Source organism: Kitasatospora sp. NPDC051164, assembly GCF_044455625.1.
Classification (GTDB): Bacteria; Actinomycetota; Actinomycetes; order Streptomycetales; family Streptomycetaceae; genus Kitasatospora.
The window spans coordinates 299,384-412,925 of the sequence record NZ_JBITFB010000002.1 but is presented as its reverse complement, the minus strand read 5'-3'; the positions used below and the strand labels follow the sequence as shown (position 1 = coordinate 412,925).

103 protein-coding genes, 6 tRNA genes, 1 pseudogene and 1 riboswitch (1 of these 111 only partly in view) are annotated in these 113,542 nt (G+C 72.5%); of the genes and pseudogenes, 82 read left to right on the top strand and 28 right to left on the bottom strand.

Annotated elements, in window-relative coordinates:
* A protein-coding gene (locus ACIBEC_RS04425; protein ID WP_360498419.1) for a SpoIIE family protein phosphatase crosses the window boundary here: on the bottom strand, window positions 1–2,404 show its 5' portion. 341 nt of this gene lie to the left of the window's left edge; the window shows 2,404 of its 2,745 coding nt (coding positions 1–2,404); its start codon is at window positions 2,402–2,404; its stop codon lies beyond the left edge, outside the window.
* An 89-nt stretch (window positions 2,405–2,493) separates the two neighbouring features.
* Here ACIBEC_RS04425 and ACIBEC_RS04420 point away from each other — a divergent pair, with 89 nt between their 5' ends.
* Window positions 2,494–3,300 (top strand): RNA methyltransferase, encoded by an 807-nt coding sequence (locus ACIBEC_RS04420; protein WP_360498421.1) that lies wholly within the window; start codon window positions 2,494–2,496, stop codon window positions 3,298–3,300.
* An 874-nt stretch (window positions 3,301–4,174) separates the two neighbouring features.
* On the opposite strand, the pseudogene ACIBEC_RS04415 reads toward ACIBEC_RS04420, so the two are convergent.
* Window positions 4,175–5,437, bottom strand: a pseudogene (locus ACIBEC_RS04415) (serine/threonine-protein kinase); the annotation flags it as partial.
* 404 nt (window positions 5,438–5,841) lie between these two features.
* Between ACIBEC_RS04415 and ACIBEC_RS04410 the strand changes: the two are divergent.
* The gene (locus tag ACIBEC_RS04410) at window positions 5,842–6,045 is read left to right on the top strand and encodes a hypothetical protein (RefSeq protein WP_360498423.1); all 204 of its coding nucleotides are present in this window, start codon (window positions 5,842–5,844) and stop codon (window positions 6,043–6,045) included.
* A gap of 313 nt (window positions 6,046–6,358) precedes the next feature.
* On the opposite strand, the gene ACIBEC_RS04405 is transcribed toward ACIBEC_RS04410, so the two are convergent.
* From ACIBEC_RS04405 to ACIBEC_RS04390, 4 genes are all read right to left on the bottom strand, one after another.
* Window positions 6,359–6,430: transfer RNA gene (locus ACIBEC_RS04405), tRNA-Val, on the bottom strand.
* A gap of 41 nt (window positions 6,431–6,471) precedes the next feature.
* Window positions 6,472–6,543 (bottom strand) — tRNA-Val (locus ACIBEC_RS04400).
* Window positions 6,544–6,577: 34 nt separating this feature from the next.
* Window positions 6,578–6,651 (bottom strand) — tRNA-Cys (locus ACIBEC_RS04395).
* Between the two features lie 40 nt (window positions 6,652–6,691).
* Window positions 6,692–6,764, bottom strand: a tRNA-Gly gene (locus ACIBEC_RS04390).
* 390 nt (window positions 6,765–7,154) lie between these two features.
* On the opposite strand from ACIBEC_RS04390, the gene ACIBEC_RS04385 reads away from it, so the two are divergent.
* The 3 genes from ACIBEC_RS04385 (at window position 7,155) to ACIBEC_RS04375 (ending at window position 10,002) form a co-directional block, all read left to right on the top strand.
* Window positions 7,155–8,216 carry a chorismate-binding protein gene (locus ACIBEC_RS04385; RefSeq protein ID WP_360498425.1) on the top strand — a complete coding sequence of 354 codons (1,062 nt, stop codon included), beginning with the start codon at window positions 7,155–7,157 and terminating at the stop codon, window positions 8,214–8,216.
* A 42-nt stretch (window positions 8,217–8,258) separates the two neighbouring features.
* On the top strand, window positions 8,259–9,089 hold the full coding sequence (locus tag ACIBEC_RS04380) for an aminodeoxychorismate lyase (protein ID WP_360498427.1): 831 nt from the start codon (window positions 8,259–8,261) through the stop codon (window positions 9,087–9,089).
* A 67-nt stretch (window positions 9,090–9,156) separates the two neighbouring features.
* Window positions 9,157–10,002, top strand: coding sequence for a GNAT family N-acetyltransferase (locus ACIBEC_RS04375; protein ID WP_360498429.1), 846 nt, complete (start codon window positions 9,157–9,159; stop codon window positions 10,000–10,002).
* Between the two features lie 7 nt (window positions 10,003–10,009).
* Here the strand turns inward: ACIBEC_RS04375 and ACIBEC_RS04370 are convergent, their stop codons facing one another.
* On the bottom strand, window positions 10,010–10,510 hold the full coding sequence (locus ACIBEC_RS04370) for a DsbA family protein (RefSeq protein ID WP_360498431.1): 501 nt from the start codon (window positions 10,508–10,510) through the stop codon (window positions 10,010–10,012).
* Between the two features lie 110 nt (window positions 10,511–10,620).
* Between ACIBEC_RS04370 and ACIBEC_RS04365 the strand changes: the two genes are divergently transcribed.
* Window positions 10,621–11,076: a hypothetical protein gene (locus ACIBEC_RS04365; protein WP_360498433.1), complete on the top strand. Its 456-nt coding sequence runs from the start codon at window positions 10,621–10,623 to the stop codon at window positions 11,074–11,076.
* A gap of 54 nt (window positions 11,077–11,130) precedes the next feature.
* Here the strand turns inward: ACIBEC_RS04365 and ACIBEC_RS04360 are convergent, their stop codons facing one another.
* Window positions 11,131–11,700, bottom strand: a complete 570-nt coding sequence (locus ACIBEC_RS04360; RefSeq protein ID WP_360498435.1) for a CGNR zinc finger domain-containing protein — start codon at window positions 11,698–11,700, stop codon at window positions 11,131–11,133.
* 594 nt (window positions 11,701–12,294) lie between these two features.
* Entirely contained in the window at window positions 12,295–12,708 is a 414-nt protein-coding gene (locus tag ACIBEC_RS04355; protein ID WP_030056266.1) for an SsgA family sporulation/cell division regulator, read from the bottom strand.
* Between the two features lie 195 nt (window positions 12,709–12,903).
* Between ACIBEC_RS04355 and ACIBEC_RS04350 the strand changes: the two genes are divergently transcribed.
* The 3 genes from ACIBEC_RS04350 to ACIBEC_RS04340 all read left to right on the top strand — a co-directional run bounded on the left by ACIBEC_RS04350 (window position 12,904) and on the right by ACIBEC_RS04340 (window position 13,794).
* The gene (locus ACIBEC_RS04350; RefSeq protein WP_360498437.1) at window positions 12,904–13,362 is read left to right on the top strand and encodes a TIGR02611 family protein; all 459 of its coding nucleotides are present in this window, start codon (window positions 12,904–12,906) and stop codon (window positions 13,360–13,362) included.
* A gap of 78 nt (window positions 13,363–13,440) precedes the next feature.
* Window positions 13,441–13,512: transfer RNA gene (locus ACIBEC_RS04345), tRNA-Val, on the top strand.
* 210 nt (window positions 13,513–13,722) lie between these two features.
* Window positions 13,723–13,794: transfer RNA gene (locus ACIBEC_RS04340), tRNA-Val, on the top strand.
* 80 nt (window positions 13,795–13,874) lie between these two features.
* On the opposite strand, the gene ACIBEC_RS04335 is transcribed toward ACIBEC_RS04340, so the two are convergent.
* Window positions 13,875–14,642 carry an exonuclease domain-containing protein gene (locus tag ACIBEC_RS04335; RefSeq protein WP_360498439.1) on the bottom strand — a complete coding sequence of 256 codons (768 nt, stop codon included), beginning with the start codon at window positions 14,640–14,642 and terminating at the stop codon, window positions 13,875–13,877.
* A gap of 167 nt (window positions 14,643–14,809) precedes the next feature.
* On the opposite strand from ACIBEC_RS04335, the gene ACIBEC_RS04330 reads away from it, so the two are divergent.
* The 4 genes from ACIBEC_RS04330 to ACIBEC_RS04315 all read left to right on the top strand — a co-directional run bounded on the left by ACIBEC_RS04330 (window position 14,810) and on the right by ACIBEC_RS04315 (window position 19,399).
* Entirely contained in the window at window positions 14,810–15,364 is a 555-nt protein-coding gene (locus tag ACIBEC_RS04330; RefSeq protein WP_360498441.1) for a DUF4365 domain-containing protein, read from the top strand.
* A 95-nt stretch (window positions 15,365–15,459) separates the two neighbouring features.
* Window positions 15,460–16,623 carry a hypothetical protein gene (locus tag ACIBEC_RS04325; RefSeq protein ID WP_360498443.1) on the top strand — a complete coding sequence of 388 codons (1,164 nt, stop codon included), beginning with the start codon at window positions 15,460–15,462 and terminating at the stop codon, window positions 16,621–16,623.
* Between the two features lie 88 nt (window positions 16,624–16,711).
* Entirely contained in the window at window positions 16,712–18,691 is a 1,980-nt protein-coding gene (gene thrS / locus ACIBEC_RS04320; RefSeq protein ID WP_360498445.1) for a threonine--tRNA ligase, read from the top strand.
* A gap of 147 nt (window positions 18,692–18,838) precedes the next feature.
* The gene (locus tag ACIBEC_RS04315) at window positions 18,839–19,399 is read left to right on the top strand and encodes an HIT domain-containing protein (protein ID WP_360498447.1); all 561 of its coding nucleotides are present in this window, start codon (window positions 18,839–18,841) and stop codon (window positions 19,397–19,399) included.
* A 73-nt stretch (window positions 19,400–19,472) separates the two neighbouring features.
* Here the strand turns inward: ACIBEC_RS04315 and ACIBEC_RS04310 are convergent, their stop codons facing one another.
* Window positions 19,473–21,119: a hypothetical protein gene (locus tag ACIBEC_RS04310; RefSeq protein WP_360498449.1), complete on the bottom strand. Its 1,647-nt coding sequence runs from the start codon at window positions 21,117–21,119 to the stop codon at window positions 19,473–19,475.
* Between the two features lie 205 nt (window positions 21,120–21,324).
* On the opposite strand from ACIBEC_RS04310, the gene ACIBEC_RS04305 reads away from it, so the two are divergent.
* Complete coding sequence (locus ACIBEC_RS04305; RefSeq protein WP_360498451.1) at window positions 21,325–21,750, top strand: DUF393 domain-containing protein; 426 nt, start codon at window positions 21,325–21,327, stop codon at window positions 21,748–21,750.
* 70 nt (window positions 21,751–21,820) lie between these two features.
* Here ACIBEC_RS04305 and ACIBEC_RS04300 read toward each other — a convergent pair whose 3' ends face one another.
* Window positions 21,821–23,866, bottom strand: coding sequence for an elongation factor G-like protein EF-G2 (locus ACIBEC_RS04300; RefSeq protein WP_360498453.1), 2,046 nt, complete (start codon window positions 23,864–23,866; stop codon window positions 21,821–21,823).
* A gap of 254 nt (window positions 23,867–24,120) precedes the next feature.
* On the opposite strand from ACIBEC_RS04300, the gene pgsA reads away from it, so the two are divergent.
* The 16 genes from pgsA (at window position 24,121) to ACIBEC_RS04220 (ending at window position 39,991) form a co-directional block, all read left to right on the top strand.
* Window positions 24,121–24,768 (top strand): phosphatidylinositol phosphate synthase, encoded by a 648-nt coding sequence (gene pgsA / locus ACIBEC_RS04295; protein WP_360498541.1) that lies wholly within the window; start codon window positions 24,121–24,123, stop codon window positions 24,766–24,768.
* A 16-nt stretch (window positions 24,769–24,784) separates the two neighbouring features.
* A complete protein-coding gene (locus tag ACIBEC_RS04290) occupies window positions 24,785–25,747 on the top strand; it encodes a phosphatidylinositol mannoside acyltransferase (protein ID WP_360498455.1) in 963 nt (320 codons plus the stop codon).
* A 40-nt stretch (window positions 25,748–25,787) separates the two neighbouring features.
* Window positions 25,788–26,972: a glycosyltransferase family 4 protein gene (locus ACIBEC_RS04285; protein ID WP_360498457.1), complete on the top strand. Its 1,185-nt coding sequence runs from the start codon at window positions 25,788–25,790 to the stop codon at window positions 26,970–26,972.
* Between the two features lie 89 nt (window positions 26,973–27,061).
* Window positions 27,062–27,430: an isomerase gene (locus ACIBEC_RS04280; protein WP_360498459.1), complete on the top strand. Its 369-nt coding sequence runs from the start codon at window positions 27,062–27,064 to the stop codon at window positions 27,428–27,430.
* 88 nt (window positions 27,431–27,518) lie between these two features.
* Window positions 27,519–28,019 (top strand): hypothetical protein, encoded by a 501-nt coding sequence (locus tag ACIBEC_RS04275; RefSeq protein ID WP_360498543.1) that lies wholly within the window; start codon window positions 27,519–27,521, stop codon window positions 28,017–28,019.
* Between the two features lie 128 nt (window positions 28,020–28,147).
* Complete coding sequence (gene pdxS, locus ACIBEC_RS04270; protein ID WP_030300161.1) at window positions 28,148–29,059, top strand: pyridoxal 5'-phosphate synthase lyase subunit PdxS; 912 nt, start codon at window positions 28,148–28,150, stop codon at window positions 29,057–29,059.
* 103 nt (window positions 29,060–29,162) lie between these two features.
* Complete coding sequence (gene pdxT / locus ACIBEC_RS04265) at window positions 29,163–29,786, top strand: pyridoxal 5'-phosphate synthase glutaminase subunit PdxT (RefSeq protein ID WP_360498461.1); 624 nt, start codon at window positions 29,163–29,165, stop codon at window positions 29,784–29,786.
* A gap of 100 nt (window positions 29,787–29,886) precedes the next feature.
* Complete coding sequence (locus ACIBEC_RS04260) at window positions 29,887–30,645, top strand: YebC/PmpR family DNA-binding transcriptional regulator (RefSeq protein ID WP_360498463.1); 759 nt, start codon at window positions 29,887–29,889, stop codon at window positions 30,643–30,645.
* Between the two features lie 142 nt (window positions 30,646–30,787).
* A complete protein-coding gene (gene ruvC / locus ACIBEC_RS04255) occupies window positions 30,788–31,339 on the top strand; it encodes a crossover junction endodeoxyribonuclease RuvC (RefSeq protein ID WP_360498545.1) in 552 nt (183 codons plus the stop codon).
* A complete protein-coding gene (gene ruvA, locus ACIBEC_RS04250; RefSeq protein ID WP_360498465.1) occupies window positions 31,336–31,947 on the top strand; it encodes a Holliday junction branch migration protein RuvA in 612 nt (203 codons plus the stop codon). Before ruvC ends, ruvA begins: the two co-directional genes overlap by 4 nt.
* A gap of 55 nt (window positions 31,948–32,002) precedes the next feature.
* Window positions 32,003–33,103, top strand: a complete 1,101-nt coding sequence (ruvB, locus tag ACIBEC_RS04245) for a Holliday junction branch migration DNA helicase RuvB (RefSeq protein ID WP_360498467.1) — start codon at window positions 32,003–32,005, stop codon at window positions 33,101–33,103.
* Between the two features lie 259 nt (window positions 33,104–33,362).
* Window positions 33,363–33,770 carry a preprotein translocase subunit YajC gene (yajC, locus tag ACIBEC_RS04240; RefSeq protein WP_360498469.1) on the top strand — a complete coding sequence of 136 codons (408 nt, stop codon included), beginning with the start codon at window positions 33,363–33,365 and terminating at the stop codon, window positions 33,768–33,770.
* 147 nt (window positions 33,771–33,917) lie between these two features.
* A complete protein-coding gene (gene secD, locus ACIBEC_RS04235; RefSeq protein ID WP_396287728.1) occupies window positions 33,918–35,717 on the top strand; it encodes a protein translocase subunit SecD in 1,800 nt (599 codons plus the stop codon).
* Between the two features lie 4 nt (window positions 35,718–35,721).
* Window positions 35,722–36,810 (top strand): protein translocase subunit SecF, encoded by a 1,089-nt coding sequence (gene secF, locus ACIBEC_RS04230; RefSeq protein ID WP_360498471.1) that lies wholly within the window; start codon window positions 35,722–35,724, stop codon window positions 36,808–36,810.
* A 24-nt stretch (window positions 36,811–36,834) separates the two neighbouring features.
* The gene (locus ACIBEC_RS04225; RefSeq protein WP_360498473.1) at window positions 36,835–37,386 is read left to right on the top strand and encodes an adenine phosphoribosyltransferase; all 552 of its coding nucleotides are present in this window, start codon (window positions 36,835–36,837) and stop codon (window positions 37,384–37,386) included.
* A gap of 175 nt (window positions 37,387–37,561) precedes the next feature.
* Window positions 37,562–39,991, top strand: coding sequence for a RelA/SpoT family protein (locus tag ACIBEC_RS04220; RefSeq protein ID WP_396287727.1), 2,430 nt, complete (start codon window positions 37,562–37,564; stop codon window positions 39,989–39,991).
* A 75-nt stretch (window positions 39,992–40,066) separates the two neighbouring features.
* Here ACIBEC_RS04220 and ACIBEC_RS04215 read toward each other — a convergent pair whose 3' ends face one another.
* Both ACIBEC_RS04215 and ACIBEC_RS04210 read right to left on the bottom strand, forming a co-directional pair.
* On the bottom strand, window positions 40,067–41,296 hold the full coding sequence (locus tag ACIBEC_RS04215) for a DUF349 domain-containing protein (protein ID WP_360498475.1): 1,230 nt from the start codon (window positions 41,294–41,296) through the stop codon (window positions 40,067–40,069).
* 264 nt (window positions 41,297–41,560) lie between these two features.
* Window positions 41,561–42,406 (bottom strand): peptidylprolyl isomerase, encoded by an 846-nt coding sequence (locus ACIBEC_RS04210; protein ID WP_360498477.1) that lies wholly within the window; start codon window positions 42,404–42,406, stop codon window positions 41,561–41,563.
* Between the two features lie 236 nt (window positions 42,407–42,642).
* Between ACIBEC_RS04210 and ACIBEC_RS04205 the strand changes: the two genes are divergently transcribed.
* From ACIBEC_RS04205 to rpsD, 8 genes are all read left to right on the top strand, one after another.
* Complete coding sequence (locus ACIBEC_RS04205; RefSeq protein WP_360498479.1) at window positions 42,643–43,350, top strand: MBL fold metallo-hydrolase; 708 nt, start codon at window positions 42,643–42,645, stop codon at window positions 43,348–43,350.
* Window positions 43,351–43,361: 11 nt separating this feature from the next.
* Window positions 43,362–44,624, top strand: coding sequence for a histidine--tRNA ligase (gene hisS / locus ACIBEC_RS04200; RefSeq protein WP_360498481.1), 1,263 nt, complete (start codon window positions 43,362–43,364; stop codon window positions 44,622–44,624).
* Window positions 44,621–46,411, top strand: a complete 1,791-nt coding sequence (aspS, locus tag ACIBEC_RS04195) for an aspartate--tRNA ligase (protein WP_360498483.1) — start codon at window positions 44,621–44,623, stop codon at window positions 46,409–46,411. The genes hisS and aspS overlap by 4 nt, the downstream gene beginning before the upstream one ends.
* A gap of 95 nt (window positions 46,412–46,506) precedes the next feature.
* Window positions 46,507–47,031 (top strand): GNAT family N-acetyltransferase, encoded by a 525-nt coding sequence (locus ACIBEC_RS04190; RefSeq protein ID WP_396287726.1) that lies wholly within the window; start codon window positions 46,507–46,509, stop codon window positions 47,029–47,031.
* Window positions 47,032–47,137: 106 nt separating this feature from the next.
* Window positions 47,138–47,941, top strand: coding sequence for a polyphosphate kinase 2 (gene ppk2, locus ACIBEC_RS04185; RefSeq protein WP_360498487.1), 804 nt, complete (start codon window positions 47,138–47,140; stop codon window positions 47,939–47,941).
* A gap of 75 nt (window positions 47,942–48,016) precedes the next feature.
* Window positions 48,017–48,634 carry an antibiotic biosynthesis monooxygenase gene (locus ACIBEC_RS04180; RefSeq protein ID WP_360498489.1) on the top strand — a complete coding sequence of 206 codons (618 nt, stop codon included), beginning with the start codon at window positions 48,017–48,019 and terminating at the stop codon, window positions 48,632–48,634.
* Between the two features lie 74 nt (window positions 48,635–48,708).
* Entirely contained in the window at window positions 48,709–50,154 is a 1,446-nt protein-coding gene (locus ACIBEC_RS04175; RefSeq protein ID WP_360498491.1) for a replication-associated recombination protein A, read from the top strand.
* A gap of 310 nt (window positions 50,155–50,464) precedes the next feature.
* Window positions 50,465–51,079 carry a 30S ribosomal protein S4 gene (gene rpsD / locus ACIBEC_RS04170; protein ID WP_360498493.1) on the top strand — a complete coding sequence of 205 codons (615 nt, stop codon included), beginning with the start codon at window positions 50,465–50,467 and terminating at the stop codon, window positions 51,077–51,079.
* 122 nt (window positions 51,080–51,201) lie between these two features.
* Here the strand turns inward: rpsD and ACIBEC_RS04165 are convergent, their stop codons facing one another.
* Entirely contained in the window at window positions 51,202–51,528 is a 327-nt protein-coding gene (locus tag ACIBEC_RS04165) for a tetratricopeptide repeat protein (protein WP_360498495.1), read from the bottom strand.
* A gap of 64 nt (window positions 51,529–51,592) precedes the next feature.
* Window positions 51,593–53,821 carry a regulator gene (locus ACIBEC_RS04160; protein ID WP_360498497.1) on the bottom strand — a complete coding sequence of 743 codons (2,229 nt, stop codon included), beginning with the start codon at window positions 53,819–53,821 and terminating at the stop codon, window positions 51,593–51,595.
* A 222-nt stretch (window positions 53,822–54,043) separates the two neighbouring features.
* Here ACIBEC_RS04160 and ACIBEC_RS04155 point away from each other — a divergent pair, with 222 nt between their 5' ends.
* The 14 genes from ACIBEC_RS04155 (at window position 54,044) to ACIBEC_RS04090 (ending at window position 70,045) form a co-directional block, all read left to right on the top strand.
* Window positions 54,044–54,523 (top strand): DUF948 domain-containing protein, encoded by a 480-nt coding sequence (locus ACIBEC_RS04155; RefSeq protein ID WP_360498499.1) that lies wholly within the window; start codon window positions 54,044–54,046, stop codon window positions 54,521–54,523.
* Window positions 54,524–54,527: 4 nt separating this feature from the next.
* Window positions 54,528–54,953: a DUF6167 family protein gene (locus tag ACIBEC_RS04150; protein WP_360498501.1), complete on the top strand. Its 426-nt coding sequence runs from the start codon at window positions 54,528–54,530 to the stop codon at window positions 54,951–54,953.
* Window positions 54,953–57,622: an alanine--tRNA ligase gene (gene alaS / locus ACIBEC_RS04145; RefSeq protein WP_360498503.1), complete on the top strand. Its 2,670-nt coding sequence runs from the start codon at window positions 54,953–54,955 to the stop codon at window positions 57,620–57,622. The genes ACIBEC_RS04150 and alaS overlap by 1 nt, the downstream gene beginning before the upstream one ends.
* Window positions 57,622–58,101 (top strand): Holliday junction resolvase RuvX, encoded by a 480-nt coding sequence (ruvX, locus tag ACIBEC_RS04140; protein ID WP_360498505.1) that lies wholly within the window; start codon window positions 57,622–57,624, stop codon window positions 58,099–58,101. The genes alaS and ruvX overlap by 1 nt, the downstream gene beginning before the upstream one ends.
* A gap of 138 nt (window positions 58,102–58,239) precedes the next feature.
* Window positions 58,240–59,535, top strand: coding sequence for an endolytic transglycosylase MltG (gene mltG / locus ACIBEC_RS04135; protein ID WP_360498507.1), 1,296 nt, complete (start codon window positions 58,240–58,242; stop codon window positions 59,533–59,535).
* A 188-nt stretch (window positions 59,536–59,723) separates the two neighbouring features.
* Entirely contained in the window at window positions 59,724–61,610 is a 1,887-nt protein-coding gene (mltG, locus tag ACIBEC_RS04130) for an endolytic transglycosylase MltG (protein WP_360498509.1), read from the top strand.
* 34 nt (window positions 61,611–61,644) lie between these two features.
* The gene (locus tag ACIBEC_RS04125; protein WP_360498511.1) at window positions 61,645–62,475 is read left to right on the top strand and encodes a shikimate dehydrogenase; all 831 of its coding nucleotides are present in this window, start codon (window positions 61,645–61,647) and stop codon (window positions 62,473–62,475) included.
* Between the two features lie 196 nt (window positions 62,476–62,671).
* Entirely contained in the window at window positions 62,672–63,856 is a 1,185-nt protein-coding gene (gene aroC, locus ACIBEC_RS04120; RefSeq protein ID WP_360498513.1) for a chorismate synthase, read from the top strand.
* Window positions 63,853–64,374: a shikimate kinase gene (locus tag ACIBEC_RS04115; protein ID WP_360498515.1), complete on the top strand. Its 522-nt coding sequence runs from the start codon at window positions 63,853–63,855 to the stop codon at window positions 64,372–64,374. The genes aroC and ACIBEC_RS04115 overlap by 4 nt, the downstream gene beginning before the upstream one ends.
* Complete coding sequence (aroB, locus tag ACIBEC_RS04110; RefSeq protein ID WP_360498517.1) at window positions 64,367–65,458, top strand: 3-dehydroquinate synthase; 1,092 nt, start codon at window positions 64,367–64,369, stop codon at window positions 65,456–65,458. The genes ACIBEC_RS04115 and aroB overlap by 8 nt, the downstream gene beginning before the upstream one ends.
* An 8-nt stretch (window positions 65,459–65,466) precedes the next feature.
* The gene (gene aroQ / locus ACIBEC_RS04105) at window positions 65,467–65,895 is read left to right on the top strand and encodes a type II 3-dehydroquinate dehydratase (RefSeq protein ID WP_360498551.1); all 429 of its coding nucleotides are present in this window, start codon (window positions 65,467–65,469) and stop codon (window positions 65,893–65,895) included.
* A gap of 130 nt (window positions 65,896–66,025) precedes the next feature.
* The gene (locus tag ACIBEC_RS04100; RefSeq protein ID WP_396287723.1) at window positions 66,026–66,925 is read left to right on the top strand and encodes an AAA family ATPase; all 900 of its coding nucleotides are present in this window, start codon (window positions 66,026–66,028) and stop codon (window positions 66,923–66,925) included.
* 144 nt (window positions 66,926–67,069) lie between these two features.
* Window positions 67,070–67,879: a DNA-formamidopyrimidine glycosylase family protein gene (locus tag ACIBEC_RS04095; protein ID WP_360507576.1), complete on the top strand. Its 810-nt coding sequence runs from the start codon at window positions 67,070–67,072 to the stop codon at window positions 67,877–67,879.
* A 147-nt stretch (window positions 67,880–68,026) separates the two neighbouring features.
* A complete protein-coding gene (locus ACIBEC_RS04090; protein WP_360507573.1) occupies window positions 68,027–70,045 on the top strand; it encodes an AAA family ATPase in 2,019 nt (672 codons plus the stop codon).
* Window positions 70,046–70,076: 31 nt separating this feature from the next.
* Here ACIBEC_RS04090 and ACIBEC_RS04085 read toward each other — a convergent pair whose 3' ends face one another.
* A complete protein-coding gene (locus tag ACIBEC_RS04085) occupies window positions 70,077–71,750 on the bottom strand; it encodes a hypothetical protein (protein ID WP_360507571.1) in 1,674 nt (557 codons plus the stop codon).
* 55 nt (window positions 71,751–71,805) lie between these two features.
* Window positions 71,806–72,189, bottom strand: coding sequence for a metalloregulator ArsR/SmtB family transcription factor (locus ACIBEC_RS04080; protein ID WP_360507568.1), 384 nt, complete (start codon window positions 72,187–72,189; stop codon window positions 71,806–71,808).
* 81 nt (window positions 72,190–72,270) lie between these two features.
* A riboswitch (cobalamin riboswitch) is annotated at window positions 72,271–72,485 on the top strand.
* Window positions 72,486–72,516: 31 nt separating this feature from the next.
* Here ACIBEC_RS04080 and ACIBEC_RS04075 point away from each other — a divergent pair.
* From ACIBEC_RS04075 to ACIBEC_RS04050, 6 genes are all read left to right on the top strand, one after another.
* Complete coding sequence (locus ACIBEC_RS04075) at window positions 72,517–73,644, top strand: HoxN/HupN/NixA family nickel/cobalt transporter (RefSeq protein ID WP_360507565.1); 1,128 nt, start codon at window positions 72,517–72,519, stop codon at window positions 73,642–73,644.
* A 462-nt stretch (window positions 73,645–74,106) separates the two neighbouring features.
* Window positions 74,107–75,213, top strand: a complete 1,107-nt coding sequence (locus ACIBEC_RS04070) for an aminopeptidase P family protein (RefSeq protein ID WP_360507562.1) — start codon at window positions 74,107–74,109, stop codon at window positions 75,211–75,213.
* 80 nt (window positions 75,214–75,293) lie between these two features.
* Window positions 75,294–75,857, top strand: a complete 564-nt coding sequence (gene efp / locus ACIBEC_RS04065) for an elongation factor P (RefSeq protein ID WP_360507559.1) — start codon at window positions 75,294–75,296, stop codon at window positions 75,855–75,857.
* 4 nt (window positions 75,858–75,861) lie between these two features.
* Window positions 75,862–76,299, top strand: coding sequence for a transcription antitermination factor NusB (nusB, locus tag ACIBEC_RS04060; RefSeq protein ID WP_360507556.1), 438 nt, complete (start codon window positions 75,862–75,864; stop codon window positions 76,297–76,299).
* 146 nt (window positions 76,300–76,445) lie between these two features.
* Window positions 76,446–77,267, top strand: coding sequence for a thioesterase family protein (locus tag ACIBEC_RS04055; protein WP_360507553.1), 822 nt, complete (start codon window positions 76,446–76,448; stop codon window positions 77,265–77,267).
* A gap of 136 nt (window positions 77,268–77,403) precedes the next feature.
* On the top strand, window positions 77,404–78,321 hold the full coding sequence (locus tag ACIBEC_RS04050; protein ID WP_360507550.1) for a hypothetical protein: 918 nt from the start codon (window positions 77,404–77,406) through the stop codon (window positions 78,319–78,321).
* Between the two features lie 143 nt (window positions 78,322–78,464).
* Here the strand turns inward: ACIBEC_RS04050 and ACIBEC_RS04045 are convergent, their stop codons facing one another.
* Complete coding sequence (locus tag ACIBEC_RS04045; protein ID WP_030056198.1) at window positions 78,465–78,968, bottom strand: transcriptional regulator; 504 nt, start codon at window positions 78,966–78,968, stop codon at window positions 78,465–78,467.
* 330 nt (window positions 78,969–79,298) lie between these two features.
* On the opposite strand from ACIBEC_RS04045, the gene pyrR reads away from it, so the two are divergent.
* From pyrR to ACIBEC_RS03975, 14 genes are all read left to right on the top strand, one after another.
* Window positions 79,299–79,937 carry a bifunctional pyr operon transcriptional regulator/uracil phosphoribosyltransferase PyrR gene (gene pyrR / locus ACIBEC_RS04040; protein WP_360507547.1) on the top strand — a complete coding sequence of 213 codons (639 nt, stop codon included), beginning with the start codon at window positions 79,299–79,301 and terminating at the stop codon, window positions 79,935–79,937.
* Between the two features lie 5 nt (window positions 79,938–79,942).
* Window positions 79,943–80,932 carry an aspartate carbamoyltransferase catalytic subunit gene (locus ACIBEC_RS04035; RefSeq protein ID WP_360507545.1) on the top strand — a complete coding sequence of 330 codons (990 nt, stop codon included), beginning with the start codon at window positions 79,943–79,945 and terminating at the stop codon, window positions 80,930–80,932.
* A complete protein-coding gene (locus ACIBEC_RS04030; protein WP_360507542.1) occupies window positions 80,929–82,233 on the top strand; it encodes a dihydroorotase in 1,305 nt (434 codons plus the stop codon). Before ACIBEC_RS04035 ends, ACIBEC_RS04030 begins: the two co-directional genes overlap by 4 nt.
* A complete protein-coding gene (locus tag ACIBEC_RS04025; protein WP_360507539.1) occupies window positions 82,233–82,799 on the top strand; it encodes a hypothetical protein in 567 nt (188 codons plus the stop codon). Before ACIBEC_RS04030 ends, ACIBEC_RS04025 begins: the two co-directional genes overlap by 1 nt.
* Window positions 82,796–83,953, top strand: a complete 1,158-nt coding sequence (gene carA, locus ACIBEC_RS04020) for a glutamine-hydrolyzing carbamoyl-phosphate synthase small subunit (RefSeq protein ID WP_360507536.1) — start codon at window positions 82,796–82,798, stop codon at window positions 83,951–83,953. Before ACIBEC_RS04025 ends, carA begins: the two co-directional genes overlap by 4 nt.
* Entirely contained in the window at window positions 83,946–87,254 is a 3,309-nt protein-coding gene (gene carB / locus ACIBEC_RS04015; RefSeq protein WP_360507533.1) for a carbamoyl-phosphate synthase large subunit, read from the top strand. The genes carA and carB overlap by 8 nt, the downstream gene beginning before the upstream one ends.
* A gap of 89 nt (window positions 87,255–87,343) precedes the next feature.
* On the top strand, window positions 87,344–88,447 hold the full coding sequence (locus tag ACIBEC_RS04010; protein WP_360507530.1) for a quinone-dependent dihydroorotate dehydrogenase: 1,104 nt from the start codon (window positions 87,344–87,346) through the stop codon (window positions 88,445–88,447).
* A gap of 64 nt (window positions 88,448–88,511) precedes the next feature.
* On the top strand, window positions 88,512–89,345 hold the full coding sequence (gene pyrF, locus ACIBEC_RS04005; RefSeq protein ID WP_360507528.1) for an orotidine-5'-phosphate decarboxylase: 834 nt from the start codon (window positions 88,512–88,514) through the stop codon (window positions 89,343–89,345).
* 328 nt (window positions 89,346–89,673) lie between these two features.
* Window positions 89,674–90,000 carry an integration host factor, actinobacterial type gene (gene mihF, locus ACIBEC_RS04000; protein ID WP_360507525.1) on the top strand — a complete coding sequence of 109 codons (327 nt, stop codon included), beginning with the start codon at window positions 89,674–89,676 and terminating at the stop codon, window positions 89,998–90,000.
* 49 nt (window positions 90,001–90,049) lie between these two features.
* The gene (gene gmk / locus ACIBEC_RS03995) at window positions 90,050–90,607 is read left to right on the top strand and encodes a guanylate kinase (protein WP_360507522.1); all 558 of its coding nucleotides are present in this window, start codon (window positions 90,050–90,052) and stop codon (window positions 90,605–90,607) included.
* A gap of 37 nt (window positions 90,608–90,644) precedes the next feature.
* Window positions 90,645–90,911 carry a DNA-directed RNA polymerase subunit omega gene (rpoZ, locus tag ACIBEC_RS03990; protein WP_030056185.1) on the top strand — a complete coding sequence of 89 codons (267 nt, stop codon included), beginning with the start codon at window positions 90,645–90,647 and terminating at the stop codon, window positions 90,909–90,911.
* A 165-nt stretch (window positions 90,912–91,076) separates the two neighbouring features.
* Window positions 91,077–92,306 carry a bifunctional phosphopantothenoylcysteine decarboxylase/phosphopantothenate--cysteine ligase CoaBC gene (coaBC, locus tag ACIBEC_RS03985; RefSeq protein WP_360507519.1) on the top strand — a complete coding sequence of 410 codons (1,230 nt, stop codon included), beginning with the start codon at window positions 91,077–91,079 and terminating at the stop codon, window positions 92,304–92,306.
* 149 nt (window positions 92,307–92,455) lie between these two features.
* The gene (gene metK, locus ACIBEC_RS03980) at window positions 92,456–93,664 is read left to right on the top strand and encodes a methionine adenosyltransferase (protein ID WP_360507516.1); all 1,209 of its coding nucleotides are present in this window, start codon (window positions 92,456–92,458) and stop codon (window positions 93,662–93,664) included.
* 128 nt (window positions 93,665–93,792) lie between these two features.
* Complete coding sequence (locus tag ACIBEC_RS03975) at window positions 93,793–95,877, top strand: primosomal protein N' (RefSeq protein ID WP_360507513.1); 2,085 nt, start codon at window positions 93,793–93,795, stop codon at window positions 95,875–95,877.
* Between the two features lie 70 nt (window positions 95,878–95,947).
* On the opposite strand, the gene ACIBEC_RS03970 is transcribed toward ACIBEC_RS03975, so the two are convergent.
* Window positions 95,948–96,592, bottom strand: a complete 645-nt coding sequence (locus tag ACIBEC_RS03970) for a hypothetical protein (RefSeq protein WP_360507510.1) — start codon at window positions 96,590–96,592, stop codon at window positions 95,948–95,950.
* Between the two features lie 264 nt (window positions 96,593–96,856).
* Between ACIBEC_RS03970 and def the strand changes: the two genes are divergently transcribed.
* The 5 genes from def (at window position 96,857) to ACIBEC_RS03945 (ending at window position 101,633) form a co-directional block, all read left to right on the top strand.
* Window positions 96,857–97,402 (top strand): peptide deformylase, encoded by a 546-nt coding sequence (gene def, locus ACIBEC_RS03965; protein WP_360507507.1) that lies wholly within the window; start codon window positions 96,857–96,859, stop codon window positions 97,400–97,402.
* Window positions 97,403–97,499: 97 nt separating this feature from the next.
* Entirely contained in the window at window positions 97,500–98,459 is a 960-nt protein-coding gene (fmt, locus tag ACIBEC_RS03960; protein ID WP_360507504.1) for a methionyl-tRNA formyltransferase, read from the top strand.
* Window positions 98,460–98,613: 154 nt separating this feature from the next.
* Window positions 98,614–98,970, top strand: a complete 357-nt coding sequence (locus ACIBEC_RS03955) for a hypothetical protein (RefSeq protein ID WP_360507502.1) — start codon at window positions 98,614–98,616, stop codon at window positions 98,968–98,970.
* Window positions 98,971–99,113: 143 nt separating this feature from the next.
* Window positions 99,114–100,547: a transcription antitermination factor NusB gene (locus ACIBEC_RS03950; RefSeq protein ID WP_360507500.1), complete on the top strand. Its 1,434-nt coding sequence runs from the start codon at window positions 99,114–99,116 to the stop codon at window positions 100,545–100,547.
* Between the two features lie 138 nt (window positions 100,548–100,685).
* Window positions 100,686–101,633, top strand: coding sequence for a MerR family transcriptional regulator (locus ACIBEC_RS03945; RefSeq protein WP_360507497.1), 948 nt, complete (start codon window positions 100,686–100,688; stop codon window positions 101,631–101,633).
* A gap of 28 nt (window positions 101,634–101,661) precedes the next feature.
* Here ACIBEC_RS03945 and ACIBEC_RS03940 read toward each other — a convergent pair whose 3' ends face one another.
* From ACIBEC_RS03940 to ACIBEC_RS03915, 6 genes are all read right to left on the bottom strand, one after another.
* Window positions 101,662–102,114 carry a hypothetical protein gene (locus ACIBEC_RS03940; RefSeq protein WP_360507494.1) on the bottom strand — a complete coding sequence of 151 codons (453 nt, stop codon included), beginning with the start codon at window positions 102,112–102,114 and terminating at the stop codon, window positions 101,662–101,664.
* Window positions 102,115–102,274: 160 nt separating this feature from the next.
* Window positions 102,275–102,583 carry a sulfurtransferase TusA family protein gene (locus ACIBEC_RS03935; RefSeq protein ID WP_360507492.1) on the bottom strand — a complete coding sequence of 103 codons (309 nt, stop codon included), beginning with the start codon at window positions 102,581–102,583 and terminating at the stop codon, window positions 102,275–102,277.
* A gap of 143 nt (window positions 102,584–102,726) precedes the next feature.
* Window positions 102,727–103,224 carry a MarR family winged helix-turn-helix transcriptional regulator gene (locus ACIBEC_RS03930; RefSeq protein WP_360507490.1) on the bottom strand — a complete coding sequence of 166 codons (498 nt, stop codon included), beginning with the start codon at window positions 103,222–103,224 and terminating at the stop codon, window positions 102,727–102,729.
* Window positions 103,225–103,298: 74 nt separating this feature from the next.
* Window positions 103,299–103,655, bottom strand: coding sequence for a DUF6204 family protein (locus ACIBEC_RS03925; protein ID WP_360507487.1), 357 nt, complete (start codon window positions 103,653–103,655; stop codon window positions 103,299–103,301).
* A gap of 167 nt (window positions 103,656–103,822) precedes the next feature.
* Window positions 103,823–104,512 carry an alpha/beta hydrolase gene (locus tag ACIBEC_RS03920; protein ID WP_360507484.1) on the bottom strand — a complete coding sequence of 230 codons (690 nt, stop codon included), beginning with the start codon at window positions 104,510–104,512 and terminating at the stop codon, window positions 103,823–103,825.
* Between the two features lie 32 nt (window positions 104,513–104,544).
* Window positions 104,545–104,844, bottom strand: a complete 300-nt coding sequence (locus tag ACIBEC_RS03915; protein ID WP_360507481.1) for a hypothetical protein — start codon at window positions 104,842–104,844, stop codon at window positions 104,545–104,547.
* A gap of 424 nt (window positions 104,845–105,268) precedes the next feature.
* Between ACIBEC_RS03915 and ACIBEC_RS03910 the strand changes: the two genes are divergently transcribed.
* The 3 genes from ACIBEC_RS03910 (at window position 105,269) to ACIBEC_RS03900 (ending at window position 109,106) form a co-directional block, all read left to right on the top strand.
* The gene (locus ACIBEC_RS03910; RefSeq protein WP_360507478.1) at window positions 105,269–105,904 is read left to right on the top strand and encodes a TetR/AcrR family transcriptional regulator; all 636 of its coding nucleotides are present in this window, start codon (window positions 105,269–105,271) and stop codon (window positions 105,902–105,904) included.
* 86 nt (window positions 105,905–105,990) lie between these two features.
* Complete coding sequence (locus ACIBEC_RS03905) at window positions 105,991–107,382, top strand: carotenoid oxygenase family protein (RefSeq protein ID WP_360507476.1); 1,392 nt, start codon at window positions 105,991–105,993, stop codon at window positions 107,380–107,382.
* 185 nt (window positions 107,383–107,567) lie between these two features.
* Window positions 107,568–109,106: a PQQ-binding-like beta-propeller repeat protein gene (locus tag ACIBEC_RS03900; RefSeq protein ID WP_360507473.1), complete on the top strand. Its 1,539-nt coding sequence runs from the start codon at window positions 107,568–107,570 to the stop codon at window positions 109,104–109,106.
* A 94-nt stretch (window positions 109,107–109,200) separates the two neighbouring features.
* Here ACIBEC_RS03900 and ACIBEC_RS03895 read toward each other — a convergent pair whose 3' ends face one another.
* On the bottom strand, window positions 109,201–109,746 hold the full coding sequence (locus tag ACIBEC_RS03895) for a GNAT family N-acetyltransferase (RefSeq protein ID WP_360507470.1): 546 nt from the start codon (window positions 109,744–109,746) through the stop codon (window positions 109,201–109,203).
* A gap of 168 nt (window positions 109,747–109,914) precedes the next feature.
* Here ACIBEC_RS03895 and ACIBEC_RS03890 point away from each other — a divergent pair, with 168 nt between their 5' ends.
* Window positions 109,915–110,724: an alpha/beta hydrolase gene (locus ACIBEC_RS03890; protein WP_360507467.1), complete on the top strand. Its 810-nt coding sequence runs from the start codon at window positions 109,915–109,917 to the stop codon at window positions 110,722–110,724.
* Window positions 110,725–110,801: 77 nt separating this feature from the next.
* On the opposite strand, the gene ACIBEC_RS03885 is transcribed toward ACIBEC_RS03890, so the two are convergent.
* A complete protein-coding gene (locus tag ACIBEC_RS03885) occupies window positions 110,802–111,743 on the bottom strand; it encodes a winged helix-turn-helix domain-containing protein (protein WP_360507464.1) in 942 nt (313 codons plus the stop codon).
* A gap of 279 nt (window positions 111,744–112,022) precedes the next feature.
* On the opposite strand from ACIBEC_RS03885, the gene ACIBEC_RS03880 reads away from it, so the two are divergent.
* Window positions 112,023–113,411, top strand: a complete 1,389-nt coding sequence (locus tag ACIBEC_RS03880; RefSeq protein WP_360507461.1) for an alpha/beta fold hydrolase — start codon at window positions 112,023–112,025, stop codon at window positions 113,409–113,411.
* Window positions 113,412–113,542: the final 131 nt, after the last annotated feature.

Genomic DNA, 113,542 nt, shown 5'->3' with positions numbered 1-113,542 from the left:
ACGGCACCTCCCACTCCGCCACCTGGTCCGGCGCCAGCACCCTGGTCTGCGCCACCAGCAGCGCGATGTCGTCCTGCGGGTGCGTCGGCAGCATCGCCCCGAGCACGTCCGCGCAGGTCTGCTCGGGCGTGCGCGGCGGGCCGGTCAGCGCCGTCCGCAACAGCTCCAGCCCTTCGTCGATGTCCCGGTCGCGGTCCTCCACCAGCCCGTCCGTGTAGAGCACCAGCCGACTGCCCTCGGCCAGGTCCAGCTCGGCGGTCTCGAACGGCAGCACCGCCAGCCCGAGCGGCGGCCCGGTCGGCAGCTCCGGGAACACCACCCGGCCCTGCGGGTCCACCACGGCCGGCGGCGGGTGCCCGGCGGTGGCCAGCGTGCAGCGCCGCGACACCGGGTCGTAGATCGCGTACAAGCAGGTCGCCCCGGTCAGCCCGGCGCTCTCGCCGCTCGCCGCCTCGTCCTGGTCGATCCGGTTCACCAGCTCGTCCAGGTGCCCCAGCAGCTCGTCCGGCGGCAGGTCCAGGGTCGAGAAGTTGTGGATCGCGGTGCGCAGCCGGCCCATCGTCGCCGCCGCGTGCAGCCCGTGCCCCACCACGTCCCCGACCACCAGGGCCACCCGCGCGCCCGGCAGCGGGATCACGTCGAACCAGTCCCCGCCCACCCCGGCCTGGGCCGGCAGGTAGCGGTGCGCCACGTCCAGTGCGTTCTGGGCCGGCAGCCGGCGCGGCAGCAGGCTGTGCTGCAGCGTCACCGCCATCGCGTGCTCCCGGGTGTAGCGGCGGGCGTTGTCGATGCACACCGCCGCGTGCGACACCAGCTCCTCGGCCAGCGCCAGGTCGTCCGTCTCGAACGGCTCCGCCCGCTGTGCCCGCCAGAACCGGGCCACCCCCAGCAGCACCCCGCGCGCCCGCAGCGGCACCCGCACCAGGGAGTGCACCCCGTACTCCAGCACCTGCGCCGACCGCTCCGGGTCCTGATCGCGCCACCGCCGGGCCTCCGCCAGCTTCGGCTCCAGGCCCGGCTTTCCGCTGTGCAGCGCCCCGGCCAGCGGGGTCGCGGGCACCACGTCCAGCACCGTGCCGACCGGGTAGAACGGCGCGTCGTCCCGCACGCCCGTCACCGCCGCCCGCCGCATCCGCCCCAGCGAGGAACCCGGGGGCGGCTCCTCGCCCACCAGCACCTGCTCCGCGACGTCCACCGTCACGAAGTCCGCGAACCGGGGCACGGCGACCTGCGCCAGCTCCTCCGCCGTCCGCGTCACGTCCAGCGTGCTGCCCACCGTCACCCCGGCGTCGTACAGCAGCCGCAGCCGCCGCTGCGCGCGCTCGGCCCGGCCGGACAGCGCCAGCAGCTCGGTGGAGTCACGCAGCGTGGCGACGCAGCCGGGCAGGCCGCCGGGGGCCTGGTCGGTCAGCCGGACGTTCACCGCCAGCAGCCGCTCCCCGGCCAGCACCACCTCGTCGGTCACCTGGCGGTTGGCGGTCAGCAGCTCCAGTGGCGCCTGTTCGAGGCCCAGCCCGGCCACCGGACGGCCTTCGGCGTCCGGCGGCAGGTCCAGCAGCCGCCGAGCCTCGTCGTTGCAGAGCAGTAGTCGGCCGTCCCCGCCGACGATCACGACGCCCTCGCGCACCGCGTGCAGGACGGCCGCGTGGTGCTCGTACATCCGGGTCATCTCGATCGGGCCCAGCCCGCGCGTCTGCCGCCGCAGCCGACGGCTGATCAGCGCCGTTCCTAGCGTGGCCAGCCCGATCGCGCCGGCCGCCGCGCCCAGCACCACCGGCAGCTGACGCTCGCTCGCCGTGCTGACGTTCGCCAGCGTGACGCCCGCCGAGACCAGCCCGACCACCTGGCCGTCCGGTGCGTACACCGGGACCACCGCCTGCACCAGCGGGCCGAGCGTGCCCGTGATGTGCTCGGTCACCACCTGGCCGTGCAGTGCGGGCTGGTAGTTGCCGACGAACGGTTGGCCGATCCGGGCCGGGTTCGGGTGGGTGTAGCGGATGCCCTGGTTGCTCAGGACGACGATGAAGTCCACGCCCGAGGCGATCCGCGCGGACTGCGCCTTCGGCTGGAGGATCGCGGTCGGGTCGGGGGAGCGGAGGGCAGCCACCATGCCCGGCGAGTTGGCGAAGGTCTGGGCGACCGCCACCGACCGGTTGCGGGCCTCGTTGTCGGCGTCCTTGTGCGACTGCACCACCAGCGCCACCACGGCGGCCGCCACCAGCAGCAGGACGATCAGGATCTGCAGCGCGAACACCTGCCCGGCCACCGACCGGTGCCACACCGGCCACGCCCGCTTCGCGCGCGGCAGCTGTGGCCGACCGTGTGGGCGCCCACCGGAGGAGCCGGCGGAGCCAGTGGCGCCAGAGGCCGACGGAGCCCAGGATCGGCCCGGATAACGGGCCATACGGTCATATTTGCACTCCGACTAGCCGGGGACCACCCCGTCCCCTCGGCCGTTTGGCCTTCCCCGTCCCGGCTTGGCAAGATCACAGGGTGTCCGAACCCAGCACCATCACCGACCCGGCCGACCCCCGCCTCGCCGACTACACCGGCCTCACCGACGTCGAACTGCGCCGCCGCCGCGAACCCGCCGAGGGCCTGTTCATCGCCGAGGGGGAGAAGGTCATCCGCCGCGCCCTCGCCGCCGGCTACCGGATGCGGTCGATGCTGCTCACCACCAAGTGGCTGGACGTGATGGCCGACGTCATCGCCGAGGCCGACGCCCCGGTCCACGTGGTCGAGCCCGCGCTCGCCGAAGCCGTCACCGGCTACCACGTCCACCGCGGCGCGCTCGCCTCGATGGAGCGCAAGCCCCTCCCGGACGCCGCCGACCTGCTCGCCGGGGCCCGCCGGGTCGCCGTCCTGGAGGGCCTGGTCGACCACACCAACCTCGGCGCCATCTTCCGCAGCGCCGCCGCCCTCGGAATGGACGCGGTCCTGCTCTCGCCGGACTGCGCCGACCCGCTCTACCGGCGCGCCGTCAAGGTCTCGATGGGTGCCGTCTTCGCGGTCCCGTACGCCCGCCTGGACCCCTGGCCCGCCGCCCTCGACACCGTCCGCGCGGCCGGCTTCACCCTCCTCGCCCTCACCCCCGCGGACAACGCCGTCGACCTCGCCGGCCTCACCCCGCACCGCCTCCCCAAGGCCGCTCTCCTGCTCGGCGCCGAGGGCGACGGCCTCACCCCCCACGCCATCGCCGCCGCCGACCACCCCGTCCGCATCCCGATGGCACACGGCATCGACTCGCTCAACGTGGGCGCCGCCGCAGCCGTGGCCTTCTATGCCGTCACCACCCCCTGACGTCCCCGGGCCCGCCGCCCCTCCCGCTCCTGGGACCGTCACGGCTGGACCCGTCACCGCGTCATCAGAAGTCGGCGGGCCCGACTTCTGATGCCGGCCCTTCGTGGATGCCGGGCCCCTTGCCCCTACTTCACGCCGGAGCCAGGCCTTGCGCCAGGAGTCGGCGGGCCCGACGTCCCGCGCGGACGCCCAGCCGAATCGTGTCGGGTCAGCCCTTCGGGGCCGTGGGCGGGGCCGGGGCGGCGGCGGGGGGCGGGGTGGGGCCGCCGGGGGCGCCGGGCCAGGACTCGTCGAGGGTGCCGTCGGCGCGGACGGTGTAGCGGGTGGAGGTGACGGCGCCCGTGGCGGCGACGCGCTCCTCGCGGACGACCGTGCTGCCGTCCAGTCGCCAGGCGGCCGTCGCCTGCGGGTCCGCCGCCGAGGTGCGGGAGGTGGTGGCGACAGGCGTGTCCCCGGCGAAGGTGTAGAGCTGGACGAGGTCGACCGGCGCCGAGCCCTCCGCCCGCCGTAGGACCACGACCGCGGCCGGCAGGCCCTTGTACCGGGCCGGCAGCACCGCGCTCAGGGCGACCTGCGGCCCGGCCCCGGCCGAGTGCCCGTCCTTCAGCGCGATGGCCGGTCCGCCCGCGCCGTCGGGGTAGCTGCGGTTCGGCCAGTCGACCGCCGGCACCGGCGCCTGCGGGGCAGCCAGGGAGCCGTCCGCCGCGCCGCCGCGAGCCGCTGCCGGGAGGGGCGTGGCCGAGGGCTGCGGGGCGACGTCCACGGACGTCCCCGGCACCGCCAGTTGGCCGCCGCCGCTGCCACCACTGGCACCGCCGCCGCTCACACTCGCGACCACCCTGGTGGGCGGCCTCAGACCCTGGTTGCCCCGGTCCTCGCATCCCTGCGCCGCCGCGATGGCCAGCGCCACCCCGATGGTCACGGTGACGAAGACCACGAGCCGCTGCCGCAGCAGCCGCTGCCGTGCCGTGCCGGGCCGCCCGCCGGGGGCGGGGGTGTGCTGGCGGTCCCGGGGGCCGGGCCGGTCCGGGGGCGGAGTGTGCGGACGGTCGGGACGCCGGCGCAGCGGACGGGTCACGGGTGTCGGCTCGGGCCGGGGGAGCGGCGCGGCCGCCCCGTGCGGGCGGCGCCCCGCCGTTCCGGAAACCGGCGCACCGGCACGGCCCGCGGCCGCCCGGGCCCGCGCAGCGGCGGGCGGCTCGGGCGAGCGTCCGGGCGCCGGAACGCCCGGCCGGGCACCGTCCTGCGGGGCGGGTGCGGCCGCCGCCCGTCCCGGCCGGGCCGCGCGCGCACCGCCGCCGGAGGCCCCGGCGGCCGTGCCGCGCGCCGCCAGTTCGCTGAGCCGCTCGTGCAGCGCGGCCGCACCGGGCCGTTCGGCGGGTTCCTTGGCCAGGCAGGCCCGGATCAGTGGAGAAAGCTGGGGCGGCACCGTGGACAGGTCGGGTTCCTCGTGGACGACCCGGTACAGCATCACCTCGGAGGACGCCCCCGACCCGAACGGGGTGTCCCCGGTGAGCGCGTACGCGAGGGTGGCCCCGAAGGCGAAGACGTCGGTGGCGGGCGTGACGGCGACCCCGCGTACCTGCTCGGGGGCGAGGAAGCCGGGGGAGCCGACCGCCGTGCCGACGTGGGTGAGCGTGCTGGCGCCGCGCGACCACGCGATGCCGAAGTCGATGATCCGCGGGCCACGCGGTGAGAGCAGGATGTTGGAGGGTTTGAGGTCGCGGTGGACCACCCCGGCCTCGTGCACCTTGACCAGCCCGTCGGCGAGCGCGGCCCCGATCCGGGCCGCCTCGGGCCAGCTCATCGGCCCCTCGTCGCCGACCTGCTTGTACAGCGAGGGCCCGGGCACGTAGGCGGTGGCCAGCCAGGGCCGGTCGGCCTCGATGTCCGAGCCGACCACGCGGGCGGTGCAGCCGCCCCGGATCCGGGAGGCGGCGGCGATCTCGCGGGCGAAGCGGGTGCGGAACTCCTGGTCCTCGGCGAGTTCGGCGCGGATCAGCTTGAGCGCGACGCGCTGCCCGCGGCGGTCGGATCCGAGGTAGACCACACCCATGCCGCCGGCGCCCAGTCGCCGGTGCAGGCGGTACGGCCCGACGATGCGGGGGTCCTCACGCCTCAGCCGCATCATCGCCATGTCCCGTTCTCCGTCAGCCTGTGGGTGAGGCCCCGTCGGTTGGGCCATCGTCAGTTCTGTCTGGCACAGCTTACGGACTGCCCGCTGCGGTGTGCTGATACGCAACACCTGAAGCCGCCGTGCGATTGTCTGATCTTGCGTTGACCTGCAGGTCACAGGGGTGCCGGATCGCCTCTCGGGGTTGGCCCTCAGGGTTCCCTCGGGGGTTGGATCAGCCTTCCCTCCCCCTGCGGTAGTAGGCCTCAAGTCCGGGCGTCATCCTCCGGGACGTCCGAGGAACAGTACGACGGCATGACGTCCGCAGGGCCCCTGCCCAATAGCGTTGTGCCCAGCGGTGGACGGGGAGCTCGTCCCCCGAGGTAAGCCGTCCACCGCGCCAACTCGACCGGATCAGGAGTCAGGGCATGGCACCGCAGCTCACGGGAACCCCCCGCCGCCGTCGGCCGGCCTCCGTCCAGTCCCGGTCCACCACGGAGCAGCCCACCCGGCACCCCGCGGTGGCGTTGGCCATGGCCCTGCCGTGCGCCGTGCTCCTGGTCCTGCTCTTCGGTGGATGGGACCAAATGGCGAACCAGGCCCAGGCAGTCGCCGATCTGATCGGCCGCTGAGGTCTCAGGCGCCACCTGAGAAAGGACGCCGCCCCCTGCGGGCGGCCACAGAACGGGCACCGGTCCCCTGGGGACGGGGAGCGGTGCCGCCGGGGAGGGCCGCGGCCGCGCTGACACGCGGACGGGCGTGAGCGGTGCGCAGAGCGCCCCGGCAGGCGGAGACGCCGCGTACGGACGTCGGTGAGGGCGTCCGTACGCGGCTCTTCTTCTTCATGACGACCGGTTCATGACGACCGGCCGATCCTCACCACGACCGGTGCATGCAAAAGGCCGGGGCCGCAACCCTTACGGATTGCGACCCCGGCCGTTACTGTGCGCGATACTGGGATTGAACCAGTGACCCCTACCGTGTCAAGGTAGTGCTCTCCCGCTGAGCTAATCGCGCCTGGTGTGGCGGTCCTGCAGCAGACCCCGAAGGGCCCGACGTGCGCGATACTGGGATTGAACCAGTGACCCCTACCGTGTCAAGGTAGTGCTCTCCCGCTGAGCTAATCGCGCGGGGAGGTCTCCCGGTGGAACCGGGTGAACCTCTTGGAGGTGGAGACGGGATTTGAACCCGTGTACACGGCTTTGCAGGCCGTTGCCTCGCCTCTCGGCCACTCCACCAGGCAACACACGAAGAACGATCTTACACTGTTCTCCATCGAGCGGACGACGAGATTCGAACTCGCGACCCTCACCTTGGCAAGGTGATGCTCTACCAACTGAGCCACGTCCGCCTGTCTCCCGGGATCTTCACCGTTTTTCTCGGCTGCGCTCCCTGGCGACGTGTTGAACTCTAGCGGATTCCTGGGCCAGCTAAAAATCCGTTCCCGCAGCGTGCCGAGGGGATGCCCCCCGCGTGCCGTTCCGTCAGCCCTCACGGGCGGCCACGGCCGCCACCTGCGGCGCTCCCGGATGATCATCCGCACGCCACCCGACGCACACCTGCGCGACGCCCGAGGCCGCTCGTTCCCGGGCCCGCATCCGGACCCGCACCAGGGGCCGGATGCCACCTCCAGGCTCACGCCCCGGCTCGCGCGCCGTCGCACGGCGGCTCACCAGGGCCGGGCCCGCGCCCCCGACCTACACTTCAGGCACCGCCGCCCAGCACACCGCGCAGGAGAACCGTGTCCGGCCACCCCGACCCCAGCACCCCGCTCGCCCGCTTCGGCGGCCGCCTGGCCACCGGACTGCGCGACGTCACCTCGGACCCGGCCGCCCTCGACTCCTCCGGCTACTGGGCCGTCGCCTACGACTTCGAGGGCCGACTGACCTGCGCCCGCTTCGACGAGGTCCGCCCCGCCCCCGCCCCGCCCTCCGGCGCCGGCTGGCGCGGCCCGGACGCCGGCAGCTGGCACAGCTCCCTGGACCGCACCGCCTACACCGCGGGCGTACGCCGCATCCGCGAGCACATAGCCGCCGGCGAGGTCTACCAGGCCAACCTCTGCCGGGTGCTGTCCGCGCCGCTGCCCGACCCGGACCTCAGCGACATCGACGCCCTCACCGGCCTCCTCGCCCACGGCAACCCCGCCCCCTACGCCGGCACCATCCGACTGCCCGGGCACGGCGTCGAGATCGCCACCGCCTCACCCGAGCTCTACCTGCGCCGCACCGGCCGCACCGTCTCCTCCGGCCCGATCAAGGGCACCGGCCGCACCGAGGACGACCTCCTCGACAAGGACCATGCCGAGAACGTGATGATCGTGGACCTGGTCCGCAACGACCTCGGCCGCGTCTGCGACACCGGCAGCGTCACCGTCCCCGACCTCTGCGCCGTCGAGAAGCACCCCGGCCTGGTCCACCTGGTCTCCACCGTCGAGGGCACCCTGCGCGAGGACGTCGGCTGGCCCGGACTCCTCACCGCCACCTTCCCGCCCGGCTCCGTCACCGGCGCCCCCAAATCCAGCGCGCTGCGGATCATCGACGCCCTGGAGACCGCCCCGCGCGGCCCCTACTGCGGCGCCGTCGGCTGGGTCGACGCCGACTGCGGCGAGGGCGAACTCGCCGTCGGCATCCGCACCTTCTGGCTCGACCGGACCGACCCCGGCACGCCCGTCCTGCGCTTCGGCACCGGCGCCGGCATCACCTGGGGCTCCGACCCCGACCGCGAGTGGGCGGAAACCGAACTGAAGGCCGCCCGACTGGTCGCGATAGCGTCGGACCGCGAACCCGACCAGACCGGGGAATGAGCCGCACCGCTCACCGCGCCCACCGCTGAGGAGCAGACCTCGATGCACAACCGCACCACGAGCTGGGTCAACGGCACCCTCGTCGACTCCGCCGACGCCGCCGTCTCGGTCCTCGACCACGGCCTCACCACCGGCGACGGCGTCTTCGAGACCATGAAGACCGTCGACGGCAAGGCCTTCGCGGTCACCCGCCACCTCGACCGGCTCACCCGCTCCGCCCGCGGCCTCGGCCTGCCCGACCCCGACCACGACCTGGTCCGCGAGGCCTGCGCCCAGGTCCTCGCCGCCAACCCCGCGCCGCTCGGCCGCCTGCGCGTGACCTACACCGGCGGGCAGGCCCCGCTCGGCTCGGAGCGCGGCACCACCGGCCCCACCCTCGTCGTCGCCCTCGGCGCCATCAACCGCCGCCCCGACGAGACCGCCGTCGCCGTCGTCCCCTGGCGCCGCAACGAGCACAGCGCCGTCGCCGGCCTCAAGACCACCTCGTACGCCGAGAACGTCGTCGCCCTGGCCGCCGCCCATCGCGCCGGCGCCTCCGAGGCCCTGTTCGCCAACACCGCCGGCCGACTCTGCGAGGGCACCGGCTCCAACGTCTTCGTGGTCATCGGCGGCCGCCTGCTCACCCCGGCCCTCGCCTCCGGCTGCCTGGCCGGCATCACCCGGCGGCTCGTCATCGACTGGTGCGGCGCCGAGGAGGCCGACCTCCCGCTCGACGCCCTCCAGGACGCCGAGGAGGTCTTTCTGACCTCCACCACCCGCGACGTCCAGGCCGTCACCCGCGTCGACGACCGCGAACTGCCCGGCATCGGCCCCGTGACCGCCAAGGCCATGGCCGTCTTCACCGAGCGCAGCGGCGACGACCTCGACCCGTGATGCCCGCCTCCGGGAGACGGAACCGGCCGCGTGGATAACCTCCCGAGCAAGGGGAAGGGACCACCACATGACCACCACGCTGCGCCCCGAGGGCCCGGAGACACCCACCGCGGCCGGTGGCCGCACCAGACGCTGGCGGATCCTGTCGAACGGCCACCCGGTCGGCACACTGCGCACCACCTCCACCCCGTACGGAGGCCAACTCTGGGGTGAGATATCGGAGTTGGAAGTCACCGAAGGGCGCGGCCGGGGCCGCGGCACGTTCGGCGCGCTGGCCGCGGAGGAGGTGCTGCGCCACTGGGGCTGCGTCCGGGTGGACGCCAGGATCCCCGAATCGGCGCCGATCGCCCGCGCCCTCGCCGCCACCCTCGGCTACACCGAGCGGATGCGGACCCTGAACAAGCGCCTGACCGACGCCCCCGCCCTGCCCGCCGGACTGACCGCGCGCCCGATCGAGGCCGCGGCACTTCAGGCCTGGCTCGACGGGGGCGCGGAGCGCTTCGCCCACTCGCTCGTGGCCTCCGGCCTCACCGAGGAGCAGGCGCGCGCCAAGTCGGGCGGCGACCGGCGGAACCTGCTCCCGCAGGGCGCCGAGACCCCCGGCGCCGTCCTGAGCAGCCTGTACGACGCCGCCGGCGGATCGGAACCGTGCGGCTCGATCTGGGTGGCCCTCCACCTGCGCGACCTGCCGGACGGCGAACCGCTCGCCTGGGTGATGGTCGTGGAGGTGCTCCCGGGCCACCGGGGCCGCGGACACGGCCGCGCCCTGATGCTGCTCGCCGAGCGGGAGTGCCTCGCCGCCGGCGTGCGCAACCTCGGCCTCAACGTCTTCGCCGACAACGAGATCGCCATCCGGCTCTACGACTCGCTCGGCTACTCGGCCACCGAGCGCCTCTACGGCAAGGCGCTCTGACGTGCCGTCAGGAAGCCCGCGACGCCTCGATGACGGCCGTGATCCGCTCCCGCAGACCGTCCTGGCTCTGCCCGCCGTCCAGGCGCTCGCCGCCGATCACGTACGTCGGCGTGCCCGTGACCCCGATCGCCTTCCCCTCGGCCTGGTCGGAGTCGACGGTCAGCATGTGCCGGCCGTCGATCAGCGCGGTGTCGACCTCCTCGACGTCCACCCCGACCTCGCGGGCGACGTCCAGCAGCACCTGCTGCCCCCGCGCGTCCAGCTCCTCGACCCGGGCCAGCAGCGCCTCCACGAACGGCCAGCCGAGCCCCTGGGCGAACGCCTCCTCGGCCGCCTCCGCGGCGGCGTAGGCGTGCTTGTGCTTCTCCAGCGGGAAGTGCCGCAGCTCCACGGGCAGCGCGTCGCCGTACTGCGCGCGCAGCGCCCGTACGTCGTCCAGCGCGGTACGGCAGTCCGGGCACTGCAGGTCGCACCAGAACTCAAGGCGGGGGAGGGAACCATCGATCATTCCCCCAGTGTTCCACTAGTGGGCGCCCGCTCCGGCCGGTGGTGCGCCCGAGGGCGGACCGACAGGGAGGCACCGATGACCAGGACCACCGGACGCGAAGGGGTGGCCCCGTGCTGAGCGCGGCGATCAGCTTCATCCTCACCGCGGGCGGGGTCGCAGTCGCGGGCCTGCGGGCCTACAAGCGGCGCTTCCTGTCGGCGACCCGCTGGTTCGCGGTCGCCCTGCTGCCCGCCGGGCTCTACCTGACCGGGCTGTTCCCGCTGGCGAGCACGATCGGCCGGGCGTTCGCCGACTGGGCGGCGAACCTGGTCTTCGACCCCCGGGTGTGGGCCGGCATCGTGCTGCTCGGGGTCTCCGCCGTCCTGCTGGTCACCACCCGCTGGGTGGGCCGCCGCGGCGCCGTCGAGGCCTCGCCGGAGCGCCCCGCGGCCGCCGGACCGGCGCCCGAGCGCCCGGCGGTGGCACCGGCGCCCAAGGCGGCGAAGAAGCAGGGTGGCGGCAAGCGCGACGACGGCCTCGGCGACTTCGACGACATCGAGGAGATCCTCCGCAAGCGCGGGATCTGACCGCCGCATCCGACCGCCGGATCCGAGGGCGGGATCCCGAACGCGGGATCCCGCTCAGGCGGAGGGGACGGCCTCGGCCGAGCGCTGGCGAGCCCGGTACGCGGCGACGTGCAGCCGGTTGCCGCAGGTGCGGCTGTCGCAGTAGCGCCGGGAGCGGTTCCGGGAGAGGTCCACGAAGACCCGCGCGCAGTCCGGCGCCTCGCACCGGCGCAGCCGCTCCCGCTCGCCCGCCATGAGGATGAAGGCCAGCGCCATGCCCAGCTCGGCCGCCAGGTGGTCGCCGAGCGCGGCGTGCGGCGCGAAGTAGTGGATGTGCCAGTCGTGGTCGTCGTGGTTGGTCAGCCGGGGCGTCGTCCCGGCGGCCGCGACGATCGCGTTGACCAGCTCGGCGGCCTCCGCGGTGGATTCCGTCCCGAACACCTCGCGCAGCCGGGTGCGCAGCTCGTGCACCCGGCGCAGGTCGTCCTCGGTCAGCGAGTCGATCTCGCTGATCTCCTGGCGGACCACGAAGGCGTCGAGCGCGGCGACGTCCGGCAGCCGCTCGGCGCCGCACACCTCGGGTGCGGTGTTGAGCAGCTCCACGAGGATGCTCAGCGCGCACTCGGTGTCATGGGTGATCAGCACGTTGGGGGCTCCTCGCGCAGGGGGACTCCGATACCCCGCGTCCACGGTTACCCCCAGACCATACCGGGCCTTGTGCCAGAAGGGCGGCGCGTTCTTTCGAATGCGTGTACGGATCCCGTCAGAGCATCCGAAACCGGGCGTCGTCCCGCCGCTGCGCCCCCGGATCGGCGTACGGAGACCGCGGCTGGGCGCGACCCCGGACAGACGTCGGGGGGGGGGGGCGCCCCGCCGCCCGCCCCCCCCCCGCCCCGGCGCGCCGGGGGGCCGCGCGCCCGCGGGGGGGGGGGGGGGCGCGGGCGGGGCCCCCCCCCCCCGCGGCCCCCCCGCCTCGGCGTCGGTCGCCCGCGGCGGGGCGCCCCCCCGGACAGAGGTGGGCGCCGGCCCCCGCGCCGGGCCCCCCGTGGGGGGGGCGGGCCGGGGGGCGGGGCGCCTGCGGTGCTGTGGGCCCGCTCCGGTGGGAGCGGGCCATCCACCGGCCCCGAGACCGCGTCGTGCGCGGCTCAGTCCGCTGCCGTGCCCCCGAGTAGGACGGCTGCGATGACGGCAGGGGGTGCTGCTCCGCCGTCGGCGGGGCGTGACCGCCTCCGGCCGGGGTCAGCTTTCGGCGAGGATGTGGGACAGCTCCCGGTCGAGGTCGAAGTGGCGGTGTTCGGTGCCGGGCGGCACCGCGGCGTCCGTCCGCTTGAGGAACGACTCAAGCGCCCGGGCAGGGGCCTCCAGCAGGGCTTCTCCTTCCGGAGAGCTCAGCGCGATGCAGACCACCCCTTGCCCGTGACTGCGCGACGGCCACACCCGGACGTCGCCGGTACCGGTGGGTCGATGCAGCCCCTCCGCGAGGAGATCTCGGGCGAACACCCACTCCACGGTCTCGTCGGCGCCCGTGTGGAACGTCGCGTGCACGGCGTAGGGGTCGGCAGTGTCGTAGCGCAGGCCCGCGGGGACGGGCAGTGAGGACTCGCTGGACACGATGAGGCGCAGGTGCAGCTCGCAGCTGACCGTGGTGTTCATAAGCGCCATGGCCTTTCGCTCAGTGTGCGCTCGGGGAATCGCACGTCGGCGAACGGACCATCCCACCCCCAAGACCGATGTAAACCCCTCTGTCCCGATTCGGGCGCGAGTCGTACCCCTTACGGCGCATTGCGGAATCGTCGCGGAGCGGCCGGGCCGGGCATTACCGAGCCACTTCTTGGTTAGTTTCCTGGCATGACTGTGCGAAACGACAAGACGGGCGGGAACACGAGAACGGGTGAACCCGTCACGCCGGATGACACGGCGGTCGGCGGCTCCCGGGCGGTCGGCTCCCGGGCTCCGGCCTTCGTGCGCCGTTCCCGCGCTCTGCACCGGGCCTGGCAGGTGGCGGTCTTCCTGGTCGGCCTCGCCGTGGTCGGGCTCGGCGTGGTGATGCTGCCGCTGCCCGGCCCCGGCTGGGTGGTGATCTTCCTGGGCATGGGGATCTGGGCCACCGAGTTCGTCTGGGCCCGGCTGGCCCTGCGCTGGACCCGCCGCAAGGTCGCCGAGGCCGCCCGGCGGGCCCTGGACCCGCGGGTGCGCCGCCGCAACCTGACGGTCACCGCGATCGGGCTGGCCGCCGTCGTCGCGGTGGGGGCCTTGTACCTCGCCCGCTACGGCCTGGTCGTCCCCTGGCGGCTGGACGAGAGCTGAGCGGCCCGGGCCCGGGCCGGCGACCAGGGAGGGCGTTCGGACCACCCTCCGGGATGCGGTAATGTTTTCCCTGCACCCGGGCGATTAGCTCAGCGGGAGAGCACTTCGTTCACACCGAAGGGGTCACTGGTTCGATCCCAGTATCGCCCACCGGAATGCATTGTGATATGTGAGGCCCGGCCGATTATCGGCTGGGCCTTACATGTATTTCCGGAATCCGCCTGAAGGGCCGTCGGTAATCGGCTGAAGCACAGTCACCTTCCGCATGGAGCGCGAGTTCTGTGGATGTGTCGGCGGTACCCCGGAACGGGCGAGTTGTACGACACCCCCCGAATGGTGCTACAGTTCTTCTCGTTGCCCGGGCGATTAGCTCAGCGGGAGAGCACTTCGTTCACACCGAAGGGGTCACTGGTTCGATCCCAGTATCGCCCACCGGACAGCACGCAGGCCCTGACCAGGAAACCGGTCAGGGCCTGCGGCGCGTTCCGGGCCCGAGCTTCCGGGGCCGCCCGCTACGCCGCCGCCTCGCAGCCGTGCTCCGGTTCCAACCGGCGCCCGCAGCCGCACCGGGCCGGCCGCAGCGGCCACGAGAGGTCCACCCGCTCCGCCACCCCCGAGCGGTCGAACCAGCTCTGCAGCCCGCGTGCCTGCGCCGCGTGCCAGACCCCCTGTCGCAGGTGCAGCTCAGCCGCCGTCAGCCCGCCGAGCGCCGCCGGGTAGCGGGCGCCTATTCGCCGGGTCAGCGCCAGCGCCGCCGTCGCGTCCGCCCCCGCGTCGTGCGCCCCGGCCAGCTCCACGCCGTAGTGGGCACACAGGTCGGTCAGGGTCCGGCGGCCCTTGCGGTAGCGGTCCACGTGCTTGTCCAGCACCCGCGGATCCAGCACCTGCAGCCCGGCCGCCGCCAGGCCGCCGACCAGCGTGAGCCCGTGATGGCGGCGCAACTCCCGGTCCAGCAGCGTCAGGTCGTAGGGCGCGTTCATCACCACCACCGGGTGCCCGGCCCGGGCCTCGGCCGCCAGTGCGCGGGTGACCTCCGCCACCACCGAGCGGGCCGGCCGGCCGTGCAACCGGACGTGCTCGTCGGTGATGCCGTGCACCGCGCGGGCGCCGTCCGGGATCGGAACGCCCGGATCGGCGAGCCAGGTGGTGGTCCGCACCGGTGCGCCCGGGGCGAGTTGGACGACCAGGGCGGCGGAGACGATCCGATCGTGCTCCACGTCCACGCCGGTGGTCTCGGTGTCGAAGGAGGCGAGTGGGCCGGTGTACCAGTGCTGCTGCATGACTGCCCCTCAGGCAAGCGTTCCGCGCCCGGTTGATACCCGGTTCTGACGGCCCTTCAACCCGTTTGGCCCAGGCCGGACCGGGGATCCTGCCCATGACCGTCCCGTTCGAATCGACTGTCCCGTTCGAATCCGGACGGGCCCGGAGCCGGGGGAGGCCACGGGCGATGGCACTGACACAGCCGCAGCCCGAAGAAGCGGCGGCCGTCCTGCGCGGGAACCTCGCGGTCACCGCCTGCATGGAGACGCTGCAGGTCGGCTATCTGCACGCGGTCGCCGCCGCGGCCGGCTGCTCGCTCTCCCAGCCGTTCCCGGACAACGGCATCGACTGGCAGGTCAACCACGGGTCCCGGGCGCACGAGGTGGACGACGAGGTCACCATCAAGATCCAGCTCAAGGCCACCCAGCAGATCGCGCCCTCCCCGGCCGGGCGGTTCTTCAGCTTCACGCTGGACAACGACCACCTGCGCAAACTCGCCCGGGCCCGGGTCGCCGTGCCCCGGATCCTGGTCGTGATGCTGCTGCCGAGCCGGGTCGACCACTGGCTGCGGGCCCGCCCGGACGCCCTGGAGCTGCGGCACTGCTGCTACTGGGTCAACCTGGCCGGCCACCCGGTCACCGGACAGCGGCGCACCAACGTCCGGGTGCCCACCGACAAGGTCTTCGACGACCGCGCGCTCTGCGACATCATGGCCCGGGTCGGCGCGGGCGGCAGCCCGTGACCGCCCGGCCCCGGCAGTCAGGGCGTGTCTTGCGGATCCTTGCCGGGTCCGCGACGCCAGCAAGATCCACAAGACACGCCCTAGGAGCCGACCCCATGACACCGCCGTACGGACCGGGTGAGCCGGCCCAGGCCCTGCCCGACCCGGCCACCGTCGACCCCGCGGTGCTGGCCACCCTGCTCGCCCGGCACGGCTGGGTCCGCCGCGGCGGACCGGCCGCCCGCTACGGCCGCTGGACCCCGCCCGACGACGAACCCGGCACCAGCCTCCTCGTCCCCGCCGGAGACGGCTTCGACGACGCCGTCGAACTCCTCGCCGACGCCGTCACCGCGCTCTCCCGCTCCCGCACCCCCTCGGCCCGATCGATCCTGCTCGCCCTCGCCGTCCCCGGCGACGAACTGCGCTGGCGCCGCGAACCGCCCGGCTCCGCCGAGGCCACCCCCTGGGACGACGCCGAGCGGCTCCGGCAGGCGGCACGCGGGATGCTCGCCGCCGGAGCCAAGGCCGCCCGGACCAGGGCCGCCTACTTCGGAGCCCGGCTGGACGGCCCCGCCGGGGACTTCCTGGACCGCGTCCTGGTGGTCGAACAAGGCACCGCCCTCACTGCCCACACCCCCGCCCCCGAAGGCCGCGCCGCCGTCACCACCCTCGTCCGCGCCCTGGAGGCGCTGCGCGACGCGGTCGACTACCGCCGGGTCAGCGGCGGGCCCGAGGCCTTTGAGAACGCTGTCCAGGCCGGGGTCAGCCGGGAACTCGTCCAATCCGTCGAGGAACTCGTACGCGGCGCGACCGCGGCCCGGCTCACCGTCGCCTGGTCGCCCGCCGCCGGCACCCCGGGCGGCTTCGGGGACCGCCGGGTCGTCCTCGACTTCTCACCCGGCGACCTGCCCGCCCTGGCCGAGGCCGCCGAGCTGCTGGAACGGATCGAGCCTGCCGTCGCCGTCACCGTGGTCGGCGTGGTCACCCGGCTCAAGCGCGCCGACCCGGCCGGCCCGGGCTCGGTACGGCTGCGCGTCCTCGGCGGCGCCGAGGTCCGCGAACTCAAGCTCCGACTGCCCGATCCCGACTACCGGCTTGCCGCCGAGGCCCACCTCGCCGGGCTGCCGGTCCGGATCTCCGGCCGGCTCGAGCGGCACGGCGGCTTCCGCCGGCTGACCCGCCCGCACGGACTGGAACTGTGCGGCTGGGAGGAAGAGGACCGCGAGCGGCTGCTGAAGTCGCTCGGAGAGGGGACGGAGGAAGGGGGAGAAGGGACGTAGGTGGACGGCGGGGGCGGCGCTCTCGGTACCATCGTCACGCGCAGCGCAGTGTTGCGTCCTCTGAAATCCAGCACGTCAGGAGAGACCGGTGACGGACGTCCGGGTAATCATCAACCGCGAACCCGATCGGGAAGAGCGCGTGGTGACCACGGGCACTACGGCCGCCGAGCTCTTCGCCGACGACCGCTCGATCATCGCCGCCCGCGTCGGCGGCCAGCTCAAGGACCTCGCCTACGTCCTCCAGGACGGCGACGAGGCCGAGCCGGTCGCGATCGGCAGCAAGGACGGCCTCGACATCCTGCGCCACTCCACTGCGCACGTCATGGCCCAGGCCGTGCAGCAGCTCTACCCCGAGGCCAAGCTCGGTATCGGCCCGCCGGTCAAGGACGGCTTCTACTACGACTTCGACGTCGAGAAGCCGTTCCACCCCGATGACCTCAAGGCCATCGAGAAGCGCATGCAGGAGATCATCAAGCGCGGGCAGAAGTTCTCCCGCCGCGTGGTCACCGACGAGTCCGCCCGCGAGGAGCTGGCCGCCGAGCCGTACAAGCTCGAGCTGATCGGCCTCAAGGGCTCCGCCGCCACCGCCGGCGAGGGCGCCGACGTCGAGGTCGGCGCCGGCGAGCTCACCATCTACGACAACCTGGACGCCAAGAGCGGCGAGCAGTGCTGGGGCGACCTCTGCCGCGGCCCGCACCTGCCCAGCACCCGGCACATCCCGGCGTTCAAGCTGATGCGCAACGCGGCCGCCTACTGGCGCGGCAGCGAGCGCAACCCGATGCTCCAGCGCATCTACGGCACCGCCTGGCCGACCAAGGACGAGCTCAAGGCCCACCTGGACTTCCTCGTCGAGGCCGAGAAGCGCGACCACCGCAAGCTCGGCAACGAGCTCGACCTCTTCTCCATCCCCGAGGAGATCGGCTCCGGCCTCGCCGTCTTCCACCCCAAGGGCGGCATCATCCGCCGCGCGATGGAGGACTACTCGCGCAAGCGGCACGAGGAAGAGGGCTACGAGTTCGTCTACACCCCGCACGCCACCAAGGGGAAGCTCTTCGAGAAGAGCGGCCACCTCGACTGGTACGCGGACGGTATGTACCCGCCCATGCAGCTCGACGAGGGCGTGGACTACTACCTCAAGCCGATGAACTGCCCGATGCACAACCTGATCTTCGACGCGCGCGGCCGCTCGTACCGTGAACTGCCGCTGCGCCTCTTCGAGTTCGGGACGGTGTACCGGTACGAGAAGTCGGGTGTGGTGCACGGTCTGACCCGCGCCCGCGGCTTCACGCAGGACGACGCCCACATCTACTGCACCCGCGAGCAGATGGCGGAGGAGCTCGACTCCACGCTGACCTTCGTGCTCAACCTCCTCCGTGACTACGGTCTGACCGACTTCTACCTGGAGCTGTCGACCAAGGACCCGGTCAAGTACGTCGGTTCGGACGAGACCTGGGAGGAGGCCACCCGTGTCCTGGCGGCCGTGGCCGAGAAGCAGGGCCTGCCGCTGGTGCCGGACCCGGGCGGCGCGGCCTTCTACGGCCCGAAGATCTCGGTGCAGGCCAAGGACGCCATCGGCCGTACCTGGCAGATGTCGACCATCCAGCTGGACTTCAACCTGCCCGAGCGCTTCGACCTCGAGTACACCGCGGCGGACGGCTCGCGTCAGCGGCCGGTCATGATCCACCGCGCGCTGTTCGGCAGCATCGAGCGGTTCTTCGCGGTGCTGCTGGAGCACTACGCCGGCGCCATGCCGCCGTGGCTGGCCCCGGTCACCGTGACCGGCATCCCGATCACCGACGAGCACGTGCCGTACCTGCTGGAGGTCGCGGCCGAGCTCAAGAAGCACGGGATCCGGGTCGAGGTGGACACCTCGGACGACCGCATGCAGAAGAAGATCCGCAACGCCCAGAAGACCAAGGTCCCGTTCATGCTCATCGCGGGCAACGACGACGTCGAGGCGGGCGCGGTGTCCTTCCGCTACCGCAACGGCGAGCAGAAGAACGGCGTGCCGGTGGCGGACGCCGTCGCCGAGATCGTGGACGCGGTGAAGAACCGTATCCAGGTGTGACAGTTTCCCCGCCTGAGCGGGGGTGGCCCGAACCCGATGTTCCAGCGGATCTGGGGCACAGCAGTAGGCCCCGCCTTGGCGGGGATGCGCGGGGCAGGCTCTTCAAGAGTCTGCCCCGCGCGGCTTTGCAAGCACCGTCGGGCGAATATGCTGATCAGCATGACGACTGAGCCGGAACTGCAGCGGGGCGTCGGGGAGCCGGACGGCTTCCGCCGCCTGTGGACCCCCCATCGGATGGCGTACATCCAGGGTGAGAACAAGCCCACCGGCCCGGCTCCGGACGACGGTTGTCCGTTCTGCTCGATCCCGTCGCTGAGCGACGAGGACGGGCTGGTCGTCGCCCGGGGGAACGCCGTGTTCGCGGTGCTGAACCTGTACCCGTACAACGGCGGGCACCTGATGGTGGTCCCGTACCGGCACGTGGCTGACTACACGGACCTGGACGAGGCGGAGACGGCCGAGCTGGCGGACTTCACCAAGAAGGCGATGACCGCGCTGCGGGCGGCCTCCGGGGCGCACGGGTTCAACATCGGGATGAACCAGGGTGCGGCGGCCGGTGCCGGGATCGCGGCGCACCTGCACCAGCACGTGGTGCCGCGCTGGGGCGGGGACACGAACTTCATGCCGGTGGTCGGCCACACCAAGGTGCTGCCGCAGTTGCTGGCGGACACCCGCAAGATGCTGGCCGAGGTCTGGCCGCAGGGCTGACCCGGAGCGGACGCGAGAAGGGGCCAGGCACCGAGGAGATCGGTGGCGGGCCCCTTCGTCGTGCGCGGCCGGCTCAGCCGGCGTTGAACGTGTCGACGTCGTACGGCCGGGGGCTCTGCGCCTCGGACTTGATGATCGAGGTGCGGTTCTTGAAGAACCGGTCGGCGTCGAGGTCGTGCTCCCGCAGGAACTCCAGGGTGGCGCTGTGGACCGCGTTGAGCACCGGGACGGAGGCGTTCATCGCGTTGTCGACCATGGAGCGGTTGTCCCAGGCGCGGCCGACCCAGACGTGCCGCAGGCCGAAGGGTTCGGGCAGGCCGAGCCCGCCGCCGAGCCAGCCGAGCAGGCCGGGCATCCGGTAGAAGGGGGCGCGGACGGCCTGGCGGACGACCTCGTCGTTGTCGATCAGGGGGAGCTTGACGGTGCGCTCCTCCCAGAACTTCACGGTCTTGGCGACCGTCTTCTCCTTGTCCTTGGGCTTGTCGAAGAAGACGCCCTTGACGGGGCCGAGTGCGTAGCCGGCCACCGCGATGGTCAGGACGTCGGCGAGCAGGGTCACCGTGATGGTGAAGGTGAGGACCAGCTTGCCGTCGTGGGTGATGAACTGGGTGGCGAGGTAGTGCCGGGGGCCGCCGGAGAAGGTCTGCTTGTCGGCGATGGTCTGCACGGCGAAGTCGCGCATCCGGTCGCCGTCCATGTCGGCGTTTCCGGGGCGGCTGATCTCGTCGGCGCCCTCGCCGATGTCGAAGACCACCCACTGCTTGATGGTGACGTTGGGCATGCCGCTGTTGGCGACGTGGCTGATGCCGAGGCCCTTGAGGTGGGAGGAGATCCGGCGGACCAGGTCCCAGGGGTGGAAGGCGCGGAAGTCGACGTGGCCCTCGGCGGGGTGGAGGGTGTCGGCGAGGCGCCACTCGCCCCAGCGTCGGCCGGCGCCGAGGATGCCCTTGGGGCCGGCGTAGTGGTGGACGTTGGTCTCCTGCTCGGCGTCCAGGCGGCCGAGCTTGTCGCGCAGGTCGGTGGCCTTCTTGTCGAGGTCGTCGCGGGGGACGGCCTTGGCGACGGTGGCGGCGACGGCGGAGCCCTCGACCAGGGACTGCCAGCGGGCGCGCAGGTCCTTGGCGAAGCGCTCGACGATCTGGCGGGCGAGGAACCAACCGATGACCGGGGCCAGCATCGTGACGCGCAGGTAGATGCCGAGGAGGCCGGCGGCCTGCGGGCGCAGCACGAGGAAGACGGCGAGGGCGGCGGCCAGGGCGAGGGTGATGCCGCCGTAGGCGGCGGCGTTCTTCGGGTTGTCCCGTTTGAGCCAGGCGCGCACCTGGAAGGCGGCGAGCCAGAGCAGGGTGCCGGGGAGGAAGAGTCCGCCGGTGATCAGGGTGACGGTGGTGAGCTGCCGGTCGCGGGTGGTGCGCAGTTCCTCGGCGGCCAGGCAGTGTTCGACGACCTGGCGGGTGTCGACACCGAAGGACGGGACGATCGGTTTGCGGTCGCCGCCGAGGGCGCGGGAGACCAGCGCCTTGCTGAAGGCCTCGCCGAGGTTGGGGCGGAAGAGGGCGAAGCGGCCCTTCTTCTCCTTGGCGTCGGTGACGGCCGCGACGAAGCCGCCGATCTCGCCGTCGCGGTAGGCGGCCGAGGAGAGCGCCTGGGTGACGGCAGTCTGCGGGCCGGCGTCGGTCCGGGGTATCTGCGCACCCGGGGTCATGTCGAGTGTGGTCACGGTGGCGTCCCCTCCTCCCCTTGTCAGCGGCAGGTTACCGTGCCGTGGCACCCCGGCGCGGATGATCGTCTGAAGTACCGTCACGATCCGGCCGTACCGGTCCTGAGAGGCATGATGCCCAGGTTCGGGCAGGTCGATACCCGGCGGAGCGGGCCGGGGTGGGGCGGAGGAGGATGGTGGGAGAAGCGAGGAAAGGGGAGCCGCTGTGAAGGATCCGGTGCTGGTCTTCGATGGGGACTGCGCGTTCTGTTCGTCCTGCGTGCGGTGGGCGGAGCGTTACCTGCGGCAGACGCTGGCCTCGGGGGGCTGGGAGGCGATGGCGTTCCAGTTCGCGGACCTCGGGGCGTGGGACGAACACGCGGGCGGCCGGGGCGAGGTGTCGGCCGAGCGGGCGGAGCGCGAGGTGTTGTGGGTGACACCGACCGGGCGGGTGTACGGCGGCGCGCAGGCGGTTGCGCGGTTGCTGATGCGCTCCGGTGGGGTGTGGGCGTACCTGGGCGCGGTGTTGACGGCGCCGCCGGTGCGGCCGGTGGCGGCTCTGGTGTACCGGTGGGTGGCGCGTAACCGGCACCGGATGCCGGGGGGTACGGCGGCGTGCGCGCTGCCGAACCGCAAGGCCGTCCAGCCGTAGGTCCGTCCGGCTGTCGGTCCTCCCGGCCGTGAGCCCGGTCGGCCGTAAGTCCGCCCGGTGGTGGGGATGTTCAGCCGGTGTGGCGCTCGGCGAGGGCGGTCGGCATGGGTTCGTGGCGCAGGTAGGCGCGGGTGAACTCGGCGGTGCCGTGGGTGAGGGAGCGCAGGTCGACCGGGTAGCGGACGAGTTCGAGTTCGGGGACCTCGGCGCGCAGCAGGGTGAGGCCGGATCCGCCGGTCTCGGTGCCGAGGACCCGGCCGCGGCGGGCGGAGAGGTCGCCGAGGACGGCGCCGAGGTAGTCGTCGGGCAGCAGGATGCTGACGGCGGCGACGGGTTCGAGCAGGCGGATGACGGCGTGCTCGGCGGCGTCGCGCAGGGCGAGGGCGGCGGCGTTCTGGAAGGCCGCGTCGGAGGAGTCGACGGAGTGGGCCTTGCCGTCGGTGAGGGTGACCCGGACGTCGATGAGCGGGTATCCGGTGGAGACGCCCTTGGCGAGCTGGGCGCGGACGCCCTTCTCGACGGAGGGGATGAAGTGCTTGGGGACGGCGCCGCCGACGACGTGTTCCTGGAACTCGAAGCCGGAGCCGGCCGGGAGGGGTTCGACTTCGAGGTCGCAGATGGCGTACTGGCCGTGGCCGCCGGACTGCTTGACGAGGCGGCCGTGTCCGGCGGCGGCGGTGCCGAAGGTCTCGCGCAGGGCGACCTTGGGTTCGACGGTGTCGACGTGGACGTTGTGGCGGGTGCGCAGGCGGTCGAGGACGACTTCGGCGTGGGCCTCGCCGGTGCACCAGAGGACGAGCTGGTGGGTGTCCGGGTTCTGTTCGAGGCGTAGGGCCGGGTCCTCGGCGGTGAGGCGGTTGAGGGCCTGGGAGAGCTTGTCGTCGTCGGCCTTGCTGTGGGCTTCGACGGCGATCGGGAGCAGGGGTTCGGGGAGGGTCCAGCCGTCGAGTTCGACGGGGTGGCCGGGGTCGTGGACGGTGTCGCCGGCGCGGGCGGTGAGTTTGGCGGCGCAGACGAGGTCTCCGGCGACGGCGTGCGGGACGGGGCGCTGGAGTTTGCCGAACGGGCTGGTGAGGGCGGTGACGCGTTCGTCGCCGTTCTGGTCGGCGGTGTGGGCGGGGCCGACGAGGTGGATCTTGGTGTCGGGGCGCAGGGTGCCGGCGTACACGCGCAGCAGGCTGATCCGGCCGACGTAGGCGTCGCCGGTGACGCGGACGACCTGGGCGGCGAGCGGGGCGTCGGGGTCGCAGGCGGGGCCGGGGCGGGTGCGTTCGGTGGGGTCGGGGAAGGTGTGCGCGATGAGGTCGAGGAGTTCGGCGGCGCCGAGGCCGTTCTCGCTGGTGGGGACGGCGGGGTGGAGGGTGCAGTCGAGGACTTCGCGGCGCAGGCCGGCTTCGAGGGCGTCGGCGTCGAGGGTGTCGCCGGCGAGGTAGCGCTCCATGAGGGTGTCGTCCTGGCCGGAGATGGCCTCGACGAGGCTGTCGTGGGCGGGGCCGGTGTCGGGGAGCGGGGTGGCGTCGCCGTAGGTGTCGCCGGTGAGCAGGTCGACGCTGCCGTCGGGCCGGCCGTCGTGGAGGACGGGCAGGAAGAGCGGGCGGAGGGTGTCCGGGCCCAGGTCGAAGGCGTCGTGGCAGGCGGTGAGGATGTCGTCGAAGCCGGTGCGGGCGACGTCGAGTTTGGCGACGGCGATGGCGCGGGGGATGCCCTCGGCGGCGCATTCGCGCCACAGGGCGCGGGTGGGGGCGGTGACCGGGTCGGTGGCGGAGACGACGAAGACGGCGGCGTCGGCGGCGTGCAGGGCGGCGCGCAGGTCGGCGGTGAAGTCGGGGTGGCCGGGCGGGTCGATCAGGTTGATCTTGACGCCCTTCCATTCGAGCGGCAGCACGGAGAGCTGGACGGAGCGCTGCTGCTGGTGCTCGATGTCCTCGTGGTCGGAGACGGTGGTGCCGTCGGTGACGCGGCCGGCCCGGCCGGTGGCTCCGGCGGCGTGGGCGAGGGATTCGGCGAGGGTGGTCTTGCCCACACCGCTGGGGCCGATGAGGACGACGTTGCGCAGGTCCCGGGGGCCGGTGACGGCGGGTGCCTGGCCGGCTCGTACCGTGCTGCGGTCGGGCATCGGGGTCTCCTCCCGTGGCGCCGAGGCTGTCCATCGCAGTCTAGGGTCGGGTGTCGCGGTGGCGCGTGTCGTACGGCCGGTCGGTGACCGTACGTGTGCGTGCGGTGGCGGGCGCGTCGTTCGGCGGTGCGTGCGGCGGAGCGTGTCGTCGGCGTGGCTACGATGGGTGCGCCGGACGGGCTGATTCGTTCGGCCGTCTGCCGCGTGTGTTGCGCCAGGCGGGTATCTGGGAGATCGGAGCGGCTGGGAAGGCCATGCTCAACAAATACGCGCGTGCCTTCTTCACACGTGTTCTGACCCCGTTCGCCGCGTTCCTGATCCGGCTGGGCGTGAGCCCGGACGCCGTGACGCTGGTCGGTACCGCCGGTTCGGTGGCCGGTGCGCTGGTGTTCTTCCCGCGCGGGGAGTTCTTCTGGGGCACCATCACGATCACGCTGTTCATCTTCTCGGACCTGGTGGACGGGAACATGGCCCGTCAGCTGGGCCGGACCAGCAAGTGGGGGGCGTTCCTGGACTCCACGCTGGACCGGGTCGCGGACGCGGCGATCTTCGGCGGCCTGGCGATGTGGTACGCGGGCAAGGGGGACGACAACCTGCTGTGCGCGGTGGCGATCTTCTGCCTGGCGAGCGGTCTGGTGGTGTCGTACACCAAGGCGCGGGCGGAGAGCCAGGGCCTGCCGTGTGACGTGTCGGGGCTGGTGGAGCGGGCCGAGCGGCTGGTGGCCAGCCTGGTGGCGGCCGGGGTCGCGGGTCTGCACACGTTCGGCGTGCCGTATGTGGAGTGGCTGCTGCCGGTGGCGTTGTGGCTGGTGGCGGTGGGCAGTCTGGTGACGGTGTTCCAGCGGATGCTGACCGTGCGCCGGGAGGCGTTCGAGGCCGACCGAGCGGCGGCCGGGAGCTGATGGGGGGCGTCCTGAGGTGACGGACCGATTGGTGTACTGGGCGTACGCGCTGGGGTGGGGGCTGCTGAAGCACCTGCCGGAGTCGTGGGCGCGGGGGCTGTTCGACCGGCTGGCGGACTACGCGTGGCGCAAGCGCGGCAAGCGGGTGCTGCAGCTGGAGGCGAACCTGCGCCGGGTCCGTCCGGGGTTGGACGAGGCCGCGCTGCGGTCGTTGTCGCGGGCCGGGATGCGCTCGTACCTGCGGTACTGGATGGAGTCGTTCCGGCTGCCGGTGTGGAGCCGGGAGCGGGTGGCGCGGGACGTCCAGGTGGAGGGCTTCGAGCACCTGCGGGCGCCGCTGGAGGCCGGTCGGGGCGCGGTGATAACGCTGCCGCACATGGGCAACTGGGACCTGGCGGGCGCCTGGGTGGCGCAGCAGGGCTATCCGTTCACCACGGTCGCGGAGCGGTTGAAGCCGGAGCGGCTGTTCGACCGGTTCGTGGCGTTCCGGGAGGGCCTGGGCATGGAGGTCCTGGCGTTGACCGGCGGTTCGGTGAACGTGATCGGCACGCTGGCGCGGCGGCTGCGCGAGGGCCGGCTGGTGTGCCTGGTGGGGGACCGGGACCTGTCGGAGGCGGGCATCGAGGTGTCGTTCTTCGGTGAGGCGACCCGGATGCCGGCCGGTCCGGCGGCGCTGTGCCGGCGGACCGGGGCGGCGCTGCTGCCGGTGACGCTCTGGTACGACGGCCCGGTGCTGCGGGCGCGGATCCACCCCGAGGTGGCGGTGCCCGAGGAGGGCGACCGCAAGGAGGGGACGCGGGCGATGACCCAGGCGATGGCGGCCGTGTGGGAGCAGGGCGTCCGCGAGCACCCGCAGGACTGGCACATGCTGCAGAAGTTCTGGCTGGCCGACCTTGCGGTCCGTGAGACGGTGAAGGAGCCCTCCGCGGTGCGCGCGGAGGCGGCCCCCGAGCCCGCGGCCGAGGCCTCCGGGTCCTGAGTCCGGCCCGTACGACTGTCCGAAGGAGCTTGAGGAATCCGTGAAGATCGGCATCGTCTGCCCGTACGACTGGGACGTCCCCGGTGGGGTGCAGTTCCACATCCGGGACCTGGCCGAGCACCTGATCGGCCTGGGGCACGAAGTGTCGGTGCTGGCGCCGGCCGAGGACGACGAGGCGCTGCCGCCGTACGTGGTCTCGGCCGGGCGGGCGGTGGCGGTGCCGTACAACGGGTCGGTGGCGCGGCTGAGTTTCGGGATCCTGTCGGCGGCGCGGGTGCGGCGGTGGCTGCACGACGGGCGTTTCGACATCCTGCACGTGCACGAGCCGGCCTCGCCGAGCCTGTCGATGCTGGCGGCCTGGTCGGCGACCGGGCCGATGGTGGGGACGTTCCACACCTCCAACCCGCGCTCGCGGGCGATGATCGCGGCCTCGCCGATCCTGCAGCCGGGCCTGGAGAAGATGCGGGCCCGGATCGCGGTGTCGGAGTACGCCCGGCGGACCCTGGTGGAGCACCTGGGCGGGGACGCGGTAGTGATCCCGAACGGCGTGGACGTGGGCTTCTTCGCGGACGCAGAGCCGGACGAGCGCTGGATGGGCCACGCGGCGAAGGGGGAGCCGGGCACGATCGGCTTCATCGGCCGGATCAACGAGCCGCGCAAGGGCCTGCCGACGCTGCTGGCGGCGCTGCCGGGGATCCTGGCGCAGCGGCCGGGGGTGCGGCTGCTGGTGGCGGGCAAGGGCGACGAGGAGGAGGCCGTCGCGGGCCTGGCGCCGGAAGTGCGCCGGCAGGTGGAGTTCCTCGGCATGGTGAGCGACGCGGAGAAGGCCCGGCTGCTGCGCAGCGTGGACCTGTACGTGGCGCCGAACACCGGTGGCGAGAGCTTCGGGATCATCCTGGTCGAGGCGATGTCGGCGGGTGCCCCGGTGCTGGCGAGCGACCTGGACGCGTTCAAGCAGGTGCTGGACGGCGGGGACGCCGGCGAGCTGTTCCCGGTGGAGAACGCGGAGGCGCTGGCCCGTACGGCGCTGCGGCTGCTGGGCGATCCGGCGCGGCTGGAGGAGCTGCGGATGGCGGCGTCGCGGCATGTGCGGCGGTTCGACTGGTCGACCGTGGGCGCGGACATCCTGTCGGTGTACGAGACGGTGACGGCGGGGGCCGCGGCGGTGGTCGAGGAGGACGAGCGCAGCGGGCGGCGCGGCCGGTTCGGGCTGGCCAGGGACTGATCCGGGGCCGCGGCGGGGTCGTGGTCGGCCCCGGTGTGGGCGGGGTTAGGGTCGGGCGACCGTATCGCTTCACTGCATGGGGGAAACCGATGCCGCACATCTCCGTCGACTATTCGGCCGGCCTGGCCGGCGGCTTCGACCGCCGGGCGCTGGGCCTGGCGATCAACCGGCTCGCCGAGGAGACGATCGACGCGAAGCCGGAGTCCTGCAAGACGCTGTTCCGGCAGAGCGAGGAGCTCGTGGTCGGCACGAGCGGGACCCCGTCCGACGTCCAGGTGTACGTCGAGGTCCAGATGTTCCCGGGCCGCACGCCGGAGGCGAAGGCGGCGCTGGGCGCGGGTGTCCTGGCGCTGCTGGCCGAGCACGTGAAGCCGGCGCCGGGCGCCCGGCTGTTCACCGCCGTCAACCTGGCGGACATCGAGCGGGAGAGCTACCGGAACGCGGTCGTGGCCGGCTGACGCCGGTCGGGCCGGCCGGTGACACCCGGTAACGTAGCGGCCCGTGACTACCTGGATCTGGGCCGGCGTGGCCGTCGTGCTCTTCGGCATGTACCTGAGTTGGACGGCCGGTCGCTTGGACCGGCTGCACGCCCGGATCGACGCCGCGCGGGCGGCGTTGGACGCGCAGCTGGTCCGCCGGGCCTCGGTGGCGATCGAGCTGGCGACGTCCTCGCTGCTGGATCCGGCGGCCTCGCTGCTGCTGCTGGACGCGGCGCACGCGGCCCGGCAGGCCGAGGACGAGCATCGCGAGGTGGCGGAGAGCCAGCTGAGCCTGGCGCTGCGGGCGGTGCTCGAGGAGCCGGAGCAGGTGGCGGCGCTGGTGGCCGAGCCGGGTGGCGATGACGCGGTTCGTGATCTGACGGCCGCGGTGCGCCGGGTGCCGATGGCCCGCCGGTTCCACAACGACGCGGTGCGGGCGGCGCGCGCGGTGCGCGAGCACCGGCTGGTGCGGTACTTCCGGCTGGCCGGGAAGGCCCCGTTCCCGATGGCGTTCGAAATGGACGACGCCCCGCCGCCCGCTCTCACGCCGGAAGGGGCGCCTGCTTAGGGTGTCCACGGATACGGCCCGTTTGTCGTATCCCTTCGCCCTGGCTGGACTCGGTGGCGCATGGAGGGGCCACCCGTTCCGCCTACCATAGGGCGATAGCACTGGTTCATCTTCGAGTGAGGTCTCACGTGTCCACCACCCCCACCACCGCAGACCAGCCCCAGATCGGCACCGCCCGGGTCAAGCGGGGCATGGCCGAGCAGCTCAAGGGCGGTGTGATCATGGACGTGGTCAACGCCGAGCAGGCCAAGATCGCCGAGGACGCCGGCGCGGTGGCCGTCATGGCGCTCGAGCGGGTTCCGGCCGACATCCGCAAGGACGGCGGCGTGGCCCGCATGTCCGACCCGAACATGATCGAGGAGATCATCGCCGCGGTCTCCATCCCGGTGATGGCCAAGTCTCGCATCGGCCACTTCGTCGAGGCCCAGGTCCTGCAGTCCCTCGGTGTCGACTACATCGACGAGTCCGAGGTGCTCACCCCGGCCGACGAGGTCAACCACTCGGACAAGTTCGCCTTCACCACCCCCTTCGTCTGCGGCGCCACCAACCTGGGCGAGGCCCTGCGCCGCATCGCCGAGGGCGCGGCCATGATCCGCTCGAAGGGTGAGGCCGGCACCGGCAACGTCGTCGAGGCCGTCCGCCACCTGCGCCAGATCAAGAACGAGATCGCCAAGCTGCGCGGCTTCGACAACAACGAGCTGTACGCCGCCGCCAAGGAGCTGCGCGCCCCGTACGAGCTGGTCAAGGAGGTCGCCGAGCTCGGCAAGCTGCCGGTCGTGCTGTTCTCCGCCGGTGGCGTGGCCACCCCGGCCGACGCCGCGCTGATGCGCCAGCTGGGCGCCGAGGGCGTCTTCGTCGGCTCCGGCATCTTCAAGTCGGGCGACCCGGCCAAGCGCGCCGCCGCCATCGTGAAGGCCACCACCTTCTTCGACGACCCGAAGATCATCGCGGACGCCTCCCGCAACCTCGGCGAGGCCATGGTCGGCATCAACTGCGACACCCTGCCGGAGACCGAGCGCTACGCCAACCGCGGCTGGTAGTCGCCCCGCAGGTTCCGAGGGCCCGGGCCCGCCCCAGCGCTTCGGCGCTGCGGCGGGCCGTGCCACGTACTTCCGTAGTAACGATCGATTGAGGTTGAAGACCGTGAGCACTCCAGTCATCGGCGTCCTCGCCCTGCAGGGCGACGTCCGCGAGCACCTGGTGGCGCTGGCCGAGGCCGACGCGCTCGCCCGTCCGGTGCGCCGTGCGGAGGAACTGGCCGAGGTCGACGCGCTGGTGATCCCCGGCGGGGAGTCCACCACCATGTCCAAGCTGGCGCTGCTGTTCGGCGTGATGGACCCGGTGCGCGAGCGGGTCGCCGCCGGCATGCCGGTGTACGGCACCTGCGCGGGCATGATCATGCTGGCGGACAAGATCCTGGACGGCCGCGAGGACCAGGAGAGCGTCGGCGGCATCGACATGACGGTGCGTCGCAACGCCTTCGGCCGCCAGAACGAGTCCTTCGAGTCCGGGATCGCCTTCAAGGGCCTGGACGACGCGCCGGTGCACGGCGTCTTCATCCGCGCCCCCTGGGTCGAGGCGGTCGGTGCGGGCGTCGAGGTGCTGGCCGAACTGCCCGCCGCGGACGGTCCGGACAGCCGGATCGTGGCCGTGCGCCAGGGCAACCTGCTGGCCACCTCGTTCCACCCGGAGCTGACCGGTGATCACCGGGTGCACGCGTACTTCGTCAAGATGGTCGAGGAGCACCTCGCGGCGGCCGCGCGCTGAGCGCGTCCTGACAGCGTGCTGACCGTGTGCGCCTTACCGGTGACGACACCGGTAAGATCTCATCTGTTCATTTCCCTTTGGCGACGTAAAGGAGCTGGCGATGTCCGGCCACTCTAAGTGGGCTACCACCAAGCACAAGAAGGCCGTGATCGACGCCAAGCGCGGCAAGCTCTTCGCCAAGATGATCAAGAACATCGAGGTGGCGGCGCGCACCGGCGGACCCGACCCGGCGGGCAACCCGACCCTCTACGACGCCATCCAGAAGGCGAAGAAGAGCTCGGTCCCGATCGACAACATCAACCGCGCCGTCAAGCGCGGTGGCGGTCTGGAGGCCGGCGGCGCCGACTACCAGACCATCATGTACGAGGGCTACGGCCCGAACGGTGTCGCCGTCCTGATCGAGTGCCTCACCGACAACCGCAACCGCGCCGCCTCCGACGTGCGCGTCGCGATGACCCGCAACGGCGGCTCGATGGCCGACCCGGGCTCGGTGTCGTACCTGTTCACCCGTAAGGGTGTCGTCATCGTCCCCAAGGCCGACGGCGTGGACGAGGACAAGCTGTTCGAGGTCGTCCTCGACCAGGAGCCCGAGGAGATCAACGACCTCGGCGACTCGTTCGAGATCGTCTCCGAGGCCTCCAAGATGGTCGCCGTGCGCACCGCGCTGGTGGACGCCGGCGTCGACTACGACTCGGCCGAGGCCAACTTCCTCCCGAGCATGCAGGTCGAGCTGGACATCGACGGCGCCCGCAAGATCCTCAAGCTGATCGACGCCCTCGAGGACAGCGACGACGTGCAGAACGTCTTCGCCAACTTCGACATCTCCGACGAGGTCGGTGCGGAGCTCGACGCCGAGTGATCCTCGGTGGCTGATCCTCGCTGAGTGATCGTTCTCACTGCCCGGCCCGGTGGTCCCAGGACCGCCGGGCCGGTGTCGTCGGTCGGGTTGTCGGACCCGGACGGTAGCCTTCGCAGGTCGGAGACGGGAGGCGGGGCGAGTGGTGCGGGTACTGGGTGTGGACCCGGGGCTGACCAGGTGCGGGGTCGGCGTGGTCGAGGGCGCGCCGGGCCGGCCCCTGCGGATGGTCGGGGTCGGGGTGGTGCGCACCCCCGCCGAGGCCGAGATCGGGCAGCGGCTGCTCCAGATCGAGGAGGGCATCGAGGCCTGGCTGGACGAGCACCGGCCCGATCTGGTCGCCGTCGAGCGGGTCTTCGCCCAGCACAACGTGCGCACCGTGATGGGCACCGCCCAGGCCAGCGCGGTCGCGATGCTCTGCGCCACGCGCCGCGGCATCCCCGTCACCCTGCACACTCCCAGTGAGGTCAAGGCGGCCGTCACCGGCTCCGGCCGGGCCGACAAGGCCCAGGTCACGGCCATGGTGCAGCGCCTGCTGCGGCTGGACGCCCCGCCCAAGCCCGCGGACGCCGCCGACGCGCTGGCGCTAGCGATCTGCCACATCTGGCGCGGCGGGGCGACCAACCGCCTGGAGGCCGCCGTCCGGGCCGCCCGCGCCACAACCCGCTCCACCCCCGTGAAAGGAACCTTCCGGTGATCGCCTTCGTGCAAGGGCCCGTGGCGGCCATCTCCTCCGGGCTCGCGGTGGTCGAGGTCGGCGGGGTGGGCATGGCGGTGCAGTGCACCCCGAACACGCTGGCCGGCCTGCGCCTGGGCGAGTCGGCCCGGCTGGCGACCTCCCTGGTGGTCCGGGAGGACTCGCTGACCCTGTTCGGCTTCGCGGACGACGACGAGCGCGCGGTCTTCGAGATCCTGCAGGCCGCGCCGGGCGTCGGCCCCAAGCTGGCGCAGGCGATCCTCGGCGTGCACAGCCCGGACGCGCTGCGGGCCGCGGTCGCGAACGGCGACGAGAAGGCGCTGGTCGCCGTCCCGGGCATCGGCAAGGCGAAGGCGGCCAAGCTGCTGCTGGAGTACAAGGACAAGCTGGGCGCCCCGCACGGCTCGGTGCCGGCGCAGAAGCCGGTCGCGGCCGGCCCGGCGCCGTGGAGCGAGCAGCTGCACTCCGCGCTGACCGGCCTCGGCTACGCCCCGCGCGAGGCGGACGACGCGGTCGCGGCCGTCACCCCGGAGGCCGAGGCCCAGCAGACGCCGGACGTCGGCGCCCTGCTCCGACTCGCGCTGCGCGGCCTCAACCGCGCCCGCTGAGGCCATCTGACGATCTGTCCGTTTGTCGACTCTGGAGACTTGGGAGCCCGTAACGATGTACGACTCGGAACCCGCCGACCGGCTGGTCACGGCCGCCGCCGACGGTGAGGACCAGGCGGTCGAGGCGGCGCTGCGCCCCAAGCTGCTGGACGAGTTCATCGGTCAGGAGCGGGTGCGCGAGCAGCTGTCCCTGGTGCTCCAGGCCGCCCGCAAGCGCGGCAGCGCGCCCGACCACGTCCTGCTGAGCGGGCCTCCCGGGCTGGGCAAGACCACCCTGTCCATGATCATCGCGGCCGAGCTGGGCGCCCCGATCCGGATCACCTCCGGCCCGGCCATCCAGCACGCGGGCGACCTCGCGGCGATCCTCTCCTCGCTCACCGAGGGGGAGGTGCTCTTCCTCGACGAGATCCACCGGATGTCCCGGCCCGCCGAGGAGATGCTCTACATGGCGATGGAGGACTTCCGGGTCGACGTGATCGTCGGCAAGGGCCCGGGCGCCACCGCCATCCCGCTGGAGCTGCCGCCCTTCACGCTGGTCGGCGCCACCACCCGGGCCGGCCTGCTGCCGCCCCCGCTGCGCGACCGCTTCGGCTTCACCGGCCACATGGAGTTCTACGCCCCGGCCGAGCTGCAGCGGGTGGTGCACCGCTCGGCCGCGCTGCTGGACGTGGAGATAGACACGGCCGGCGCCGCCGAGATCGCCGGGCGCTCGCGCGGCACCCCGCGCATCGCCAACCGGCTGCTGCGCCGGGTCCGCGACTACGCGCAGGTCCGGCACGACGGCCAGGTCGACGCCGGGATCGCCGCCCAGGCGCTGGCCGTCTACGAGGTGGACGCCCGCGGCCTGGACCGGCTGGACCGCGCGGTGCTGGACGCGCTGCTGCGGCTGTTCGGCGGCGGACCGGTCGGTTTGTCGACACTCGCGGTCGCGGTGGGGGAGGAGGCAGAGACGGTCGAGGAGGTCGCCGAGCCCTTCCTGGTCCGCGAGGGCCTGCTCGCCCGGACTCCGCGCGGGCGGATCGCCACCGCCGCCGCCTGGCAGCACCTCGGCCTGACTCCTCCGGCGCAGACCTCGCGGGCGCAGACCCCGCCGCTCCAGGCGAACCGCGGCGGCGTCCCGCCGCAACCGGAGCTCTTCCCGGCCGACGAAAGTTGACCGTCATCGGCTGAACGGGTGAGCCGTACCGGGCCGTCCCCGCCCGTGCAGCCGCCGCACCGCAAGGAGGAGTCACGAGGGAAGCCCGGGGAATCTGTGCAGGCGGAGGCTCGCCACTTTCGGCAACAGGATGCGATGCTTGGCGTTGTCCGATCGATTCGGGGTTGCATAGACTCCGCCGGACCGCCCCTCTCACCTGACGGGCCGACCAATACCACACAGGCCGCCGGCCGGCGGCCCGTAAAGGACCCTGGCTGCAGTGAACCTCATCATCCTTCTCCTCCCGGTCGTCGCGATCGTGCTCATGTTCCGATCGCAGAAGAAGCGCCAGCAGCAGCAGCAGAGCATGCAGACCGCGCTGGAGCCCGGGGCTGGAGTGCGCACCATCGGCGGTCTGTACGCCCAGGTGAAGGCGGTCAACGAGGAGACCGTCGAGCTGGAGATCGCGCCCGGCGTGGTCACCCACTTCACCAAGAGCGCGATCGCGGCCGTCCTGGACCCCCAGGAGTACGACGCGATCATCAACGGTCGCCCCGCCGACGACGAGCTTCCCGAGCCGGAGGCCGAGGACGCCGACGCCGAGCCGGTCGAGGACAAGCCGCTGTCGCTCACCAAGGACAGCGCCGAGAAGGGCGACGTCGAGGGCGGGGCTCCCGCGAGCAAGTAGTACGGCCGGGCAATCCGCTCGGCCGCGCGGCGCAGTGCCGCGAGCCCACAGGACCTCAGGGCCGCAGAACCTCCGTACCCCCGTTCAGCCACGAGCCGGACGGGGGTCCGGTCGGGGAGGTGGCATGGACAGGGAGAAACGAGCAAGGTGGCAACACCCAAGTCGCGCCCGCGCGACGGCTACCCAGGGCGGGCGCTGGCCCTCATCCTGGTCGTCACCGTCGGACTGGTCGCCCTCATGTTCGGGACGGGCAACACCAAGCCCCGACTCGGGATCGACCTCGCAGGCGGCACCAGCATCACGCTGACCGCGAAGTCGACCGACCCCAAGGCGATCACCAAGTCCAACATGGATATCGCCACCGGGATCATCGAGCGCCGTGTCAACGGTATGGGTGTCTCCGAGGCGGAGGTCCAGACCCAGGGCGACAACACGATCATCGTGAACATCCCCAAGGGCGGCAACCAGCAGAACGCGGCGGACCAGGTGGGTACCACCGCCAAGCTGTTCTTCCGCCCGGTCCTGGCCGTGGCCCCCAGCGGTGTCACCGCTCCGACGCCCACCGGCACCCCGTCCGCCGCCGCCACCGGCACCCCGGGCGCGACCCCGTCGGCCGGTGCCACCCCGCCGGCCGGTGCCGCGACCGGCACGCCGTCCGCGACCGCGAGCGCCACCAAGCAGGGCCGCACCGTCGGCGAGGCGCTGGCCGCCGAGGGCGCCAGCCCGTCCGCCCCCGCCACCGGCAGCGCCGCCCCGGCCGCCACCGGCGCTCCGAGCGCCCCGGCCACCCCGCCGAGCGCCGCCGACCTGAGCGCCGCGATGACCCAGGGCACCGTCCCGCCGGAGCTGTCCGCCGCCTTCGCCGCCCTCGACTGCACCAAGCCCGAGGTCCGCGCCACCCAGACCGGCCCCGAGGACAAGGCCGTCGTCGCCTGCTCCCAGAAGGCCGAGAACGGCTACTACGAGAAGCTGGCCCTCGGCCCCGTGGCCGTGAAGGGCTCGGACGTCACCAAGGCCCAGCCCTCGCTCGACACCCAGACCGGCGCCGGCTGGCAGGTCCAGCTGCAGTTCAACGGCACCGGTACGGACGCCTTCTCCAAGATCACCGGCCAGCTGGCCACCCAGGCCCCGCCGACCAACCAGTTCGCCATCGTGCTGGACAACCAGGTCGTCTCGCACCCGCAGGTCAACGGCCCGATCCCGGGCGGCAGCGCGGTCATCACCGGTCGCTTCTCGCAGACCGAGGCGCAGGACCTCGCCAACGTGCTGGGCTACGGCGCCCTGCCGCTGGAGTTCGCCAAGAGCGACATCACCACCGTCTCCCCGGCGCTCGGCAGCGACCAGCTCAAGGCCGGCCTGGTGGCCGGCGCGATCGGCATGCTGCTGGTCGTCGCGTACTCGCTGGTCTACTACCGCGGCCTCGGCCTGGTCTCGATCGCCGGCCTGATCGTCTCCGCGATCCTGACCTACTCGATCATGAGCCTGCTCGGCGGCGGGATCGGCTTCGCGCTGAACCTGCCGGCGGTCTGCGGTGCGATCGTTGCGATCGGTATCACCGCCGACTCCTTCATCGTGTACTTCGAGCGCATCCGCGACGAGGTCCGCGAGGGCGCCCCGCTGCGCCCGGCGGTCCAGCGTGCCTGGCCGCGCGCCCGGCGCACCATCCTGGTCTCGGACTTCGTCTCCTTCCTCTGTGCCGCCGTGCTCTACGTGGTCTCGGTCGGCAAGGTCCAGGGCTTCGCGTTCACGCTGGGGCTGACCACCGCGCTCGACGTCGTGGTGATCTTCCTCTTCACCAAGCCGCTGATCACGCTGCTGGCCCGCCGCAAGTTCTTCCTGAACGGCCACCCGTGGTCCGGCCTGGACCCCAAGCGGCTGGGCGCCCGCCCGCCGCTGCGCAGCAGCCGTCGCCGTAACTCCTCCTCTGCCGCCGTGAAGGAGGCCTGACACCGTGTCGCGCTTCTCCAATCTGGGTCACCGGCTCTACCAGGGCGAGGTCAGTTTCGACTTCGTCGGGCGCCGCAAGCTCTGGTACTCCATCTCCGGTGCGATCGTGCTGGTCGCGGCGATCGGCCTGGCCATGGGCCTGCACCTGGGCATCGAGTTCAAGGGCGGCTCGGTCTACACCGTGGCCAAGCCCGGCCTGTCCGTCTCGCAGGCGCAGGAGAAGGCCGACCAGGTCGTCTCCTCGCACCCGCTGGTGCAGTCGACCGACAACGGCAAGATCCGCATCCAGGTCAGCACCGAGGAGCCGAAGAGCTCGGACGAGGTGCGCTCGCAGCTCGCCGAGAAGATCGGCGTTCCGCTGGACACCGTCGAGGCCCAGGTGATCGGCCCCAGCTGGGGCAAGCAGATCTCCAACAAGGCGCTCACCGGTCTGATCGTCTTCATGATCCTGGTGACGGTCTACCTGGCGATCGCCTTCGAGTGGCGGATGGCGGTGGCCGCCCTGGTCGCCCTCATCCACGACCTCCTGATCACCATCGGCGTCTACGCCCTGGTGGGCTTCGAGGTCACCCCCGGTACGGTGATCGGCTTCCTGACGATCCTCGGTTACTCCCTCTACGACACGGTCGTCGTCTTCGACACCGTGAAGGAGAACACCAAGGGGCTCACCAAGCAGAACAAGCTCACCTACAGCGAGGCGGCCAACGCGGGCCTCAACCAGACCCTGGTGCGCTCGCTCAACACCACCGTGGTGGCGCTGCTGCCGGTGGCCGCGCTGCTGTTCATCGGCGGCGGCTTCCTGGGCGCCGGCACGCTGAACGACATCTCGCTCGCGCTGTTCATCGGTCTCGCGGCCGGTGCCTACTCCTCGATCTGCGTCGCCACCCCGCTGCTGGCGCAGCTCAAGGAGGAGCAGCCGACGATGAAGGCGCTGCGCAAGCGGGTCCTGCAGCACCGGGCCTCGGCCGCCAAGGCCGAGGACGCGGTGCCCGCGGACGAGCTCACGGACCAGGGCCAGCCTGCGGGTATGGTCGGTCAGCGTGGTCGCTCGGCCGGCACTCGTGCCAAGGGCCGTCCGTCCACCAAGAGCTGAGCCCCGACCCTAAGGACCGACACCGTGACCACCGCCGACACCGCACTGGCCGAGCTGCTGAACAGCCGGATCCGGGACGTCCCGGACTACCCGAAGCCGGGTGTGCTGTTCAAGGACATCGCGCCGCTGCTCGCCGACGCCGAGGCCTTCGGCGCCCTCACCCGGGCGCTGGCGGACCGGGCGAAGGAGCTCGGGGCGACCAAGGTGGTGGGCCTGGAGGCGCGCGGCTTCGTGCTGGCGGCCCCGGCGGCCTTCGCGGCCGGGCTCGGCTTCGTGCCGATCCGCAAGCAGGGCAAGCTGCCCGGCGAGGTGTTCCGGCGCTCGTACGAGCTGGAGTACGGCTCGGCGACGCTGGAGGTGCAGTGCGACGCCTTCGCACCGGGTGAGCGGGTGCTGGTGGTGGACGACGTACTGGCCACGGGCGGCACCATCGGCGCCTCGCTGGACCTGGTGAAGGAGGCCGGCGCCGAGCTGGCGGGCGTCGTGGTGCTGATGGAGCTGGGCTTCCTGGACGGCCGCGCGCGGCTGGCCGGGCACCTGAACGGTGCTCCGCTGGAGACGCTGGTCACGGTCTGAGGCAACCGCGGAAGGGCGGCGGTCGGAACATCCGACCGCCGCCCTTCCGTTTCGTGGCCCGGCCGGATGAACACCGGGGCGCCCGGCTCGGTACCATGAAGATTCATCCCCTCCCGGTTGTGTCCGTCCGTTCGGGCCACGGCAGGGGCCGGCCCGGTGCCCCGAGGAGTAGTCCTTGCCCGACGAGGTTGTGCCCACGGCCGCAGCGGCCGCCCCCGAAGACAGTCCCACGCCCTCGGGGGCCACCCCGGCACGCCCGGCGCCGACCTCCTCGCGTTCGCTCGCCCCGTCCGGCCGGGGCTCCACCGGTGGCATGCGCGCCCGCCTGGCCCGCCTCGGCGGCCAGCGCACCAGCGTGCTCAACCCCGTCCTGGAGCCGCTGTTCCGCTCGATCCGGGCCAACGACCCCAAGGCCGACCCGGCGCTGCTGCGTGACATCGAGAAGGCGTACGCGGTGGCCGAGAAGTGGCACCGCGGGCAGAAGCGCAAGAGCGGCGACCCGTACATCACGCACCCGCTGGCCGTCGCGACGATCCTGGCCGAGCTCGGCATGGACGCCCCGACCCTGATGGCCGGGCTGCTGCACGACACCGTCGAGGACACCGACTACGGCCTGGAGACCCTGCGCAAGGACTTCGGCGACTCGGTGGCCCTGCTGGTCGACGGCGTCACCAAGCTGGACCGGGTCAAGTTCGGCGAGGCCGCGCAGGCCGAGACCGTCCGCAAGATGGTCGTGGCGATGGCCAAGGACCCGCGCGTCCTGGTGATCAAGCTGGCCGACCGCCTGCACAACATGCGCACGATGCGCTACCTCAAGCGGGAGAAGCAGGAGAAGAAGGCCCGCGAGACGCTGGAGATCTACGCCCCGCTGGCGCACCGGCTGGGCATGAACACCATCAAGTGGGAGCTGGAGGACCTCGCCTTCGCGATCCTCTACCCCAAGATGTACGACGAGATCGTCCGGCTGGTCGCCGAGCGCGCCCCCAAGCGGGACGAGTACCTGGCGACCGTGATCGACCAGGTCCAGGCGGACCTGCGCGGCGCCCGGATCACCGCCTCCGTCACCGGTCGGCCGAAGCACTACTACTCGGTCTACCAGAAGATGATCGTCCGGGGCCGGGACTTCGCCGAGATCTACGACCTGGTGGGCATCCGGGTCCTGGTCGACACCGTCCGCGACTGCTACGCGGCGCTGGGCACCATCCACGCGCGGTGGAACCCGGTGCCGGGGCGGTTCAAGGACTACATCGCGATGCCCAAGTTCAACATGTACCAGTCGCTGCACACGACGGTGATCGGCCCCGGCGGCAAGCCCGTCGAACTCCAGATCCGCACCTTCGACATGCACCGACGGGCCGAGTACGGCATCGCCGCGCACTGGAAGTACAAGCAGCGCGCGGTCGCCGGGGCGTCCAAGGTCCGCACCGACACCCCGACCCAGGTCCGCAAGGACGACAAGGCCGGCGCCGTCAACGAGATGGCCTGGCTGCGGCAGCTGCTGGACTGGCAGAAGGAGACCGCCGACCCGGGCGAGTTCCTGGAGTCGCTCCGCTTCGACCTGGCCAGCAACGAGGTCTTCGTCTTCACGCCCAAGGGCGACGTGATAGCCCTGCCGGCCGGCGCGACCCCGGTCGACTTCGCGTTCGCGGTGCACACCGAGGTCGGCTACCGGACGATAGGCGCCCGGGTGAACGGGCGGCTGGTGCCGCTGGAGTCGACCCTGGAGAACGGCGACACCGTCGAGGTGTTCACCTCCAAGGCGGAGAACGCAGGGCCGTCCCGGGACTGGCTGGGCTTCGTCAAGTCGCCGCGCGCCCGCAACAAGATCCGCGCCTGGTTCTCCAAGGAGCGCCGCGAGGAGGCGATCGAGCACGGCAAGGAGGCGATCGTCCGGGCGATGCGCAAGCAGGGCCTGCCGATCCAGCGGATCCTGACCGGCGACTCGCTGGTCACCCTGGCCCACGAGATGCGCTACCCCGACATCTCCTCGCTCTACGCCGCGATCGGCGAGGGCCACGTCGCCGCGCAGAACATCGTCCAGAAGCTGGTCCAGGCGCTCGGCGGCGAGGAGGGCGCGACCGAGGACCTGGCGGAGACCGCCACCCCGACGCACGACACCCGCCGCGCGGCGCGCCGCCGGGCCAAGGGCGACCCGGGCGTGATCGTCAAGGGCGTCGAGGACGTCTGGGTCAAGCTCTCCCGCTGCTGCACCCCGGTGCCGGGCGACCCGATCGTCGGCTTCGTGACCCGCGGCAACGGCGTCTCGGTGCACCGCGCCGACTGCGTCAACGTCGAGGCGCTGAGCCAGCAGCCGGAGCGCATGATCGACGTCGAGTGGGCAGCCACCCAGTCCTCGGTCTTCCTGGTGGCCATCCAGGTCGAGGCGCTGGACCGCTCCCGCCTGCTCTCGGACGTCACCCGGGTGCTCTCCGACCAGCACGTCAACATCCTGTCGGCGGCGGTGCAGACCTCCCGCGACCGGGTGGCGATGAGCCGCTTCACCTTCGAGATGGGCGACCCGAAGCACCTCGGCCACGTGCTCAAGGCGGTGCGCGGCGTCGAGGGCGTGTACGACGTCTACCGCGTCACCTCCGCGCGCAAGTAGCCGCACGCGAGCAGCCGCACGCGAAGGGGCCCCGGGATCGACCCGGGGCCCCTTCGGTGTTCCTGCGGCGTCCGATCAGCCGCTGAACTCCTCCTGGCTGCGGTGCGCCTGCTCCAGCAGGGTCTGCACGCCGGTCAGCTCGGACTCCAGCTTGGCGACCCTGGAGGCGTTGCCGGCGGCGCGGGCCTTGTCCAGGTCGGCCTGGATCTTGTCGGCCTTGGCCTGGAAGAGGCCGACCATGCCGGCCGCGCGGGCCTTGGCCTCCGGGTTGGAGCGCTTCCAGTCGGCGTCCTCGGCCTCGCGGATGGCCCGCTCGACCGCGTTCAGCCGGCCGTCCAGCTTCGGACGGACCTCGCGCGGCACGTGCCCGATCGCCTCCCAGCGCTCGTTGACCTCGCGCAGCGCGGCCTTGGCGGCCTTCAGGTCGGTGATCGGCAGGATCGCCTCGGCCTCGTCGGCCAGCGCCTCCTTGAGCTTCTGGTTCTCCACCTGCTCGGCGTCCCGCTCGCTGAACACCGCGGAGCGGGCCTGGAAGAAGACGTCCTGCGCGCCGCGGAACCGCGCCCACAGCTCGTCCTCGATGTCCCGCTGGGCCCGGCCGGCGGACTTCCAGCGCGCCATCAGGTCGCGGTAGGAGGCCGCGGTGGTGCCCCAGTCCGTGGACGAGGACAGCGCCTCGGCCTCGGCGACCAGCGCCTCCTTGGTCTGCCGGGCCGTCTCGCGCTCGGCGTCCAGGGTGGCGAAGTGCGCCTTGCGGTGCTTGGAGAAGACCGAGCGGGCGTGCGAGAAGCGGTGCCACAGCTCGTCGTCGCTCTTGCGGTCCAGGCGCGGCAGGCCCTTCCAGGTGTCCACCAGGGCGCGCAGCCGGTCCCCGGCCTCCCGCCACTGGGTGGACTCGGCGAGCTGCTCGGCCTCGGAGACCAGGGCGTCCTTGGCCGCGCGGGCCTCGTCCTGGGCCTTGGCGCGGGCGGCCTTGCGCTCCTCGCGCCGGCTCTCGATCTCGCCGGCGAGCGTGTCCAGCCGCTTGGCCAGGGCGTCCAGGTCGCCGACCGCGTGCCCCTCGACGACCTGCGCGCGCAGGTGCTCCAGCGCGGTCTGGGCGTCCTTGGCGGCCAGGTCGGTGGTGCGCACCCGCTTCTCCAGCAGGCCGATCTCCACCTCGATGCCCTGGTACTTGCGCTCGAAGTAGGCGAGGGCCTCCTCGGGCGAGCCGGCCTGCCAGGAACCCACGACGCGTTCGCCGTCGGCCGTCCTGACGTAGACCGTGCCCTGCTCGTCCACACGGCCCCACGGGTCGCTGCTCATAGCGCGTCCTCCACATGACGTCGCGCCCGCGCCGGGGCGGCGCGCGTCCGTCGTCCACAGTTGATGTGCGGCGGACCGATGAGTCCGCCGTCCCCGTCCGCCGTGCCTTTCTGCCGAGGGTGACGGCCAGGCGGGTGCGGGCACCCTATACAACGCCAACATAGGCGACCAGGCCCGGTGCTGTCCGCATCCGGGCCGGGCGATTTCGGTCCGGGGCCGGGCGGGGGCGGCGCGGACGCCGGCGGCCGACGGCCCCGGAGCCTATCAACCCTTCGACACCGTAACGGAGTTGAAGGTCACGTCGGCCATCGGGTGGCCGTCCGGGGAGCCCTCCAGGGTGCCGGCGGCAGCGATCTTCTGCACCGCGTCCAGGCCGCCGCTGATCTTGCCGAAGGGGGTGTAGTTCGGCGGCAGCTTGGTGTCCTTGTAGACCAGGAAGAACTGGCTGCCGTTGGTACCCGGGCCGGAGTTGGCCATCGCCACGGTGCCCGCCGGGTAGGTCGCGCCGGCCAGGTTCTCGTCCGCGAACTTGTAGCCGGGGCCGCCCGTGCCGCCCGGGACGGTCGCGCTGGCGGTCGGGTCGCCGCACTGCAGCACGAAGATGCCGTCGGTGGTGAGGCGGTGGCACTTGGTGTGGTCGAAGTACTTCTCGCCGGCCAGGAAGGCGAAGGAGTTCACGGTGTGCGGGGCCTTGGCCGCGTCCAGCGCGATCGTCACCTTGCCGCAGTTGGTGTCCAGCGCCATGGTGTACGCGGCGCCCGGGTCGATCGACATGGCCGGCTCGGCCTGCCACTTCTTGCCGTTGGGGGCGCCCGGCGCCGGGTCGACGCAGCCCTCGACCGGCTTGCGGGTCGGGGTGGTCGGCTCGCCGGCCTGGGTCGGCGCGGCCTGCGGGGTGCTCGCGGCCGAGGTGCTCTTGTCCTTGTCGTCCGAGCTGAACGCGCCGGTGGCGATCAAGGTCCCGCCGCCGGCCAGGACCACGACGGCCAATGAGGAGCCCAGGATCGTGTTGCGGCGCCTACGCGCGGCCGCCGCCTCGACCCGGCGCTCCAACTGGCGCTCGTACTTCTCGCGGGCGAGCTGCCGCCGCCGCTGTTCGCTACTGACCACCGGCCGTGTCTCCTACGGATGTGCGGGGAAAAAGTGGATGGATTCCGGAGCGGATCATCGCATCCCTCGGCGGCCAAGTGTAGGGACCGGGCCCGTAAGGACGCGGTGAACCTGTCAGAAGGCCGCGTCCCGCCACCCCCATCTGGTTCGCAACCGGAGCCGTACCGCCGGTAGGCTGCCCGTACACCACTTGACTTCCATCCTCGTCGCCACCGACCGCATCACGAAGGACGCGCGTGTTCATCGCCGGATTCCCCGCTGGAGCCTGGGGCACCAACTGCTACCTGGTCGCTCCGGCGGCGGGCGAGGAGTGCGTCATCGTCGACCCCGGCCACCAGGCGGCTTCCGGCGTCGAGGAACTGATCCGCGAACACCGGCTCAAGCCCGTCGCCGTGCTGCTCACGCACGGCCACATCGATCACGTGGCCTCGGTGGTCCCGGTCTGCGGCGCCCGCGGCGTCCCGGCCTGGATCCACCCCGAGGACCGGTACATGATGTCCGACCCGGAGAAGGCGCTCGGCCGCTCCCTGGGCACCCAGCTGATGGGCGAGCTCACCGTCGGCGAGCCCGACGACGTGCGCGAGCTCACCGACGGCAGCGTGCTGGAGCTGGCCGGCCTGCATCTCACCGTGGACCACGCCCCGGGCCATACCGGGGGGTCGGTGACCTTCCGGACGCCCGGTGCCGAGGACCTCCCCCCGGTGCTGTTCTCGGGCGACCTGCTGTTCGCCGGCTCCATCGGGCGTACCGACCTCCCGGGCGGGGACAGCGAGGCGATCATGACCTCGCTGGCCCGGGTGTGCCTGCCCCTCGACGATTCCACCGTGGTCCTCTCCGGCCACGGCGGTCAGACCACCATCGGCCGCGAGCGCGCCACCAACCCCTACCTCCGACAGGCAGCGGGGGCGGTCGGCGCCCCGGCTTTCCCGCGACGAGGAATGTGACGGAAGAGAAGTTGAGCACCTTCACCGCCCCCAAGGGCACCTACGACCTGCTGCCCCCCAGCTCCGCGACCTTCCTGGCGATCCGCGAGCGCATCGCCGCGCCCGCCCGCCGGGCCGGCTACGGCTACGTCGAGACCCCGGTCTTCGAGGACGTGAAGTTGTTCTCCCGCGGCGTCGGCGAGTCCACCGACATCGTCACCAAGGAGATGTACAACCTCACCACCAAGGGTGGCGACGAGCTCGCGCTGCGCCCGGAGGGCACCGCCTCGGTGCTGCGCGCCGCGCTCCAGGCCAACCTGCACAAGCAGGGCAACCTGCCGGTCAAGCTCTGGTACTCCGGCTCGTACTACCGCTACGAGCGCGCCCAGAAGGGCCGCTACCGCCAGTTCTCCCAGGTCGGCGCGGAGGCGATCGGCGCCGAGGACCCGGCGTTGGACGCCGAGCTGATCATCCTCGCCGACGACGCCTTCCGCTCGCTGGGCCTGAGCGACTACTCGCTGCTGCTCAACAGCCTCGGCGACAAGCAGTGCCGCCCGGTCTACCGCGCCGCCCTGATCGAGTTCCTGGCCGGCCTGGACCTGGACGAGGACACCCGCCGCCGCGCCGAGATCAACCCGCTGCGCGTCCTCGACGACAAGCGCGAGTCGGTGCAGGCCCAGCTCACCGACGCCCCGAAGCTCCGCGACTACCTGTGCGAGGAGTGCAAGGCGTACGACGAGAAGGTCCGCGAGCTGCTCACCGCGGCCGGCGTGGCCTTCGTGGACGACCCGAAGCTGGTCCGCGGCCTGGACTACTACACCCGCACCACCTTCGAGTTCGTGCACAACGGCCTCGGCGCCCAGTCCGCGATCGGCGGCGGCGGCCGCTACGACGGCCTGTCCGAGATGATCGGCGGCCCGGCGCTGCCGTCCGTCGGCTGGGCCCTCGGCGTGGACCGCACCTTCCTCGCGCTGGAGGCCGAGGGCGTCACCCTCGACCTGCCCGCCGCCACCGCCGTGTACGCGGTCGCGCTCGGCGAGGAGGCCAAGAACATCCTGTTCGCCAAGGTGATCGAGCTGCGCCGGGCCGGCGTCGCCACCGACCTCGCCTTCGGCGTCAAGAGCATCAAGAACGCCATGAAGTCCGCCGACCGGTCCGGCGCCCGCTTCGCCCTGATCGCCGGGGACCGGGACCTCGCCGAGGGCGTCGTCCAGCTCAAGGACCTGAGCACCGGCGAGCAGACCCCCGTCGTCCTCGACGCACTCGTCACCACCCTGAAGGAGAAGCAGCTGTGATCCGCACGCACGACGCGGGCACGCTCCGCCCGGAGCACGCAGGCACCACCGTCACCCTGGCCGGCTGGGTCGCCCGCCGCCGCGACCACGGCGGCGTGGCCTTCATCGACCTGCGCGACGCCTCCGGCACCGTGCAGATCGTGGTCCGCGACCTCGACTCGGTGCACGGCCTGCGCGCCGAGTACTGCGTCAAGGTCGTCGGCGACGTCCGCGTCCGCCCCGAGGGCAACGAGAACCCCGACATCCCGACCGGTGCCGTCGAGGTCGTCGTCAGCGGGATCGAGGTGCTCTCCGAGGCCGCCCCGCTGCCCTTCCCGGTCGCCGAGTACGAGCCGGGCACGGTCAACGAGGAGGTCCGGCTGCGCTACCGCTACCTGGACCTGCGCCGTGAGGGCCCGGCCAAGGGCCTGCGGCTGCGCTCCAAGGTCAACAACATCATCCGCCGGGTGATGGAGGAGAACGACTACCTCGACATCGAGACGCCGTACCTCACCCGCTCGACCCCCGAGGGCGCCCGCGACTTCCTCGTCCCGGTCCGCCTGCAGCCCGGCCACTGGTACGCGCTGCCGCAGTCGCCCCAGCTGTTCAAGCAGCTGCTGATGGTGGCCGGCATGGAGCGCTACTACCAGATCGCCCGCTGCTTCCGCGACGAGGACTTCCGCGCCGACCGGCAGCCGGAGTTCACCCAGCTGGACATCGAGGCCTCCTTCGTCGACCAGGAGGACATCCTGGCCCTCGGCGAGAAGATCATCGGTGCCGTCTGGCGCGAGGTGCACGGCTACGAGATCCCGAACCCGCTGCCCCGGATGACCTACGCGGACGCCATGGGCCGCTACGGCTCCGACAAGCCGGACGTCCGCTTCGGCCAGGAACTCACCGACCTCACCGAGTACTTCAAGGGCACCGAGTTCCGCGTCTTCCAGGCCCCGTACGTCGGTGCCGTGGTTATGCCCGGCGGTGCCTCGCAGCCGCGCAAGCAGCTGGACGCCTGGCAGGACTGGGCCAAGGCGCGCGGCGCCAAGGGCCTGGCCTACGTGCTCATCGACGCCGAGACCGGCGAGCTGCGCGGCCCGGTCGCCAAGAACCTCTCCGAGGAGCACCTGGCCGGCCTCGCCGCCGCCGCGGGCGCCAAGAACGGCGACGCGGTCTTCTTCGCGGCCGGCAAGGAGCGCCCCTCGCAGGAGCTGCTCGGTGCCGCCCGTCTGGAGATCGGCCGCCGCTGCCAGCTGATCGACGAGTCGAAGTGGGCCTTCCTCTGGGTCGTCGACTTCCCGATGTTCGAGCCGATCGAGGACGACAAGGGCGCCTTCCTGGGCTGGCACGCGGTGCACCACCCGTTCACCGCCCCGACCGCGGAGTCGCTGGACACCTTCGACACCGACCCGGGCTCGGCGCTGTCCAACGCGTACGACCTGGTCCTCAACGGCTCGGAGCTGGGCGGCGGTTCGATCCGTATCCACCAGCGCGACGTGCAGAAGCGGGCGTTCGACGCGATCGGCCTCTCCGAGGAGGAGGCGGCCTCGCAGTTCGGCTTCCTGCTGGACGCCTTCAACTACGGCCCGCCGCCGCACGGTGGTGTCGCCTTCGGTCTGGACCGGATCGTCACCCTGCTCGGCGGGTACGACACCATCCGCGACGTCATCGCCTTCCCGAAGACGTCCACCGGTGGCGACCCGCTGACCGGCGCCCCGACCCCGATCACCCCGGCGCAGCGCCGCGAGGCCGGCGTGGACGCCCAGCCCAAGGTCCGCGAGGACGCCAAGTCCGAGGCTCAGCCGAAGTCCTGACGAAGCGTCATCCGCTAACCTGCAACGGCCCCGGACGGTCCACCCACCGTCCGGGGCCGGTCCACAACGACGTGTGACACAGGGAGGGTTGACTCATGCAGGTCACAGAAGTCACAGAAGTCACCACGAGAGTCGAGTGTCCGCAGGACGCCCCGGCGACCAGACGCGTCCACATGGCCGCGTTCCCCGGGCCGGACGAGGCGGACCTGGTGGACGCGCTGCGTCGCGATCCCGCCTGGCTGCCCGGGCTGTCCCTGGTCGCGGTCGACGAGACCGGACTGGTGATCGGCCACGCGCTGCTGACCCGGCTGTGGGTCGGGGACGGCGAGGCGCTGGCGCTCGCACCGGTCGCCGTGGCGCCCGAGTGGCAGCGCAGGGGCGTCGGCGAACTCGTCGTCCGGGCCGCGCTGTCGGCGGCCGAGGAGGCGGGGGAGAAGCTCGTGGTCGTCCTCGGCGATCCCGGGTACTACGGGCGGTTCGGCTTCGCGCCGGCCGGGCGGTACGAGGTCGCCGGCCCGTTCGAGGTGCCGGAGGCCTATTTCCAGACGCTGCCGCTGGCGGCGTACGACGGCGGCCCGCGCGGGCTCTGCCGCTACCCCGAGCCCTTCGTCGCGGTCTAGACCGCCGCTCCTGCGCCGTCGGCCCTGTTCCGTTCCGGCCTGCGAATCCGCCGTGCTGCGCCTACGGTGAGTGTGCATCAGCGTCGGTCGGACGGAGGAGCAGAGCGTGGCCGCGAAGCCGGAGCGACTGGCGAGGAAGCCGTACGAGCGGGAGCTGCTGCGGCTGCAGCACGAGCTGGTGAAGCTCCAGGAATGGGTGCGGGTCGAGGGCGCCCGGCTGGTGGTGGTCTTCGAAGGACGTGACGCCGCGGGCAAGGGCGGAGCGATCAAGCGGGTGACGGAGTACCTGAACCCGCGCATCGCCCGGGTCGCGGCGTTGCCCACGCCGACCGAGCGGCAGAAGAGCCAGTGGTACTTCCAGCGGTACGCCGAGCAGCTGCCGGCGGCCGGGGAGATCGTGCTGTTCGACCGGAGCTGGTACAACCGCGCCGGGGTCGAGCGGGTGATGGGCTTCTGCACCGACGAGGAGTACTGGCAGTTCCTGTACCACTGCCCGACCTTCGAGCGGATGCTGATCGAGGCGGGCATCCTGCTGCGCAAGTACTGGTTCTCGGTGAGCGACACCGAGCAGGAGCAGCGGTTCCGGGACCGACTGGAGGACCCGATGAAGCGCTGGAAGCTCTCCCCGATGGACATCGAGTCGATCACCCACTGGGAGGACTACTCGCGGGCCAAGGACGAGATGTTCATCCACACCGACATCCCCGAGTCGCCCTGGCACGTGGTGGAGAGCGACGACAAGCGCCGGGCCCGGATCAACATGATCGCCCACCTGGTCTCCAGCCTGCCGTACCACGAGATCAAGGCGCCGCAGATCGAGCTGCCGCCCCGCCCGGCCTCGCGCGGCTACCAGCGGCCCCCGCGCGACCTCCAGAAGTACGTTCCGGACTACGCTGCCAAACTGGACTGAAGACGGGGTTTCTCCGGACGCCGCATCCGAGAAACGGCCCCGCGTGGCGTCCGGGCGTCCTCAGGAGGCGCGCTCATGTTCGTTCGTACCGTCTATGCCACCGGGAACCCGGACCGGATCGAGCAGACCCTCGACGCGCTCCGCACCGAGGCCCTCGCACTGCTCTCCGGCCGGCCGGGCTACCGCGGCTACGGGCTGTTCGCCGACCGGGAGCTGGGCAAGATCGCCATGGGCTCCTGGTGGGAGTCCGCCCAGGCCGAGCGCGACAGCGACCGGGAACTGGGCGGCCGCCGCGCCGAGCTCCTGGCGACACTCGCGGGCACCGTGACCACCGACGTCTGGGAGGCCGTGGTGGTGGCCCCGCCCGGCGAGGCCGGACCGGGTGCCGGGTTCCGGCTGGTGCGGGTCGACGTCGACCCGGCCGGGGTGGACCGGCTGGCCGACGTCTTCCGGGAGCGCGCGCTGCCCACGCTGGAGAAGATGCCGGGATTCGTGACCGGCGCGCTGCTGGTCGACCGGACGACCGGCCACGGCTCGGTGGGCGCGGTCTTCGCGGACCGGGACAGCCTGGTGGCCTCCCGCGGACCGCAGGCCGACGCCCGGGCCCAGGCGATCGCCGTGGCCGGCGCCACCCTGCGGTCGGTGGAGGAGTTCGACGTCGTCCTGATGGACCGCCGTCCGCCGCAGCAGTGAGCGGTGAGCGTTGAGCGGTGGGCGGTGAGGAGCGGGCAGTGAGGAGTGTCGCAGCCCTCGCATAGGCTTCCGGTGTGGACGAACCGGACCTCTTCACCGCCGCCGCCGAGGAACGCCAGGCCAAGGAGCCCGGGCGGGCGCCCCTGGCCGTACGGATGCGCCCGCGCACCCTGGACGAGGTGGCCGGGCAGCGGCAGCTGCTGAAGCCCGGCTCGCCGCTGCGGCGGCTGGTCGCGGGCTCGCGCGGCCCGGCGGCCACCAGCTCGGTGATCCTCTGGGGGCCGCCCGGCACCGGGAAGACCACCCTGGCGCACGTGATCAGCCAGGCCGTCGAGGGGCGCTTCGTCGAGCTGTCCGCGATCACCGCCGGGGTCAAGGAGGTCCGGGCGGTGATCGACGGCGCCCGGCGGGCGGTCGGGATGTCCGGCCGGGAGACGGTGCTCTTCCTGGACGAGATCCACCGCTTCTCCAAGGCCCAGCAGGACTCGCTGCTGCCGGCCGTGGAGAACCGCTGGGTCACCCTGATCGCGGCGACCACCGAGAACCCGTACTTCTCGGTGATCTCCCCGCTGCTGTCCCGCTCGCTGCTGCTCACCCTGGAGTCGCTGACCGACGAGGACATCCGCGCGCTGCTGCGCCGCGCGGTGGCCGACGAGCGCGGCCTGGGGGGCACGCTGGAGCTGACCGAGGAGTCCGAGGACCACCTGGTGCGGCTGGCGGGCGGGGACGCCCGGCGGGCGCTCACCACGCTGGAGGCGGCGGCCGGGGCGGCGCTGGAGAAGGGTGAGTCCAGCATCACGCTGGCCACCACGGAGACGGCCGTCAACCAGGCCGCGGTGCGCTACGACAAGGACGGCGACCAGCACTACGACGTGGCGAGCGCGCTGATCAAGTCGATCCGGGGCAGCGACGTGGACGCCACCCTGCACTACCTGGCCCGGATGATCGAGGCGGGGGAGGACCCGCGGTTCATCGCCCGCCGGCTGATGATCTCGGCCAGCGAGGACATCGGCCTGGCCGATCCCACGGCACTGCAGACGGCGGTGGCGGCCGCGCAGGCGGTGGCGCTGATCGGTTTCCCGGAGGCGCGGATCATCCTCTCCCAGGCGGCGATCGCGCTGGCCCTGGCACCCAAGTCCAACGCGGCCTACCTGGCGATCGACGCGGCGCTGGCGGACGTCCGGCAGGGCCTGGCGGGCGCGGTCCCGGCTCACCTGCGGGACGCGCACTACGGCGGCGCGGGCAAGCTCGGCCACGGCCAGGGCTACCAGTACCCGCACGACCTGCCGGAGGGCATCGCCACCCAGCAGTACGCCCCGGACGCGGTGCACGGCAAGGAGTACTACCAGCCGACCCGGCGCGGCGGCGAGGCCCGCTACGCGGACGTCGTGGACTGGACCCGGGGGCGGCTGCGCGGGGAGCGCCGCAGCGAGAAGCAGACGGAGCGCAAGCCCGGGAAGTCGGCCGAGAAGGCAGTCGAGAAGGCGGCCGAGCAGACGCCCGGGGAAAAGGGCGAGTGATCGGCGGCTATACTCGATCGGAGTGCCATGTCTCGGGACGGCGGCGGGGGAGACCCCACCGACCGGCCGCACCAGCGGGACATCGGCGGTAGGCCCCTTCCGAGGGGCCCGCAGCAGGAGCGTCGCGCACCGTTTCGGTGTCGCGGGCGGCCCGGATTCCGGGCCGGTCCGTGTGACAAGCACTTTCGTGCCCGGCTCCGGAGAGCGGCTGATCCCATCGCGCAGGCGGCGGGGTTTTCTCCGGGTCGCGACGTGCGACCTCCGTCAACACCTGGTGAAGCCGTATTCGTAAGCAAGGAAGGTTTGGTTCATGGCGAACCAGAAGCGTCCCAAGGTCAAGATCGCGCGTGCGCTCGGCGTGCCGCTGACCCCGAAGTCCGTCAAGTACTTCGAGGCCCGCCCGTACCCGCCCGGCCAGCACGGCCGTGGTCGCAAGCAGAACTCGGACTACAAGGTCCGTCTGCTCGAGAAGCAGCGTCTGCGCGCTCAGTACGACCTGAGCGAGAAGCAGATGGCGCGCGCGTTCGACCGCGCGAAGAAGGCCGAGGGCAAGACCGGTGAGGCGCTCGTCGCCGACCTGGAGAGCCGTCTGGACTCCCTGGTCCTGCGTTCGGGCATCGCCCGCACCATCTACCAGGCCCGCCAGATGGTCGTCCACGGCCACATCGAGGTCAACGGCGGCAAGGTCAACAAGCCGTCGTTCCAGATGAAGCCGGGCTTCGTGGTCACCGTCCGCGAGCGCAGCAAGGAGAAGGTCCCCTTCCAGGTCGCCCGTGAGGGTGGCTACGCGGGTGAGGGCCAGACCCCGAAGTACCTCGAGGTCAACCTGAAGGCCCTGGCCTTCCGCCTGGACCGCGCGCCGCAGCGCAAGGAGGTCCCGGTTATCTGTGACGAGCAGCTCGTCGTCGAGTACTACTCGCGCTGACCCGCGAGCGGTTCCGCTCTTCGCAGGACCACAAGCGAGCCCCCGTCGCCTTTCGAGGCGGCGGGGGCTCGCCCCTTTTCCGGTGCCGGCCGTTCAGGCGCTCACCTTCCGGTGCTCGCCGCTCAGACGGCCTCGCCGGCCATCGCGGCGGCGAGCCGCAGGTGCGGGCGGGCCTCCGCGGCGCGGCCCTGGCGCTCCAGGGTGCGGCCGAGCATCATCCGGGCGTAGTCCTCGGTCGGGTCGGCGTCCAGGATCCGGAGCAACTCGGCCTCGGCGCGGCCGAGTTGGGCGGAGTGGTAGTAGCTGCGGGCGAGCAGCAGCCGGACGGAGAGGTTGGCCGGCTCCTCGGCCAGTACGCCCTCGAGCATGCGGGCGGCGTCGGTGTACGCCTTGGAGTCGAAGTAGAACGTCGCCATGCGGTACTCGTCGGCGGTGTTGTGGACGGCCATGGTGCTCCTTCCGGGTGGATCCTTGCCCCCTCAAGCAATGGACAAGTTTCAACTATTCCGGACCTCAGCCGTTGCGGACCGGCGAGGGAGCGGGAGCGGGCGGCACCGAGCAGGGACCCGGGCCCGGCTCCGGACCGTCCGCCGAGCCTCCGCCGCCGAGCGCCCGGGAGACGGCCTCGTCCAGGTCCAGCCGGGTGCCGGCCTCGTAGCACTCCTCGTACTCCTGCTCGGTCAGCCCGGCCCGGGCCCGCTCGGCGCACTCCTGGTGGGTGCCGAAGAAGTTCCGCGAGCCGAGGAACGGGGTCCCGACCGTGCGCCAGATCCGGTGCGCGGCACCCTGCAGCACCCGGGCCTCGCGCAGGTTGCCCGGCTCGCCCGGGCCGCTCGGCTCGGTCTCCAGCAGCGCCAGAAGGTCGATCCCCAGCACGATGCCGAGCAGGTCGTGGAAGCGGTGGTTCAGCCGCACGCACTCCCGGGCCAGCGCGCGGGCCGGCTGGACGGCGCCGTCCAGCCAGTGCGAGTAGGCCGTCGCGTACAGCACGTACGCGTACGCCCACTGCTCGCCGTGCTCCTCGCACAGCTCGCGGGCCTGGCCGAACCAGAGCTCGCCGCTGTCGAGGTCGCCCTGGAACAGGTAGGCCAGGCCGAGTTCCAGCATGGCCATCACCACGTTGCTGTTGAGCTCGCCGATGGTCCGGTAGTGCCAGAGCGCCTCCTCGAACAGCTCGGCGGCGCGGTCCGGGTCGTCGCCGATCAGGGCGGCGCAGCCCTGGCGGTGGACGGCGTAGGCGAGGGCCCGGTCGTCGCCGGTGTCCAGGGCCTGGCGGCGGCACTCCTCCAGGGCCGGACGGGCGACGGCCAGGTCGCCCTGGAGAGTGGCCATGTAGCCGGTCACCCAGAGCGCCTTGGCGCGGGCCTCGGTGGGTTCGCGGTCCAGGGCGAGCGCGCGGTCCAGCCAGTGCCGGCCCTCGCCGAGGTGGCCGCAGCCGACCCAGTAGAACCAGAGCGTGCCGGCCAGCAGCAGGGCGATCTGCTCCTCGCCGGGCTCGGCGAGGCAGAACTCCAGCGCCGCGCGGAGGTTGGTGTGGGCGAGTTCGGTGCGCTCGGCGGTCTCCGCCTGGCGGGGGCCGAACCACTCGACCTCGCCCCAGGTGGCGATGCCCAGGTACCAGTCGCGGTGGCGGCGCAGCAGCCGCTGCTCCTCGCCGGCGGCGCGCAGCCAGTGGCCGCCGTACTCGCGCAGGGTGTCCAGCAGGCGGAAGCGGACGCCGAAGCTGCTGTCCTCGCGCAGCACCACGGACTTGGCGACCAGCTCGTCGAGCAGGTCCAGGACGTCCTCGGGTTCGATGCCGTCGCCGGCGCAGACGTACTCGGCGGCCTCGAGGTCGAAACTGCCGGCGAAGACCGACAGGCGGGCCCAGAGTAAACGTTCCTGCACCGTGCAGAGCTCGTGACTCCAGCCGATCGTCGTGCGCAGTGTCTGGTGCCGCGGCAGGGCCGTCCGGGAGCCGCCGGTGAGCAGCCGGAAGCGGTCGTCCAGACGGGCGGTGATCTGCTCCACCGACAGCGCGCGCAGCCGTCCGGCCGCCAGCTCCACGGCCAGCGGGATGCCGTCCAGCCGTCGGCAGAGCAGACCGACCGCCTCGGTGTTGGCCTCGGTCACCTCGAAGGAGGGCAGCACCGCCTTGGCCCGGTCGGCGAACAGCCGCACCGCGTCCGGCAGCGCGCCGGGCGCCGGGGGGTCGCCGGGCGACGGGTCGACCGGCAGCGGCGTCAGGGTCAGCAGGTGCTCGCCGGAGGCCCGCAGGGCGGTGCGGCTGGTGGCCAGCACCCGCAGGCCGGGCAGCGCCCGCAGCAGGGCGTCCGCCAGCTCGGCGCAGGCCTCGACCAGGTGCTCGCAGCCGTCCAGCACCAGCAGCAGGCGCCGGCCTGCCAACCGCTCGGCCAGCACGTCCAGCGGCGGACGGGCGGTGCCGTCGGTCAGCCGCAGGGCCTCCAGCAGGGCGTGGCCGAGCAGCAGCGGGTCCTGCACCGGCGCGATGTCCACCAGCCAGGTGCCGTCCGGGAAGACGCCGTCCGCGCGGGCCGCCGCGCGCAGCGCCAGCCGGCTCTTGCCCACCCCGCCCGGGCCGGTCACCGTCACCAGCCGGGCGGCGGCCAGCAGGTCCGCCAGGTCGGCCAGTTCCCGCCGCCGCCCGACGAAGCCGGTCACCTCGGCCGGCAGCCGGCCGTGCTCCGGCTCGCGTGGCCCCGCCGCGGTCTCCCAGGGCTGTGCTGTCCAGTCGCCGGCCAAGCGCTGCTCCCCGTGTTCCAGGCCGGACCGCTCGCGGTCCGGACGTGCTCGGGCCGTCCGCGCGACGACCTGCCTGGCAGAACGAGGTGACCGGACGGTAGGTTACGCGCGCGGTTCGCACACCCGGTCGGGTCGCCCGCGCCGACCACCCGGTCCGGAAACCGGGCGTGGGCGCGATAGGGTTCCGTCTGGGAGAACAGCAAGGCGAGGGAGCGCGCAAAGGTGTCCGTGGGAGAGCTGGCCGGGTTGCTCGTCGCCGTGTTCTGGGCGGTCCTGGTCACCCTGCTCGCCGTGGTGCTCGTCCGCCTCTCACGCGTGCTGAAGGAGGCCGCCGTCCTGGTCTCCGCGGTCACCGAGCAGGCCGTGCCGCTGCTGACCGACGCGGGCGCCGCGGTGCGCAGCGCCAACGAGCAGCTGGAGCGGGTCGACGAGATCACCGCCAACGTGCAGGACGCGGCCGCCAACGCCAACGCGCTCTCCTCCACCGTGGCCGCCACCCTGGGCGGACCGCTGGTGAAGGTCGCGGCCTTCAGCTACGGCGTCCGCAAGGCTGTCTCCAAGCAGCAGGGCAGCCTGCCCTCCGTGCCGCTGCAGACCGGTGAGCGCGAGGAACTGGCCCGGCTGATCCGCGCCGAGGTGCGTGCCGCGACCGCGCCCAGGGGCGGCCTGCTCTCCAGGGTCCGGCGAGCGGTGAGGGGCTGACGGCATGGTGCGACGCATCTTCTGGATGGCGGTCGGCGCCGGCGCCACCGTCTGGGCCATGAACAAGGCCAACGAGGCCGTGCACCGGCTCACCCCGGACAGCCTCTCCGGCACGGCCGCGCGCGGTGCGCTGCACCTGGGCGACCTGGCCAAGCAGTTCGCCCAGGACGTGAAGGCCGGCATGGCCGAGCGCGAGGAGCAGCTGAAGGACGACCTCGGACTGCGCGGCACCGCCGTGGTGGAACCCCGGAGCGCGCGCCGCGTCCTGCGCGGCGAGCCGCAGTACCGAGCTATCTCGGCGGCGCCCGGCAGCCCGGCCGCCGCCCTGCCCCCCGCCCGCAGTGCCCGCACCACCCCCCATGCCACTGAAGAAACGCCCCGCCGCGCTCTGCCGCCGCGGGGCGGCACCCCGAACCGGAAGGACCACTAATGGAGTCGGCTGAGATCCGCCGCCGCTGGCTGCGCTTCTTCGAGGAGCGCGGCCACACCGTCGTTCCGTCGGCGTCCCTGGTCGCCGACGACCCCACCCTGCTGCTCGTCAACGCCGGCATGGTGCCGTTCAAGCCCTACTTCCTGGGCGAGGTCAAGCCGCAGTTCTCGCGCGCCACCAGCGTCCAGAAGTGCGTGCGCACCCTGGACATCGAGGAGGTCGGGAAGACCACCCGGCACGGCTCCTTCTTCCAGATGTGCGGCAACTTCTCCTTCGGCGACTACTTCAAGGAAGGAGCCATCAAGTTCGCGTGGGAGCTGCTCACCACTCCCGTCGCGGACGGCGGCTACGGCCTGGAGAAGGAGAAGCTCTGGATCACCGTCTACAAGGACGACGACGAGGCCGAGCAGATCTGGCGTGACGTCATCGGCGTCCCCTCCGAGCGGATCCAGCGCCTCGGCATGAAGGACAACTTCTGGTCGATGGGCGTCCCCGGCCCCTGCGGCCCGTGCTCGGAGATCAACTACGACCGCGGCCCCGCGTACGGCGAGGAGGGCGGCCCCGCCGTCAACGGCGAGCGCTACCTGGAGATCTGGAACCTGGTCTTCATGCAGTACGAGCGCGGCCACGGCGACGGGAAGGACGGCTTCGAGATCCTCGGCGACCTGCCGAGCAAGAACATCGACACCGGTCTCGGCCTGGAGCGCCTCGCCGCCATCCTGCAGGACGTCGACAACCTCTTCGAGATCGACACCAGCCGGATGATCCTCGACCGCGCCGCCGAGCTCACCGGCCACACCTACGGCGCCGACCACAAGTCGGACGTCTCGCTGCGCGTGGTCACCGACCACATCCGCACCGCGCTGATGCTGGTCGGCGACGGCGTCACCCCCGGCAACGAGGGCCGCGGCTACGTGCTGCGCCGCATCCTGCGCCGCGCCATCCGCAACATGCGTCTGCTGGGCGCCACCGAGCCGGTGGCCAAGGAGCTCATCGACGTCGCCATCAAGGCGATGGCCCCGCAGTACCCGGAGCTGGAGACCGACCGCAAGCGCGTCGAGACGGTCGTCGTCGGCGAGGAGGTGGCCTTCCTGCAGACCCTGAAGGCCGGCACCAACCTGCTGGACGTCGCGGTCACCGAGACCAAGCAGGCCGGCGGTGCGGTGCTCTCCGGCGAGCAGGCGTTCAAGCTGCACGACACCTACGGCTTCCCGATCGACCTGACCCTGGAGATGGCCGAGGAGCAGGGCCTCCAGGTGGACGAGGCCGGCTTCCGCCGCCTGATGCAGGAGCAGCGGGACCGCGCCAAGGCGGACGCCAAGGCCAAGAAGATGGGCCACGCCGACGTCGCCGCGTACCGCGAGGTCGCCGACAAGTCCGGCGCGAGCGTCTTCACCGGCTACGCCCTCACCGAGGGCGAGGCCTCCGTGGTCGGCCTGCTGGTGGACGGCGTTCCCTCGCCGGCCGCCTCCGAGGGCGACGAGGTCGAGATCATCCTCGACCGCACCCCGTTCTACGCCGAGGGCGGTGGCCAGCTCGCCGACCACGGCCGGATCCGGCTGGAGTCCGGCGCGGTGGTGGAGATCCGCGACGTGCAGCAGCCCGTCCCGGGCGTCATCGTGCACTCGGGTGGCGTGCTGTTCGGCGAGGTCGTGCTGGGCGCCTCGGCGTACGCCACGATCGACATCGAGCGCCGCCGGGCGATCGCCCGCGCCCACTCGGCCACCCACCTGACCCACCAGGCGCTGCGCGACGCGCTCGGCCCGACGGCCGCCCAGGCCGGCTCCGAGAACGCCCCCGGCCGCTTCCGCTTCGACTTCGGCTCGCCCGCCGCCGTCCCGGGCAGCGTGCTGGTCGACGTCGAGCAGAAGATCAACGACGTGCTGGGCCGCGAGCTCGACGTCACCGCCGAGGTCATGACGATGGACCAGGCCCGCAAGGCCGGTGCCATCGCGATGTTCGGCGAGAAGTACGGCGACGAGGTCCGGGTCGTCTCCATCGGCGACTTCTCCAAGGAGCTGTGCGGCGGTACCCACGTCGGCAACACCGCCCAGCTGGGCCTGGTGAAGCTGCTCGGCGAGTCCTCGATCGGCTCCGGCGTGCGCCGCGTGGAGGCGCTGGTCGGCGTCGACGCGTACAAGTTCCTGGCCCGTGAGCACACCGTGGTCTCCCAGCTCACCGAGCTGGTGAAGGGCCGCCCGGAGGAGCTGCCGGAGAAGATCTCGGGCATGCTCGCCAAGCTCAAGGACGCCGAGAAGGAGATCGAGCGCTTCCGCGCCGAGAAGGTGCTGGCCGCCGCGGCGGGCCTGGCCGACTCGGCCGAGGACGTGCACGGCATCGCCGTGGTCGCCGCGCAGGTCGCCGACGGCGTGGGTGCGGACGAGCTGCGCAAGCTGGTCCTGGACGTGCGCGGCCGCCTCGGCGCGCGCCCGGCCGTGGTCGCCGCCTTTACCGTGGCGAACGACCGCCCGCTGACCGTGATCGCCACCAACGAGGACGCCCGCGGCCGTGGCATCAAGGCCGGCGAGCTGGTCCGGACCGCCGCCAAGACCCTCGGCGGCGGTGGTGGCGGCAAGGACGACGTCGCCCAGGGCGGCGGCTCCAACCCGGCCGCGGTCGGCGAGGCCATCGCCGCGGTGCGCGGCCTGGTCGCGGAGCGCGCCAGCTGATGGAGCACGAGGAGAGGCCCTTCCGGCGTGGGCGGCGGATCGCCGTCGATGTCGGTGACGCCCGGATCGGGGTCGCGTCCTGCGACCCCGACGGGGTGCTCGCCACGCCCGTGGAGACCGTCCCGGCCGGCGTGAAGTCGCAGGCCAGGATCGCCGCCATCGTCGAGGAGTACGACGCGATGGAGGTGATCGTCGGGCTGCCGCGCTCGCTGAGCGGCAAGGAGGGCCCGGCGGCGGAGAAGGTCCGCGCCTACGCGGCGCGGCTGGCCAACCGGCTCTACCCGGTGCCGGTGCGGCTGGTGGACGAGCGGATGTCGACCGTCACCGCGACCCACGGGCTGCGCGCCTCGGGCGTCAAGGCGAAGAAGGGTCGCTCGGTGGTCGACCAGGCCGCCGCGGTGGTGATCCTGCAGACCGCCCTTGAGTCCGAACGGGTGAGCGGACGCCCGCCCGGTGAGAGCGTCGAGGCGCTCGGCTGAGGAGCCTGATCTAACGTCCCGGTTGAGGGGTCCGTGCGGACGCGTTCGCACGGACCTCTTTTCGTTCGTTTCCGATTCCGTTTTGGATCGATTTGAGATCGATCCGGATCGATCTGGGACCGTTGAGGGGCGCGAGCCATGACCGACCAGGACTTCCACCCCGGGCTCACACCCGGACACCTGGGTGCGCCGGTACTGGAGCCGGAGGGCCGTCCGCCGTCCGCGCCCCGTCCGCGCTTCGATGCGCCGGATCCGCACCGACGGCGTAACGGACTGGCCTGCGGGCTCACCGCGCTCGCGCTGATCGCGGTGTTCGGCGGCATCGGGCTGACCGGATACACCTGGCTCCAGTCACAGCGCAAGCCCCCGGCCGCCGCCGACTTCGCGGGGCAGGGCACCGGCAGCGTCCAGGTCTCCGTGCCGGAGGGCGCCGGCCTGTCCCAGATCGCGTCCGCGCTGGTCCGCAACGGCGTGGTGGCCAGCTCGCTCGCCTTCACCCGGGCCGCGAAGGGCAGCGCGGCGGCCGCCGGACGGATCCAGCCCGGCACGTACACGCTGAAGCAGAAGATGTCCGCCGTCGCGGCGCTGGCCATCCTGATCGACCCGGCCAACGCCAACGGCCTCACCATCCCCGAGGGCTGGCGCGGCTACCAGATCTACGCCGCCATCGACAAGAAGCTCGGCCTGCCCGACGGCACCACCCAGCGCACCGCCCAGGACCAGGGCGCCGAACTGGGCCTGCCCGACTTCACCAACGGCAGCCCCGAGGGCTACCTGTTCCCGGCGACGTACAGCGTCACCGACGGGACCACCGCGATCGACCTGCTGAAGCAGATGGTGGAGCGGGCCGGCAAGGAGTTCACCCGCGACGACGCCAACGTCGTCGCGCAGAACCTCGGGCAGAGCGTCTACGGGCTGGTCACCGTGGCCAGCATGGTGCAGGGCGAGGCCGACAACACCGAGGACATGGGCAAGGTGGCCCGGGTGATCTACAACCGGCTGGCCAAGCACATGCCGCTGCAGCTGGACTCCACGATCAACTACGCGCTCGGCCGATCGACCCTGAACACGACGGTCACCGAGACCAAACTGGACTCCCCGTACAACACCTACCTGCACCCCGGGCTGCCGCCGACACCGATCTCCAACCCGGGGCGGCAGGCGATCATGGCGGCGCTGGACCCGACACCGGGGGACTGGCTGTACTTCGTCACCGTGAAGCCCGGCGACACCCGGTTCACCGACAACTTCGACGTGCAGCAGCGCAACGTGGCGGAGTTCAACGCCAACCGGGCGGCGAAGCCGAGCGCCTCGGCTTCCACTTCGCCGGCCGCCTCGGGTTCCGCCTCGGGTCCCGCGTCGGCTCCTGGCTCCGCGTCCGCGCCCGGTCCGGCGCCCGGGGCCGGTTCCGGTTCGGGTGCGGCGACTCCGTGACGGTGTTGTGTGCCGTCCGTGAGGTCGCCCACTGACGGTGCGTCCGCCCGGGCGGGGGCAAGGCTGCGGTACGGTAACGTCTCCCTCCAGGCGCTGCACTAGCACGCCGGTTCGAGAATCAGCCGGGACGGCGTCGTCCCGGACGGCCGGTCCGATCCGCCGGCCGTCACCGTCGGTTAAGGGGATCAATGACCGATCTGGGTGGGGGCTACGCCCCCCAGGGCGAGCCGTGGCACCCCGGTGATCCCGGGTACGACGGCCGGCAGCCGGTCCCCGGCCAGCAGGACGGCCAGTGGCAGCAGCAGTACCCGCAGCAGGGCCAGCAGGGCCAGCAGGTTCAGCAAGGCCAGCAGGTCCAGCAGCCGTACGGGAACGTGCAGCAGGGGTACCCCCAGCAGCAGATGTCCCAGCAGGGCTACCCCCAGCAGCAGATGCAGCAGCAGGGGTACCAGCAGCAGGGGTTCCCGGGCACCCAGCAGGGATATCCGCAGCAGCAGATGCCGCAGGGCCACCAGCAGCAGATGCAGCAGCAGGGCTACCAGCAGCAGATGCCCCCGCAGCAGATGCCGCAGGGTTACCCGCAGCAGCAGATGCCGCAGGGCTACCAGCAGCAGATGCAGCAGCAGGGCTACCAGCAGCAGGGGTTGCCGGGCACCCAGCAACAGCCCGGCGCGCAGGAGCAGGCGGTGCCGCAGCAGCAGATGGCCCAGCAGCAGCAGGCCCGGCCGCAGGCGGCGCCGGCACCCGCGCCCGCTTCGGGCCCCGGGCCGGACGGCATCGACTGGGAGGCCGAGGCCGCCGCGCTGGAGTCCGGCGCCGACCTGGTCGGCGGCGCGCGCGAAGCCGGGACCGGCGAGTGGGACGGCCAGGAGGACGGCCACCATGAGGACGACGGGTACCCGGACCAGGAGGCCGAGCACCCCGAGGGCGGCTTCCTCGGTGAGCAGGACGAGTCCCGCGAGGCGAAGAAGAAGCGCAAGGAGAAGGGCAAGAAGTCCGGGCGCCGCAACGGTGGCGCGTGCCTGCTGGTCGCGGTGGTGCTGCTCGGCGCCATGGGCGGGGCCGGCTGGTGGGGCTACGGCTTCTACCAGGACCACTTCGGCCCGCCGCCGGATTTCACCGGCGAGGGCACCGGCTCCGTCCAGTTCGAGGTCAAGAAGGACGCGGTCGCCGGACAGATCGGCCTGGCGCTGAAGAACGCCGGCGTGGTCAAGAGCGTCGACGCGTACACCAAGGCCTGCAACGCCGAGCCCAAGTGCACCACGGTCCAGCCGGGCTTCTACGGTCTGAAGAAGGAGATGCCGGCCGCCGACGCGCTCAAGGAGCTGCTCGCCCAGGCGGGCGGCGCGGCGATCGTGATCCCGGAGGGCAAGAACTCCTCCGAGATCTACGCCAAGATCGACGACAAGCTGAAGCTCCAGAATGGCACCACGGCGGGCGTCGCCAAGGCCCAGCTCAACGACCTCGGCCTGCCGGCGTATGCGAACGGCAACATCGAGGGCTTCCTCTGGCCGACCCGCTACAACATCGCCGACGGCATGAAGCCGGAGGACCTGCTCAAGCAGATGGTGAAGAACGCCGTCGACAAGTACGCGAACCTGGACGGCCAGGCCGCCTCGGTGGGCCTCAAGAACGGCTACGAGGTGATCATCGAGGCGAGCATCCTGCAGCGCGAGGGCAACAACGTGGGGGACTTCGCCAAGATGGCGAAGACCATCCAGAACCGGCTCGCCAACGAGCCCGAGACGCACCACCGTCTCGGCATGGACACCACGCTCCAGTACTCGCTGGGCCGCAAGGACCTCACCAAGAAGGACATGGACGACGCGTCCAACAAGTACAACACCTACATCAACCCGGGCCTGCCGCCGACGCCGATCTCCAACCCCGGCGACGACGCCATAAGCGCGGTGCTCCACCCGGCGGACGGCAAGTGGCTGTACTTCATCGCGATGGACCCGCAGCACACCAGGTTCGCCGAGACGAGCAAGGAGCACTACGCCAACGTCAAGGAGTACTGCCAGGCGGCCGGGCAGGGCTTCGACGAGGCGCGCGGCCATTGCACCACCAAGTAGCCCTGGCCGTAAGGCAGTCCATGGAGAGGCAGCGTTGACCAGCAAGCACCGGGCGGCCGTCCTCGGCTCGCCGATCGCCCACTCGCTCTCGCCGGACCTGCACCGGGCCGCCTTCGCGGCGCTCGAGCTGGACGGCTGGCGCTACGACCGCTTCGAGGTCGACGAGGCCGCGCTGCCCGGCTTCCTCGCCGGGCTGGACGAGGCCGAGTGGGCCGGGCTGTCGCTCACCATGCCGTTGAAGCGGGCGGTCATCCCGCTCCTCGACGAGGTCAGCGCGACGGCCCGCTCGGTGGACGCCGTCAACACCGTGGTGTTCACCGCCGACGGCCGCCGGACCGGGGACAACACCGACATTCCCGGGCTGGTCAACGCGCTGCGCGAGCGCGGGATCACCGACGTGCCCGGCGCCGCCGTCCTGGGCGCCGGGGCCACCGCCTCCTCGGCGCTGGCGGCGCTCGCCCGGATCTGCACCGGCGAGGTGACGGTCTACGTGCGCAGCGCCGAGCGGGCCCGGGAGATGGCCGAGCTGGGCGAGCGACTGGGCCTGGTCGTGCGCACCGCCGACTGGGAGCGCGGGGCCGAGGCGCTGACACAGCCGCTGACCGTCTCCACCACGCCGGTCGGTGCGACCGACGCCTTCGCCGGTTCGCTGCCCGCCGCGCCGGGGGCGCTGTTCGACGTGCTGTACCACCCGTGGCCGACGGCGCTGGCCGCCGCCTGTGCCGAGCGTGGGTCGACCGTCCTGGGCGGGCTGGACCTGCTGGTGCACCAGGCGGTGCTGCAGAGCGAGGCCTTCACCGGGCGGACGCCCGGGCCGCTGGCGGCGATGCGCGAGGCGGGGGAGAAAGCGCTCACCGGGCACTGAGCCGGGGCCTCCGGCTGCCCGTCGGCGGTCTCCTCGTCGCCTCCCCGCGGTCTCCCGGCCGGATCGTGACCGGTTGCCGTCCGTCACGCGGACTGCGCCCCCGGGCGCCGCCGGCTCATGAAAGGATTCAGGCAGAAGGCACGCTCGGGCGGGCCCCGGCGGTGCCGTGGGCCGGTCCGCTGATGAAGGAGCTCCGTTGGGTACGTTGCGCTGGCTGACGGCGGGGGAGTCGCACGGCCCCGCACTCGTCGCGACGCTGGAAGGCCTGCCCGCCGGTGTACCGGTCACCACCGCCGTGGTGGCCGACGCGCTGGCGCGCCGTCGGCTCGGTTACGGCCGCGGGGCGCGGATGAAGTTCGAGCAGGACGAGGTGACCTTCCTCGGCGGTGTCCGGCACGGCCTGACCATGGGCAGCCCGGTCGCGATCATGGTCGGCAACACCGAGTGGCCGAAGTGGGAGCAGGTCATGTCGGCCGACCCGGTCGACCCCGAGGTGCTGGCGGGCCTGGCCCGCAACGAGGCGCTCACCCGCCCCCGGCCCGGCCACGCCGATCTGGCCGGCATGCAGAAGTACTCGATCGACGAGGCCCGGCCGATCCTGGAGCGCGCCAGCGCCCGCGAGACGGCCGCCCGGGTCGCGCTGGGCGCCGTCGCCCGCTCGTACCTCCGCGAGGTGGCCGGGATCGAGATCGTCAGCCACGTGGTCGAGCTGGCCGCCGCCAAGGCGCCGGCCGGCGTGCTGCCGCAGCCCTCGGACGAGGCCAAGCTGGACGCCGACCCGGTGCGCTGCCTGGACGCGGACGCCTCGAAGGCGATGGTCGCCGAGATCGACCAGGCCCACAAGGACGGCGACACCCTCGGTGGCGTGGTCGAGGTGCTGGCGTACGGCGTGCCGGTGGGCCTCGGCTCGCACGTGCACTGGGACCGCCGCCTGGACGCGCGGCTGGCCGCCGCGCTGATGGGCATCCAGGCGATCAAGGGCGTCGAGGTCGGCGACGGCTTCGACCTGGCCCGGGTGCCGGGCTCCAAGGCGCACGACGAGATCGTCCCGACCCCCGAGGGCGTCAAGCGCACCTCCGACCGCTCCGGCGGCACCGAGGGCGGCCTGTCCACCGGCGAGGTGCTGCGGGTGCGCGCCGCGATGAAGCCGATCGCCACCGTGCCGCGGGCGCTGCAGACCCTGGACGTGCGCACCGGCGAGCCGGCCAAGGCGCACCACCAGCGCTCGGACGTCTGCGCCGTGCCGGCCGCGGGCATCGTCGCCGAGGCGATGGTCGCCCTGGTGCTGGCCGACGCCGTCAACGAGAAGTTCGGCGGCGACAACGTCACCGAGACCCGCCGCAACGTGCAGGGCTACCTCGACCACCTGATCATCCGATGACCTCTCCTGTTGTGGTGCTGGTCGGCCCGCCCGGCAGTGGCAAGTCCACCGTCGGGCGGGCCCTGGCCGAGCGCCTGGGCCTCGGCTTCCGGGACACCGACGCCGACATCGAGGCGACGGCCGGCAAGCCCATCCCGGAGATCTTCATCGACGAGGGCGAGCCGCACTTCCGCGCGCTGGAGGTCGCGGCCGTGCGCGCCGCCGCCACCGGACACGACGGGGTGCTGGCGCTCGGCGGCGGCGCGGTGATGGCCGAGGCCACCCGTGAGCTGCTGCGCGAGCTGCCGGTCGTCCTCCTCGAGGTCCCCCTGGCCGACGCGGTCAAGCGGGTCGGCCTGGACGCCCCGCGCCCGCTGCTGGCCGTCAACCCGCGGGCCCGCTGGCGCGAGCTGATGGACGCCCGCCGCCCCCTCTACCTGGAGGTGGCCACCGCCGTCGTCGACACCGCCGGGCGCACCCCCGAGCAGGTCGCGGACGCCGTACTGGAAGCACTGGAGCTGAAGACCCCCCATGACTGACACCACCGTCAGGATCCACGTCGGCGGCAGCGCCGGCCACGACCCGTACGACGTGCTGATCGGGCACCAGCTGCTCGGCGAGCTGGCGCCGCTGATCGGCACCCGGGCCAAGCGGGTCGCGATCATCCACCCGGAGGCGCTGGAGGCCACCGCCGACGCCATCCGCGAGGACCTGCTCGGCGAGGGCTACGAGGCGATCGCGCTGCAGGTGCCCAACGCCGAGGACGCCAAGAGCGCCGAGGTCGCCGCGTACTGCTGGTCGGTGCTCGGACAGACCGGGTTCACCCGCAGCGACGTCATCGTCGGCCTCGGTGGCGGCGCCACCACCGACCTGGCCGGCTTCGTCGCCGCCACCTGGCTGCGCGGGGTGCGCTGGATCGCCATGCCCACCACGCTGCTCGGCATGGTCGACGCGGCCGTCGGCGGCAAGACCGGCATCAACATCGCCGAAGGCAAGAACATGGTCGGCGCCTTCCACCCGCCGGTGGGCGTGCTGGCCGACCTCGGCACCCTGGAGACCGTGCCCAAGCACGACTACGTCTCCGGCCTCGCCGAGGTCATCAAGTGCGGCTTCATCGCCGACCCGGCCATCCTCGACCTGATCGAGGCCGACCCCGAGGGCGCCAAGACCCCGGCCGGGGCGCACACCGTCGAGCTGATCCGCCGCGCCATCCAGGTCAAGGCCGACGTGGTCTCCGGGGACCTCAAGGAAGCCGGGCGGCGCGAGATCCTCAACTACGGCCACACCCTCGGCCACGCCATCGAGCGCAACGAGCGGTACAAGTGGCGGCACGGCGCCGCGATCTCCATCGGCATGGTCTACGCCGCCGAACTCGGCCGCCTGGCCGGCCGGTTGGACGACGAGACGGCCGACCGGCACCGCACCGTGCTGGCCTCGGTCGGCCTCCCGCTGAGCTACCGCGCGGACGCCTGGCCGAAGCTGCTGGACGCGATGAAGATCGACAAGAAGTCGCGCGGCGACCTGATCCGCTTCATCGTCCTGGACGGCCTCGGCAAGACCTCCGTGCTGGAGGGCCCCGACCCGTCCCTGCTGGTCGCCGCCTACGCGGAGGTCTCGGCGTGACCCGGGTGATGGTGCTCAACGGCCCCAACCTCGGCCGGCTCGGCAGCCGCGAGCCGGACGTCTACGGTGCCACCTCGTACGCCGGTCTGGTCGAGCGCTGCACCGAGCTCGGCAAGGAGTTCGGCTTCGAGGTCGAGGTGCACGAGACCAACTCCGAGCAGCAGATGGTGGAGTGGCTCCACGAGGCGGCCGACGGGCAGGTGCCCGTGGTGATCAACCCGGGCGCGTTCACGCACTACTCGTACGCGATGCGGGACGCCGCCGCGCAGCGCACCGCGCCGCTGATCGAGGTGCACATCTCCAACCCGTACGCCCGGGAGACCTTCCGGCACACCTCGGTGATCGCCGCGGTGGCGTCGGGCACCATCGCCGGTTTCGGGCTGGGCTCGTACGAGCTGGCGCTGCGCGCGCTGGCCGAGCAGCTCACCACGCGCTGAGGGGGGCGGGCCGGTCCGACTCCCGCAGGTGGGGTCGGACCGGCCGCCCTACACGGCGGCCCGGCGGCGGACTGGGCCCGCCGCCGGGCCGCCGTGTAGTGTCCCCGCTGAGAGGTGTCGGGAGGGTGCCGTGACGCAGTACGCCGGAGGTGGGCAGGTTCCGCCGCGTCCCGCCGCTCCGCCGGTGCCGCCGGGGGGCGGTACGGGGGTGAACCCCTCGGGAGCGCCGGTCGCGCCGCCGCCTCCGCCGCCGGTTCGGCCCGCGCCGACTCGTTCGCAGGTACCCGTTGCTCCGCCGGCCCCCGGGCAGGCTCCCGTGCCGGCCGCCGGCCCGGCTCCGGCCCCCGCCGCGGTCCCGGCGCCCGCTCCGATGCCCAGCGCGCCGGTTCCCGCAGGAGGCACCGGGCACTTCGTGCTACCGTCCGGGACGCCGGTCCAGCTGCCCGCCCACCCGCCGCAGCAGCACGCGCCCACCGGGCCGATCGCCGTCCTGCTGATCGGTCCGGCCGGGGCCGGCAAGACCACCGTCGCCCGGTACTGGGCCGAGCGTCGGCCCACCCCGACCGCGCACATCAGCCTGGACGACGTACGGGAATGGGTGCAGTCCGGCTTCGCCAACCCGCAGTCCGGCTGGAACAACGCCTCCGAGGCTCAGTACCGGCTGGCCCGCCGCACCTGCGGCTTCGCCTGCCGCAACTACCTGGCCAACGGCATCTCCTGCATCATCGACGACGCCGTCTTCCCGGACCGCCCGGCGATCGGCCTCGGCGGCTGGAAGCGGCACATCGGCCCCGGCATGATCCCGGTCGTCCTGCTGCCCAGCCTGGACTCCGTGCTGCGCCGCAACGCCCGGCGCAGCGGCAACCGGCGCCTCGGGGACGAGGAAGTGGCACGCATCCACGGGCGGATGGCCGGCTGGTACAACTCCGGGTTGCCGATCATCGACAACTCCTACCTGGACGTGGCCGGGACGGCCGCCGAGCTGGACCGCGTCATCCTGGCCCGGCTGATGGGCATGCCGGTCCGCTGACCTGCGCACCTCGCCGATCCGCTGATCTGTCGATCCGTTGATCCGAGGGGCCGCGGTGGTGTCGGAGCCGGCTGCGATGATGGACATGTCCTCGGGCCCGCCCAGCGGCCCGTCCTGTCCAACGACCCGGGGGAGCTGACGCCCGTGCCGGAAGGCCACATCATCCACCGCCTCGCCGCCGAGAACCGGAAGGCCTTCGGCGGGCGCTCGGTCCGGGTCTCCAGCCCGCAGGGCCGGTTCGCCGACGAGGCCAAGGTGATCGACGGGCAACTGCTCACCGGTGCCGAGGCCACCGGCAAGCACCTCTTCCTCGGCTTCGAGGAGGGCGCCTGGGTGCACATCCACCTCGGGCTCTACGGCGGCTTCGCCTTCGGCACCGGCCCGGCGCCCGCGCCGGTCGGCCTGGTCCGGCTGCGGCTGGAGAGCGAGGACGGCTACGCCGACCTGCGCGGTCCCAACACCTGCGCGCTCGTCACCGACGCCCAGAAGGCCGCCGTCGCGGCCCGCCTAGGCCCCGACCCGCTGCGCGCCGACGCCGACCCGGAGGCCGCCTGGCGCCGGATAGCGGGCAGCCGGACGACGGTCGCCGCGCTGCTGATGGACCAGAAGGTGCTGGCCGGGGTGGGCAACGTCTACCGGGCCGAGGTGCTGTTCCGCCACGGCATCGACCCGCACCGGGCCGGGCGCGACCTCACCCGGAAGGAATGGGACGCGATCTGGGCCGACCTGGTCGCGCTGATGCACGTAGGCGTCGCGGCCGGCCGGATCGACACCGTCCGTCCCGAGCACACCCCCGAGGCGATGGGCCGCCCGCCCCGCGTGGACGACCACGGCGGCGAGGTGTACGTCTACCGGCGGGCGGCCATGCCCTGCCTGGTCTGCGGCACGGACGTCCGCACGGAGGCGCACGCCGCGCGCAACCTCTTCTGGTGCCCGACCTGCCAGGCGGCCTGAGGCCCTGAGGCCCTGAGCCACTGGTCCGGTGGTCCGGTGGTCCGGTGGTCCGGTGGTCCGGTGGTCCGGTGGGCCGCCGATCCGCCCTCCGGCCCGGCGCCCAGCCCGTAGGCTGGGGCCGGCCGACCGGGCGGAGGGAGCGGGTGGATGGAGCGTCACGAGGTGGCCAACACCGTGTCAGGTGCCACGGTGGGCGGCCATGTGGTGCAGGCCCGGGATATCGGGTCGCTGCACATCCACCCGGCCGGTGCCGAACCGAAGCCGGTGCCGAGGCCTCGTCAGGTACGTGAGCCGCACGGCCCGTTCGTCAACCGTGAGCCGGAACTCGGCGCCCTGATGACGGCGTTGGGTCGGGTCGAGGCGGGCGGACTCGGGCTCGTGGTGTTCACCGGCCTGGGTGGGGTCGGGAAGACCGAGCTGATCGCCAAGTTCACCGAGGAGCACCGGGCGAGCTTCCCGGACGGCGACCTCTACGCGGACCTCCTGGCCTACCGGCACCAGGGCGGGGTGGACCTCCCCGAGCTGCTGGCCGGCTTCCTGCGGGCCCTCGGCACCGAGCCCCCGGCGGCGGAGGCGGAGCGGTTCACCACCTTCCGAACCGTGACCGCCGAGCGCCGCTGTCTGTTCTTCCTGGACAACGTCGAGCACGCGGCCGAGGTCCGGGCACTGCTTCCCTCCAGCGGGCTGGTGGTGGTCGCGAGTCGGCGGCGGCTGCCCGCGCTGCGGACGGACGGCGCGGAGGTGCGGCAGCTCGGGCCACTGAGCGCGACGGCCGGCACCGACCTGGTGCGGGCCTGGCTGGGCTCCGGGCGGGGCACCGACGCGGAGCTGGCGGAACTGGTCGAGCTGTGCGGCGGGCTGCCGCTCGCGCTGAACGCGGTCGGGAGCCAGCTGCTGGACCAGGACCACCTGCCGGTCGACCGGGTGGTGGCCGAACTGCACGACCGGGAGGGCAGGTTGGCGATGCTGGAAGACGAGGACAGTGATCTCGGCGCGACGTACGACCTGGTCTACGAGCGGCTGTCGTCGGAGGCCCGGGCGCTCTACCACCTGATCGGCGTGCACCCCGGCCCCTTCGTGTCGGCCGAACTGGCGCATGCGGTCGGCGTGGCGCGGGCCGGGCAGGCGATCAAGCAGCTGCGGGCCGTCCACCTGGTTGACGAGGTGCTGGACGACGACCGCGAGGCCCGCTTCCGGGCCCACGACGTGGTGCGGCTGCACGCCTACGCCCGGGCGCGCGAGCTGCCCGACCACGAGGAACTCCTCGCCGGCGTCGTGGCGTACTACCGCGGCCGGGCCTCGCTTGCCGACCGTGCGATGGCCAAGCAGCGACTCCGGTTGCAGGACCCGAGCGGCGACGACCTGCCGCGCTTCGCCTCCGAGACCGCGGCCCTGGAGTGGCTGTACGCCGAACGGGCGAACTTCCGCGCGGTCGTGGAGGCGGCGGCCGAGCAGGGCTGGCACGGCGAGGTGTGGCGGCTCTGCGAGTCGCTCTGGCTGCTTTACCACGACCGGAAGCTCTTCCAGGACTGGATCGCCACCCACCGGCTCGGCATCGAGTCGGCACAGTGGGACAACCAGCCGGACGCCGTGGTGCGGATGCGCAACCAACTGGCCCGCGCCTACCTCGACCGCAAGGAGTACCCGCTCGCCGCCGAACAGTTCGCGCTCGCCACGGAGCAGGCGCCGCTGGTCACCAACCGCCAGGTCGTCGGCGTGCTCTACGAGATGGACGGCCTGCTGTGTCTGGCCGACGGTCGCCCGGGCGACGCGGTGGAACGGTTCACCCTGGCCCTGGCGGAGAACCGGGGCGACGACCACGGCGAGATCGTCCAGACCTACCACCTGGCGCAGGCGTTGATCGCCGACGGCCGGCCGCAGGAGGCGCTGGCCGTCCTGGCCGAGGCCACGGCCCAGGCCGAGGAGTCGCACGACAACGACATGCTGATGAAGCTGCCGCTGGTGCGCGCCCGGGCCCACCGAGCGCTCGGACAGCTGGACCTCGCCGTCGCCCAGGCCGAGGACTGCGCCCGGCAGGCCGGGCAGCGCAGCCAGTACGCGAAGGAGGCGCAGGCCCACACCCTGCTGCTCACCCTCGCCGAGGAGCAGGGCGACGAGGAACTGGCGGAACGCAGCCGCGAGCGGCTGCGCCAACTGTCGAGCTAGGCCTTACGGTCCGGGGTCTATGGTCTGGGCCCTACGGTCCGGTACGGAAGGACACCCGGGTGCGGCGCTCGCCGGTGCGGATGGTGAGCCCGTGCTCGGGGAGGGCGGCCGGGTCGCCGCCGTCGGCGAGCCAGCAGGCGACGGCGGAGCCGAGCAGCAGCGGATCGACGCTGGGGGCGGTGCCCGTCCAGTCCGGTTCGGCGCAGGCCGCCAGCAGCAGGCCGGTGCGCAGCCGGAGCAGGTGACGGTCCGGGCCGAGGGCGGCCACCGCGACGGCGAGGCCGGGGAGTTCGGCGGCGGAGTCGGCGAGCCAGCGTTCGGCAGGGCGCTCGGCGTGCACCTCGGTCCGGGCGAGGACCTCGGCCGTGTAGCGCAAGGCGTCGCCGGGATGCTCGTCGGTGAGGGCGTGGAAGCCCCGTGGGCTGTGGTCCTTCGGGTCGAAGGGGTAGCGCCGCAGGCTGACCTCCGTCCCCTCGCTCGCGCCCTCGACGTCGTAGGCGGTGGGCCGCTCGGCGGCTCCGGGGCCGAGGACGGGCTTGGGGTAGGGCGGCAGGGCCGGTTCGTCCCCTGGTTCGTCCAGTTGCTCCAGGAAGGAGTAGAGCAGTGGGCGCAGCACCCGGGCGGATTCGCCGCGGCGGGCGAGTGAGCGGTCGGTGATCTCGCGCAGGTCGGCAGGGTCCCGGGCCAGGGCCTTCTCGACCTGGGCGGGGAGGTCTCCGTCGGGGTCGAGCACGGGTGCGGCCTGGCCGAAGGCGTAGCTGGGGGAGCGCGGGTCGAGCTCGGCGGCGCCGGTGGCGACGAGCATGGTGGGGCGTTCCAGGGCGGCGCCGTAGAAGGAGACCGAGCCGTGGTCGCCGATCATGACGTCGGCGGCGACCAGGGCGGCCTGCCAGCCCTGGTGCGGCGGGATCAGGCGCAGGCCCATCCGGCGGGCGGCGTCGAGCAGGGCCTCCGGGTCGTGCCGACTCCAGATGTTGGGGTGCAGGACGACGGCCACGGTGTACTCGTCGGCGGGCAGCCGGCGGACCAGGCGCTGGGGCAGGTCGGGGCGGCGGCCGAATAACGAGTGCTCGCTCCAGGTGGAGTTGACGACGACGAGCCGTCGACCGTCGACGGCGCCGAGTGCGGCGCGGTAGGTGTCGCGGGAGCGTCGGCTGTGCAGCATCCGGTCGAAGCATGGGTCGCCGACCACGTGGGCTACGTCCAGTGCCTCGGGGCAGGAGTCCCGTAGGCGGTCCAGTTGCTCGGGGTGGGAGAGGCCGAGGACGTCCACGAACACCCGCCCGCGGTAGGTGAGTTCGTTGCGGGACAGGCCGGCGGCGCTGACCGTGTCGCCGGTGGACTCGGTCACCAGGCGGTTGTAGCCGGCGCCGTGCGGGAGGACGACGAGCCGGGCGTCCAGGCGGTGCATGGAGGAGTGGACGGCGCAGGCGACGGCCAGGTCGAAGCGGTGCCGGACGGCGTCCTCCCAGTCCAGCACGGTGAAGCCGGGCAGGCCGTGCAGGTACTCGTCGAGGGCGCGGTCGGCGAAGGCGGAGCCGGGGTTGACGGTGAAGTACCGGGCGATGCCGTCGGGGTTCAGCAGGGTGAGGACGTCCAGGACCCGGGTGGCCGAGGTGAGGGTGCGGGCGACCGCCAGCACGCGGGCCTTGACCGGTCGGGTGTTCCAGCGGTCGGCGGGCCAGACGTGGGGGTGGGACGGCACACCATGATCGTACTCATCCGGGGTGGCGCGCCGGGTGCTGTTTCCCGAGTGTCGGTCAGCCCGCCGCTGCGGTGGGCTCGTGGTGCTCGGCGGCGGCGCACGCGTCGAGGAGGGGGCGCATGTCCTCGTCCACGAGCCGGTAGCGCACCACACGTCCGTCCTTGTCGCCGGTGACCACGCCGGCCGTGCGGAGCAGCCGCAGGGCCTGGGACACGGCGGTGTCGCGCATGCCGGTGGCGACCGCGAGATCGGTGACGGCGAGCGGGCCGGCCCGGTGGAGGGCGAGCAGCAGGGAGAGCCGTCCGGGGTCGGCGAGCAGGGAGAACCGCTCGGACCAGGACCGGACGTGCGCGGCGTCGCCGATCGCGGCGATGGCCTCGCAGACCCGGTGTCCGTCGATGGTGCGGTGGCCCGCGCGGTCGGCCGGTACGAGATGCATGCGGACATTCTTGCAGGCGGCGTCCTGTGATCCTGGACACCTGCGCAGGTGCGCAGCCTTGCATGGGTCGGGCGTGGCCCCTACGGTGTAGCCCGCCGTGGTGCTCGGGAAGACCGGTGACGGACCCTCAGGGGTCCGGATTCCGGAGCGGCCCTCGCCACTGTGATCGGGTCACTCCTCCGTCCCCGGAGGAGTGTCGTCCGTACCCACGACGCCACTGGGTGCCTCGCGCACCTGGGAAGGCGGGTATGGACGTCCCGTAAGCCAGGAGACCGGCCACGGCATCTCACGAAGTGATTCCACGAGGTGCTGGAGCGTGATCCGAAGATGACCCTGCCCGAAACCGCCGCCGCAGACGTGAAAGCGGGCGTGAGAACGGTCCCGTCCGTGCTGCCCACCTTCCGGTGGAAGCGCGAGGACACCGTCCGTACGGCCGGGCTGATGGGGGTGATCCTGGCCATGCACGTGGTGGCCTTCGGGACGCTCATCTTCCTGGTCGCACCCGAACGGTACGCGGTCGGTACCCAGGTCTTCGGGGTGGGCCTGGGTATCACCGCGTACACCCTCGGCATGCGGCACGCCTTCGACGCCGACCACATCGCGGTGATCGACAACACCACCCGCAAGCTCATGGCGGACGGCAAGCGGCCGGTCTCGGTGGGCTTCTGGTTCGCCCTCGGGCACTCCTCGATGGTGGTCCTCATGTCCGCCCTGGTGGCGGGCGGCGCGCAGCTGGCGAGCACGCTGATGGACGACGACTCGGCCACCCACAAGTGGCTCGGCATGATCGGGACGACCACCTCCGGCGTGTTCCTCTACCTGATCGGCGCGCTCAACCTGGCGGCGCTGCTCGGCATCATCAAGGTGTTCCGGGCGATGCGGGCCGGGCAGTACGACGAGGCGGAGCTGGAGGCGCACCTCGACTCGCGCGGCTTCATGGCCCGGGTGCTGAACCGGGCGACCCGCTCGATCACCCGGCCCGGGCAGATGTTCCCGGTCGGCATGGTGCTGGGCCTGGGCTTCGACACCGCGACCGAGGTCACCCTGATGGTGATGGCGGGCTCGGGCGCGGCCTCCGGGCTGCCCTGGTACGCGATCGTCTGCCTGCCGCTGCTGTTCGCGGCCGGGATGAGCCTGTTCGACACCCTGGACGGGACGTTCATGAACTTCGCGTACCAGTGGGCCTTCGCCAACCCGGTTCGCAAGGTGTACTACAACCTGACCATCACTGGGCTGTCGATCGCGGTGGCCTTCATCATCGGCACCATCGAGCTGGTCGGCGTGCTGCACGAGAAGCTCGACCTGACCGACCCGGTGACCGGCTGGATCGCGGACATCTCGCTGGACAACGTCGGCTACGCGATCGCCGGGCTGTTCGTGGTGGTCTGGGCGGTGGCGATCGGGTACTGGAAGCTCGCCCGGGTCGAGAAGCGCTGGGCACCCGAGGGGTTGTGAGCCGGAGGGCATGAGAGTGGCTCATGGGGCCGGGGCATGAGCCGCGCTCATGCGGCAGCGCCATGAGCTCGCCTCATGAGGTCGGGCCATGAGGACGGCTCATGCGGCCGCCCCATGAGGACAGCTCATTGGGCAGCGCCATGAGCGTCACTCATGCGGCCGCGAGCAGCACCCGGCCGGAACGGTGGAGATCATCCGGGTCGACGAGGGCGAGCCGGCCCTGGTGCACGACGAGCGCGGACACCCGGTGCCGGTCGGCGGCACGGTCTTCTTCGGCGCCTCCTACCCGCACGTCTGCCGCAACCCGGGGCGGCGGACGCCGGCGTCGACCATGGTGTCTCCGTCCCGCCGCCGCGCTGACCCCTGTCGTCGCGCGCGGAACGGCGCCTGCCCGAGGTGTCCCGGGGTTCCGTCGGGAGTGCTCGGCGGGCGGTTCGGCCCGGGGGTTCGTAGGCTCGACGCATGGCGGATGCGTACGCGGGTCGGCGGGAGCGGGTGAGGGAGCACTGCAGTGCGGCCGGGGCCGATGCGGCGCTGATCACCCGGGCGGCGAACGTGCGGTATCTGACGGGCTGCGCGCCCTGTGGAGCGACCTTGCTGCTGACCAGGGAGCGGGTGTTGCTCGCGCTGCCGGACGACCTGCCGCCGGACGACTCCGGGGAGCACCTGATCGCCCCGGACGTCCCCCAGCTGCCGGTGGCGGCCGGGGCGGACACCGCGCTGGCCGCCGCGGCCGCCGCGGCGAGCTTCGGGGTGGCGGCTCTGGCGGTGGAGGAGCACGACCTGACCGTCAGCCGCCACCGGGCGGTGGCGGGCCTGGCCGAGCGGGCCCGGTTGGTCGACCTGGGGCAGGTGGTCGAGCGGCTGCGGGTGGTCAAGGACGAGCACGAGATCGCCGATCTGCGGATCGCCGCCGAGATCGCCGACCAGGCGCTCGGCGAGCTGCTGGAGTCGATCCTGGTCGGCCGCACCGAGCGGCACCTGGCGATGGAGCTGGAGCGCCGGATGATCGACCACGGCGCGGACCGGGCCGCCTTCCCGGTGTCGGTCGGCACCGGCAGCCACTCCGGCCAGGCCGCCCACCAGCCGACCGACCGCCGGGTGGAGGAGGGTGACTTCCTGACCGTGGTGATGGGCGCGCAGTACCGCGGCTACGGCGTTTCCACCGCCCGCACCTTCGTGATCGGGGCCGCGCCCGCGCCCTGGCAGGTGGAGCTGCACCGGCTGGTCTTCCGGGCCCAGCGGGCCGGCCGGGAGGCGCTCGGACCGGGCGTGGAGCAGTGCGTACCCGACCGGGCCGCCCGGCAGGTCCTGGAGGCGGCGGGCCACAGCGAGGCCTCGCCGCACCCGGTGGGCCACGGCATCGGGTTGGAGATCCGGGAGGCGCCGCGCCTCGGTCCGTCGGACATGGGTAAACTGGACAGCCGCGTGCCGGTCACCGTCGGCCCAGGGGTTCATCTCCCGGGCAAGGGTGGTGTCCGGATCGAGGACACGCTCGTCGTCCGCCCCCTCGAAGAGGGTGGGCCCGAGTTGCTCACCATCACCACCAAGGAGCTCCTCGCCCTGTGACCGCGGCCGCTCGACGGCCGTGGGCGGCAGGACGCAATCCCTTGGTTCCTTGACAGCTATATCCAGGAGTAAGTGCGCCCGTGGCTTCCACGAACGATCTCAAGAACGGCATGGTCCTCAAGCTGGACGGCGGCAAGCTCTGGTCTGTCGTCGAGTTCCAGCACGTGAAGCCCGGCAAGGGCCCGGCCTTCGTGCGTACCAAGCTCAAGGAGGTCCTGACCGGCAAGGTCGTCGACAAGACCTTCAACGCGGGCACCAAGGTCGAGACCGCCAACGTCGACAAGCGCGGCATGCAGTTCTCGTACATGGACGGCGAGAACTTCGTGTTCATGGACATGGACACCTACGACCAGCTGACCATCGAGAAGGCCGTCGTCGGCGACGCCGCCAAGTACCTGCTGGAGGGCTTCGAGGCCCTGGTCGCCACCAACGAGGGCGCGGTGCTGTACATCGAGCTCCCGACTTCCGTCGAGCTGACCATCGCCGAGACCGAGCCGGGCGTCCAGGGTGACCGCTCGACCGGTGGCACCAAGCCGGCGACCCTGGAGACCGGCGCCGAGATCCAGGTGCCGCTCTTCGTCACCACCGGTGAGAAGGTCAAGGTCGACACCCGCGACGGCAGCTACCTCGGCCGGGTGAAGTAAGTCCGTGTCGGCCGCACGTAGCAAGGCCCGTACCCGGGCCTTCCAGATCCTCTTCGAGGCCGACCACCGCGGGGTCGACCCGCAGCAGGTCCTCGCCGACTGGGTGGCCCGCGCCCGCGAGCCGAAGCCCGACGAGGGCACCCCGCAGATCGGCGAGTACACCATGGAGCTGATCGAGGGGTACGTCCAGCACGCTCGCCGGATCGACGACCTGATCTCGCAGTACGCGGTGGGTTGGACGCTCGACCGGATGCCGATCGTGGACCGCAACGTCCTGCGACTCGGTGCTTACGAGCTGATCTGGGAGGACGGTGTCCCGGACGCGGTCGTCCTGGACGAGGCCGTCGAGATCGCCAAGGAGTTCTCCACGGACGACTCCCCGGCCTTCGTCAACGGTCTGCTCGCCCGCTTCCTGGAGCTGAAGCCGAGCATCCGCCGATAACCGGACGATGCCCCGCAGACGGCCGCCGGACCCGAGATTTCGGGTCCGGCGGCCGTCGCGCGTTTCACCCGCTCGGCGTAAGGTGGGAATCTACTCGCCAGTAACTTGGCGTTCGGAACCACGTGCGAAGGGCAGGTCCCCCCTACATGACCACCGCGACCCGCAGCGAGTTCGACCAGGGCATCGCCCTGACCAGACACCCCGAGGAGGCCGGCCGCTACGAGGCCGAGCTGGGCGCCGGCTGGCAGATCGGCGGCGGGGTGAACGGCGGGCTGCTGCTCGCCGTGGCCGGACACGCGCTGTCGCTGGAGCACGGCACGCACCCGGACCCGGTGTCGATCAGCGGTTACTACCTGTCCGCCTCCACCCCCGGGCCCGCCACCGTCCGCACCGAGGTGCTGCGCGCCGGGCGCGGGCTCTCCACCGGCACCGCCTCGCTCAGCCAGGACGGCGTCGAGCGGCTGCGCGTGGTGGCCAGCCACGGCGACCTCTCCACCGCCGACGGCGAGGTGCGCACCAGCGCGCAGCCTCCGCAGCTGCCGCCGCCGGACCAGTGCATCGGCGTGGAGCACGCGCCCAAGGAGCTGATCGCCCAGGCCGCCCTGCTGGAGCGCTTCGACCTGCGGCTGGACCCCGCGACCGTCGGCTGGGCGCTCGGGCAGCCCTCCGGCAACGGGCGGATCCAGGGCTGGTTCCGGCTCGCCGACGGCCGCGAGCCCGACCCGCTGCTGCTCCTGCTGGTCGCCGACGCGCTGCCGCCGGTCACCTTCGACCTCGGCATGCCGGGCTGGGCCCCGACCATCGAACTGACCGTCCACCTGCGGGCCAAGCCCGCCCCGGGCTGGCTGCGCGTCACCCACGCGACCCGCAACCTGGCCGGCGGGTACTTCGAGGAGGACGCCGAGGTCTGGGACGAGTCCGGCCGCCTGGTCGCGCAGTCCCGCCAGCTGGCCCGGGTGCCGCGGTAGCTCCCGGCGCCGGTGCTATTACCGGTGGTTACATTCCTGTGACACGCCGTACGTGTGCGGCGTGCGGGGGGTGGGGAGGAAGGCGGTCAGCGGCGAGCCCGCCGCCGACCGTCACCGCCGAAGCCAGGAGCCACCGATGAGTCATAAGGGTCGCGCCCGCCGTAACTCCGACTGCACCGCCGGCGGCTCGCGGCCCGTGGTGCGGGCGCCGCACCGGCCGCAGCGGGCCGAGGGGGCCGACCAGGCGTTCGTCATCGGGGTGCTGGCCGACGCGGCGGACTTCGCCCGGGCCCGCGCCTGGGGGATCTCCGACGCCCCCGACTTCGAGCGCTACTTGGCCGACACCGCCGAGCTGCTGGCCGACGCGCTGGAGCGTTTCGAGACCGTCCGGGCCCGGATGTTCCACCCGCAGGACTTCGAGGAGTTCTGCCTGCTCAACGGGCTGGACCCGGCCGAGCCCGCCGCCCGGGACCGCTACCTGGTGAACCCGCCGCTGCAGTCCCAGCTGCTGGCCTATCAGGGCGAGGAGCTGGCCGGGGACTTCGTGCCGCGCCTGGTCCGGGCCCGGGAGAACGGGCTGACGCTCTGCCACGTCGACCTGCTGCTCGACGGGGCCCTGTACGGGGGCGCGGGCGAGCAGGACGTGGAGCACGCGGGCTGGGTGCGCGCCGCCCATCAGCGCGGGAGCGAGGTGTTCCGCCGGATGCTGGTCGGCGCGGGCGCCGGGGTGTACGAGCTGCGCCTGCGGGTGGACGCGCCCGGCGGGAAGCTGACCGCGGCGGCGCGGGTGCTGCAGTGGGAGGACGGCGTGGTGCGGATCAACGACGAGGACCTGGAGCTGGTCTGCGCGGTGCTGTGCGCCGGGCTGGCCTTGGAGCTGCCGGGCGTCGCGGTGCTGCACGGCTCACAGGGCTCGGCCGCCTCCTGCGGGGAGTACCTGCCGGCCTCCTGGGCGTGGTCGAGCGGCGGGCAGGACTGGGCGCCGGCGGACCGGCCGGTCCGGCTGGACGGGGTGGCGGCGCAGCCCGGCTACAGCCTGGGCACCGTCTGCTGACGAGTGACCCGCCGCGCCCGGACACGCCGCGGCGCGGCCCCCCGGTTCGGGGTGCCGCGCCGTGACGTTTCTGCTTTCCAGCACAGGTGAAAAGCATGCTGGAAGCTGCAAGGATCCGCTGGCGGGAGCCGGTGCGGTGAGCCTCAGCTCGCGTCCTCCTCGCGCACCGCACGGCGCGCGTCGGGGTTCAGCACGCCCCAGGAGATGAGCTGCTCGGTGAGGATCGACGGCGACTGGTCGTAGATGACCGCCAGAGTGCGCAGGTCGTCCTGGCGGATCGACAGCACCTTGCCGTTGTAGTCGCCGCGCTGGCTCTGGATGGTCGCCGCGTAGCGCTGCAGCGGGCCGGCCTTCTCGGAGGGGACCTGGGTCAGTCTCTCCAGGTCGAGGACCAGGCGCGGCGGCGGCTCGGCCGCGCCGCCGGGGGTGCCGCCGGGCAGCAGCTCCTGCACCGGGACGCCGTAGAACTCCGCCAGTTCGGCCAGCCGCTGCACGGTGACCGCACGGTCGCCGCGCTCGTACGAGCCGACGACGACTGCCTTCCAGCGCCCCTGGGACTTCTCCTCGACACCATGCAGGGAGAGACCCTGCTGAGTGCGGATCGCTCGGAGCTTGCCTCCGAGTTGCTTCGCGTAGTCGCTGGACATTGATCTCCCCGGACGAGATTGCTTCGCGTTCAGTGGTGGGTCACGGGCGATTGTCGACGCCGTTACCGGTGGGTTCGAACTCCGTCTCGTAACTCACTGTGAGGTTACGTAGAGTAAGGTAGTTGCGTCAAGCCGAATGGGGCAGTCGTGCGAATGGCCCGCATCGTCGGCGCGTCCGGGGTGTTAACCCCCGGAAGCGGAATGGTGGACTTCTGTTTGCCGTCCCGGGCGCTGCTAGGATGACCCGAAGCCCACGCCGACCCGGCGGGGGCGATCCCAGACATCCTTTAAGGCCCGTCCAGTGAGGCGGGGAAGGAGGTCCGCTTCGGCATGACCGCACACCGAGAATCCACGCTGCAGGAACCGACGCCTCGGCCGCCGCACCAGGTGCTGGACGGCACGGACATCGCCCGGGTCATCACCCGGATAGCACACGAGATCGTCGAGCGCGCCAAGGGCGCGGAGGACGTCGTGCTGCTCGGCATCCACACCAGGGGCGTCCACCTCGCCCGCCGCCTGCACGGCCGGCTGGCCCAGATCACCGGGCGCGAGATCCCGCTGGGCACCCTGGACATCACCATGTACCGGGACGACCTGCGGCTGAAGCCCGCCCGAGCCCTGGAGCACACCGAGATCCCGCCCGGCGGCATCGACGGCAAACTCGTCGTCCTGGTCGACGACGTGCTCTTCTCCGGCCGCACCATCCGCGCCGCGCTCGACGCGCTGAACGACATCGGCCGGCCGCGCGCCGTCCAGCTCGCCGTCCTGGTCGACCGCGGCCACCGCGAGCTGCCGATCCGCGCGGACTACGTGGGCAAGAACCTCCCCACCTCGCTGCGCGAGGCCGTGCAGGTGCGCCTCTCCGACAGCGACGGCGTGGACGCCGTCCTGGTCGGGGACCGCGACTTCGCGTCACGCTCCTCGCAGGCCATGGCCGCCAAGCCGTCCGAACCGCACCTCCCGGAGTAACCCGCGTGAAGCGCCACCTCGTCTCCGCCGCCGATCTCAGCCGCGACGACGCGCTGCTGATCCTGGACACCGCCGAGGAGCTGGCCCAGCTCTCCGGCCGGGCCGTCAAGAAGCTGCCCACGCTGCGCGGCCGTACCGTCGTCAACCTCTTCTTCGAGGACTCCACCCGGACGAAGACCTCCTTCGAGGTCGCCGAGAAGCGCCTCTCGGCCGACGTCATCAACTTCTCCGCCAAGGGCTCCTCGGTCTCCAAGGGCGAGAGCCTCAAGGACACCGCGCTGACCCTGCAGGCCATGGGCGCCGACGCGGTGGTCATCCGCCACCACGCCTCGGGCGCGCCGGCCCGGCTGGCCCAGTCCGACTGGCTGCACGGCAGTGTGATCAACGCCGGTGACGGCACCCACGAGCACCCCACCCAGGCACTGCTCGACGCCTTCACCATGCGTCGCCACCTCAACCCGGGCGCCGGCCACGATCTCGCGGGCCGCCGGGTGACGATCGTCGGCGACGTCCTGCACAGCCGGGTCGCCCGCTCCAACGTCCACCTGCTGAACACCCTCGGTGCCCAGGTCACCTTCGTCGCCCCGCCGACGCTGCTGCCGATCGGCATCCGGAACTGGCCCTGCGAGGTCAGCTACGACCTGGACAGCGTGCTCCCCAAGACGGACGCGCTGATGATGCTGCGGGTGCAGCGCGAGCGGATGAACGCCGCGTTCTTCCCGACCGAGCGCGAGTACAGCCGCCGCTACGGCATGAACGGCCTGCGGCTGGCCCAGCTGCCGGAGCACGCGATCGTGATGCACCCCGGCCCGATGGTCCGCGGCATGGAGATCACCGCCGAGGTCGCCGACTCGCCGCGCTGCACCGCGGTCGAGCAGGTCGCCAACGGCGTCTCCGTCCGGATGGCCGTGCTCTACCTGCTGCTCGGCGGAGCCACCCTCGCCGACGCCCCCGCCGACGCCCCCCGCACCGAGACCGTGGAGACCGCTCAGTGACCACCTACCTGATCCGCAACGCCCAGATCCTCGGCGGCGCCCCCCAGGACCTCCTCCTCGCCGACGGTGTGATCAAGGAGATCGGTACCGGCCTGACGGCCGAGGCGGACATCGAGATCGACGCCACCGGGCTGGTCGCGCTCCCCGGCCTGGTCGACCTGCACACCCACCTGCGCGAGCCCGGCCGCGAGGACGCCGAGACGGTGCTCACCGGCACCCGGGCCGCCGCGATGGGCGGCTTCACCGCCGTGCACGCGATGGCCAACACCACCCCGGTGGCCGACACCGCCGGTGTCGTCGAGCAGGTCTGGCGGCTCGGCCAGGAGGCCGGCTACTGCGACGTGCAGCCGGTCGGCGCCGTCACCGTCGGCCTGGAGGGCAAGAAGCTCGCCGAGCTCGGCGCGATGCACGAGTCCGCCGCCAACGTCCGGGTCTTCTCCGACGACGGCAAGTGCGTGGACGACGCGGTGCTGATGCGCCGCGCCCTGGAGTACGTCAAGGCCTTCGACGGCGTCGTCGCCCAGCACGCCCAGGAGCCGCGGCTGACCGAGGGCGCCCAGATGAACGAGGGCCAGGTCTCCGGCGAGCTCGGGCTCGGCGGCTGGCCGGCCGTCGCCGAGGAGTCGATCATCGCCCGCGACGTGCTGCTCGCCGCGCACGTCGGCTCCCGGCTGCACGTCTGCCACGTCTCCACGGCCGGCTCGGTCGAGATCATCCGCTGGGCCAAGGCCAAGGGCTGGGACGTCACCGCCGAGGTGACCCCGCACCACCTGCTGCTCACCGACGAACTGGTCCGCTCCTACGACCCGGTGTACAAGGTGAACCCGCCGCTGCGCACCGCCGAGGACGTCCAGGCGCTGCGCAAGGCGCTCGCCGACGGCACCATCGACGCCGTCGCCACCGACCACGCGCCGCACCCGGCCGAGGACAAGGACTGCGAGTGGGCCGTCGCCGCGATGGGCATGGTCGGCCTGGAGACCGCGCTGTCGGTCGTCCAGCAGACCATGGTCGATACCGGCCTGCTGAACTGGGCGGGCGTCGCCGACCGGATGTCGCACCGCCCGGCCCGGATCGGCCGTCTCACCGGGCACGGCCGGCCGATCTCGGTGGGCGAGCCTGCCAACCTGGTGCTGTTCGATCCCGCGTACCGTGGTGCCGTGAACCCGGACAGCTTCGCCACCCGCAGCCGTAACACCCCCTACAAGGGCCTGGACCTGCCCGGACGGGTGCACGCCACCTTCCTGCGCGGGCGCGCCACCGTGCTGGCTGGCGAGCCGGCCGAGCGGGACGGCGCGCAGTGATGGACTACGCCACCCTCGCCAAGGAACAGGCGAAGGTCACCAACTGGCCCGGGTACATCGGCTGGTCCGTCGGCCTGCTGATCCTGATCGGCCTCGTCTACTGGCTGATGCGCCAGGGCTGGAACTGGCGTCGCACCCTGCAGTCCGGGATCCCGCCGCTGCCCGCCGTGCCCGACCGGGCCGGGCGCACCATCCTGGAGACCAGCGGCCGGTACCACGGCACGACCACCGCCGGGAACTGGCTCGACCGGGTCGTCGCGCACGGCCTGGGCACCCGCAGCCGGGCCGACCTCACCCTCGGCGAGGACGGCCTGCTGGTCCGCCGCCCCGGCGACGTCGACCTCTGGATCCCGGCCGCGAACCTGGCCGGTGCCCGCACGGACTCCGGGATCGCCGGCAAGGTCGTCCCGTCCGGGCTGCTCGTCGTCACCTGGACGCACGAGGGCACCGAGCTGGACTCCGGCTTCCGGGCCGACCACCCCGACGAGCACGCCGCCTGGGTCGAGGCGATCGCTCACCTTGCCACACGTACGCAGACGAAGATGACGGAAGAGGCCGCGCAATGACCGCACCTGCCCCCACCACGCAGCGCCGACGGCGGGAGCGTGTCGCCGCCGTGCTCGTCCTGGAGGACGGCCGGACCTTCCGCGGCCAGGCCTACGGCGCGATCGGCGAGACCTTCGGCGAGGCGGTCTTCAACACCGGCATGTCCGGCTACCAGGAGACCCTGACCGACCCGTCGTACCACCGCCAGGTGGTCGTGATGACCGCCCCGCAGATCGGCAACACCGGCTGGAACGACGAGGACGACGAGTCCCGGCAGATCTGGGTCGCCGGCTACGTCGTGCGCGACCCCGCCCGGATCGCCTCCAACTGGCGCTCGCGCCGCTCGCTCGACGAGGAACTGGTCCGCCAGGGCGTCGTCGGCATCAGCGGCATCGACACCCGCGCGCTGACCCGCCACCTGCGCGAGCGCGGCGCGATGCGCTGCGGCATCTTCTCCGGCGAGACGCTGGCCGACCCGGCCACCCTGCTCGCCCGGGTGCAGCAGTCGCCCGAGATGAAGGGCGCCGACCTGTGCGCCGAGGTCGCCACCACCGAGCCGTACGTGGTGCCCGCCATCGGTGAGAAGAAGTTCACCGTCGCCGCGCTGGACCTCGGCATCAAGGCGATGACCCCGCAGCGGATGGCCGAGCGCGGCATCGAGGTGCACGTGCTGCCCGCGAACTCCACCCTGGAGGACGTCTACGCGGTCAACCCGGACGGCGTCTTCTTCTCCAACGGCCCGGGCGACCCGGCCACCGCCGACCACCAGGTCGCCGTGGCGCAGGGCGTGCTGGAGCGCAAGACCCCGTTCTTCGGGATCTGCTTCGGCAACCAGATCCTCGGCCGCGCCCTGGGCTTCGGCACCTACAAGCTCAAGTACGGCCACCGCGGCATCAACCAGCCGGTGCAGGACCGCACCACCGGCAAGGTCGAGGTGACCGCCCACAACCACGGCTTCGCCGTGAACGCCCCGCTGGACAAGGTGAGCGACACCCCGTACGGGCGGGTCGAGGTCTCCCACGTCTGCCTGAACGACGACGTGGTCGAGGGCCTGCAGGCCCTCGACGTCCCCGCCTTCAGCGTGCAGTACCACCCCGAAGCGGCCGCCGGTCCGCACGACGCCGCCTACCTGTTCGACCGCTTCGTGAAGCTTCTGGAGGGCCAGCGTGCCTAAGCGCACTGACATCAAGTCCGTCCTGGTGATCGGCTCCGGCCCGATCGTGATCGGCCAGGCCGCCGAGTTCGACTACTCGGGTACGCAGGCGTGCCGGGTGCTCAAGGCCGAGGGCCTGCGGGTCATCCTGGTCAACTCCAACCCGGCCACGATCATGACCGACCCGGAGATCGCCGACGCCACCTACGTCGAGCCGATCACCCCGGAGTTCGTCGAGAAGATCATCGCCAAGGAGCGCCCCGACGCCCTCCTGCCGACCCTCGGCGGCCAGACCGCGCTCAACACCGCGATCTCGCTGGACGCCAACGGCGTGCTCGCCAAGTACAACGTCGAGCTGATCGGCGCCAAGGTCGAGTCGATCCACAAGGGCGAGGACCGCGAGCTCTTCAAGGGCGTCGTCGAGGCCGTCAACGCCAAGATCGGCCACGGCGAGTCCGCCCGCTCGGTCATCTGCCACACCATGGACGAGGTGCTGGCCGGCGTCGACACGCTCGGCGGCTACCCGGTCGTCGTGCGCCCCTCCTTCACCATGGGCGGCGCCGGCTCCGGCTTCGCCCACGACGAGGAGGACCTGCGCCGCATCGCCGGCCAGGGCCTGACCCTCTCGCCGACCACCGAGGTGCTCCTGGAGGAGTCGATCCTCGGCTGGAAGGAGTACGAGCTGGAGCTGATGCGCGACAAGCAGGACAACGTCGTGGTCGTTTGCTCCATCGAGAACTTCGACCCGATGGGCGTGCACACCGGTGACTCGATCACCGTCGCCCCGGCGATGACCCTCACCGACCGTGAGTACCAGATCCTGCGCGACGTCGGCATCGCCGTCATCCGCGAGGTCGGCGTCGACACCGGCGGCTGCAACATCCAGTTCGCCGTCAACCCCGAAGACGGCCGGGTCATCGTCATCGAGATGAACCCGCGGGTGTCCCGCTCCTCGGCGCTCGCCTCCAAGGCCACCGGCTTCCCGATCGCCAAGATCGCCGCCAAGCTGGCCGTCGGCTACACCCTGGACGAGATCCCCAACGACATCACCGAGGAGACCCCGGCCTCCTTCGAGCCGACCCTCGACTACGTCGTGGTCAAGGTGCCGCGGTTCGCGTTCGAGAAGTTCCCGAGCGCCGACGCGACGCTGACCACCACCATGAAGTCGGTCGGCGAGGCCATGGCCATGGGCCGCAACTTCCCCGAGGCGCTGCAGAAGGCGCTGCGCTCGCTGGAGAAGAAGGGCTCCCAGTTCTCCTGGACCGGCCCGGTGGGCGAGAAGGACGCGCTGCTGACCAAGGCCGGCGTGCCGACCGACGGCCGGATCAACACCGTGATGGAGGCGATCCGGGCCGGCGCCACCCCGGAGGAGGTGTTCGAGGCCACCAAGATCGACCCGTGGTTCGTCGACCAGCTCTTCCTGCTGGACGAGATCGCCGGCGAGCTGGCCGACGCCGCCGAGCTCACCCCCGACCTGCTGCGCCACGCCAAGCGCCACGGCTTCTCCGACCAGCAGGTCGGCGAGATCCGCGGCCTGAAGCCGGACGTGGTCCGCGAGGTGCGCCACGCCCTCGGCATCCGCCCGGTGTTCAAGACCGTCGACACCTGCGCCGCCGAGTTCGCCGCCAAGACCCCGTACTTCTACTCGTCCTACGACGAGGAGAACGAGGTCGCCCCGCGCACCAAGCCCGCCGTGATCATCCTGGGCTCCGGCCCGAACCGCATCGGCCAGGGCATCGAGTTCGACTACTCCTGCGTGCACGCCTCCTTCGCGCTCGCCGAGGCCGGGTACGAGACCGTCATGGTCAACTGCAACCCGGAGACCGTCTCCACCGACTACGACACCTCCGACCGGCTCTACTTCGAGCCGCTCACCCTGGAGGACGTGCTGGAGATCGTCCACGCCGAGCAGCAGGCAGGCCCGCTCGCCGGTGTGATCGTCCAGCTCGGCGGCCAGACCCCGCTGGGCCTGGCCCAGGCGCTCAAGGACAACGGCGTGCCGATCGTCGGCACCCAGCCCGAGGCGATCGACCTCGCCGAGGAGCGCGGCGCCTTCGGCCGCGTCCTGCGCGACGCCGGCCTGCCCGCGCCCAAGCACGGCACCGCCTTCTCCTTCGAGGAGGCCAAGGCGATCGCGGACGAGATCGGCTACCCGGTCCTCGCCCGCCCGTCCTACGTGCTCGGAGGCCGCGGCATGGAGATCGTCTACGACGAGGCCTCGCTCGCCTCCTACCTGGAGCGGCACGCCGGTCTGATCTCCGAGCACCCGGTGCTCATCGACCGCTTCCTGGACGACGCGGTGGAGATCGACGTCGACGCGCTCTACGACGGCACCGAGCTCTACCTCGGCGGCGTCATGGAGCACATCGAGGAAGCCGGCATCCACTCCGGCGACTCCGCCTGCGCGCTGCCCCCGATCACCCTCGGCGGCCACGACATCAAGCGCCTGCGCGCCTCCACCGAGGCCATCGCGCGCGGCGTCGGGGTGCGCGGTCTGATCAACATCCAGTTCGCCCTCTCCGGCGACATCCTGTACGTCCTGGAGGCCAACCCGCGCGCCTCCCGGACCGTCCCGTTCACCTCCAAGGCGACCGCCGTGCCGCTGGCCAAGGCCGCCGCCCGGGTCTCGCTCGGCGCCACCATCGCCGAGCTGCGCGCCGAGGGCCTGCTCCCGGCCGAGGGCGACGGCGGCACCCTGCCCGCCGACGCGCCGATCGCGGTCAAGGAGGCCGTGATGCCGTGGAGCCGCTTCCGCGACGTGCACGGCCGCGGCGTGGACACCGTGCTCGGTCCGGAGATGCGCTCGACCGGTGAGGTCATGGGCATCGACAAGGTCTTCGGCACCGCCTACGCGAAGGCCCAGGCCGGCGCCTACGGCGCGCTGCCGACCAAGGGCAAGGTCTTCGTCTCGGTCGCCAACCGCGACAAGCGCAACCTGGTCTTCCCGGCCCGTGCGCTCGTCAGCCTCGGCTTCGAGGTGCTCGCCACCGCCGGCACCGCCGAGGTGCTGCAGCGCGGCGGCATCCCGTCCACGCTGGTGCGCAAGCACAGCGAGGGCGAGGGCCCCAACGGCGAGAAGACCATCGTCCAGCTGATCCACGACGGTGAGGTCGACCTCATCATCAACACGCCGTACGGCACCGGTGGCCGCCTCGACGGCTACGAGATCCGCACCGCGGCCGTGGCCCGCGCGGTGCCCTGCCTGACCACCGTCCAGGCGATGGGCGCGGCCGTCCAGGGCATCGACCGGCTGCTGCGCGACGAGGTCGGGGTGATGTCGCTCCAGGAGCACGCCGAGCTGATCAACGCCGGCCGCAAGTAGCACCACCGTAGTGGGGGGCACCGAAGCCAGTCGGGTGCCCCCCACTCTTGTGCCCGAATCCGTTTTTCGCTGCGGGAGTTGAACCACCCTTGTACAAGCTTCTGTTCGACCTGGTCTTCAAGAAGATGGACCCGGAGAAGGCCCACCACCTGGCCTTCTTCTGGATCCGCCTCGCCTCCTCGGTGCCCGGCCTGCGCACCCTGGTGCGGCTGGTGCTCGCCCCGCGCGACCGCGCCCTGCGCACCGGCGCCCTCGGCCTCGACCTGCCCGGCCCGTTCGGCCTCGCGGCCGGCTTCGACAAGAACGGCGTCGGCATCGACGGCCTGGCCATGCTCGGCTTCGACTACGTCGAGATCGGCACCATCACCGGCGAGTCCCAGCCCGGCAACCCCGCGCCCCGGCTGTTCCGCCTGGTCGAGGACCGCGCGCTGATCAACCGGATGGGCTTCAACAACCAGGGCTCGGCCCGGGTCGCCGCCCGCCTGGCGGCCCGCCCGCACACCAGCTCCACCCCGGTGATCGGCGTCAACATCGGCAAGACCAAGGTCGTCGAGGAGGCCGACGCGGTCGCCGACTACGTCAAGTCCACCGAGCGGCTGGCCAAGTACGCCGACTACCTGGTGGTCAACGTCAGCTCGCCGAACACCCCCGGGCTGCGCAACCTGCAGGCCGTCGACCACCTGCGCCCGCTGCTCACCGCCGTCCGCGAGGCCGCCGACCGCACCACCGCGCACCACGTGCCGCTGCTGGTCAAGATCGCCCCCGACCTGGCCGACGAGGACGTCGACGCGGTCGCCGACCTCGCCCTGGAGCTGGGCCTGGACGGCATCATCGCCACCAACACCACGATCGGCCGCGAGGGCCTGCGCACCGACGCCGGGCGGGTCGAGGAGATCGGCATGGGCGGCCTGTCCGGCGCCCCGCTCAAGGCCCGCGCCCTGGAGGTCCTGCAGCGGCTGCGCGCCCGGACCGAGGGCCGGCTGACCCTGGTCTCGGTCGGTGGCATCGAGACCGCCGAGGACGCCTGGCAGCGGATCGTCCACGGCGCCGACCTGGTCCAGGGCTACAGCGCCTTCATCTACGAGGGCCCGTTCTGGTGCCGGAAGATCCACCGGGGCCTGTCCGCCCGGCTCCGGGCCGCGGGCTTCCGCGACCTCGCCTCGGCGGTCGGCAGCGCCGTGCGCAGCTCGTGAGCGACCCGGCTCCCGGCACGACCCGACGACCCGTACGACCCTCGGACCATTCGGAAAGGACGACATGACCCTCGCCCCGTTCGGCGCCCGGCTGCGCCAGGCCCTCGACACCCGCGGCCAGCTCTGCGTCGGCATCGACCCGCACGCCTCCCTGCTCGCCGCCTGGGGGCTTGGCGACGACCTCGCCGGGCTGGAGACCTTCAGCCGCACCGTGGTCGAGGCCCTGGCCGACCGGGTGGCCGTCCTCAAGCCGCAGGCCGCCTTCTTCGAGCGCTTCGGCAGCAAGGGCGTCGCGGTGCTGGAGAAGACCGTCGAGGAGGCCCGGGCGGCCGGCGCGCTGGTCCTGATGGACGCCAAGCGCGGCGACATCGGCTCCACCATGGCCGCCTACGCGGAGGCCTTCCTGTCGCCCGCCAGCCCGCTGTTCTCGGACGCCGTGACGGTCAGCCCGTACCTGGGCTTCGGCTCGCTGCGCCCGGCCCTGGACCTGGCCCGGGAGCAGGGCTGCGGCGTGTTCGCGCTGGCGCTCACCTCCAACCCGGAGGGTGCCGAGGTGCAGCGCGCGGTGGGCGCGGACGGCGAGCCGGTCGCGGCCTCGGTGCTGCGGCAGCTGGCGGCCGAGAACGTGGGCGCCGCGCCGCTGGGCTCCTTCGGCGCGGTGGTCGGCGCGACGCTGGCCGACGCGGGCGTCGAGCTGGCCATCAACGGCCCGCTGCTGGCCCCGGGGATCGGCGCCCAGGGGGCGACCATGGCGGACCTGCCGCGGGTGTTCGGTGCGTCGGTGATCAACGTGGTGCCCAGCGTGAGCCGGGACGTGCTCAAGCACGGCCCCTCGGTGCCGGCGCTGCGGGAGGCGGCGGACCGCTTCGTCGGCGAGTTCGCGGACGCGGTCAAGTAGCCGCCCGGTGACCCTGTGGAGTGTCCGCAGGGTGGCGACGGCGCCGCGGAGTTGACGTGAGCGCCGTCACATCGGGACTGTCAAAGTCTCGCAATCGCGGTCATTTTGCCCTGGAAAGTCCTGGTCGGCCTTGGCTGACCAGGACTTTTCGTGTTCTTTTCCTGACGTGGCGCCGCAATACGGGTAGTGTCCGGCGATAGGTCATCGGCGAGCCGTGATTTTCGCGGCTCCCGCAGGTCAGGGCCTTGTGGTTCCCCTTGCGGACGGTCTCCTGGGTACCAAACCAGTCCTAGCTCAATTCCTTCCATCCACACCTGAGGTGAATGGCGTGGCTCTTCCGCCCCTTACCCCTGAACAGCGCACCGCCGCGCTCGCCAAGGCCGCCGAGGCTCGCCGGGAGCGCGCCGAGGTCAAGAACCGACTCAAGCACTCCGGCGCCTCCCTGCACGAGGTGATCAAGGCCGGCAAGGCCGACAACGACGTCATCGGCAAGATGAAGGTCTCGGCCCTGCTGGAGTCGCTTCCGGGCGTCGGCAAGGTCCGTGCAAAGCAGATCATGGAGCGCCTCGGCATCAGCGAGAGCCGGCGTGTCCGGGGTCTCGGCACGAACCAGATCGCCTCCCTGGAGCGGGAGTTCGGCGGGGGTGCCGTCTGACCGTGCCCCGGTGGTCCCGTCATCGTCCGCGATCCGGGATAATCGGTGCATGAGTGAGCGTCCGCGGCTGACCGTGCTCTCCGGCCCCTCGGGGGTCGGCAAGAGCACGGTCGTCGCTCATATGAGGAAGATGCACCCCGAGGTCTGGCTCTCGGTGTCGGCGACGACCCGGCACCCGAGGCCCGGCGAGAAGAACGGGGTCCAGTACCACTTCGTCGACAACGACGAGTTCGACAAGCTGATCGCCAACGGCGAGCTGCTGGAATGGGCCGAGTTCGCCGGGAACCGCTACGGCACCCCGCGCGCGGCCGTGCTGGAGAAGCTGGAGCGCGGCGAGCCCGTGCTGCTGGAGATCGACCTGCAGGGCGCCCGGCAGGTGCGCGAGTCGATGCCCGAGGCGCAGCTCGTCTTCCTGGCCCCGCCGAGCTGGGACGAGCTGGTCCGCCGGCTGACCGGCCGGGGCACCGAGTCGCAGGACGTGATCGCGAAGCGGCTCGACGCCGCCAAGGTCGAGCTCGCGGCCGAGACCGAGTTCGACACGACCCTTGTCAACACCTCCGTCGAGCAGGTAGCGGCCGAACTGCTAGCCTTGCTCGGTGTAGCCTGACCTGTCTGTCTTTTCCACCCTTTCGGAAGGTTTTCGCGTGTCCTCTTCCATGACCGCGCCCGAGGGCATCATCAACCCGCCGATCGACGAGCTGCTCGAGGCTACCGACTCGAAGTACAGCCTCGTGATCTACGCCGCCAAGCGCGCGCGCCAGATCAACGCGTACTACTCCCAGCTCGGTGAGGGCCTGCTGGAGTACGTCGGCCCGCTGGTCGACACCCACGTGCACGAGAAGCCGCTGTCGATCGCGCTGCGCGAGATCAACGCGGGCATGCTGACCGCCGAGGCGGTCGAGGCTGCCTGAGGCGGTCGGTGATTTTCGGGAGGGCCCGGCGGAATCGTTTCCGCCGGGCCCTCCCGTTTGTGTCGGCGGGCCCGCCGGTCGTGCCGCAGGGGGTGGGGCACTGCGCGGGCGGCAGCTGAGGGGCCGTAGGGTGGGCGGGTCCCGATGCGGAGAAAGGCCGGGTAAATGAACGCTGGTGCGGACGCCCCCCGTGTGGTCCTCGGTGTGAGCGGCGGGATCGCCGCGTACAAGGCGTGCGAGCTGCTGCGCCGGTTCACCGAGTCCGGTCACCAGGTCACCGTGGTGCCCACCGAGGCGGCGCTGCACTTCGTCGGCGAGGCGACCTGGGCCGCGCTGTCCGGCCGCCCGGCCGCCACCGAGACCTGGGAGCGCGTGCACGAGGTGCCGCACGTGCGGATCGGGCAGCAGGCCGACCTGGTCGTGGTCGCCCCGGCCACCGCCGACCTGATCGCCAAGGCCGCCCACGGCCTCGCCGACGACCTGCTGACCAACACGCTGCTCACCGCCCGCTGTCCGGTCGTCGTGGCGCCCGCCATGCACACCGAGATGTGGGAGCACCCGGCCACCCGGGACAACGTCGCCACGCTGCGCCGCCGGGGCGTGATCGTGCTGGAGCCGGCCGTCGGCCGGCTCACCGGCAAGGACACCGGCAAGGGACGGCTGCCCGAGCCGTCGGCGATCTTCGACGCCTGCCGGGCCGTGCTGCGCCGCGGCGGTGCGGTGCCGACCGACCTCGCGGGCCGACACGTGGTGGTCTCGGCCGGCGGCACCCGGGAGCCGCTCGACCCGGTGCGCTACCTGGGCAACCGCTCCTCCGGCAAGCAGGGCTACGCGCTGGCCGTGACAGCCGCGGCGCGTGGGGCCCGGGTGACCCTGCTTTCGGCCAATGCCGAGCTGCCGGACCCGGCCGGGGTGGACGTGGTGCACGTGTCGACCGCGCTCGAGCTGCGCGAGGCGGCGCTCAAGGCGGTCGCGGACGCGGACGCCGTGGTGATGGCCGCGGCGGTGGCGGACTTCCGGCCCGCCGAGTACGCGACCGGCAAGATCAAGAAGGTCGAGGGGGTCGAGCCGGCGCCGGTCGCGCTGATCCGCAACCCCGACATCCTGGCCGAGCTGTCGGCCCACCGGCCCCGTTCGGGTCAACTGGTGGTGGGTTTCGCGGCGGAGACCGACGAGGTGCTCGCCAACGGCCGCGCCAAGCTCGCCCGCAAGGGCTGCGACCTGCTCGTCGTCAACGAGGTGGGCAACGGCAAGGCCTTCGGCACGGACGTCAACGAGGCCGTCGTCCTGGGCTCGGACGGCAGTGAGACGCCCGTTCCGGTGGGTCCGAAGGAGGCGCTCGCGGACGTGATCTGGGACCTGGTCGCAAAGAGGCTGGAAACGAGCGGCAACTGATCGGAAGAGGCTGCAGAACGCTCGAGAATTCCTGGAGCGGGTGACGTTCGACGGAGGCAGACGGTTAGACTCCAGGAATCAAGTCTTTCCGGAGTTCCCGGGTCGCCCGGGAACTTCAGTCAGCAGCCGCTGCAACCCCAGGGAGCGCTGTGTCTCGCCGCCTGTTCACCTCGGAGTCCGTCACCGAGGGACACCCCGACAAGATCGCTGACCAGATCAGCGACACCATCCTTGACGCTCTCCTGCGCGAGGACCCGACTTCCCGGGTCGCCGTGGAGACGCTCATCACCACCGGCCAGGTGCACGTGGCCGGCGAGGTGACCACCAAGGCGTACGCGCCGATCGCCCAGCTCGTCCGGGACAAGATCCTGGAGATCGGCTACGACAGCTCCAAGAAGGGCTTCGACGGCGCCTCCTGCGGCGTCTCGGTGTCCATCGGTGCCCAGTCGCCCGACATCGCGCAGGGTGTCGACACCGCGTACGAAGCTCGGGTCGAGGGTGACGAGGACGACCTGGACAAGCAGGGCGCCGGCGACCAGGGCCTGATGTTCGGCTACGCGTCCGACGAGACGCCCGAGCTCATGCCGCTGCCGATCACCCTGGCCCACCGCCTCTCGCGCCGGCTGACCGATGTCCGCAAGAACGGGACCATCCCGTACCTGCGTCCCGACGGCAAGACCCAGGTCACCATCGAGTACGACGGCGACAAGGCCGTCCGCCTCGACACCGTGGTCGTCTCCACCCAGCACGCCAGCGACATCGACCTGGAGTCGCTGCTCACCCCGGACATCCGCGAGTTCGTGGTCGAGCCGGAGCTGAAGGCGCTGGCCGAGCAGGGCATCAAGCTGACCACCGAGGGCTACCGCCTGCTGGTCAACCCGACCGGACGCTTCGAGATCGGCGGCCCGATGGGCGACGCCGGCCTCACCGGTCGCAAGATCATCATCGACACCTACGGCGGCATGGCCCGCCACGGTGGCGGCGCCTTCTCCGGCAAGGACCCGTCCAAGGTGGACCGCTCGGCCGCGTACGCGATGCGCTGGGTGGCGAAGAACATCGTCGCCGCCGGCCTCGCCCGCCGCGCCGAGGTGCAGGTCGCGTACGCGATCGGCAAGGCCGAGCCGGTCGGCCTCTTCGTGGAGACCTTCGGCACCGAGGCCGTGCCGGTCCTCAGCATCCAGAAGGCTGTCTCCGAGGTCTTCGACCTGCGTCCGGCCGCGATCATCCGCGACCTGGACCTGCTGCGCCCGATCTACTCCCAGACCGCCGCGTACGGCCACTTCGGCCGTGAGCTGCCGGACTTCACCTGGGAGCGCACCGACCGGGTGGACGCCCTGAAGGCCGCCGTCCAGGACTGACGTCCGTAGCGCTCGAAGCGGCGCCCGCCCCCGACGGGGGACGGGCGCCGCTTTCGTGCCCGCTGCCGGTGTGTGCGCGTTGCCGAGGTGTGCGCAGTGTCGGTGTGACCTGGTAGTACTTGGTGGCGATGAGCAGCACAGGGGAGAACGGGGCCGCCGAGCCGGAGCAGCTGGCGTTCATCCGGGAGACGGTCAAGCGGGCCAAGCCGCGCAGCTGGCGCGGGGCCAAGCGGGCCGAGCACCTGCCGGTGGCCCGGGTCGTGGTGGACAAGGGCGTGCTCACCATCGACAAGTTCTTCGACTACGAGGTGCCTGCCGCCATGGCCGAGGAGGCCCAGCCGGGCGTCCGGGTGCGGGTTCGGTTCGGGGCACGCGTGGTCAAGGGGCAGCGCGAGGGCGGGGAACTGCACGATGGGTTCATCGTCGCCCGCCTGGAGAAGAGCGACTTCCCCGGGCCGCTCGCCCCGCTCGCCCAGGTGCTGTCGCCCGAGCCCGTGCTCACCCCGCAGCTGCTCCGGCTGTGCCGGACCGTCGCCGACCGGTACGCCGGGACGCTCGCCGACGTGCTGCAGCTGGCCGTCCCGCCCCGGCACGCCAAGGCCGAGGCCGAGCCCTCGCCGCCGCCGCTGCCGCGCCCGGCGGCCCCGGCCCCCGGCAGCTGGCAGCGCTACCCGGCCGGGCCCGACCTCCTCGCCGCGCTGGCCGGCGGCGGCGCGCCGCGCGCGGTGTGGGCGGCCCTGCCTGGACCCGGCTGGCCGTACGAGATCGCGCGGGCGGTGGCGGCGACGCTGGCCGGCGGGCGCGGTGCGCTGGTCGTGCTGCCGGACGGGCGCTCGGTGGCCCGGGTCGACCAGGCGCTGACCGAACTGCTCGGCCCCGGGATGCACGTGGCCCTGGAAGCCGACCTCGGCCCGCGCGAGCGCTACACGCGCTGGCTCGCGGTGAGCCGCGGCTCGGTACACGCCGTCATCGGGACCCGCGCCACCATGTTCGCGCCGGTGCGCGACCTCGGGCTGGTCGTCGTCTGGTCGGACGGGGACGGCAGCCACAGCGACCCGCGCGCCCCGCACCCGCACGTCCGGGAGGTGGCGCTGCTGCGCGCCGCCGAGGAGGGCGCGGCGGTGCTGCTCGGCGGGCACGCGGTCACCGTCGAGGGCGCGCAGCTGGTGAGCACCGGCTGGGCGCGCCCGCTCGTCGCCGACCGGGAGACGGTGCGGCAGGTCGCGCCGAGGGTGCGCACCGTCACCGACCAGGACCAGCACCGCGACGCGGCCGCGCAGGCCGCCCGGCTGCCCTCGGTGGCCTGGGAAGCTGCCCGGGAGGCGCTGGCGGCCGGACACCCGGTGCTCATCCAGGTGCCCCGGCGCGGCTACGTGCCCCGGCTGGCCTGCGGGCGCTGCCGGACCCCGGCGCGGTGCCGGCGGTGCGAAGGGCCGTTGGAGGCGCCCTCGGCGGACGCCCCGCTGTGCTGTGGATGGTGCGGTGTGGCGGAGAACGACTGGCACTGCCCCGAGTGCGGGTCGTTCCGGCTCCGGGCCCAGGTGATCGGCGCCCGGCGGACCGCGGAGGAACTGGGCAAGGCCTTCCCGCGGATCCCGGTGCGCACCTCCGGGCGGGACTCGGTGCTGGTCACCGTGCCGGACGAGCCCTCACTGGTGATCTCCACACCGGGCGCGGAGCCCGTGGTGGAGGGCGGCGGCGGGTACGGGGCGGCGCTGCTGCTGGACGGGTGGGCCCTGCTGAGCCGGCCCGACCTGCGCGCGGGGGAGGAGACCCTGCGGCTCTGGCTGGCGGCCGCCGCGCTGGTGCGCTCCTCGACGGAGGGCGGCACGGTCGTCGTGGTCGCCGAGCCGTCGGCCCGTCCGGTGCAGGCACTGGTGCGCTGGGACCCGCTCGGCCACGCCGGGCTGGAGCGGGACGAACGGGCGCAGCTGCACTTCCCGCCGGTGTCGCGGATGGCCTCGATCAGCGGGACCCCGGCGGCGGTCGCCGACCTGCTCGGGCTGATCAGGCTGCCGGAGGGGGCCGACGTGCTCGGGCCGGTACCGGTGCCCGCACTGCGGGGGGAGGAGCAGGAGCGCGCGCTGCTGCGGGTGTCGCCCGGGCAGGGGTCGGCGCTGGCCGCAGCGCTCAAGGCGGCGCAGATCGCGCGGATCGCGCTGCGGACGGCGGAGCCGGTGCGGGTGCGGGTGGATCCGACGGACATCGGCTGAGGGGCTGCTGGGGGCGGGGTGAGTGGGCCACCCCGCCCCGGGGTGGCCGGGCGTTCGGGTGGTGGTGCGGTCAGCCGCGCAGGGGGATGCCGGTGCGGTCGACGGGGGTGCTGCGGTCGATCGGGCTGCGGTCGGGCTGGGGACGGTCGAGGGTGCTGCGGTCGAGGGCGGTGCGGTCGAGGGTGCTGCGGTCGAGGGGGGTGCGGTCCAGGGCGGCGCGTTCCAGGCTGCTGCGGTCCAGGCCGCCCTGGCGGGCCGCCGGGACGGTCGCGGCCAGGCCGCCGGTGGAGGCGGCGGGCAGGTCCTCGGAGCGGTCCGGGCGGCCGGGGCCCGGGACGGCGCCGCTGGCGGCGAGCAGCTCGCTGGTCGGGCGGCGCATGCCGTAGCGGCGGTGCACGGCCTGCTTGGTGACCCCGAGGGCGGAGCCCACCGAGTCCCAGGAGAAGCCCAGCGCCCGGTCGAACTCAACCGCCGCCGCCACCAGGGTCTCCACGCTCTCCCGCAGCTCCTGGGCCAGGCGCACGGTCGGTGCCGGCGCCCGCCCGTACACCACGAAGCCGGCCGAGGTGCTGGGGCGGCGCGGTCGGTAGACGTTGCCCAGCTGGGCGGTGAGCGTCCGCAGCGCGTCGACCTGGCGCCTCACCCGCTCGATGTCCCGCACCAGCAGGTGAAGGCTCGCCCGCGCCCGGGCGTCGTGGTTGATCTGCTCGGCCATGGCTTACGTGCCACCTTCCGTACGGTTCGGCTCGGCCGGGGCGCGGTGTCCCGTGCGCCCGGCCCCGGTCAATCTCTCTTGACCAACGCCGAAGCGGGGGCCGGGGTAACGCCGTCGGCGGAGTCGGGATATGCCAGGACGGTTCCGGCGGCTCCGAGGGCATGGGGGACGGCGCAGGCGCGTTGCATAGACTTGGCGGCAACAGCCGTTGACCGCAGTCCCTTCCCGACTTCCGACACCCCGACGGACAGGAGCCCGTACCCCGTGTCGATCCAGCCGATCCGTCTCCTCGGAGACCCCGTCCTGCGGGCCACCGCCAAGCCGGTGACCGTGTTCGACAAGGAACTGCGCAACCTGGTCGGCGACCTCACCGAAACCATGCTGAACGCCCCCGGCGCCGGTCTTGCCGCGCCCCAACTCGGCGTCTCCCTGCGGGTGTTCACGTACCACGTGGACGGTGTCACCGGGCACCTGATCAACCCGGACCTGTCGCTGAGCGAGGACGAGCAGGAGGGTCCAGAGGGCTGCCTCTCGCTGCCCGGCCTGCGCTACGACACCAAGCGCGCGTACGGCGTGGTCGCCAGGGGCTTCAACATGTACGGCGACCCGGTGACGGTGGAGGGCACCCAACTGCTCGCCCGGTGCATCCAGCACGAGACCGACCACCTGGACGGCATCATCTTCATCGACCGACTCGACCGCGAGCAGCGCAAGGCCGCGCTGAAGGCGATCCGGGAGGCGGACTGGGGCAGCGGGCCGGCGCCGGTCGTCAAGGTCTCGCCGCACAGCACCTTCGGCGCGGCGCGCTGAGCCACCCCGGGGTCCTGAGCCATCCTGGGATCCTCAGCCACCCGGGCGATCTGAACCACCCTGGCGTCCCGAACTCCCTTTTGCAGAAAGGCACTTGATGCGTCTCGTCTTCGCCGGCACCCCCGAGGTCGCCGTTCCCGCCCTGGACGCCCTGCTCGCCTCCGGCCGGCACGAGGTCGTCGCGGTGGTCACCCGCCCCGACGCCCCCGCCGGGCGCGGGCGCAAGCTGGTCGCCAGCCCCGTCGCCCAGCGCGCCGAGGAGGCCGGGATCGAGGTCCTCAAGCCGGCGAAGCCCAGCGACCCGGAGTTCGTCGCCCGGCTCACCGAACTCGCCCCCGACTGCTGCCCGGTGGTCGCCTACGGCGCGTTGCTGCGCCCCGGCACCCTGGAGATCCCCAAGCACGGCTGGGTCAACCTGCACTTCTCGCTGCTGCCTGCCTGGCGCGGCGCGGCCCCGGTCCAGCACGCGGTGCTGGCCGGCGACGAGGTCACCGGCGCGTCCACCTTCCTGATCGAGCAGGGCCTGGACTCCGGCCCGGTCTACGGCGTGATCACCGAGGAGATCCGCCCGGCCGACACCAGCGGCGAACTGCTCACCCGGCTCTCGCACTCCGGCGCGCGACTGCTCGCGGCCACCATGGACGGCATCGAGGACGGCTCCCTGCACGCCGTGCCGCAGCCGGGCGAAGGCATCACGCTCGCGCCGAAGATCAGCGTCGAGGACGCGCGGATCGACTGGAACCACCCCGCGCTGCGCGTCGACCGCGTGGTGCGCGGCTGCGCGCCGGCGCCGGGAGCGTGGACCGAGTTCCGCGGCGAGCGGCTGAAGGTCACCGGACCGGTGAAGCTGCTGCCGGAGTCGGCCGAACTGGCGCCCGGTCAGGTGGCGGTGGTCGGCAAGAACAGCGTGCGGGTCGGGACCGGCAGTCACGACGTCGAGCTGGGAGAGGTCCGTCCGCAGGGCAAGAAGGAGATGCGGGCGGCGGACTGGGCCCGCGGCGCCCGGCTGGAGGCGGGGGAGCGGTTCGGCCTCCCGTCCGGCGGCTCCGAGAGCTGACGGGCTCCGGGGGGCTGACGGGCTCCGAGGGCTGATGGGCTCGGAGGGCCGAGCGTTCGGGGGGCCCGGGAGCGGGTCGGCTCGCCGCGCGAGCCGCTGCGGGTGGGCCTAGCTTGGTCCGAGTGGGGGATCCCTCACCAGGAAGGCTGATCCCATGGCCCGACTCACCTGGACGAGCCCGCGCACCTGGACCGCCGTGGCCGGTGCACTGCTGGTGACCGCGGCCTACGGACTCGCGACCGCTCCTCCGGTCGGCGCCGTGACCACCACGGTGGTCCAAGGCGACCAGGCCGCCGCCGGCTCGCAGTCCCACGCGACCTGCCCTCAGGGCACCCATCTGATCGGTGGCGGCTTCGACCTGGGGAGCGTCCCGATCGACCCCGCCACGAACACGCCCCTACCGGTGCTCGTGACGCTCAACGCCCCCTCGGCCAGCGATGCCGACACCTGGCTGGCCGAGGCGACCGGAGCCGGCGGGGCGACGGCGTTCGCGCTCTGCGAGAGCGCGTGACGAGCCGTCCGGGAAGGGGCCCGGCGCCCGGAGCCGGTCTGGTTCCGGGCACCGGGCCCTGGCGTTCGCACCTGGCGTTCGGTCGGGCCCTCCCAGGAGGGATATCGTTGGCGTGATAACCACCGCAGCACTTTGAGGCACTTGTGACCACCCCCAGCGCCAAGCGCGCCCCCCGCCCCCACCGTCGCCCGAAGAAGGACCCGGCCCGGATCGTCGCGTTCCGCGCGCTGCGCGCCGTCGACGAGCGCGACGCGTACGCCAACCTGATCCTGCCCTCCCTGCTCCGCGAAGCCGAGCAGAAGGGCATGGACCGGCGCGACGCCGCCCTGGCCACCGAACTCGTCTACGGCACCCTGCGTCTGCAGGGCACCTACGACGCGGTCATCGCCGCCTGCATCGACCGGCCGCTCAGCAAGGTCGACCCGCCGGTGCTGGACGTGCTCTCGCTCGGCGCCCACCAGCTGCTCACCACCCGGATCCCCAGCCATGCGGCCGTCTCGGCGACCGTCGAGCTCGCCCGGGTGGTGCTCGGCGACGGCAAGGCGAAGTTCGTCAACGCCGTGCTGCGCCGGATCAGTGCCCACGACCTGGACACCTGGATCGAGAAGGTCGCCCCGCCGTACGACAAGGACGCCGAGGACCACCTGGCGGTCGTCCACTCGCACCCGCGCTGGGTGGTCTCCGCGCTCTGGGACTCGCTCGGCCGCTGGCAGCCGGACGCCTCCGGGCGCGGCGCGATCGAAGAGCTCCTGCGGGCCGACAACGAGCGGCCCGAGGTCACCCTGGTCGCCCGCCCCGGCCGGGCCACCGTCGGCGAGCTGGCCGAGGCCCTGCCCGAAGCCGAGCCGGGGCGCTGGTCGCCCTTCGCGCTGCGGCTCGCCGAGGGCGGCGACCCCGGCTCGGTCGAGGCGGTGCAGGACAACCGGGCGGGCGTCCAGGACGAGGGCAGCCAGCTGGTCGCGCTCGCCCTCGCCGCCGCCCCGCTCGAAGGCCCCGACCGGATCTGGCTGGACGGCTGCGCGGGCCCCGGCGGCAAGGCCGCGCTGCTCGGCGCACTGGCCGCCGAACGCGGGGCGGCGCTGGTCGCGAGCGAGAAGCAGCCGCACCGGGCCCGGCTGGTGGCGCGGGCACTGCAGGGCAACCCCGGTCCGTACACGGTGATCGCGGCGGACGGGACCCGTCCGGCCTGGCAGGCGGACAGCTTCGACCGGGTGCTGGTCGACGTGCCGTGCTCCGGGCTCGGTGCGCTGCGGCGCCGCCCGGAGGCGCGCTGGCGGCGCCGGCCCGCCGATGTGGCCGCGTTCAGGCCGCTTCAGCGGGACCTGCTGCGCTCGGCGATCGATGCCACCCGGATCGGCGGCGTGGTCGGCTACGCGACCTGCTCGCCGCACCTGGCGGAGACCCGGGCGGTCGTCGACGACGTGCTGCGGACCGAAGGCGGCCGGGTCGAGTGGATCGACGCGCGCCCGCTGCTGCCCGGCGTCCCGGCACTCGGGGACGGGCCGGACGTGCAGCTCTGGCCGCACCTGCACGGGACGGACGCGATGTACCTGGCGCTGCTGCGCCGGACGGCCTGAGCGAGGGCTCGGACAGGCGGATCGGACGGACGGCTCGGGCGGGAGCTCGGGCGGACGGGCTGATCGTGGCGGCCGCTCGTGCCTCGTCGAGAGTGGCCGCTTGCATCTCCCGTAACGGGAGGCGGCAGGGTGGTGGCCATGAACGGCGACGCGACGTACACCATCGGTGAGCTGGCCCGGCGCACGGGGCTGACGGTCAAGACCGTCCGCTTCTACTCGGACCAGGGGATCGTGTCGCCGGCCGACCGCAACCCGGCCGGCCACCGGCGGTACGGCGGCGACGCCGTCGCGCGCCTGGAACTGGTCCGTACCCTGCGGGAACTCGGACTCGGACTGCCCGCGATCCGGGCGGTGCTGGAACGCGAACTCGCCCTGCCCGCCGTCGCGGCGGCGCACGCCGAGGCGCTCGACGTCCAGATCCGGGTGCTGCGACTGCGGCAGGCGGTGCTGGGCGCGGTGGCCAGGCGCGGGTCGACACCTGAGGAGTTGACGATCGTGCACCGGTTGGCCCGGCTGTCGGAGGACGAACGGGAGCGCCTGATCGGGGAGTTCCTGACGGAGGTGTTCGGCGGGCCCGGGGCCGCCGGCCGGGTTGCCGTCGGTGACCGGTTCGCAGCCGGTGACCGGTTTGCCGCTGTGGCGCGCTCGTTGACACCGGAGCTGCCGGCCGACCCGTCGGCCGAACAGGTAGAGGCCTGGGTGGAGTTGGCGCAGCTGGCGGGGGACGACGGGTTCCGGGAACTGCTGCGCAGGCTCGCGGATCAGGAGGCGGTGGAGGCCGGCGTCGGCCCGCCTCGGCCCGGACTGGCGGGGGCGGTACGGGAGTTGGCCGGCTCGGCGGTCGCGGCGGGGGTGGATCCCGGCTCGGCGGAGGCGGCCGGGGTCGTGGCGGAGCTGCTGGAGCGGTACGCGGGGATGCTGCCGGGCGACGCCGAGGCGGTGCGAGGCCGGCTGGGGGAGAGGCTGGCGGCGATGGCGGATCCGCGGCGGGAGCGGTACCTGAAGCTGTTGGCGGTGGTCAACGGGTGGGCAGCGCCGGAGAGTTGGGCGTTTGAGGTGGACTGGATGCGGCGCGCCGTGGCCTGAAGCGGTAGGGGTGGCGCGGGCGCGGTGGCTACGGCTGGCGGTGCGCGGGGCCGGGGAACCCGGTGAGGAAGGCGTGGGCCTGGGCGCGGAGGTCATCGACCGGCGGGTCCTCGCATATCACTTCCATGCCGAGCGCGGTCGTCTGGTCCCAGTGGAAGTAGGACTGGAAGGCGAGGTACGGGCGGTGGTCGTCGCTGGGGTCGAGCCCGACGGCGAAGGTCGCGAAGCAGGTGTGTTCCCGCCCCGTCCGTGCGACCTCGGTCCGGGAGAGCTCCCATTCGAACTCGTAGGGCTCCGGTTCGGCGGGCAGGTCCAGCAGGGCCTGGGCGAGCCGGCGGACCTCGTCCGGGTTCGCGAAGGGGAGCGACTCGGACCCGAAGGGGCCGGCGGCGAACAGCTCCCACTCGCGGCCGTTGTGGCTGACGGTCAGTGCCCACTGGCCGTCCTGGTCACGCCAGTGGCAGTGGAGGGTCAGGTCCATGATGGTCAACCTCCCTGTGGTTCTCGGCTGTTCGGCATTCCTCATCGTGGCACACCGGGTGGCGGAGGGAAGTCGGGTGTGAGCCGTTCTCGGCCCCGTTGCCAGGTGGGGGTGGGCGCGCGGGGTCTTCCGGCCGAGGGGCGGGCGCCGGGTCGGTAAATCAGTCGGTGGTGGGGGCCGGGTGCCAGGGGCGGTCGGGGCGGGTTCGGACCGGGGCGGAGGTGAGGCGCAGCCCGTACACCTCGCGGTCGGTGGCCTCGTACGGGACCGGGCCGAGGTAGTCGTGGCCGGTCAGGTGACACCAGGCGGGCAGGTCGAGCGGGGCGGCGGGGTCGGTGGTGTGGATGTGGACCACCGCGCCGGCCGGGAGGTGCGCGATCCGGGCGCGCAGGCGGAGCAGCAGCTGGACGCAGAGCAGACCGGTGCCGTCGATGGTGAGGTCGGGGGTGGTGACGGGGGTCTGGGTCATGGCGCTGCCCTTCGCGGGGTGGTCGTGCGGTGGTGCTGGTTCAGCCTAGGGCGCGGGTCGGGCGCTGGGTCCGGCGGGGCGTGGGTGCCGGGGGAACGTGGGTGCCGGGCGTCGGAGGTGCCGGGCGTCGGGGGTGGTGGTGCTCAGCCGAGTCGGCCGGGGGCGGTGCCGCCGAGGCGGGTGAGCAGGGTGGACAGGCGGCCGAGGTCCTCGGCGCTCCACTGCCCGGCCGCGAAGTGGTCGGCGGCGACCCGGCGGGCGGTGTGCAGCATGTCGGCGAGCCGCTCGCGACCGGTCGGGGTGAGGGCGGCGTACGCGACCCGGGCGTCGCGGGCCGTGGCCTCACGGGTGACCAGGCCGATCCGTTCCAGCGGAGCGAGGCCGCGGGTCACGCCGGAGGCGGTGAGGCCGAGGGCCTCGGCGAGGTCGACCCGGCGCATCCTGCCGTCGGGGGCCTGGGCGAGGTGGAGCAGCAGGGTGAAGTCGGACAGGCTCACGCCGTGCAGGCCGCTGAGGCTCGCGTCGAACCGTTTGACCACAGCCGTCTGGGTGCGGACCAGCCGTAGGGCGATGTCCAACGTGTCGGGGCTCGGGTTCGGGCCGGTCTGTCCCGTCGTCGGCTCGGTCGTCGGCTCTGTCATTGCCACCTCCTTGACTACTCAAGTATATCCCTACGGGAAGCCGTCAAGGAGGTGGCACAGGGGGAGGGGGTCGGTCAGCGCGCGGTGTTCGCGGCGCGGCGCTGTCGCTTGCCGAGGGGCGCCTGGGAGAGGTCCTCGGACTGGGAACGGAGGTTCTTGAAGCCGTAGCCGCGCTCGGCCAGCCGGCTCTGCGCCGTCTGCTCGGCCCGCTCGGTGGCCGCCAGGATGTCCTCCTCGGCCTCGCCCGCGTCGAGGAAGCGGAAGGTGAAGGCGGCCCGCGCGGAGAGGTCGTAGCTGAGGTGGCCCTCGCGGGTGAAGGCCGCGTGCAGCACGTCGTGCTCGGGCGCGGCGGCGAGGAGTTCGGCGCGCTGCTCGTCGGTGAGGCCGTCGAAGACGCCGCGCACCATGATGCGGAAGGTTCGGGTAGTCATTCCCCGACCTTAGGCAGGAGGGGCCACCGACCGCCAACGCGATTCCGGACGCGTCGGCGGTCGGCGGCCCTCGCCGCGGACGGGGCGTCAGCCGTCGACGCCCAGGTCGGTCGATGAGGACCAGTCGTGGGGACAAGGTGCCGCGCTGACGGGGGAGTTCGGGCGTGCTACATCCGTGCCGGGAGTCGGGTGCGGACGGCGCCGGTGGCGAGCGCCGCGGGTTCGGCGTTCAGGGTGGCGAGGGTGAAGGCGGTGGTGAGTGCGCTGATGTCGCGGGTCTCGCGGAGGAGGTAGTGGTTGCCGCCGGGGATCTCGTAGCGGGCGAGGTCCGGGACGACCTGCCGGGCGCGCAGCGCGTACTCCAGGGACTGGGTGGCGTTGGCCGCGCTGTGGTCGCCGGTGCCGTGGACGATCAGTACCCGCCGGCCGGCGAGTTGGTCGACTGGGTCGCCGCTGGGCAGCCAGGGGGCGATCCCGGCGACGCCGACGACGGAGGGGTGTCCGGCGCACCGGAAGGCGGCGCGGCCGCCGAGCGAGTTGCCGATCAGGACGACCGGCGCGCCCTCGTACCGTCGGGCGAGTTCGTCGAGCGCCCAGCGGGTGTCGACGGCGGTGTCGGCGGCGTCGCCGTTCCAGCCGCTGTAGCGGTAGCGCAGCAGGTGGACGGCGAGGCCGTGCGGGCGGCCGCGGTCGGTGAGTTCGGTGGCGAGTTCCCGTAGACCCAGCTCGGCGACCTTCAGTGGCCCGAGTCGGCTTCGGATGAATCCGCCGGGCAGCAGCAGGGCGACGCCGTTGACCGGCCCGTTCCCCTGTCGCGGGGTCAGTTCTGGGGTGCGCGGGTGGTGCGCTCGGAACACGCGAGATCCTTCCTGATGTGTACAGGTGGATTCTACGGTTCCGGTGGCGGGTCGCGGTGCGTGAGCAGGGGCCACAGCACCCAGCCGGTGATCCGGGTGCGCACGACCATGACCTTGGCCCAGTGGGCGCCGAGCGGTGAGGTCCAGCTGTCCACGATCTCCACGACGTCGCCGGAGCGGGCGAGTCCGATGACGGTGTCGCCGCCGACGTGGTCGACCCGGACATTGGCGGCGTTCGCCGAGACCTCCCACCAGCCCGCCCCGACCTCGGGCGGCCGTTCGCCGCCGGGTGTGACCGCCGCCGGGACGAGCAGGATCGCGAGGGAGATCACCGCCGCTGTTGCTCGCCCGATCACGCCCACGGGAGCCGCGGCGCGGCGTTGTGCGCGGGTGGTGGCGAAGACGTGAAGAGCCGGGGGGATGCTTCGGGGTCGACCCTTCTCCGGCAGCAACTGGCTTGTGGATAGCGGCGGTTGGCGCGGCGGGTGGATCGTCGGGCCGACGCTGGGGGGCGCTCCGGCGCCGCTCGGCTCCGGGTCCGCCGGTGTGCGTCGGCCGGGGGTGGCGGGCTTCGATGCGGTCGGGTCGGGTCGGGTCGGGTCGGGTCTGGTCGGTGGCGTGGCAGGTGGAGTTGCGCATCGGTGACTCCCCTCGGCGGTGGAGCGTGACAGTGCGGCCGAGGGGCGAGGAAGGAGTGGCAAGTCGGTTGGGGTGAAAGGGTGGTAACACTGTTTCCGATGGGTTACGTTGTTGCTCATGAGTACGCCCTACCAGGACGCGCAGCGGGCCGGCCAGGACGCCGTACGCGCCGTGATCCTCGACCGCGCCATCGCCCTCCTCGTCGCCGAAGGCCCCGCCGCGCTGACCGTGCGCCGGATCGCCGCCGAGATCGGCTCCTCGACCAAGGTGCTGTACACGATGTTCGGCGGGAAGGAGGGGCTGCTCGACGCGCTGTATCGCGAGGGCTTCGCACGGCTGCGCCGCGCGCAGGAGCAAGTCCCGCGCGGGGACGACCCGTTGGCGTACCTGGCCGCACTCGGCCGGGCCTACCGGGAGCGTGCGATCGCCGAACCCGCCTACTACCGGGTGATGTTCGAGCAGCCGGTGACCGAATTCCGGCCCAGTGACGAGGCCTTGGCCATGGCCGAGGGCGCGTTCGACGCCTCCGCGGTCGCCGTGGACGCGTGCATGGCGGCCGGGGTCTTCCGGCCCGGGGACGCCCACGAGGTCTCCAAGATCTTCTGGGCGGCCACGCACGGCGCGGTGAGCCTGGAGCTCGCCGGCCACTTCGCCCCGGCCGAGGCCGGGCCGCGCTACGAGGCGCTGATGGCTGCGCTGGGGCGGGCGTTCGGTGCCGGCGATCCGCCGGCCGATGATCCGACGATCCACTGACCGGCGATCCGGCGATCCGCTGACCGGCGATGCGCTGGCGGCGATCCGCTGACCGGTGATCCGCTGACCGACGAGAGGACGACACGATGAGCCGCACGCCCGTGAACCGCTACCTGTCAGGGAACTTCGCACCCGTGACCGAGGAGGTCACCGCCTACGACCTGCCCGTGACCGGGCGGATCCCGGATCACCTCGACGGCCGATACCTGCGCAACGGCCCCAATCCGCTGGGCATCGAGGACCCCGCCGCGCACCAGTGGACTCTGGGCGCGGGTATGGTGCACGGCGTCCGGATCCGGGACCGGCGCGCCGAGTGGTACCGCAACCGCTGGGTCCGCTCGGGATCCGTCGCCGACCTGCTCGGCGAACCGAGGCGCGGCACACCCGTCGACGAGCGGCTGGACATCTCCCCGAACGTGCAGGTCGCGGGCCTCGCCGGACGTACCTTCGCGCTCACCGAGGGCGGCATCCGCCCGTACGAACTCACCTACGAGCTGGACACGGTGGGCCCCTGCGGCCTGGGTGTGACACCGGAGGGGTACAGCGCCAACGCCCACTCGGTGTTCGACCCGCACACCGGCGAACTGCACTCGCTCGCCTTCCGCTACGGCTCGGACCAGGTGCAGCACATCGTGATGGACGCGGCCGGTGCCGTCCGGCGCGCCACCACGATCCCGGTGCCCGGGAACCCGTACATGCACGATTTCGCGCTCACCGAGCGGTTCGTGGTGCTGTACGACACTCCGGTGGTGTTCAGCGCGGCGCACCTGGCGACCGGCGTCCCGTTCACCTGGGACGAGCGGCGCGCGGCCCGGGTCGGCGTGCTGCCGCGCGAGGGCGGCGAGGTGCGGTGGTTCGAACTCGCGCCGCACCTGGTGGGGCACACGCTCAACGCGTACGAGCGGACGGCGGATTCGCTGGTGGTCGACGTCGTCCGGCATCCGCCGGGCATCGACCTGCGGAACCTCGGTGCGAGTCGGCCCACGCTCGACCGCTGGACGGTCGACCTGGCGGCGGGGACGGTGAAGGAGGAGCGGCTGGACGACCGGGTCCAGGAGTTCCCGCGCCTCAACTCCCGCTACACCGGGCGTCCTTACCGCTACGGCTACGCGGCCGCCGTCGAGCTCTACGCGCCGCCGGCCGGGCCTGCGGACGACCGTCCGGACGAGGGCTTCAGCAACGCCCTGCTCAAGCACGATCTGCGCCGGGGAACGGTCGAGGCCCACGAGTTCGGGCGCGACGGCGCGGTGGGGGAGGGGGTGTTCGTCGCCGCCGAGTCGCCGACCGGGGAGGACGACGGGTATGTGATGGCGTACGTCTTCGACCCGGCGCGGGGTGCGACGGACCTGGTGATCCTCGCCGCCCAGGACTTCACCGGCGAGCCCGTCGCCCGGGTGCACCTGCCGGTGCGAGTGCCGCTGGGGCTGCACGGGAACTGGGTGCCGGGCGGCGAACCGGGTGCGCCGGAGGAAGGGTGAGGTGACGTCCGGGCGGGGGTGAGGTGACGTCGGGTCGAGAATGGCGGGCCAAGATTGGCCCGCCCTGGCCGGGGTTTTCCCTGCTCTTTGTTTCCGGATCATGACGGGCTCTGCGACGATCCGATGATCGTCGCCCTGTCGTGGTGGGCGGCGCGTCTCAGGGGCGTCGCAGGGGAGAGACCGGCATGGCCGTTGGGCCCGAGGACAGCGTGGTCCGGGCGGGGTGGGGTGCCAGGTTCGCCTGGGGCAGGGAGACCTGGATGGTGGTCTCCGGCGGGGTGCTGGGGGCCATGTTCGCGAGCATGGGGCTGGCGGTGCTGTTCGGGCCGGGGAACGGGTTCGGCGGCGACAGCCTCGCGTACATGGGCATCATCAGCATCATCGGGCTGATGCCGTGCGGTGCGGGCTTCGTCTGGGCGCTGATCCACCCCCGGTACGGGCTGCCGTCCGCCGCCCTCGGGGCGCTGCTGGGCCTCGGGATCTTCGTCTGCTTCGCCGGGGACGGCCTCAACGACTCCTGGGCGGCGCCGCTCGACCGGCCGTCCACCACCCGCGCGGTGGGCAGCTGGACGACCGGGGACCTGGTGGTGCGGGTCCGGCCCGACCAGGTGGTCGCGTACCGCAGCGCCACGGGTGCCGTCGTGTGGCGCTGGACGCCGCCGGGGGAGGACTCGGTGTGCGCGATGAGCCGCGGGATCGGCCAGGGCGGTATCGGGCAGAGCGGTGCCGGGCAGAGCGCCGTCGGCCCGGGCGGCGTCGGGCTGATCGGCCACTCGCCGCACGACAAGCCGTGCGCGGCGGTGACCGCGCTCGACCTGGCCGACGGCAAGGAGGGCTGGACCACCGCCGTGGACGCGCCCGCCCGGGACGGGGACTCGGCGACACCGGACGTGGTCGCCGTCTCCGGGCAGCAGGCCGTCCTGCAGGAGAAGGGCGGCTGGCGGGCGGTGCGGCTGACCGACGGCGGGGCGGTGTGGCGCACCACGGCCGACGCCGGTTGCACTCCGCTGCAGGTCGCGGGTGGGACGGCGGACGTGGTGACCGTGGCGCAGTGCGGCGCGGCGGCGCCCGTCCTGCGGTCGCTGGCGGCCCCGGACGGGCGGGAGCAGTCGCGGATCGCGCTGCCGGCGTCGGGCGGGCTGAAGAACCTCGCGGTGGTGTCGGTCGAGCCGCTCGCGGTGTGGGTCGACGCCCAGGGCGAGCGCGGGACGCACGCGGTGCTCAGCTACGACCGGGCCGGGCGGCAGCGGGCGTCGATCCCGGTCTCGGGGGACGAGTACGACCTGGACGTGATGCTCGGCGGGCTGCACGCCTTCGACGAATTCGACGCCCGGCCCCTGTTCGGCGGGGTGGTCGTCGGGGACCTGTTCATCGTGCCGGGCGAGAAGCCCGGCGACGTCAGCATCAGCGGCGGCAAGCACCCGAGCCGCAGCGCGACGGGCCGGCTGGTGGCCTACTCGCTCGCCGACGGCGGGCAGCGCTGGACGGCGGCGCTGGACGACCAGGTCACCGGCCTGGCGGTGGACGGGACGTCGGTCTGGGCGATGACGCGCGACCGGGTCGCCCGGGTGGACACCGCGACGGGACGGCAGAGCGCCGAACTGGACGTGAACGGCACGGCGTCGCTGTACCCGGTCGACCTGTCGGTGTCGGGACCCGAGCGGTTCACGGTGGTGGCGGAGGACGGGACGCGGGACGAGCCGCCGGTACGCGGGATGAACTGAGGACGGGACTCGGGACCGGCCGACAGGCGTGGTTCCGGCCACCGAGTGCCGTTCCGGGTTACCGGGTGCGGTTCTGGCTACCGAGTCGCGCCGGTTACCGGGAGTCGCGCCGGTTACCGGAGTCGTCCCGGAACTGCGGGTAGCCCAGGATGAAGACCTTCTCCGCCGGGTTCCGGACGTAGGGGATCACCTTGCCGGTGTCCTCGAAGCCGAGTCGCCGGTAGAAGGCCAGCGCGCGGCCGTTGCTCTCGTTGACGCCGAGGGTCAGCCACCGTGCGTCGGTGTGGTCCCGGGCGTGGCGGACGGTCGCGTTCACGAGGTCGGCGGCGGGGCCGGCGGCGCCACGGTGGGCCGGGGCGACGTAGACGGAGCGGACGCACATGGTGTCGGGGACGTCGGGGACGGGTTCGACCCCGGCGATGCCCACCCAGTTCCCGTCTTCGTCACGGACCGTGAAGGTGGCGCGTTCCCCGGTGGTGGCCTCGGCGGCGGCCTGGTGCTGCCAGTAGCCGTCGGGCTGGGCGGCGGTGTCGGCGTAGGACAGGTTGAAGGCGTCGGGGGAGTCCCGCAGCGCCTCCAGGGTGATCTCGCGGAGTTCCCGCCAGTCATCGGCGGTGATCCGGCGTACGACGTAGTGCATGCGCCGAGCCTGGCACGGGGGTGGGGCGGCCGGGATCACGCGTGAGGATGATCTTCGTCCGGGGACCTCCCCGGCGCGGGGGAGCTCCGCCGCGACCGGCGGATCTGAGCCTTCCAGGCGGTTGTGTCAGGCTGGTGGGGGAGCACCGCCGAGATCGGGAGGCTCGTGATGGCCGAGACCAGGGTGAACGGAGTGGCGCTGCACTACGAGGCCCACGGTGAGGGCCCCGGCGTCGTCCTGGTGCACGGCTCGTGGAGCGACGGGGACTCCTGGGCGCGGGTGGTGCCCGGCCTGGCGGAGTCCGCCACCGTCGTCTCCTACGACCGCCGGGGGCACAGCCGCAGCGAGGACCCGCTCACCCAGGGTTCGGTGTACGAGGACGCGGCCGACCTGGCCGGGCTGATCCAGGGGCTCGGCCTCGCTCCGGCCTTCGTCTACGGCGACTCCTACGGCGCGCTGGTCACCCTCCGGCTCGCCGCCGCCCGTCCCGACCTGCTCCGGGGAATCGCCGTGCACGAGCCGCCCGGCACCGGCATCCTGCTCGCCGACCCGGACCTGCGCCCGATCGGCACCGCCTTCGCCGACCGGATCGCCGCCGTCCGGGAGCTGTTGGAGCAGGCCGAATCGGCCGCGGCCGCCGAACTCTACGTGGACAGCCTCGCCTTCGGGCCGGGCGCGTGGGAGCAACTGCCCGCGCCGATCCGGCACACGTACATCCGCAACGCGCCCACCTACCTGGACGAGCTGCGCGACCCGGACGCGCTCGACCTCGACCTCACCGGGCTGGCCCGGTACCCCGAACCGGCGCTGCTCACGCAGAGCGACGACAGCGCGCCGATGTTCGGCGAGGTGCTGGACCTGATCGACCTCGCCCTGCCGAAGGCGGAGCGCCACCTGTACACCGGCGCCGGCCACGCCCCGCACCTGTCGCAGCCGGAGGAGTGGGTGCGGGTGGTTCTCCCGCGCGCGCTGGCCTGAAACGCGGCGGGGGCTGAGTCCGGCGGGGGCTGAAACGCGGCGGGGGCTGAGTCCGGCGGGGGCTGAAACGCGGCGGGCTACCGGGTTGCCAGCATCTCCTCCCCGCGCGGCGTCCGCCGGTACAGCACCTCCCGCCCGCTGCGCACCCGGCTGACCAGGCCGGAGCGGTGCAGCACGCCCAGGTGGTACGAGACGGTGCCTGCGCTCAGGAAGTGCCGGGCGGCAAGGTCGGCGGTGGTGATCGGGTCGACCAGCGCGGCCAGCAGGTCCGCCCGGGTCGGTCCGAGCAGCTGCGCCAGCGCCGGTGTGGGGGTGTGCGGGACGGTCGGCGGCTTGCCGACCGGGTACATCAGTGTCGGCACCCGGTGGCAGCCGTCCACCGGGTCCAGCATGACGTGGATCCTCCGGCTCACCAGGGTCGGCATCAGCAGGACCATCCGGGCCGGCAGGGCCACGTCGAAGCGGCTCTCCAGCCGGATCAGCCCGTCGGCCCAGGAGAGCTGCGGCGAGAGGGAGTTGAACAGGGAGCCGGTGCCGTACCGGGCCAGGTGGCGGCCACGTTGGTCGACCTCGGCGTCCAGGACGGCCCGGGCGTCCGGCCAGTACGGCGCGAGGGCCGACTCCCAGTACCGGCCCAGCTCGTCGGCGACCCGCTCGGCGAAGTAGCGCGGGCCGCGCTCCAGTGAGCGCAGCACCGCATCAGGGACCTGACGGCCCGCCAGATTGGCGGCCGGCAGCCCGTGCCGGACGGTCTCCAGCTCCGCCCGCACCCGTTCCGGGTCGGTGCGGCGGACGGCCTCCAGCTGCTCCGCCACCATCGGGTCCGGCCCGGAGGGGTGCGGGGAGAGGAAGTCGGGGATGTAGCCGCCGTCCTGTTCCAGGGCCAGCCCCGACAGCAGCTCCAGCTTCTCCCGGCGCAGCACCCGGCGGGTGCGGCCCACCCAGGCGTACGGCCCGGTGCGGGAGTTGAGCGAGGAGGCCATCAGGGTGTTGACCGCCTCGTGCAGTGGCGAGACCACGAAACGGGTGCGGGCGAGCCCGGTCGAGTCGATCGTGAGCCGGATCAGTGTCCTTCCCCCCCTGTCGAACTGTCGAGCTGTCGAGTCGCCGGACTGTCGAAACTGTCGGGCCGTCGGACTGTCGAGTCGTCGGACACGGCCGGATTTGCCGGCCTTCCGGCAGGCGACGATTCGACACTGGTCGAATCCTGGCATGAATGCTCGCGTTCGAAGTCGCCCGGGCCCAAGCTGACTCCGTGACCGCGTCAGCACGGACGCGGCGCGACCGGAAGGACGAACATGACGAGCACGCGCGGCCGCATCGCCGCCCTGCTGGGCGCCGTCGCGGTGGTCGCCGGCACCACCGTGGCCACTCCTGCCGTCGCGGCGCCGGACGCACCGGCCCGGCACGGCGGAGGGATCACCGGGCAGGCGCCCTGCCAGGGCGCGTCCGAATTCACCTGCGGGACCATCACCGTGCCGCTCGACCACAGCGGCGCCGTCCCCGGCACCCTCCAGCTCGACGTGGCGATGACCGGGAACGCCGACGCCCCCAAGGGTGACCTGCTGTTCCTCACCGGCGGCCCCGGCCAGCCCGGCGTGCCGCTGATCCAACGGATCGCGAGCAAGATCGAGCCCGTCCTCAAGGACTACCGCCTGGTCATGTTCGACCAGCGCGGCACCGGTGAGCGGGCCCTGCAGTGCCCCGGGCTGCAGGAGGACATGGGCTCCTCCGACCTCGCCCCGCCCCACAAGCAGTCCGTCACCGACTGCGCGGCCACGCTCGGCCCGAGCGCGCGCTTCTACAGCACCGCGGACACCGTCGCCGACATGGACCTGCTGCGCCGGGCCCTCGGCGACCACCGCCTCACCATCGACGGCGTCTCCTACGGCACCTTCGTCGCCGAGCGGTACGCCCTCGCCCAGCCGGCGCACGTGGCCCGGCTGGTGCTCGACTCGGTGGTCCCGCAACAGGGCTACGACCCGCTCGACCTGATCGCGCTGCCGGCCACCGCCCGGGTGCTGCGGGCCGCCTGCCAGGCCACCAGCTGCACCACCGACCCGGCCGCCGACCTCGCCGAGACCGTCCGACGGTACGGCAACGGGGCGCAGATCCTGGACGCCCTCACCAGCTACGAGTTCGTCGACCCGAACTACGGCGGCGTGCCGGGGTCCCTGCACGAGGCCGCCGCCGGGCAGCCGGCGAAGCTCCAGGCCTTCATCGACGCCGTCCACCAGGGCGACGCCGCCCCCGCCGAATGGCTCAGCCAGGGCCTGCACGCCGCCACCCTGTGCGCGGACGGGCGGTATCCGTGGGGCACCTCGGACACTCCGGTCGAGGGCCGGGCGGCGGCGCTGGAGCGCACCCGGCAGCAGCTGACCACCCAGCAGACCTGGCCGTACGACGCGGCGACCGCGACCGGGCTCGGCAGCCTGCTGGTCTGCCTCGACTGGCCGCGCGAGCAGGTGCCGCCGACGCCGCCGGCCCACCGCAAGCTGCCCAACGTGCCGGTGCTGCTGCTCGGCGGCGACCGTGACCTGTCCACGCCGTACGAATGGCTCTACCAGCAGGCCGCGTCGGCGCACGACCCGCAGATCGTGATCGTCCCCGGGGCGGCGCACTCGGTGCAGACCCGGGCGGCGAACCCGGCCGGGCGGCAGGCGGTGTACGACTTCCTGCTGAAGTAGCAGGGGAGTTCGGGGGAGTCAGGGGGGCTCGGGGGGCTCGGGGAAGACCGGCGGCGGGGCGGTGCACCACGGGGGGGGGAACGGCCCGCCCCCGGGGGGGGGGCCCGGCCCGGGCCCCCCCCCGGGGGGCC

Excerpts from the sequence above, each read along its gene's own strand:
- ACIBEC_RS04300 (WP_360498453.1), bottom strand. The coding sequence starts at position 23,866 with ATGCCCGACCGCAGCACGGTACGAGCCGGCCAGGCACCCGCCGTCACC.
- ACIBEC_RS04115 (WP_360498515.1), top strand. The coding sequence starts at position 63,853 with ATGACCTCTCCTGTTGTGGTGCTGGTCGGCCCGCCCGGCAGTGGCAAG.
- ACIBEC_RS03975 (WP_360507513.1), top strand. The coding sequence starts at position 93,793 with ATGAGCAGCACAGGGGAGAACGGGGCCGCCGAGCCGGAGCAGCTGGCG.
- ACIBEC_RS04190 (WP_396287726.1), top strand. The coding sequence starts at position 46,507 with ATGCAGGTCACAGAAGTCACAGAAGTCACCACGAGAGTCGAGTGTCCG.
- ACIBEC_RS04215 (WP_360498475.1), bottom strand. The coding sequence starts at position 41,296 with ATGAGCAGCGACCCGTGGGGCCGTGTGGACGAGCAGGGCACGGTCTAC.
- ACIBEC_RS04325 (WP_360498443.1), top strand. The coding sequence starts at position 15,460 with ATGACACCGCCGTACGGACCGGGTGAGCCGGCCCAGGCCCTGCCCGAC.
- ACIBEC_RS03910 (WP_360507478.1), top strand. The coding sequence starts at position 105,269 with ATGAGTACGCCCTACCAGGACGCGCAGCGGGCCGGCCAGGACGCCGTA.
- ACIBEC_RS03895 (WP_360507470.1), bottom strand. The coding sequence starts at position 109,746 with ATGCACTACGTCGTACGCCGGATCACCGCCGATGACTGGCGGGAACTC.
- ACIBEC_RS04165 (WP_360498495.1), bottom strand. The coding sequence starts at position 51,528 with ATGGCCGTCCACAACACCGCCGACGAGTACCGCATGGCGACGTTCTAC.
- ACIBEC_RS04055 (WP_360507553.1), top strand. The coding sequence starts at position 76,446 with ATGACCACCGCGACCCGCAGCGAGTTCGACCAGGGCATCGCCCTGACC.
- pyrR (WP_360507547.1), top strand. The coding sequence starts at position 79,299 with ATGACCGCACACCGAGAATCCACGCTGCAGGAACCGACGCCTCGGCCG.
- ACIBEC_RS04180 (WP_360498489.1), top strand. The coding sequence starts at position 48,017 with ATGTTCGTTCGTACCGTCTATGCCACCGGGAACCCGGACCGGATCGAG.
- ACIBEC_RS04075 (WP_360507565.1), top strand. The coding sequence starts at position 72,517 with ATGACCCTGCCCGAAACCGCCGCCGCAGACGTGAAAGCGGGCGTGAGA.
- alaS (WP_360498503.1), top strand. The coding sequence starts at position 54,953 with ATGGAGTCGGCTGAGATCCGCCGCCGCTGGCTGCGCTTCTTCGAGGAG.
- gmk (WP_360507522.1), top strand. The coding sequence starts at position 90,050 with ATGAGTGAGCGTCCGCGGCTGACCGTGCTCTCCGGCCCCTCGGGGGTC.
- coaBC (WP_360507519.1), top strand. The coding sequence starts at position 91,077 with ATGAACGCTGGTGCGGACGCCCCCCGTGTGGTCCTCGGTGTGAGCGGC.
- ACIBEC_RS03970 (WP_360507510.1), bottom strand. The coding sequence starts at position 96,592 with ATGGCCGAGCAGATCAACCACGACGCCCGGGCGCGGGCGAGCCTTCAC.
- ACIBEC_RS04335 (WP_360498439.1), bottom strand. The coding sequence starts at position 14,642 with ATGCAGCAGCACTGGTACACCGGCCCACTCGCCTCCTTCGACACCGAG.
- ACIBEC_RS04080 (WP_360507568.1), bottom strand. The coding sequence starts at position 72,189 with ATGCATCTCGTACCGGCCGACCGCGCGGGCCACCGCACCATCGACGGA.
- ACIBEC_RS04070 (WP_360507562.1), top strand. The coding sequence starts at position 74,107 with ATGGCGGATGCGTACGCGGGTCGGCGGGAGCGGGTGAGGGAGCACTGC.
- ACIBEC_RS04260 (WP_360498463.1), top strand. The coding sequence starts at position 29,887 with ATGTCCGGCCACTCTAAGTGGGCTACCACCAAGCACAAGAAGGCCGTG.
- ACIBEC_RS04330 (WP_360498441.1), top strand. The coding sequence starts at position 14,810 with ATGGCACTGACACAGCCGCAGCCCGAAGAAGCGGCGGCCGTCCTGCGC.
- ACIBEC_RS03945 (WP_360507497.1), top strand. The coding sequence starts at position 100,686 with ATGAACGGCGACGCGACGTACACCATCGGTGAGCTGGCCCGGCGCACG.
- ACIBEC_RS03940 (WP_360507494.1), bottom strand. The coding sequence starts at position 102,114 with ATGGACCTGACCCTCCACTGCCACTGGCGTGACCAGGACGGCCAGTGG.
- ruvX (WP_360498505.1), top strand. The coding sequence starts at position 57,622 with ATGGAGCACGAGGAGAGGCCCTTCCGGCGTGGGCGGCGGATCGCCGTC.
- ACIBEC_RS03880 (WP_360507461.1), top strand. The coding sequence starts at position 112,023 with ATGACGAGCACGCGCGGCCGCATCGCCGCCCTGCTGGGCGCCGTCGCG.
- ACIBEC_RS04025 (WP_360507539.1), top strand. The coding sequence starts at position 82,233 with ATGGACTACGCCACCCTCGCCAAGGAACAGGCGAAGGTCACCAACTGG.
- pyrF (WP_360507528.1), top strand. The coding sequence starts at position 88,512 with ATGACCCTCGCCCCGTTCGGCGCCCGGCTGCGCCAGGCCCTCGACACC.
- ACIBEC_RS03930 (WP_360507490.1), bottom strand. The coding sequence starts at position 103,224 with ATGACAGAGCCGACGACCGAGCCGACGACGGGACAGACCGGCCCGAAC.
- ACIBEC_RS03935 (WP_360507492.1), bottom strand. The coding sequence starts at position 102,583 with ATGACCCAGACCCCCGTCACCACCCCCGACCTCACCATCGACGGCACC.
- ACIBEC_RS04375 (WP_360498429.1), top strand. The coding sequence starts at position 9,157 with ATGACCACCACGCTGCGCCCCGAGGGCCCGGAGACACCCACCGCGGCC.
- ACIBEC_RS04350 (WP_360498437.1), top strand. The coding sequence starts at position 12,904 with ATGACTGTGCGAAACGACAAGACGGGCGGGAACACGAGAACGGGTGAA.
- fmt (WP_360507504.1), top strand. The coding sequence starts at position 97,500 with ATGCGTCTCGTCTTCGCCGGCACCCCCGAGGTCGCCGTTCCCGCCCTG.
- ACIBEC_RS04275 (WP_360498543.1), top strand. The coding sequence starts at position 27,519 with ATGTACCTGAGTTGGACGGCCGGTCGCTTGGACCGGCTGCACGCCCGG.
- ACIBEC_RS04280 (WP_360498459.1), top strand. The coding sequence starts at position 27,062 with ATGCCGCACATCTCCGTCGACTATTCGGCCGGCCTGGCCGGCGGCTTC.
- ACIBEC_RS03905 (WP_360507476.1), top strand. The coding sequence starts at position 105,991 with ATGAGCCGCACGCCCGTGAACCGCTACCTGTCAGGGAACTTCGCACCC.
- ruvB (WP_360498467.1), top strand. The coding sequence starts at position 32,003 with ATGTACGACTCGGAACCCGCCGACCGGCTGGTCACGGCCGCCGCCGAC.
- ACIBEC_RS04355 (WP_030056266.1), bottom strand. The coding sequence starts at position 12,708 with ATGAACACCACGGTCAGCTGCGAGCTGCACCTGCGCCTCATCGTGTCC.
- mltG (WP_360498507.1), top strand. The coding sequence starts at position 58,240 with ATGACCGACCAGGACTTCCACCCCGGGCTCACACCCGGACACCTGGGT.
- ACIBEC_RS04090 (WP_360507573.1), top strand. The coding sequence starts at position 68,027 with ATGGAGCGTCACGAGGTGGCCAACACCGTGTCAGGTGCCACGGTGGGC.
- carA (WP_360507536.1), top strand. The coding sequence starts at position 82,796 with ATGACCGCACCTGCCCCCACCACGCAGCGCCGACGGCGGGAGCGTGTC.
- mltG (WP_360498509.1), top strand. The coding sequence starts at position 59,724 with ATGACCGATCTGGGTGGGGGCTACGCCCCCCAGGGCGAGCCGTGGCAC.
- aroQ (WP_360498551.1), top strand. The coding sequence starts at position 65,467 with ATGGTGCTCAACGGCCCCAACCTCGGCCGGCTCGGCAGCCGCGAGCCG.
- ACIBEC_RS04045 (WP_030056198.1), bottom strand. The coding sequence starts at position 78,968 with ATGTCCAGCGACTACGCGAAGCAACTCGGAGGCAAGCTCCGAGCGATC.
- ACIBEC_RS03900 (WP_360507473.1), top strand. The coding sequence starts at position 107,568 with ATGGCCGTTGGGCCCGAGGACAGCGTGGTCCGGGCGGGGTGGGGTGCC.
- ACIBEC_RS03955 (WP_360507502.1), top strand. The coding sequence starts at position 98,614 with ATGGCCCGACTCACCTGGACGAGCCCGCGCACCTGGACCGCCGTGGCC.
- ACIBEC_RS03890 (WP_360507467.1), top strand. The coding sequence starts at position 109,915 with ATGGCCGAGACCAGGGTGAACGGAGTGGCGCTGCACTACGAGGCCCAC.
- rpsD (WP_360498493.1), top strand. The coding sequence starts at position 50,465 with ATGGCGAACCAGAAGCGTCCCAAGGTCAAGATCGCGCGTGCGCTCGGC.
- ACIBEC_RS04370 (WP_360498431.1), bottom strand. The coding sequence starts at position 10,510 with ATGATCGATGGTTCCCTCCCCCGCCTTGAGTTCTGGTGCGACCTGCAG.
- ACIBEC_RS04150 (WP_360498501.1), top strand. The coding sequence starts at position 54,528 with ATGGTGCGACGCATCTTCTGGATGGCGGTCGGCGCCGGCGCCACCGTC.
- ACIBEC_RS04410 (WP_360498423.1), top strand. The coding sequence starts at position 5,842 with ATGGCACCGCAGCTCACGGGAACCCCCCGCCGCCGTCGGCCGGCCTCC.
- pgsA (WP_360498541.1), top strand. The coding sequence starts at position 24,121 with ATGCTCAACAAATACGCGCGTGCCTTCTTCACACGTGTTCTGACCCCG.
- ACIBEC_RS04380 (WP_360498427.1), top strand. The coding sequence starts at position 8,259 with ATGCACAACCGCACCACGAGCTGGGTCAACGGCACCCTCGTCGACTCC.
- ACIBEC_RS03925 (WP_360507487.1), bottom strand. The coding sequence starts at position 103,655 with ATGACTACCCGAACCTTCCGCATCATGGTGCGCGGCGTCTTCGACGGC.
- aroB (WP_360498517.1), top strand. The coding sequence starts at position 64,367 with ATGACTGACACCACCGTCAGGATCCACGTCGGCGGCAGCGCCGGCCAC.
- ACIBEC_RS04315 (WP_360498447.1), top strand. The coding sequence starts at position 18,839 with ATGCTGATCAGCATGACGACTGAGCCGGAACTGCAGCGGGGCGTCGGG.
- ACIBEC_RS04050 (WP_360507550.1), top strand. The coding sequence starts at position 77,404 with ATGAGTCATAAGGGTCGCGCCCGCCGTAACTCCGACTGCACCGCCGGC.